Origin of the sequence: Hwanghaeella sp. LZ110, assembly GCF_048892525.1 — a bacterium.
Taxonomy (GTDB): domain Bacteria; phylum Pseudomonadota; class Alphaproteobacteria; order UBA8366; family Aestuariispiraceae; genus Pacificispira.
In genome coordinates, this window is sequence record NZ_JBLZHT010000012.1 from 1 (window position 1) to 92,525 (window position 92,525).

Consider the following 92,525-nt stretch of genomic DNA (forward strand, 5'->3'; position numbering starts at 1 on the left):
GTTCGGCAATATTATCCGAACGCTGAAATCTCTATTGGTGACGGGCTGAATTATCTCGGATCGAGTGTCAACTATTCAGGTATTCTAAGTCCAGAGCGGGCACAACACGATCTCGGTTTCAGTGCCAGCACTGATCTTTCTTCGGCCATCGGAAAATACTACGAGGCGCTGTCCTAAGACTTGTTCGAACTGATTCATTCGGTTTTTGCTCTGACAAATGAAGCTGCAGGTATTGGGTTTCGACGCTTTAGAATTAGAGCATGATGATATTAGACGGGTTCATATCCGGCGTTTACGATGTAATTGCGGCATTCTGATGGGGCGATTGAGTTGAGGATGTCTCCCAGCGCGTTGCATAGATCGTCGGTGGACCGTTTCCTGGCTTTTCTGAGCCAGTGTTTGAGTTTGGAGAAAAGCTGCTCAATGGGAATGGGGTTCAGGTCGGGTGAGTATTTGGGCAGGAACAGGAGCCTTGCGCCGACGGCGCGGATGGCCTGACGGACCGCCTTGCTCTTGTGGGAGCCCAGATTGTCCATGATAACGATGTCGCCTGGCCGCAGGGTCGGAACGAGAACGCGCTCGACATAGAATCCGGAAGCGCTCACCATTGATCGGCCCGTCGATGAGCCAGGGTGCCGTAACCCCATCCTGGCGAAGGGCAGCCAGGAAAGTCATGGTCCGCCAATGTCCGTGCGGTGCCTTGCCCTCAAGCCGCTCGCCGCGCGGTGCCCAACCCCGCAGCGGTGCCATGTTGGTCTTGGTCCATGTCTCGTCGATGAAGACCAGCCGAGCCGGATCGATGCTGCCCTGACGGCTTATCCATCGCGCCCGCTGTCGGGCGACGTCCGGGCGGTCACGCTCGCTGGCGACCTGCGTCTTTTTTTATGCGTGAGCTCCTGCGCATGGACAAACGCCCAGACCGACCGGTAATCGACATCGAGCCCCCGTTCGCGGCCAGTTCGTCCACCAGCCCGCGCAGGGTGAAGTCGTCCGTGTATGGCAGCGCACGATCAACCAGTCCCGGTGCGCGCCGACAATCTTCGAAGGCTTGTAGCCGCCGATCCGATCCGGCGCAACGCTCCCGGTGTCACGATAGCGTCGCAGCCATTTGACCACCGTGCTAACGCCAACGCCGAACCGAAACGCCGCCTGGCGACGGGACTGCCCTTCATCCTCAACTGCCGAAACAACACGCTCACGAAGATCCATCGAATAGGGTCGCGTCATGGATACTGGCCTCCTTTCCCAGCATCCATGGTGAATCACTATTCGCAGATATAGGGAATCCCCTAATTCCGATTCCGTCTAAAATCATCACGCTCTAGCGCTTACGGACGATCCTCTTGGCATGATCCGTCATTTTGCCCACCGACCCAATACACTGGAGTATTGTGAGGCCAAGACGTCGGACGCTGCGCGGGATTATATTGTTGTTTAGGTGGCTGAGAAGGCCGAACAAATGGAGTGTACGGTTAAGACGGAAGAAAAAGTCGCTAATAACTTCTGTGACTTGGTCAGCCGAACGGCGATCTGGATGATTGAAGGGTGGAAACAGTGGCGGCGATAGATTGATCTGTGCATCTCAAATCAGCACCACAACTCACCGGCTAACGTAACATCGCCATCCTAACCACACCTCAATCGAGTTTCCTCTGCCAAAGCCTCAATAGTAGCTTTGTAACACAACTCGGGTTGTTCAAATTGAAGGAAATGTGTTGTCCTGGGGATACTACAATAGGGTAAGCATGCTTCTTCAGCCACGGCCCGGCAGATACTGGCTGACGGCAGTTGATTTTCCATTTCAGGATCGGCACCGATGATAGTTATTGGGGTTTCCTTTAGTGGCCGACAGAGCGCAGTCCAAACTGATAGATCATTATTCGTTTGATAAATATAGGCTTCGAACTCACGCGGGCAACAAAGCTCCCAGGAACCGGTCTGTGTATTCCTTCGTAGCGTTGCCTCGGCCAACTGTTCGGCCGCACCTGGTACCCAGCCCTGGAATTCCGGTCGCCGCTTAAACTGCTGGGCCAGAAGTGCTGGATTGTCATAGCGCGACGGCCGCCGGCTGGCGCGCCGGACCATATCGTGCATATGCGCGTCTTCGACCGGCTGTAGCGGATGACCGTGGCGCGGATAGATCGGCGGGTCGAATAGGATCAGGCCTTCCCATCGTCCCCGATAATGGTCCGCATGTTTCACGGCGGTCACGGCCGACAGCGAGTGAAATACTCCCACAACTGGCTTGCCGCCAAATTGCTCGTCGATAGCGTCCAGGATCTCCTCCATGTCGATCACAAAACGATTCCATCGATGACCAGCTGCTTCGTGCAGCGGGTTTTGGCCGTGATTGCGCATGTCGAACAACACAACATCGTAACTGTTCAGGAACTGGCGCCAGAATAAGACATACGCCTCAATCGCCAAGCCGTTTCCATGAGACATTACAAGTCGCGGTCCAGCGGGATTGCCGTACCTCCGCAGCCAGATTACCGCTCCATCAGACATCACTGCCTTATGCACCGCTGAAGGCGGTACAACGCTTTTCGAGCGAAGGTCGTCCTGGGGATCAGCGTTTTGCGGGCAGGAATTTATCATAAAATATATCTTCTTTTTCTATCCCTTTGGTGAGTAGAATGTCGATCGCGGCGTCGATCATCGGCGGAGGTCCACAGAGATAAGCCTCGGCTCCGAACACCTCGCTACCGAGTTCGCTGTCGAGTAGGTCCGTTACATTGCCCCGAAAGGCGTCAACACCAGTTTCGATCGGCTCGTCCGATAGAGCCGGAAAGAACTTGAAATCCGGAAGTGTCGACCGCCAACGGTCCGCGTCGTCGGTGCAATAAAGCGAATCCGAAGTACGGGCACCATAGAACAATCGGACGGGGCGGGTGTCTTTTCGACTGACTGCGGCATCCAAGATCGAGCGGATTGGCGCGAAACCAGTTCCTCCAGCCACGAAGATGGCCGGTCTGTGCGCATTGTCGCTTATCTTAAAATGGCCGAATGGACCGGTAATCTCCAAGAAATCGCCAACCCGAAGAACATCGCTCACAAAATTGCTAGCGATGCCATCTGGATGAAGCCGAATATGAAACCGAAGCATCTCGCTGTCTGGCGCGCTAGCTGCCGAAAAAGACCGCTTCACTCCATTGGTTCGGATCGTCCAGTCAAAGTATTGGCCCGGCTGAAATGAAATTGGAGACGGCGGCAATACCGCCACCTCCAGAATTTCGCGACCGTGCCAAGTTATCTCCTCAACTAAGGTATTAATGGTTTCGATGGCCGCGACGTTCTTATTGCTTTTCAGTGGCACGTCGAGTTCCAAGTTTGAGCGCGGGAAACACATGCAGGTCAGGATGTCGCCCTGTTGCCGATCCACATCGTTGAATATGGCCGGATCGGCGCCTGGGATTTCCTCGATTGAACCCGACATCAGCCGGGCGCGACATTCTCCGCATTCACCTGAGCGGCAGTTGTAAGGCACAGGCGCGCCAGTTGAGATGCACGCATCAAGAATAGTGGTGCTGGCGTCGCAGGAAGCGACGACATCGCTTCCCATGAAAGAAACGGAGAATGCGCTCACAATCTGATACCCCCTGTTTAGGCCGCCGCCGTTTCCTGGCGGTTATCGGCGGCCTCCAGGAAAGCGTCGAAGGAATCCGGGATGTCTGTGCCCCAGTCTTTGGTTATAAAAGCCCGTACTTGATCATAATAGGCCTGCTTCATTTCTCGGTTTGTCTGGGTTTTGATACCCCAGTAACGCAAACGGTCGTTGGTCGCCGACTGATCCGAACCAAAAGAGGCAATAGCAACCGGCAGCCATTTCCATACTGTGTGCCGGACAATCTTGGCCCCCTCTTCGCCCCTGGTCAGAAACTCCTTTATTCCGTCCATACCGAAACCGACATGGCCGTATTCCTCATTCAAGGTTTTTTGACTGGCTTCCCGGAATGGCTGATACGGGGATTTAATGAAGTGTCGAAACTGATGCGCGGCAGCCCGGTCGACCAGTGCCAAGAAGGCCATCTGATCCGCCCAAGTATCGATCGGCGTATCGAAGGTAGTAAGGTGTGCTTTTTCCGCGCATACTTCGCGCCAATCCAAACCTAGTTCGTCGAGAAGTTCGCGATAGCGGATGTGATGGCCGTATTCCTCCATTACCGTTTTTGCCATGCGCATTTTGTTGTTTGGATCCGGCGCACGGAGGATGCTTTCCTCAAACTTGTCCGCGCCGACTTCCTCGCTGACCACATGGATCGCAATCAAGTTGAGTTGCAATTCCTGAAATTCTTGATCCTGGGATAGAAAGTTGTCCAGAGTCACATTACCAATACCGGCTTCTCCAAAAACTTGATTTTGCATGATACGTCTCCTTCTTTCAGTACAATTTGGTTAATAGAAAGTGCGGTGCTTCCTACTGTTGTCGATGATCACGTTCTTTACCTGGGTAAAGGCGAGTAGGGTTTCGAAAGAATCCTCGCGTCCGAATCCGCTGGCCTTTGTCCCGCCAAATGCGGCACCGGAGGGGAATAGATTGTAGCAGTTCACCCAAACCCGGCCCGCCTCCACCGCCTGCGCCGTCCGGTGTGCTGTTCCGACATTCTCGGTCCAGATACCGGCCGCGAGGCCGTAGTCAAGATGATTGACGAGGCCGAGCATTTCTTCCTCCTCGTCCCACACATGGGTTGTGGCAACCGGACCGAAGATTTCGCGTGTGGCGAGGGTCGAAGCGTTATCAGTTTCCCCGAAAAGGGTCGGCTGAACGAACAGGCCGTTCGGATAGCCCGATATGTCCTGCACCGCTCCGCCCGTCAAAACTTCCGTCCCTTCAAGACGCCCCTTTTCAATAGCAGCGAGGATGCGGTCCAGATGTTCGCGGTACACGATGCAGCCCACATTGGTGGTTTTTTCGTATGGATCGCCGCAGCGCAGCATCGGAACAAGCGCCAATACTTTCTTCAACAGAGCGTCCTTAACCGAGCGGTGGACGAAGATTCTCGACCCGGAGGTGCAAACCTGCCCCTGATTGAGGAACGCGCCAAGCAGGACTCCCTGCGCTGCATTGTCCAAATCGGCATCGGGGAAGACGATCTGCGCATTCTTGCCGCCGAGTTCAAGCGTGACCTGCTTGGTGGACGTTGCCGCTGCAGCCATCACCCGGCGGCCTGTTTCGACCGAGCCTGTAATCGTGATCTTACGAATGTCCGGGTGGTTAACAAGCGCGTCACCTGTCGTTCTTCCCGGCCCGGTAACAACATTTACCAGACCAGCCGGCAACACCTCGCCCAGCAATCGCGCCAGTTCCAGCGTGGACAGCGGCGTATGTTCGGCGGGTTTGTAGACGACGGCGTTTCCCGCCGCGAGGGCCGGCGCGATCTTGCCGAGGAACATGTTGAGCGGAAAATTCCAAGCGCCGATAATGCCGATGACGCCGAGCGGTTCGCGCATGTTCATGCTCAACACATCGCTGGAAACCTGCTGCAGATTGCCCTCTAAGACACGGATTGCCCCTGCGTAGTAACGAAGACGGTCGACGGCCGTTCGCACATTTGCCAAGCTCTCACGCCAGGGCTTGCCCGTGTTCTGCGTCTCAAGCCAAGCGAAACGCTCCGCTTCCTCAAGGATACGGTCAGCAGCCTGCATCAGCGCAGCCTGCCGCTTGCGAGGGCCGCTCATGAACCAATTTGGCCAGGCCGCCTTTCCGGACATCACAGCGGCGGAGACATCGAATTCGTTCGCCTCGCTGACGCGACAGATCTTTTCCCCTGTAAGTGGGCTGAGTATCTCGCGCGTTTCACCGGAGGCAGACGTTTGCCAGTCGCCACCAATATACAATTGATAGGTATCTTGAATGGGAAACTTCATTTCCAACCCCTAAGTTAAATCTTTTCCAACAAATGAACCGTCGACACCGCCGAATCCGGTCCAAGCAGTCCGCCCGCCATCTGGGCCAAACCAATCCGCGCCCTATGGACCTGTCGCTTTCCGGCCTGCATCAACAACTGTTCGGAAATCTCAACAATCTGCGCAACCCCGGTTGCGCCGACCGGATGCCCGCGTGCGGTAAGCCCGCCGCTGACATTCACCGGTAGACGTCCACCGAGCGTCGTTTCACCCTGTTCAACAAGATCAATCGCCTCGCCTCGACCGCATAAGCCGAGTTCCTCGATATCAAAGAATTCCTGCGGCGCGGTCGGGTCATGTACTTCGGCGAGAGACACATCTTTGGGATTGATGCCGGCTTGCTCGAACGCGAGCTTGGCGGCCCGCGCCGTCGCGCTGCCAACCGCATCGGGGTTCGGCACGGCCGATGTCACTGCGGAGGCCGAAATTCGCACACCGCCATAACCGCGCCGGCGATACAACCGGTCCGATACCAGAACTACCGCCGCCGCACCGTCCACCAAGCCGCCACACATCGCCCGCGTCAGCGGTTCCAGAACGACCTGATCGGCCAGGATAACTTCCCAAGACATCGGCTCGCGCACCGCGGCCTTTTCGTTGAGCGAAGCATGGAACCGGTTTTTAGATGCGCAGAGCGCGAAGTGACGCGGCGTCGCACCGAAAGTTTCCATATAGTCCTGCGCCCGCTTCACATTGACGTCGATAAAGACTGACCGTCCCTCCGATCCAGGCTTATGATCGGTTGCCGTCGCTAGGGTCGTGAAGGGCAGGCGCCGATCCTCGTGTATCAGCTTCTCCGCCCCAAGCACGAGTACGCAATCGTACTGACCGTGGGCTATGGCGCTCCAGGCCAAATGCACCGCATCCGATCCACTGGAACAGGCGTTCTTAACCGTGTGCACCGGGACGCCGTTCAGCGGAAGGTCGCGCATAAGAACTTGGCCCAGTATCGACTCTTGACCTGTCAATGCACCACCGAAGGCGTTGCCGACAAAGACGGCCTGAATGTCGTCAAAGTCGTACCCGCTAGAGGCGATCGCATCACGAACCACAGGCCTGGCGATCATGCCGAGGGACTGCGTCGACTTCCGTCCGAAAGGACCGACACACCCCCCCGCCACCATGACGGGCACGACCGCCGAAGCTGTTGCGAACGCAGTTCTGTCGTTACTGGTCGTTGTTTCGCTCATTTCCATGTCGCGGTACCGACTGCCGTTACTGTGCCGTCGTCCTTTACTGCCGCGAGGGTGCATGTCACCAGACCGTCCGATGCAACGGAATCCACTTTAGCAGTCAGATGAAGATCCTCCTCCGGGAAAACTGGAGCCTTGAACGTAATGTCCAGGCTATTCAGGGGACCTGCCCGCCTCGTCAGGAGGCGCGCGAAATGCGCGGTGGTCATAGGTCCCTGTTGCAGTACATCTGGAAATCCCGCCGATTCCGCAAAAGCCTTGTCGGTGTGAATGGGGTTGGGGTCTTCCGTACCTTGCGAAAACAACGCGATCCGGTCGCGGGTAGCACCTTGAACGACAGTATCCAGAACTATGGCGCCGGTCGAAAAGCGTTCCATCTCATTCCCTCTCTATCAGCCGCGTGATTTCGGTCAGAACCCGCTGGCCGCGGATGTCGTCATAGGCAAACTCGATATCGGCGAACCAAACCCGTCCCGACTTGCCCTGTTTTTCAATGATACTTTTCACGCGGGCGGTTACTTGCAGGGTTTCGTCCCATTTAACCGGGCGCACCCAGTCGTAACGCTGGCCGCCATGCAGTGCCTTCTGCCGGGGAATATCCAGTTCCTCGAACAGATTCGCGCCGATGGACTCGCCACGCAGAAAGATCATGTAGGTGGGCGGCACGCTTTCCGGCACCCCCTCAACGCCGATACCTCGCGCGAACAGCTCCGCTAGGCGCCGGTCCGGCGCGACCGTATAGGGTGGGAACACCATCCCCTGTTTTTCGATATTCATTTAGGGTCTCCTAAAGTGAGATTTAATTAATTTACCATAGCGTAAATTTTGTCAATATAAAATTCTTAAATTTATTGATCTTCACCTATCTCATAAAGGACACGCACTACAGAGCTCAGTCACTTATCGATAGTTTTTTTCGCTTACCATATTGTAATATATAACATAATCAGGACTTATTGAACAGAAGGTGTAAGAAATTCGTATCACAGATAGATCGTAGAACAACCCTCTTGACAAAGTTTTTTATTTATATGTAAGTTTATTCAAGCGTAAAAAAATTAGAATAAGGTGATGGGAATAGGGAGGAGTTCTGATTATGCTCGCCACACTCAAAGGCAATGTTGTCGACTATATTTTCGATGGCCTGGACGACGAGGTCCTTGCCAAGCCCTGTCTAATCGCGGATGGGCGCGCGCACAGCTATGGCGACCTTCTGGAGCATATCGACCGCGCCGGGGATATTCTCCGCAGCCTCGGCGCCCGTCCAGGCGACCGGATTATGCTGTGTATGCGCGACGGGCTGGATTTCCCGGCCTTCTTCTTCGGCGCGATCAAAGAGGGCATCATCCCAGTCCCGCTCAACACCTATCTCACGACGAAGGATTACATCTATTACTTGAACGACAGCGGCTCACGGGTGCTGCTAGTCGAAGCGGATATCTTCGAGACAATGCTCCCCGCCATCGGCGAGTTGCGGAACAACCCGGCCATCATGACCGTCCGGGGCCGGATCGACGGGTATTCCTGTCTCGACGACCGGCGGGCCGATCCCACAGAGCCTCGCGGTACCTTCAATTGCGCACCTGATGACACCGCTTTTTGGCTCTACAGTTCCGGCAGCACCGGCAGCCCGAAGGGGGTCGTGCACACCCATCAGCATATGTTCTCGGCTTGCGAACTCTTCGGGCTGCCGATGCAGGGCATTTGCCAAGACGATGTCATCCTGTGTCCGCCGAAGATGTTCTTCGCCTATGGCTTAGGCAATCAGGTCTATTTCCCGCTGAAGGCTAAGGCGACAACGGTCTGTACTAGCGCACCGATCAAACCAGAAAGTGTTTGGCGGGAATGGATCACGCATCGCCCGACCGTCTTCATGGGTGTCCCAACCCTATTCTCTGGCATGATTGCCTATGCCGAGGAGCATCTGAGCGCGGCCGAGATCGCCGAGGCATGTTCCCGAACGCGGTTTTGCGTCAGTGGTGGCGAAGTCCTTCCGCCGACCCTGCTCAACCGCTGGCGGACACTGACCGGCCTAGACATCTTGGACGGCGTCGGCACGACCGAGATGACGCATATGTTCATCGTCAACCGGCCCGGTGCGGTCGTCCCCGGTTCCTGCGGCAAGCCCGTACCCGGGTTTGAGGCCGTGCTGCTGGGCGAGGACGGCAAACCCGTTTCGCAAGGCGAGATTGGCAGCCTGTTCGCCAAAGGCCCGACCGCGGCGTTGGAGTACTGGAACAAGCCGGAGAAGACGGCGGAGACAATGCGCGACGGCGGCGTCTTCACCGGCGACAAATATTACCAGGATACCGAAGGAAATCTGTTCTACGTCGGGCGCGGCGACGACATGCTGCGGATCGGAGCGATCTGGGTCTCGCCTACGGAAATCGAAAACATTATCACCGAGCATAGCGTCGTACAGGAATGTGCGATCGTCGGCGCACCGAACGCCGACGGTCTCGTTCGTCCCGCCGCCTACGTCGTGCTGCGCAAGACCGGGGAAGGGGTGTGCGCCTCCGCGGCCCTCGCGGAAGAGATCAAGGATTACGTCAAGAGCAAGCTACCCCGCTTCAAATGCCCAGCCCGGTTCGAATTCGTACCTGACCTGCCGAAGACGGCAACAGGCAAGATCCAGCGCTTCCGACTGCGGGAGCTGAGTTCAAAAATCGAGGCCGCGTAGTAGCGCAGATTGACGAATACCGTCTCACAAGAATGAGCCGGAAGTGGTGTCCGACGGATGACCCAAGCGGGTCGACGATGGAAGAGTGCTGACCAAAAACCCAAGGGAGGAAGAAATGTTCACAATCTCAAGACGCGGTTTTCTCGCGGCGGGCTCCGTGGCCGCCGCTGGGAGTATCATTCCGAATGTGTATCCGGCCTGGGCGGCGACGCCGCTCAAGCTAGGCCTGATTTTGCCCTTTTCGTCCGTCTATGCGAAACTGGGTGAAGAGATCGCCCAAGGTCTAGAACTCGCCTTGGCCGAGGAAGGAGGCACGGTTGCCGGTCGCTCCGTAGAAGTGATCAAACAGGACACCGAAGTCAATCCGAAGACGGCGATTCAGGGTGCCAATCGTTTGGTGAAGCAGGAAGCCGTCGACTTTCTCGTCGGTCCGGTTTCCAGCGCCGTCGCGGCAGCCATTCGCAATGTCGCGCATAACGGACGTACGCATCTGATCGTCGCCAATGCTGGCCATGACGGGCTGTCGCAGGGCCTGTGCTCGCCCTTCATTTACCGAACCTCCTTCTCCAATTGGCAGGTCAGCGCGCCGATGGGCACCTGGATGTACAAGCAAGGCATCCGCCGTGTGATGTTGGCGGCGTCGAATTATGCCGGCGGTACACTTATGCTGAAGCATTTCTCCGAGAGTTTCCAGGAGGCGGGCGGCGAGATCGCTGGCGAGGTTCTGCCGGACCTCAAGGAGATCCAATATGCGCCATTCCTGGAGCAGATCCGCAATTCCGGGGCCGAGGCAGTGTTCTGCTTCTTCGCCGGCAACGCTGCGGTGGAATTTGTCAAGCAGTACAGCCAGTTCGGCCTTCACGGTAATATCCCGCTTTACGGATGCGGTTTCCTGACGACCAGTGACGTCCGCCCGGCTCAAGGCGAGGCCTCCGAGGGCATTCGAACCACCCTTCACTATGCGGAAACCCTGGACAATCCGCAGAACACCGCCTTTCGGCAGGCTTTTCAGGACCGTTACGGCTCGGCACCGTCGCTTTATGCGGTTCAAGGCTACGACAGTGGCCGGGCGATCGTCGAGGCGCTTAAGACCACCGACGGCAACACCGAGGACAAAGAAGCTCTGTCCCGTGCTCTGGACGGTATCGCACTGGATAGCCCGCGTGGCCGAATGGCCTTCAGCCGGAACCACGATCCGGTGCAGGACATTTACGTCCTGGAGGTGCAGAACGGCCAGAATGTTGTGATCGACACGGCCGCCAAGAGCCTGACAACCCCGACCACCGACTGCACGCTCTGATACAGGCGGAAACCGGCCGCTCTCCCACTGTGTTAGGAGGGGGAGAGCGGCCGAATGTCTTCAATTCCGGTGAGGGATTTTCCAGATGGATGAGTTTCTCGTTTCGGCCTGTGTCCAGGTCTTGAACGGATTTCAGCTCGGCTTTCTCTATTTCATGTTCGCGATCGGGCTGTCCCTGATCCTGGGCGTTATGGGTGTCGTTAATCTGGCGCATGGCAGCTTCTACATGCTGGGCGCCTATCTCTTCTATGCGGGCCTGCAGGCCCGCATCCCACCAATCCTAAGCGTGCTGGCCGCATTAGCCGCCATCGTCGCGCTGTCGATGGCATCCGAGAAAACGATCTTCCGTTCTCTGCGCGACCGCAGCCATCTGGACCAAGTGCTACTGACCTATGGTCTAATCCTGATCGCCAACGAGGTGATCACCATGGTCTGGGGCCCGACCATCCGTTCTATCGACATCCCCGACGCCCTGTCCGGCAGCGTCTCAATCGGCTTCGACCGCGAATATCCGCTCTACAGGCTACTTGTCTCCGTTGTCGGGATCGTTGTCGGAATCAGCGTTTGGCTGCTGCTGTCCTTTACCCGGATCGGTATCCAGGTCCGCGCTGGCGTCTTCGACCGCGAGATGACCTCGGCGCTGGGCGTCGACGTCAACCTCGTCTCCCTGCTTGTCTTCGGTTTCGGCATCGTGCTGGCGGCCTTCGCGGGCATCGTCGCAGCGCCGATCCTGTCATTGTATCCCGGCATGGGCGAGACTATCCTGATCCCGGCGATCATGGTCGTCATCCTGGGCGGGCTCGGCTCGCTAAAGGGTGCCTTTGTTGCCAGCATCCTCGTCGGCATGGTGGAAACAATTGGTCGGGTAACTCTGCCCGAACTCAGCAATGTCGTGATCTATCTGGTTGTGGCCGCAATCCTGTATCTGCGGCCCGAAGGCCTCTTCGGCGCGAGGATCAGCAAATGAACTCCCCTCGATATCTCATCCCAGGCGGGGCGCTCACCGTCCTGATCGTCCTGCCGTTTCTCGTCTCGCCCTTCCACATGGACTTGGCGATCCGTATTCTGATCTTGGCACTGCTGGCGCTCAGCCTAGATTTACTTGTCGGCCATGCCAAGATGATTAGCCTGGGCCACGCAGCCTTCTTCGGCATCGGCGCCTATACCATGGCGCTTCTCGTCGATAAGGGTGGCATCGCGCCACTCTTCGCCGTGCCGTTATCCGTTCTCGGTGCCATGGTCGCCGCTGCATTGGTCGGCTTTCTGGCGGTGCGAACATGGGGCATCTATTTCGTGCTGATCACTCTCGCCTTCTCGCAGGCTTTTTACTATTTGGTCCACGATAGCACTTTCACAGGCGGCTCAGACGGGGTCGTGCTGATGGAGCGTGGCAGCTACGATCTCTTCGGCATCGCAATTCTGAACCTGGACAACGAGCGGCAGTTCTACTTTTTCGTGCTGGCACTCATCGCCGCGTTCATAGCCTTTCTCTTTGTCCTGATCCGCTCCCCCTTTGGACAGATTGTCAAGGGGATCGGCTTGAACGCGCCCCGGCTGGAATCTGTAGGCTTCGACAGTAAGACCTATGCGCTCACAGCTTTCGTTATCGCGGGCGGTGGCGCCGGCCTTGCTGGATATCTATTCGCCTTGCATCAGATGTTCGCGGATCCGACGCTCCTGTCCTGGCACATGTCGGGGCAGATCCTCATCATGTTGGTGCTCGGCGGCAGCGGTACTCTCGTCGGCCCAGTTCTCGGCGCTGTGCTCATCACGCTGCTGGAAGAGTATCTCGGCACTTACACATCTAATTGGAAGTTCTTCCTTGGTATTATGCTTGTCCTCTTTGTCCTTAGGGTGCGCGGCGGCGCTTGGCCATGGATAGCTGCAAGGGCAGAGAACTTGAAACGACGTGACGGGGAGGCGCGGCCATGAGCGCAGTTCTCGTCGCCGATCGGCTGACCCGTCGCTACGGCGGGTTGACCGCGATCAATTCGGTCTGCTGGACGCTCGAGCAGGGGGAGATCCACGCGGTCATCGGGCCGAATGGGGCAGGTAAAACCACCTTCCTCAACCTCCTGTCCGGCGTTACCCGACCTGACGGCGGAACGATCGAGGTCGTGGGCAAACGGCTAGAGGGGAGACCCGCTCATGTCTTCGCCCGGCACGGCGTCGGTCGGTCCTTCCAGCGCACCAACATCTTCGATTCCATGACTGCACAAGAGAATGTGAAGACCGCCGCTCTCGTGCATCTCGACCATGCCTTCCGTTTCGTGAAGCCCTTCGCCGCCTACCGTCGCTTGGAGGAAGAAGCCGAACGCGCCCTATCCCTGGTCGGACTACAGGAACGTTGTCACGTTCAGGCACGCGCGCTGAGTTACGGCGAACAGCGCATGCTGGAGATCGCTATGGTCCTTGCCACCCGTCCCTCCATCGTGCTGCTCGACGAACCGATGTCGGGTATCGGCTATGACGAGACACGCCGCGTCACCGAATTGATTGCTGGCCTGAAGCACGATCATTCCGTCATCCTTATCGAACACGATCTCAGCGCCGTCTTCTCGCTGGCAGATCGACTAACCGTACTTGTCAACGGGACGGTCGCCGCTTGCGGCTCGGTTGAAGAGGTCCGGGCCGACAAGGCGGTTCAAGAAGCCTATTTGGGAGAATAGCCGGTGACGCTCCACATCGATAACATCCATACCTCTTACGGGCATGTCAAAGTCCTGCATGGCGTGTCCCTGAAGATCGGAGAAGGCCAGATCGTAACCCTGCTCGGCCGCAATGGTATGGGCAAGACGACGACGATCCGCTCGATCATGGGTTTGACCACGACCGCGCAAGGGGAAATCACCTTCCGGGGTACAGCGCTTACCGGCAAGACGCCTTACAGCATCGCGCGGTTAGGTATCGGCCTAGTGCCGGAAGGTCGACGCATTTTCCCGACACTGACGGTTGAGGAGAATCTGTTGCTCGCCCAGCGCAGCCTACCCGATGCCTCACCGAGTAAAGTCTGGAAGTTGGAGGATTGCTACCGACTTTTCCCCCGCCTGAGAGAGAGGCGGAACAATTGGGGCGACCATCTGTCGGGCGGGGAACAGCAGATGCTGGCGATCGCGCGCGCCATGATGCTGAACCCCAGCCTCTTGATTCTCGACGAAGCAACCGAGGGTCTAGCGCCGATCATCCGTCAAGAAGTCTGGAAGGGCATCAAGTCGATCTGCAGCAGAGGAATTTCCGCCCTGGTTGTCGACAAACACTTGTCCGACCTAATGGCTATTGCTTCCTACAATTATATCTTGGAGAATGGGCTCGTTGTCTTTGACGGTACCACCGAGGCGCTACAATCCGACTTGGCAGTCCAATCACGATATCTCGGAGTCTAGGGAGAGCGGGTTGATTTTGATCTTTCGCTAGATATACTCGCGCCCAAACAGTCGCAGATACCCTATATTTGAAAGAATTTGGCAAGCATATGGCACCGAATGCGCCCAAGAAAACAACTCGCAAATCCATGGTGCGCCGAAATCAGATTTTACAATCCGCGATTGTCCTGTTCGATCAGCGCGGATATTCATCCACTTCCCTTGACGACATCGCAAAGGACGTCGGCTTTACGCGCGAGGGCGTCTACTATTATTTCAAGAACCGCTCTGAAATTCTCTACGAAATCATTGAACCTCAAAGTGCATCGCTGCTGTTCGGACTTAAGGAAATTGTAGAGGATGATGCATTGAGCTATGAGGAGAAACTGCGCGGCGCGGTGCGCAATCACCTCGCCCGGTTCGACCGCTACTGCTTGGAAATGACAGTCTGCCTGCGCGACGGTCTGGTTGATGTGGATTCCGACGTGCGTAAAAAGATGATGTTGTTCTGGAAACATTACGAAGCCATGTGGTGCGACCTAATTAAAGCAGGTCAGCATGACGGCAGTTTCCGCGAGATCGGCGACCCTAAACTACTCGCATTCGGCATTCTCGGCATGTGTAACTGGATGGCCCGTTGGTATGATCAAGGCGGTCCATTTACGGTCGAGAAGATCATCGAATGCTTTTGTGAGTTGACTATGGGGGGCATAAAATCCCCATAGCCACGATATGACTTTCCCCTGATGAGAATTTACACCAAAGGTCAAATAGCCCTTTAATTAAGTTCAGTCCGACGGCTTCGTGAAGGGGGGCGCTGTCGAATATTCTCTTGACTTCGTGCGGTTCGACATTCTCACGTGCCTTCGATACTGTTTATCTCTAACTGTGTAACAAGTGTTGTGTAGCAGCAATCTACATACATGTTTCGATCAAGCGGTGAATTGGACTTGGACTTGGACTTGTAACGGTTTGGTTCCGGTCACTTGTCTCGGGGAAACTGGCTCCGTCAGAGGTGCCTCTTCCTGAAGACGAGACGATCAACGCGTTGGTCAGCGCGGCTTCGCTGCCCACTCGGCTTTACGCCGCTTTGCCTTCGGGAATCTGGGAATCGCAGGATGCCGGAGTCGTGTGGTCGCAACGGTCGAGCGCAAGCGCGCTGGCCGTCGCTGTCCATCCCACCAATGCCGATCATGTCGTCGCCGTCACCGGCAACGGCCTTTTTGAGAGCCGCGATGGCGGCGCGAATTGGACCGCGCTCGCACGCGCATAATGGAGAATATCATGAACAAGAACACAATTGCCGTCGCCGTCATCGCCGTGGCTGCCGCTGTCGGTATCGCCTACTGGTCGCTGGGCTCGGCGAACTCGCCTCTGCAAGGTTCCGCCATCGCGGCAGCCTCAGGCAGCAAGGCGATCACCATCTGGCGCGATCCGGGCTGCGGTTGCTGCGATGCCTATGCCGACTATCTGGAAGGCAACGGCTACATGGTGACGCGCGTCGATGATCGCGATTTTGACAAGCGCTCGGTTGACATGGGTGTTCCCGAGAGGGGTATCGGGTGCCACCTTGCCGAGATCGACGGCTACGTCGTGAGCGGCCTCGTACCTGTGGAGATCATCGAGCGGCTGGTCAGTGACCGCCCTGACATCACCGGGATCACACTGCCCGGTATGCCGGGGAACGCTCCCGGTATGGCACGCGAAAAGACCGGCACCTTGAAGACCTACGCGTTCGGCGAGGGCGGGGTCTCCGTTTATTCCGATGAATGAGTTCATGGGCGGAATGGACGGCTTCATGGGTTGGATGATGGTCGGCAGCGGTCTCGTAGTGCTTCTGGTCCTTGCTGTCCTGATCCTCGGCCTCCTGGCGCTGGTGAAATATCTGCGGGGACCGCAATGAGGCGCAACGCGGTCCTCCTTTCCGCTGTCGCTGTTGCGTGCCTGGCGGCCATCGCCTCGTTTGCGCAAGTGCAGGGTGGCAATGTGCGAGCGGAGGACGTGAACAGGTGAATGTTTCGCCAATGAGGCAAATGGTCACGTTCGTAACCGTTCACGATGCTGACGCGTCAATCGAAGCACCGTGGGACGAGGCGAACTGGCGGCTCGTGATCCCATCGGACGACGAGACAACTGCCGTTGCAGCGGATCGATTTGCCGTGCTGAGTGGCCGTAGCCAGGAGTTGCCGATGGCGCATGTCATCGACCGCAACGGACGGCATGCCGGAATCTTTCATGGTTCCGATTTCAGCAAGACAAATCTGACCCTCTACATCAACGGGCTCACCAACAACGCGCATGCGCCAAAGCCGCCTACCGAAAAGGGGTGGTGGGAATGGCTGACGGACTGGTTCTGAAAGGCGGGAGAAAAGAAACATGCACCATCTGAACTTCACGAGCCGACGCCTCGGCTTTCTCCTCCTGCCCCTGCTGCTGATTATCGCGGCGGGCGCCTGGTATCTGCTCGATCCAGGGTTCAGGGCAGGCCGGCAACCCACGACCGCGTCGGCGAACCTGCCGCAGGACACGTTCGAGCGGCGGGTGCGCGACTATCTTGTCGCCAGCCCTGAAGTCATCGTCGAGGCCATGCAGAACCTCGAACGGAAGCAACGGGAGGCGGAACAGACGGAAGCTCAGGCGGCCCTTACTGCGCACCGTGACGAATTGCTCAACAGCCCCGAAAGCCCGGTCGGCGGCAATCCGCAAGGCGACGTGACCCTGGTCGAGTTCTTCGACTACAATTGCCCCTATTGCCGGCAGGTCGCGCCCTCGATGGTGGCGGCCGAAGACGGCGATCCCCAATTGCGGATCGTCTACAAGGAGTTTCCCATTCTGGGGCCGAATTCCGTGTTCGCGGCAAGGGCAGCGCTCGCGGCCCGCAACCAGAACCTCTATCCACAGTTCCACAAGGCGATGATGCAGGCGTCGGGCTCTGCCGACGAAGCGCAGGTCGTCGCTGTCGCCGAAGAGATCGGCCTTGATGTCGACCAACTCCGGACCGACATGCAAGATCCCACGATCGACGCCGAGATCGAGCTCAATCTTGCTCTCGCCCGGGCACTACGGATCAACGGTACGCCGGGCTTCGTCATCGGAGACGAGATCCTGCGCGGCGCTACCGACTTGCAAACCATGCATCGGCTGATCGACCAGGCCCGGAAGGATCAGAATCGATGAAGCCGGAGTCGCCTCTGAAAGTTTATCCAAATGCCTGAACTCTCCAATATCGGGATCCTCAGCGCCTTCCTGGCCGGCATTATCTCGTTCCTGTCGCCCTGCGTGCTGCCGTTGGTGCCGGGATACGTTTCCTATGTCGCCGGCCGATCAACTTTTGCTTCGCCCTCCGGTGAGATCGCTGTCGCCCGAAGCATGACGCTCGGCCTGAGCCTCTGTTTCGTGCTCGGTTTCACCACGGTATTCGTGATCCTCGGAGCCAGTGCCTCGGCGCTTGGCCAGTTGCTGCTCAGTTACCGGTTCGAGTTGAACATCGTCGGGGGCGGGATCGTCACGCTGTTCGGGCTGTTCATGCTCGGAACGATCCGCCCGGCATGGATGATGCGCGAGGCACGCTTCCACATCGATCTGCCCGGCGGACGCACCGTCTCGGCCTATGTCCTCGGCTTGGCCTTCGCGTTTGGCTGGACACCGTGCATTGGCCCGATCCTCGGCGCCATTCTGACGGTCGGCGCCGCGTCGGCGACACTCGCCGATGGTATTGCGCTGCTCACGATCTATTCGCTGGGTCTCGGCGTGCCATTCCTGCTTGCCGCGCTGTTCACCGATACGCTATCCGCCAAGTTGAAGGCATTTGGGCGCCTCGGACGCTGTCTGAGAGTGCTGGCCGGAGTGGTGATGATCGCGATGGGCGTTGCCATGATGACGGGATATCTCTCCACGTTCGCCTTCTGGCTTTTGGAGACCTTTCCGATACTGTCTTCGATCGGCTGAGTTCGACCGGGGGAGAGTTGAAGAAATCGTGATTTGACCTTGCTCTTGCTGGATAGCGCAGGCTTGCATCTAGGCAAGGAGAAGACGGCGATGACCTCGAATGCCGAGCAGTTGGAGTGTGATATCCTGCGCGTCTTCAGGTGTGCCTGCCAGCAAGACCGACCGGACATCGCCGAATTCATGCTCGCAGCGCTCGAGAAACTCGATCGCGATAGGCCGGTATGTGAGCAGGAACATCGCGCCCTGAACGATGCCTACCGGGAGATTGCTGGCATCGGTATGTCGCCGCGGTAGCCACACTACGTCAGCTATTTGTTCTTGTGCCCCTGATTCCGATCAGGGCATTCCCGACTTTCGACCGAACGGATCGTTCGATCGAGTAGGAGCCGAATTCAGGCCGCGGGCGTCGGGAGCACCGTGACGGCGGGGACCATCAGCCGTGCCCGTGCCGATGATGCAGGTCGGGGTAGTGCGGGTGGCGGTGGCGCAAGGGTTGATGCCGATGCCTGTGCGAATGCGGTTCGCTCACCGGTCCATCATGGTCATGTTGATGATGTGCGTCATGAACATGAAGATGATCATGCTCCAGAGTTTCGTGAACGTGCTCGTGGTCGTGCCGTTCTGCCAGATGGAGATAGAGCCCCAAGGTCATCAGCACACCGGCCGCCAGGAGTTGCAGCGTCAGCGGCTCGTGCAGGAAGATGATAGCCAACAGCGCACCGATGAACGGCGCCAGCGAAAAATAGGCCCCGGTCCGGGCGGTGCCGAGATGGCGTAGCCCCAGCATGAACATCACAAGGCTGACGCCGACTCCGAAAAATCCGGTCAGGGCGCCGGATGCAATGATACTCGCGCTCGGAAGGACGGCACCCGAAGCCAGGGCGAGGACGAGGTTCACGGTCCCGGCCACGAGTCCTTTGAGCATGGCGATCTGGACAGGATCCGCCGAGGACAGTTTGCGGGTCAGATTGTTGTCGATGCCCCAACTCAGGCACGCTGCCGTGATGAAGAGGCTTCCGGTGTCGAAGCGCAGGCCGGTTCCGGACCAGGACAGCAGGACGGCTCCGGCAAGGATCGCGCCCGCTCCGAGGATCAGTCGTCGATCGACGTTTTCACGAAAGACGACCCAGGCGATTGCCATCGTGGCCAGCCCCTCGAGATTGAGCAGCAGTGACCCCGATGATGCGGTCGTCTGGGACAGGCCGAGCATCAGAAAAAGTGGTCCGATCATGCCGCCGAAGACGATGACCGCCGCCAGCCACGGCCAGTCCGCTCGGTGGAGCGGTGCCTCGAGATTCTCGATCCCAACGAACGAGCGCCCCCATTGCATGATCGCAAGGCCCGCTCCGGCCCCGAGATAGAGGATGCCTGCGAGCAGCCAGGGATCGATCGATCCCATGAGCAGCTTGGAGAGCGGTGCGGAGGTGCCGAAAAGAACGGCCGAGCCGAGGGCGAGCGGTACGCCCGGCCAAAGATGAGATGCCTTGATCATCCTCGAACATTCGCCGATAGAGGGGTAGTCTGTAACGATCGGTGTTCCGATCGGCAATGTCCGTGGTCGGCCAGCACCTCGATGATCCGGCAATCGCAGACGCGGCCGCGACCGCACTCGCTGATCATGCGCGCCAGCTCGGCCTTCAACGTTGTCAGGCTGGCGATCCGGCGGTCGATTTCGATCAGGTGGCTGTTGGCGATGCTGTCGACCTTGTGACACGAGGACTGTGGCTGCTCTGACATGGCCAGCAATTCCCGGATGTTTTCGATCTCAAAGCCCAACTCGCGGGAATGCCGGATGAAGTTCAGGCGGTCGACCTCGGCTTGCCCATAGAGGCGCCGGTTGCTGTCGGTGCGCGGTGCCGCGGGCAGCAACCCGATCTGCTCATAGTACCGAATAGTCGGCACCTTGACTGCGGTGCGACGCGAGAGTTCGCCAATCGGAAAAGCCATGGAATACCTCTTGATCCTCTAGTGGCTAGAGGGTTTAGCATGGCGCGGTATCGAATGGAAGGACCGAAGATGGCAGAACCGATCAAGACCAAATACCGCGTCGGAGGAATGGACTGCGCGGCATGTGCGAGCAAGATCGAGACTGCGGTAAGCCGGATCCCGGGCGTTTCCGAAGTCGGTGCCAGCTATACCGCCGGCACGTTGAACGTGATCCATGACGCGGTTCAGTTCAGCGCCATCCAAAGCGCCGTCAAATCGCTGGGCTACAGCATCTCGCTGGACGGTCCCGCACCGCGGGCAGGGGTCGATGAGACCCTTGATCATGGCCGCGAGCACGGTGCTGGTCACCTCGATCTCGGCGACGGCCCTTGGTGGAGGACACGCAAGGCGATACTTACCCTGGCCTGCGGCCTTGCGCTGATCGTGGCCTATCTGGCCGGACGGCTTGTGCCCGATACCGGTCATTTCGCATTCCTGGCAGCGCTGCTCGTCGGCTTGATACCGATCGGGCGGCGTGCACTGGCCGGCGCCATGGCTGGTACGCCGTTCTCCATCGAATCCCTGATGACCATTGCCGCCACCGGAGCTGTCATCATCGGCGCGACCGAGGAAGCGGCGACGGTGGTCTTGCTGTTCCTTGTCGGTGAACTGCTCGAAGGTGTGGCCGCGGGCCGCGCCCGCGCCAGCATCAAGGGGCTGGCCGATCTGGTGCCCAAAACGGCGCTCCTCGTCGAAGGCGATCAGACCCGTGAAGTACCGGCAGCAGGCCTCGCAGTGAACGCGATCGTCATGGTGCGTCCCGGAGACCGGATACCTGCCGATGGCGACATCGTCGAAGGGCACAGCGCGATCGACGAATCCCCTGTCACCGGTGAGAGCGTGGCCAAATCCAAGCAGGTGGGCGATCAGGTGTTCGCAGGCACGATCAATACCGATGCCGTCCTCAAGGTGCGGGTCACGGCGAGCGCGAGCGACAATACCATCGCGCGGGTCGTGCGGCTGGTCGAGGAAGCCCAGGAGAGCAAGGCGCCGACAGCCCGTTTCATAGATCGTTTCTCGACCTACTACACACCCGGCGTGCTCGTCGTCAGTGCCCTGGTGGCGATTGTACCTCCTCTCCTGTTCGGGCAGGCGTGGAGCGAATGGGTCTACAAGGGCCTCGCGATCCTGCTGATCGGGTGCCCATGTGCCCTCGTCATCTCGACGCCGGCCGCAATCGCCGCCGCGTTGTCGGCTGGCGCGCGCCAGGGCCTGCTCCTCAAGGGCGGCGCGGTGCTCGAACGCCTGCGTTCGATTTCGACGGTCGCGCTCGACAAGACCGGAACACTCACCGAAGGCAAGCCACAGGTGACAGACATCATTGGGGTCGGCCGTTCGCAGAGCAAAGTGCTGTCGCTTGCGGCTGCGCTCGAGACGGGATCGAGCCATCCGCTGGCAATTGCAATTCTTGCCAGGGCACAAACCGACAAGGCGCCGATTCCACCCGCTGCATCAGCCGGGGCCATCGCCGGCAAGGGGGTCTCGGGTAAGGTCGGCGGCGAGGACGTATTCCTTGCATCGCCCGCGGCTGCAGCGGGACGTGCCATGATCGAGCCGGAACTGCAGGCAGTGATCGACGGGTTCAATGACGACGGCAAGACCGTTTCCGTTCTCGTTGTCGGTTCAGAAGTCGCCGGCATACTGGCGATACGCGATGAACCTCGTACCGACGCTCAGGCCGGCCTTCATGCGCTCAAGGCCGCCGGCGTCGGTGTCGTCATGCTGACCGGCGACAACGCGCGGACCGCTCGGGCAATCGGCGCGAAGCTCGGCATCGAGGTTCGGGCCGGCCTGTTGCCCGAGGACAAACAGCGCATCGTTCGCGAGTTGCAGTCCGAGGGCAAAGTGGTGGCCAAGGTCGGCGACGGTATCAACGACGCTCCGGCGCTGGCGGCGGCAGATATCGGCATCGCCATGGGTGGCGGCGCGGACGTCGCGCTGGAAACCGCCGACGCCGCGGTGCTGCATGCTCGCGTGCTCGACATCGCCGGAATGATCGACCTGTCCAAGGCGACCATGGCCAACATTTGGCAGAACATCGCGGTCTCCCTTGGTCTCAAGGCCGCCTTTTTCGTGACCACCATCGTGGGTATAACCGGGCTCTGGCCGGCCATCCTGGCCGATACCGGTGCAACGGTGCTTGTCACCCTCAACGCGATGCGCCTGTTGGGTTGGGGCGTTCGCCGCCTCCCTACCGCCACTGCTGCGGCAACCTAGGCATGCTGTGACCGCGCTGATCGAGCCAGCGCGGTCCGCCAGGGCTTCAGACTTTGACCAACATGGCCGTGCCGTACATGAAGGTGACACCAAAGGCGAGCCCGGCCATGACCGGCCATGATAGCAGAGCTGCTGCCCCGCGGCCGTCGGATCTTGCCAGATAGGCGCCGGCTCCGATCGCTAGCGCCAGCGCCGACCATTGCGGCGCATAGGCGAGACTTCCGATCCACAGGCCCAGGACGGCCGGGCCGCCGGCAAGCAGGGTCAGCGCCGGGAAGGTCCACAGCGGCGGGCGCTTCTTCAGCATCGGCGCGGCAATGTCGATACCCTCGGTGATGTTGTGAATGGTGAAGCCCAGCACGAGGAAGGTGCCAAGCCCGGCCGCCCCGGCGGCGAAGGCGGCGCCGATCGCCAGTCCTTCGCCGAGGTTATGCAGGCCGATCCCGAGAGCGATGAAGGTTGCAAGCGTCAGCCCGGCCGGCGTGCCGCCACGACGCCCGGCGGCTATGAGCAACAGAAAGCTCGCCGCCGCCGCAAGCGCCACCATGGCTTGCCCCTGGAAGATGGCTGCGGACTCACCGGCAAGGTCGAAGGCCTCGCCCGCCGCGTCGATCATCAGGAAGGCGAGCAGACCGACCGTCATGGCGAGCAGGAAATTCATGCCGTTGCGGCCGACGCCGCGCAACGCCGGATAGAACATCAACCCGATGGCCACCGGCACGATCCCGACGATCACCCCCAGGAGTGCCTGGGCGCTCAACATCGACACGCTGCTGACCGGTGTCGGAACCGCAACGGCGATCTCGTGCTCGAATGTGGCGCCCGTGTTGGTGATGATCTTGAACGCGTGTGCTTCACCGAGAACCCATGGATAGGGCAAACGGATCCAGGCAGTAGCACCACGGGCGAGCGGACCTGACGGTTCCTGCGCGAACTGCCAGTAGGCATCGTCAACGAGAACCTGGGCGATCGTCATCGGCTCTGACCCGCCCGCGCGAACGAGGATCTCGATGCCATCCGACGAAAGGACCGTCCTTTCGAAGGTGAGGTTTTCGACGGGTGGCGCGCCGTTGTCGAAGGTTCGCAAAGGATTGGCGGTGACGAGCCAGGTAATCGCGAGCGCGAGCACGGCGAGCGGGAGGATCAGCCAAGCCAGTGCCACGCGTGAGGGTTGCGGCACGCTGGGAGCCGCTGTGATCGTCTGGGTTGATGACACGTCGTTCATGCGACCTGCTCCACAACTTCGAACATGCTCATCCAGCCGAGCTCGGCGAACTCCGACTGGTGGGCATGGAACATGTAAAGACCCGGCTCATGGTCCTTGAACGAGAATTCCAAGATGCCGCGCTGTCCCTGGCACTGCGTGATCAGATCGACCGTCCTGGAAGTCGGCGTGAGTGTAGTGCCTTGGTCGAAATAGTCGAAAAAGTTCCCGTGCAGATGGAACGAATTGATCGGGTCGAACTCGACCGCGTTGGCGAGATAAATGCGCACCGGTTTGTCGCGCAGGATGCGGATCGGCCGCTTCGTATAGGCATGCGCGACGGTGTTGACGGCATAAACCTCGTTTTCGTCGTCGAAGTTCGTGTCGAAGGCATTCATCACCATGGCGAGTTCCTGCCAGCCGGCATTCTCCGGGGTGCCGAGCAGGCGTGAGCGAGCAACATCGGCATGCTCGGCATGGCGTGCCGGGTCGGGATCGACAACGAAAAGCCCGTAGAGCCCCTTGTGGATATGCCGTTTCAGCGGCAGCGCGTGACAGTGATAGAAATGGCAGCCGAACGGCTTGGCATCGAACTCATAGACGAACTCCTCGCCCGGATTGACCACACCAGCGCCGGGGACACCGTCCATGCGCGCGGAGTGGATGCCGTGAAAATGGATCGAATGGGGCTGCGAGTCGTAATTGCGGAAGACGATCTTTCGCCTTTCACCTTCGGTTGCTCTCAGCGCCGGGCCGGGCACCTTGCCATTGTAGGTCCAGGCCGGAAACATGACGCCGGGCGCGATCTCGATTTCTTTGTCGACGGCTTCCATGACGAAGGTGTGTTGTGTCCGCCCATCGGGAAGATCGGAAACGGTTCCGGTCTCCCACTCTGTCAGCATCTTCGACGTGTCGAACCCGTTCCGCGTCTCATCGACGTCGCCGACCGTCATCATCGCGCCGTGGCTGGATCCGTGACCGGACTGATGGCCCGAACCTGCCATCCCTTGATGCGGCTTGCCGCCGGCATATCCGGGTTAATTGACCTCCTGCGCACTGCCCACCGCGGCGACAGCGGACCCGCCTGCGGCCGCAAGGCCCGCTCCCATAACCATACGCCGGCTCAATCGTGTTCGCAGCCAGTCGGAAATCTCGAGCATTCAACGTTCCTGCAATTGAGAATTATTTGGAATTTTGCAGGAGCTATAATTTGAAGCAACGACTAAGATTATTGAAGCCAAGCCTCGTCGCTGCGCGGACTGCGGACGAAGCTCCGGCTGGCGTGTCGGAGGTGATGGAAAAGCGGCGTACCGAGAGAAGGCTGGCCGTGTGGCCGCGTGCCGTCAGGCGGGACGCGGCCCCCAGATGATGATCGCCGCACCAAGGAGACAAACCGTGGCGCCGGTCACGTCCCAACGATCCGGGCGTTGCGCTTCGACTACCCAGAGCCACAAGAGCGACGCGCCAATATAGAAGCCGCCATAGGCAGCGTAGGCGCGGCCCGCGAAATCGCTGTCGATGCGTGTCAGCAGCCAGGCAAAGAGAGCAAGGCCGGCCATACCGGGAACGAGCCAGAGCGGCGAGCGGTCCAGACGCAGCCAGGCCCAGAAGGCGAAGCAGCCGGCAATTTCCGCCAGTGCCGCTCCTATGTAGATTGCAAGTGTCGCCATCACGATGCCAGCGCCTCCAGTACCGGGCATTCAGGCACCTCCTCGCCGGAGCACTGCGCGGCGGTCCCCGCCAGCACCTTCTCGATCCGCTTGAGGTCGGCGATCTTGGCACGGACGTCGGCGAGGTGCCGCTCGGTCCGTTCCTTCACCTCGGCGCAGGTCTGCGTGCCGCCATCGACGAGATCGAGCAGGCCTCGGATCCCATAGATGGAAAAGCCGAGTTCGCGAGCGCGCAGGATGAAACGCAGCCGCGAGACGTGGGCTTCGTCATAGACGCGATAGCCGGACGCCGTGCGCGGCGGATCGGGCATCATGCCTGTCTTCTCGTAATAGCGGATGGTTTCGAGATTGCAGCCCGTGCGCCTCGCCAGTTCGGCGCGTTGCAATGTCTTCCCGGAAACGTGATCGGTCATCTCAAAATACCTCTTGAGTCTGTAGTTGCTACAGACTGTAGCTTGCATTCAATTGAACTTCGAGGGAAAACCGCATGAGCGATATGGAAATTGAAACAACAATGCCGGACGCGGCGTTGGAAACCAGCGATCGGCGCAAGGGCTGGTTCGCAACCGGCGGCGTCATCGGCGCAATCCTTGCCTCCACCTGCTGCATTGCACCGCTCGTGCTGCTGACACTTGGCATATCCGGCGCGTGGATCGGCAACCTCACCGCGCTTGAGCCCTACAAGCCGATTTTCGCGGGCGTGGCGCTCGTCTTCATCGGGCTCGGCTTCCGACAGGTCTATTTCAAGGCCAAACCAGCCTGTGAGGACGGCTCCTATTGCGCACGGCCTGAATCCGCTCTCATCACCAAATCCGCCCTGTGGCTCTCGACGGTACTAGTCGTCCTGGCACTGACCATCAATTGGTGGGCGCCGTTTTTCTATTAAGGAGAAGACCCCAATGAAATCGAAGTTCTTTATTACCGCTGGATTGCTTGTTCTGGGCATATCCGGACTACCTCTCGTCGCCACTATCGCGTCGCCGGTCCTTGTTTCAGCGGCTCAGGCTGCTTCGAGCGAACAGACCGCCACCTTCGATGTGCCGGGTATGACCTGCGCGCTCTGTCCTGTCACGGTGAGAAAGGCAATGGAAAGCGTTGAGGGTGTTCGGTTGGTGACGGTCGATTTCGATGCCAGGACGGCAACCGTCGTGTTCGATCCGTCCGAGGCGAGCATCGATTCCATCGCGACCGCCTCGGAGAACGCCGGCTATCCGGCACATATCGCCGGAGAATGAGCCGATGAGCGATCCGTCCCATGTAAGCCTTGGGTTGATCGGTGGAGCGGTTGCGGTGCTGTGCTGCCTTGTTCCCCTGTTGCTGGTATCAAGCGGCGGCGTCGTGCTCGCCGCCCTGGCTAGCTATCTCGGCTATGTATGGATCGCTCTCCCCATTCTGGTGGCCGGACTGGCAGCCTACCTTCTGTTACGGCGCGCAAAGCTCCGCAACAATCGCGCTGAAAGGAGCCACTGATGAACGATTGCTGCGCGCCGCGAGCTGACCGCACCTACGATCTTGCCGTTATCGGGGCTGGTTCAGCAGGCTTTTCCGCCGCGATCACGGCCGTCGGAGAGGGGGCGAAGGTCGCCCTCATCGGGCACGGCACGATCGGCGGTACCTGTGTCAATGTCGGCTGTGTACCCTCCAAGACCATGATCCGCGCCGCTGAGGCGGTGCATGGCGCAGGCGCTTCGAGTCGGTTTCCGGGGCTTGCCGGAGAGGCCCATGTCAGCGATTGGCGCGCACTGGTCGCGGCCAAGGACGATCTGGTCGGGACGCTCAGGCAGAAGAAATATATCGACCTGCTGCCCGAATACGATGGTGTCGCATATCTGGAAGGCGCCGCACGGCTCAATGGTTCGGGCGTGCTGGTGGACGGAAGTCCGATCAGCACCGGCAAGATCATCATCGCCACGGGTGCATCGCCGGCGATTCCTTCCATCCCCGGCATGGAGCGCGTTCCTTACCTCACCAGCACCACTGCGCTGGAGCTTAAGGAACAGCCGCGCTCGCTACTGGTCATCGGGGGCGGCTATATAGGCTGCGAACTGGCGCAGATGTTCGCGCGCCTCGGCACCAGGGTGACGCTGGTCACGCGCTCGCGCCTGTTGCCTGAGGCGGAACCGGAAATTGCCGAGGCGCTTACCGGCTATCTGGTCGGCGAAGGCATCACTGTACGCGCTGGCCTCAGCTATTCCGGGATCAAAAGCGGTGACGGCGAAATCGCGTTAAGCGTTGACGTGGATGGTCGAATTGAAACGTTAACCGCCGAAAAGGTTCTTGTGACCACTGGGCGCGTACCTAACACCGCCGACCTTGGTCTTGTCGAAAGTAGTGTGGAATTGGCCCGCAACGGCGGCGTTGTTGTCGATGACCGTATGCGCACCACCCGCGAGGGTGTCTACGCCGCGGGTGACGTCACCGGGCGCGACCAGTTCGTCCATATGGCTGCTTATGGCGCCAAGCTCGCCGCGAAGAACGCTTTGAACGGCGACAGCCTCATCTATGACAATTCCGCCATGCCTTGGGTGGTGTTCACCGATCCACAGGTGGCTGGAGTCGGCTTTTCGGAGAAACAGGCTCGCGAACGCGGTTTCGAGATCAAGACATCGGTTGCGCCGCTCGATCAGGTGCCGCGCGCGCTGGCCGCCCGCGATACGCGCGGGCTGATCAAGCTAACGGCCGATGCAAAGTCAGATCGGTTGCTGGGAGCGCAGATTCTCGCTCCTGAAGGTGCGGACAGCATCCAGACCATAGTGCTGGCGATCAAGTATGGAATGACGACCAAGGAACTGGGTGAGACGATCTTTCCCTATCTCACCACCGTGGAAGGGCTCAAGCTCGCCGCCCAAGGCTTCGACAAGGACGTCGCAAAGCTCTCCTGCTGCGCGGGATGACAACATTTGATCCGGTCAAAACTGTCGTGAACCGCCTCTTCAATTGTTGACCCCGTACCAATATACGGAGTCTATTGTTTATGGGGAGATGAGACAGCATGGCAAGAGCGATGACCATAGCCCGCGCCGCCGAACAGGCCGGTGTCGGCGTCGAGACGATCCGGTTTTACGAACGACGAGGATTGATCGAACAGCCATTGCGTCCAAGCGGCGGCGGCTATCGCCATTATGAACGCGAGACTGTCGAGCGCATCCGCTTCATCCGGCAGGCACAGGAACTCGGATTCTCGTTGTGCGAGATTGCCGAACTCCTGGCGTTGAAGACGGATCCGAATGCAGACTGTTCTGATGTGCGTATGCAGGCTGTCGCCAAGCGCCAGGATGTGGACGGCAAGATCGCACAATTGGAGGACATTCGCTCGGCGCTCGATGTGCTCATCGCCAGATGTCCCGGTGGCGGGGATTTGAGCGCCTGCACGATCATGGACGCGATCAGCGAGCGACCAACGATGAACACTGCGCCTCACCTGGACGATGCGGCATCCAGAACACAATTGGTCAGGACCATCTTCGGGATCGATGGAATGCATTGTGTGGGCTGCGCGCGGACCGTCGAGGCGCTGCTTGGCGCCGAACCGGGTGTCGGCGAGGCCAGCGTCTCGTTCGAACGCCGGGAAGTTAGCGTCAGTTTTGACAAGGGCATCACGAGCGTCGGGCGGTTGAGGGAAGCGGCCGCAAAGGCCGGATATCACATCAGCGAAAGCGGGCTATAATGGAATTCAGTTTGTTCAATCTTCTCATTCTACCGGCAGGGCTTGGCCTGTTCGGCTTCATTGAACCCTGCTCAATCGGTTCCAGCCTGATCTTTATCAAATATCTGGAAGGCAAGGAGAGAGCGCAGAAATTCACCGAGACGGCGGTTTTCGCGCTCACGCGCGCGCTTTTCATCGGCGCTCTTGGCGTGGCGGCGGTGCTGGTCGGGTCTGCATTTATCGGGTTCCAGCGCGGAGCCTGGATCGTGCTCGGTCTTGTTTATGCGGCAATCGGGATTCTCTATCTCATCGGGCGCGCCGGATTTCTCATGCGTTCGATCGGGCCGCGGCTCGCCGGTTTGAGTGGTGCGCGCGGTTCGGTTGGGCTCGGTCTTATCTTCGGTCTCAACATTCCCGCCTGTGCCGCGCCATTGCTTCTGGTTCTGCTCGGCGTTGCAGGGGCCGATGGCGCCAGCGGCGACGCGGCTCTGAGTGGGTTCATATCGCTTGGAGTGTTCGGTCTGGCCTTGTCCCTGCCGCTCGTTGCGGCTGTGGCATTCAAACCGGCGCGCCGTCTGTTCGACCATCTCGCGGGGCTTTCCGCCAAAATACCGTTCTGGGCAGGGGGGTTGCTCATCGCGCTTGGCCTTTGGTCGATCTGGTTCGGCCTGTTTTCCGCTGTGCCGGAACTGGCCTGACAGTCCGGCAGAAGAAAGCGCTTGACTCCGTAGTTTAGTACGGAGGGTAGGCTGGCCCCTGAGATCATCCCGCATGGTTGCGGGATCACCGTACCGGAGGCCGCCATGACCCTATTTTCCGCTTTGACGAGAACAATCGCTGCGTACGCCGTTCCCGCCTCGCTCGTTACAAACCTTGCATTTGCGCCGTCTGCACGGGCTGCCGACGAATTCCATTATGACGAAAGCAATGTCCGCCCGGCGGTGTATTTCGCCGCGCTATCCAACCTTGCCAACGCGGTGATGTTTTCCGGCCTCGGCGAGGCGCTGGTGATTTCACCCTATGAGCGCGACGAATGGTTGCGCCGTGCCGGTTTCGTCACCCGGCCCGAGATGCCGGACATGGCGGCGGTTGGCCCGGTTTACGCTGGTGCTCGGCCGGCCTTCGTGGGCACGCCGGATTTCGCCGTACCTCGGACGCTGGCCTGGGACGCGTCCACCTTCGACCGCACACTCGACCCGGCCGCACAGGCCTGGGCGATGATCAAGATCACGAGCCCCGAGTTCCACATGCAGTTCCATGACCTACCGGACAATAAATTGGCGGCCCTGATGGTGATTCCGCAGGCACGCGCCCAGGCGCAGACGCTTGGCGCGCGGCTGACGAGCGCCGATGGGCTGTTCGCGCCGCTGGCATCTAGCGGCAACCTTGGCGCGGCGGTTCCACGCGACCAGATTGCCGTGCTGTGGGCGGCGTCGAACATGGTGCTGGCCGGAACGAGTGCGCGCGATGACTACTGGCACGCCGCCTACCGGGACTTGACGGCTGCCGAGAACTATCGCCCGCTCTTGAGGTAAGCCTTCGCGGACGTCACGGCAATGCCACCTGAGACCCCAGCCGAGCGCGGCCTTGCGGTAGTGGCATTGGGGCGTTTCGCCCTGGCCACCGATGATTCGGCGCTCAGAGGCGAGGCGCTGACGCTGGCGCGCACCTATGCGGAAAGCCTGGCCAAAAACCTGACGGGGAGCCCGGCACGGCCATCGAGGATATAGCGCTTGCCATCTACGGGTTGACAGAGGCCAGGCGGCTGTTGGCCGAACCAGCCTTTGCCGAGGCGGCGCAGAATTTGTTTAGCGACCGGCTGATACCGCTTTGGGATGACGAGGCAGAGCTGTTTCGCCGTGGCGAGGCGCCGGTGACCTATGACCCGCGATCCGCCGGTGCGGTCGTGGCAGCTCTCAATGCCGTGCGCTGGCACGGTTCCGATGCTGAGGCTGAGCAGGCTTCTGCGCTGTTTCCCCGCTTTTTCGAAAGCGTGATTGTTCGCTCCGGCCTCATGCAGGCGAGCCCGCTGCCACTGGTGGTCGCGCCTTATCTGGAAGGAGAGCCGGCGGAGCACTTCGCCCATCCCATATTGCCCGGAGCAGTATCGACAGCGCCGGTCTTTGCCTCTGAAGTGATCTTCGAGGACGGTGTCTGGCGGGTGAGCGACCCGACCTTCCACACCGGCGACGCACTGTTCCTGGCCAATATGCTGGCGATCCGCAGCGAGAATGGCCGCAGCGACCTGTTCCTCTCCGACGACCTGCTGACCGGCTTGAAGAGGTGACACCATGAATGCGACAGCATCTGCCCCAACATCTACCTCTGGCACGCTCCAGCTCAAGATCGGTGGCATGAGTTGTTCGTTCTGTGCCAATTCGATCTCCTCGGCGCTCATGAGGGACAAGGGCGTGCGCGAGGCGCATGTCTCACTCGCCCATGAAGAGGTGTTGATCCGCTTCGATCGGCAAGAGACCGACGAAGCGCGGATCAAGCATACGCTGACCGACCTCGGCTTCACCATCCGCGATCCGCGCAAGGCGAGCGCCTTCGAGGAGCAGAAACGCGCGATCCGCGAGGAAGCAACCGATCTTGCCATGGCCGCCACCGCCGCGCTTATCCTGTTCATGGCGATGAGCGCTATGTGGCTGGGGCTGTGGCAGATGCGCGACTGGCATGTATGGACCGCCTGGGCCATCGCCACTTTCGTGCTCTTGTGGAACGGACGGCGTATCGTCCGCATGGCCTGGGGCGCGGGCAAGCGCGGCATCACCAATCAGCATGTGCTCTTATCTGTCGGGTGCGCATTCCGGGGCCATCGGCGCCTATATCGGCGGTCTGCTCGGTGCGCCCATGCCCTGGTTCGGCTGGTATGGTTTCGTCGGCTTTCCGGCCGTCGATTTCTTCGGGGTGGTCGTGTTCCTCACCGCCTATCATCTGCTGTCGGGTTTCGTGTCGATTATCGTGCGCACCAAGGCGTCGGAAAGCGTGCGTCAGCTCTTGTCCATGCAGCCACCGACAGCGAATGTCATCCGCGACGGGACCGAGCGGGAAGTGCCCATCGAAGAAGTCGCCGTGGGCGATCATGTGCGTGTGCGCCCCGGCGAGCGGGTGCCGGTGGATGGAAAGGTCATAGAGGGTGAAAGCGCCATCGACGAGGCGATCGTCACCGGCGAGTCGGTGCCGGTGGAAAAGGCCGTTGGCGCCGAGGTCATCGGTGGGTCGATCAACCAGACCGGTGCGCTTCTAATCGAGACAACGCGCATCGGCGAGGACAGTTTCCTGCATCAGGTCGCCCGCCATGTCGAAGAAACCAAGGCGATGAAGCCCGGCATCGTCGTGCTGGTGGACAGGGTGCTCAAGCACTACGTGCCAGCCGTTCTCGTCGTTTCCCTCGCTGCGTTCCTGTTCTGGGGCCTCAGCCCGGATAGCTGGAGCCGCGAGCCGCATTGGGTGCGCGCCATCTATGCCGCCGTTACCGTGCTGGTGATGGGCTATCCTTGCGCCCTCGGCATGGCCACGCCTCTGGCGCTGATCCGGGGCGGCGGTATTGCCGCAACACGCGGTATCCTGATCCGTTCGGGCGAAGCGTTCCAGGTCCTCAAGGACATTACGCATGTGGTGCTCGACAAGACCGGGACCCTGACTGAGGGCAAGCCGAAGCTCGTCGATGTCGTTGCTTTAAACGATATGAGCCGCGAAAGGGCGCTCGTGCTCGCCGCCGCGGCGGAAGAGCAATCGGAACATCCACTGGCCAGGGCAATCGTGGCCGGCGCGCGGGATACGGGCGTCAGTTGGACAGTGGCTGAGGATTTTCAGTCCGTGACAGGCGGTGACGGCCTCACAGATTGCTTCTGCATCAGCCGCATCGTTCTTTTGTCGTTTGACGTAAGGCTTCACATAGGAAGGTGGTATCAAGCGCACCGTATGCCCAAGGGCTGCAATCTCACGCGCCCAATAATGTGATGTGGCGCAAGCCTCCATGCCGATCAGGCAAGGCTTGAGCTTACCCAGAAAAGAAAGAACCGCTCCGCGCCGAAGTTTCTTCTGCAAAACAATGGCGCCTTGCGCATTCACACCGTGCAACTGGAAAACTGACTTGGCGAGATCAATCCCGAGTGTTGTAGTCGTCATGTGGATGGCTCCTTCCCACTGTTGGTTTCAAACAGCACCAATATGGCACATCGTGATGCCGTTCGGGTGGAGCCGTCCACACCATCAGACAAATGCGAACTCGTCTCAGTTTGCCCGTAGGTCGGTCGAATGACGCAGCACAACGCTGCTGCCATTCAATTAGGGAAGCGTCACGTTGAATTTTGAATTCGTCTCTTGAGACAAGGTGCCTTTGAAAGTTGAAGCGGTTGAAGATGGCAGAGTGGATGGACGAGAGTTTCTGCAAACTTCGTCTGAGCCTAAACCTGGACACGGCTCGCTCTCGTCGACGAAATGGCAAGTGGGAGTTCTCGGCGCGATTGTTTTTCCAACGACCAACTTCCTGGGCTGCTTGATTACCAACGACCTTCATTGCCGCCCGGTAGGACTTCAGTCGATCCGTCGCAATGACCTTCGGTTGGCCATATCGTTTCATTGCTTTCTTTAAGAATGCTAATGCAGCCTTACGGTTGCGGCGTTTCGTAACAAAGGATTCCAGCACTTCTCCTTCGTGGTCAACAGCCCGCCACAGATAGTGGGTTTCTCCATTGATCTTCACGAACACCTCATCGAGATGCCACCGCCAGTTTGAATATGAACAGTTTGTAACGCGACGTTTCCGGATTTCAGCGGCAAACATTGGCCCGAAACGGTTCCACCAATAGCGCACCTTCTCATGGCAGATTTCGATCCCGCGCTCATGGAGCAGGTCTTCAACATTGCGAAGTGACAGTGGAAACCGAACGTAAATCATGACCGCGAGCCGGATGATCTCGGGTGACGTCTTGAAATAACGGAATGGGGAACTTGTCATCTAAGGAAGCTGTCCGGATACTCAAATTGCCTCAATCTAGTTTCTTCTGACAAAGCCAGGTGTGAAGGCGAGGCCGTTGATCGGGCCGTCAAGGACCAGCGGCGCAGCGGTCTTCGACCCATTCCGCTCGCTCGCCAGCAGCGCTTTTTTTATAGCTGAGGCCCTCGCGGCGCATGAACCGCCCCACCGAGCGGACATGCACCACCGTCCCCTGTGCCTGCAACTCCGTCGTCAATGCCCGCAAGGTGATATCCGGCTTCTCGCGTATCCGCGCACGCAGCCAGGCCGCAACATCGCCAACCAACAGGCTCGGTCGGTGGCCGCCCCGTTTACTGGGCATAAGACTGAGCCCCGCACGCCCCCGCTGCGACCAGCGCATCGCCGTCGCAACCGAAAAGCCATAACGGGCCGCCGCCGACCGCGTCGTTGCACCACCGAGAACCGCCGCAACAACACGCTCCCGAAGATCAAGAGAATATGACCGAGACATCATGGCTGGCCTCCTATCCCAGCCATCATGATGAATCACAATTCGTCCCCTTTGGGAATCCCGATTCTAATTAAACGCTTCCGACACTAGAGTTTGTCTCGTCCTGCTCAACGGTATTTCTACACGACAGACCGTCCCCGATCCTTTAATGCTTTCGATAACGAACCCCATCTCGTGATGCCTTAATAGACTTGCGGTCATCGTAAGGCCAAGTCCGAATCCAGTCGATTTACGCTTGGAATAAGCGGAGCGTCCGATATTGGGTCCGGCCTGGAAATATGCCTCGGTAATCCGTGCGACCACGTCCTGATCAATGCCGCATCCATTGTCGCCTATCTCGATGTAAAATCGCCCTTCGCTTGTCCCAAAGATGACCACACGCGTTTTCGCTGTCGGACCCGCGTGATCAAGGCTGTTGCCGACAAGGTTTGTAAGTATCCGGTTCATTGCCTTCTGGTCGGCGAAAATTTCTAAACCTGGATTTACATTCCCAGTATGCATCTGTATCGTTTTTGCAGGCACTCCAGAATAGGTTGACTCGCACTTAAAAACTGCACGTCGAACGGTATCCAGTAGGTTATCCCATTGCTCGTCCAATTCAAAGGTGCCCGCTTCAATACGACCTAAATCAAGAAGGTCATCTACCAAAAATTTTAATTGACTGGCAGATTCTAGTATATCCTGGATATACTCACGATATCGTTCGCTTCCGACAGGCCCGAAGATTTCCATATTTATCGTTTCAGAATATCCAATTATCGCATTCAGCGGGGTGCGAAGATCATGGCTCATATTGGCGAGGAAATCTGACTTGGCATCGCTTATCTTTTTGATTTTTTCCGCTTCAGCTAACTGATCCTGTTGCTCCTTGATATCTAAAAAAGCCTGTCGAAGGCATCGGGTCAGGAAAATCAAGTTTTTTCGAACATCGACCCATTCGTCGACCTGGCGCTTTCCCATTTTTACGAACAGGGCGTCTTCCGATGTATTTCCGGGGTTACGGGCGATATCAGAAAGCACCGTATTCACGCAGCGTATCGGGCGTAAAAGCACGCGCTCGAGAATGATCATAGAAGTAAGAGTCAGCGATAGGGAAATTAATAAGACCAACCCGACAATTTTCAGAACATGTGCCTGAACCATTTCCGGTATATGTGTCACATCGACACGACCTGCGACAAAGCGAGATCCATCCATTCTTTTCGGTTTCCATAGAATATCCATGGTTCCATCAATAGATAAACGTGAATCCTTTTCATCGAATGGTGTAATGGTCGGTCGGTCGCCAAAACTCGCACTCGGCATTCCGCTTTCATCGAAAACGACCGCTCCCGACAGTAATGAATTTTTACGAAGAATAGGACCTATTTCTTCGAATGCGCTGTAGGATATTGCGCTATCGGTTAATGTGTTATCTAGGCTATGCATATCATCGATTATCAGAGATGCCCTGATTATCGTTCTAGCGGTGACAAGCGCTTCTCTCTCTGCCTCGGCCAGTCGCGCTTTCTCGAACTGGTTTGCAGAAAATACGAGCAAGATTGCCTCAATCGTCAGAATCGAAACGAACAGAAGAAATGTAACTCTCCAACAGAGACCACAGGTCTTCAGCCCCCGCGCAATTTCCGATATTTCTTTAAAAATAATCCCGGTTGTATTGCAATGAATGGTGCTCATAGATGTCAGTTTCCTGATATAGGTTCCTTTACAATCCGGAAGACATAAAGGTGGCACTTCATATCCGGAAACAGCCTGTGCCATGTCGGCTGAATACAAGTGCATAGGCCTATACTCAAGGAAGGACACCATCAGTGAATCGATGGTGCCCTTTCCAGTTCGGTACGTCCGCGCGGCCGCCTCCTACTTTCTAAAGTCCTCTGGCAAGAAAAACAGGTAATCGGACTCTTCGCCCGCGATATGGCATTCATGGCAGAAGTCCATATTGGCGGCATTAGGACCCTTGGTTACGCCCACGGTGGAGCCGCCCGGCATGACCATTGAATATCGCCAGTCACCCGTCTCGGGGTTCCATCCCTCTTCCATCTTTGTCATGGTGAAGAGGGGACCGATTGCCGCCTTGCCATCTTCCAGAATGGCAAAACTGTTCTTTGCCAGAATGGACCCGACAGGTGCTTTGCCGATCTCCTCATATTTCATATAGGCGACGACGGCGACATCGTTGGCCGTATTGCTGACATAACGACCGCCATGGGTGATGGACTGATAGGGTCCGGTGCTGACATGCGGCCAGTTCAAATGGGCGGCACCGGCTGCTTCCGTTGATCCGGCAAAGGCTGCGGTCATTTCCGGTTTCAGGCAGTCATAGGCAGCGCGCGCTTCTGCATCACTTACTTCTACCGCTGCGACCGAACCGCCACATGGGTTGCTGGGATTTGCCGCACAGGGATTGCAGGGGTTGCAAGCCTTGGCAGCGCAAGGGTTACAGGGGTTGCCCGCTTTTGCCGCACAGGGATTGCAGGGGTTATAAGCCTTCGCCTTGACGCTTGGTACGACACAACTTGCACTGACCTTTAACGCACCACCGGCGCAGGGGTTACAGGGATTGGCTGCACAGGGATTGCAGGGGTTGCATGCTTTTGCCGCGCAGGGGTTGCAGGACCCGCCACCGTCCATCTGTGCATCGATGGAGACATGTTCTGCGGAAACGGCATCTGCCAGTTCTATCTCCCCGGAACCTGCATGCCCTGTTGTTACAAGGCTTGCCACTGCCATCAGGGATACGGCGCTTGTCGACAGTAGATAGGTTTTGAAACTCATTGGTGTCACTCCCTTGAATGGATGTTCGCTTTCTGCGAACTGTAGAATTGGAACCGGCATTCCAATAACAGGCGACCGATCCGTACATACCCATAACCGATTGTCGGGAATGCCTGGCATCAAGTTGTCTCACGATGCTGTGACGATTCCGAATCGAGATGGTTTTTTGTTGTATAGGAAGCTGGATGCTCTGGGTCAGAAGGCATTCCGGCCAATGCAGGCAGGCTTGGTTTGAGAAAGGCGCGTGTGAGTGATGTCATCCTGTTATCGAGTTTTATTTATAATCGGCATGCCTGATCGGTATCTTGCAGCGGGTTCGTTGCTTGCATTTCTGTGCATGATTGTTGTTGGCCCACTTCAGGCACAGGAGAATGGCCTCCCTCCACGCGATTGGTTGCAGGAATGGCCGAATACAGATTTCAGCCGCGCGGAAGTCGCCTTCCGGGAGATTCTGTCGGGTGGTCCGCCAAAGGATGGCATCCTTGCCATAGACGATCCCCATTTCTCGCCGGTCCCTCAGGGGGGAGATCTCTATGCTGACAGGGAACCGGTGATGAGCGTGCGTATCGATGGAGAGGCCCGCGCCTATCCATTGAGCATTCTGATGTGGCATGAGATCGTCAATGATACGCTTGCTGATACCCCGATTTCAGTGACTTTCTGTCCATTGTGCAATTCTGGTATCGTCTTCGACCGACGCGTCGAGGGTATCGAGACGACCTTTGGTACGACTGGAAAACTGCGCAATTCGGACATGGTCATGTATGACCGGCTGACAGAAAGCTGGTGGCAGCAGTTCGAGGGCCGAGCGATCATCGGTGCGAAAACCGGTGTCGAACTGGCACGTCTTCCTGCGAGACTGGAGAGTTTCGGCGAATTCGCTGCGCGAAATCCGACGGGCCGTGTTTTGGTTCCGAGGGACTCAACCATCCGTGATTATGGGCGGAATCCCTATGTCGGATATGACGGATTGCCACGCCCATTTCTGTATGATGGCGAATATGATGGACCTGGATTACCCCTGATGCGGGTGGTGAGCGTGGTCGGGCGCGATGAGGCCTGGAGCCTGGGTTTGCTGCGTCAGTGTGGAGAAATCATTGTCGATGATCTTGTTCTGCGCTGGCGGTCGGGTCAGGCATCAGCCCTGGACAGAGCCCGTATCGACAAGGGCCGGGATGTTGGAATCGTCACAGTTCAACGCCAACAGGCGGAGGGTGGTCTTGTCGATGTTTCCTATGACGTGCCTTTCGCCTTCGCCTTTCGTGCATTTCATCCAGGTGCCCCGATCCATCACAATGCACCATAAGCCGTCTCTGACCTAAGGAGTCCTTCTTCATGTATCGTATCGTCGCTTTCGCCGTGTTCATGATGCTGATGGTGTCCTCTGCCCAGGCTTTGCAGCCGCGCGAAGGTTGGGTAATCCAGCACAGTCAGAAACCCTTTGATCTTCTGCTGGCGGACCTCAAACAGGCAGTGACGGACAATAAAATGGGGCTCGTGACAGAAGCGGGACCGACCGCTGCCGCTGCGTCACGTGGCGTTGAGCTTCCAGGTAATCGAGTGGTGGGCGTTTTTCGCGTGGATTTTGCGATCCGGATATTGCCGCTCAGTGAGGCGGCAATGATTGAGGCCCCAATTCGGTTCTATGTCACCGAAGATCCGGACGGCGGGGCGACCTTGTCTTATAAGGCACCGTCATTTGTATTCTCCCCGTATCTGTCGGAAGGGGGCGAGGGCCTTGCTGAAGTCGCATCGGAACTTGATGCGATATTCTCCCGGATCGCGGAAAAGGCAATCCAACTCACGAGCTACACGCAGCCCTGACAACGAAGTATCTGCGACAAGCGCCAGGTTCTCGCGCGTGCAATCATCGACGACGGCCAGAATCCGAAAGCGGCGACTGGCCGTGAACTGATCGGAGACGAAGTCCATTGACCAGTCGCCCCTCACACAGGGGCGCGCCTTTTCACTATTTCCAGGGACCGCCGACGACCCATTTACACTCGAGCGGCTTATCGACGACGAGTGACTGGACGGGTGGCAAAACAAATGCTGACACCTTGGTCTGCATCTCAACGAACGACCCTGGTGCGATGGAAAGGGCTGTTCTGCGAAGAAATCCCTGCCATTGTGCCCGCTTCGCGGCGTCTTCGGCAAAGGCTGGCGTCAGCGCGACGGGCGTCTCCACAGGGATGGTCGTGTGGCGGCGATCAAAGGTCGCTGCGATTGCATCCGCGAGGATCGATCCATCGAAGGCAAACGTCTCCGAGATCGCCCAGAGATCGAAGAAATCCTTCATGCGGCTGTTGAGCATGCCGAGTGCGACCAGCGCCTGGAACTTCTCGGCTACGACCGTCTCTGGCGGATAGGCGCGTAATCGCGGCGCTGGCATGTCGAGTAGCGAGGGATAGTTGATTTCCAGCACTGCCGGGGTCACGGCATCGCCAAATCCGATGTCGATCTGGATAGGCAGGCGCGCACCGGCGATCTCGGCGGTCATGGTGATCCGGACGCCGCTATACTCGTCTTCAGCCCGGGCCGGCTCGGCCTGCAGGGTTTCCGGCTTGAAGACCACGCCGTCGTCCTCGACGTCGATCCCGCAGACCGCGCGGAAGTTAGCAGCAATCCGCTCCGGCGACGCATCGCCATATCCCAGAAGATCGAGATCGCCGGTCGCTCGATACGGCGTGGGTGTCCAGAGACTGAACAGCATGGCACCCTTGAGGACGAATTGATCTTTGTGGGGCGACAGACTCAGCCGGTAGAGAAGTCGTTCGATGGCGAAACGGGTCAGCGCAAGCTGAACGTTTTCCTTGCGCTCACGGGCAGCGTGAGTGAGTCGTGCACGGACCGAGGCGCCGACATTCTTGAGGGGTGGCTTCGGGGTCACAGGGTCGCCTCGATATAGGGCCGTATGACATTCTGCACGCGGTCGATGGCAGCGAAATGCCAGAGGTCGTCAATTGTGGCGCGGCGGTTTCGGATACAGTCTCTCAGCGCTTCGATAGCGACATCGAGACCGATCTGGTTGCGGTATTTGAAGCAGTCTGCAACCGTCTTGGCCGGATTGGTGATGGGGACGTCTACCTGCTCGATTGTATGAAACGTCACACCGGCCGTCAGGGCTTCGCCGGTGGCGCGCATAATACGGAGGGATACAGGCGGGTTCTTCGGTGCCCATTTCTTGTGACCGATCAGCATCCAGACCTGATGCGGCAGTTGGGTCGTGAGTTCGTGGAATCTGAGCGCGGAGAGCAGGCAGATGGTGCCATGGGGCACTGTTCGGCTGGCTTCCGCAAGGCTATGAGACTCGGACCATTCCGCATCGGCAAGCTGATAGAGACCGCGCCCCATGCGCACCAGAAGCCCCTGATCCTGCAGTCGCCGCAGATAGGCACGGGGAACGCCCCCTGCATCGAAATCGCGGGCGCGCGCGATGCCGCGTTCCCTGGCGATTGTCAGCGCGCGATCCTTCAGCGTTCCTTGGGTCGGTTCAGTCATGTTCCTTAAACTCGGCAATAGAATGTAAGTGCCAAGCTTTAGTATCATCATCTGCGATCCTCCGCAACAGGAGCCGGGCACCACAATGACAAGTATGGTGGTCATATGTGATACTTTCCAACGTCTGGTCGGCAGCCATTGGGAAAGGACACGTCCATCCTCAATACAGAACAACCTGGCAAATCGACAGACTTTTACCATTCGTTGCCTGGATCGTTCGCACGATACTGAGGCAGGGGAACGGGGTAGGGCCATGATTGGCGTATTTGCCCCTGTAGGCCAGTTCTATCCGATAAAGACTATCCAGACGCTCTGGAGCGACCGCCAGAAGGTTCGTCAGGATTCGGGCATTGGCGCTGGTCGCGGCACGCACAAGGTCGAGCCCCGGCCGCTGTAGCGCCGCCACCGTTTGCAGCAGATCGCGGCCTTCCCGGGTGCCCAAATACTCGATTGTCGTCTTGTCCAGGTCGGCGCGCTGTTCCGGTGTCAGTGAAAGCAGCCAGCGTAACAGTGTTGGTGCGTTCCCAACTGCCGTGACGGCGTCGTTGATCAGGACAAGAACCGGACCGATCTTGGATTCAGGTAGGTTGGCGATATGACGAACAAATATCTGGATGGCACCATCCTTGCCGATCAGAGCCTCGTCCTTGAGGCCTGTCCATTCCGGCAGATAGTGGCGCCATTGCGTGCCCTCGACCGGTCGATCCAGATTCATCGTCAATGCCATGGCCTCGTTGGAGAGACCCAGCCGGGCCTCCAGTTCCGGTTCTGACAGATCGAAGCGATCCAACCCAATGGCCTGCAATCGTTTGAGAATCTGTCGTTCGCTTCCGCTCATCGCACGGAGATTGTCCAGATGATCGGAAGGAGGATGTAAACTCCATATGACCGCGCCGAGCGAGCAGGCGCCCAGTACAAAGCTCCCGACAAGGAGACCCAACAGCCGTCGTGATTTTGTCCGGACACGCGTGACGAACTCCTGCTGGGCTTCTGACGCTGCCATCCGCAGCGGAACGGGCATTTGACTATTCATCACCGCCTCCCTGCTCAAGGGGGATCAATCCGGCAACACGGAAGCTTTCGATGGCGTGCGAGATCCATTGCAGCAGATCCGCCCGCGCCCCGCTGGCCGCGAACATGTCGAGATGAAACTCCTGCGCCACATCCTGAGTGGTCATTGGGATGATGGAGCGCAGGGGTGTGTAATTGCGTTCCAGAGAGGGCCATATCTCGCTGCGGCACTGTGGCAGGCGGACGATCTTCAGACCTGCATTGTGCTTCATTGCGCTCAGTCGCTCGAAATCACCACTGCTGCCATATCGCTCGAAACCGCCGCTGGCTTCGTTCAGGACAAGAATACGGGCTGCAATCGGAAGGAAGGCATCCTCGCGGATGGAACGCTCCAGGACGGCAAGCGCATCCTCGATAGCCTGTGCCTGTGCACGCACCGGGACGACCAGGACAATCTGTGGCGCCTTTGCACTGCGCAGCACTTCCCCGGCATTGCGGGCATGGGCCCAGTTCCAGACTGTATCCACCAGGTTCGCACCGATATCGACGAGTGCATTGCCCGAGGCCAGAATGCTGCCGAGTTGGTCCCAGTGGGAAACAACTTTCGACGAATCCGACCGTACCGCATCGAATTCAGCGCCGATGCCGAGTTCCAGGACAGAACCGCGGTGGATCTTGCCAAGTTTTGATACCGCGTCGGCGGTCGACGAATCTGCGGAGGCAAGAAATTTGGAAATTCCCACCTCTTCGAAGGCGAGAGCAATCAACTGAGTGATAAGGGTCTTCCCCTGACCCCCGGTCCTGTTGCAGACAATCACAGAACAGGATTTAGGATCAATCTTCTCACCCCATTGTGGTGAGGTAAGGGTCCGGTACAGTCTTTTCGATGAGGATGTGTCGTGCGTATTCATGGGGGGTTCCTTTATATATCAGGTATCGAGGAGATCGGAGAGGCCGCGTATCGGTTTTTGTTGCGGACTATCCCGGCTCCTTGGCCGCATGTTCTGGATCAAGGGTTTCGACGGTAACGGTCCGGTAACAAGGTTATCTGCGCTAGGTTGGCTAGCTACTTTGTTTAGTCGCGTTCGGGTCCGTGACAGGAGCGATCGCAACTGGCTGCCCGTCACTGGTCTACCGGTTTTCCATCGCAGGCCTTCGCCCGAAAGCAGTTCCGCGACATTCGACCAGGTGCCCAGTTCCGCATGGAGTGTCAGGAGCAGATCGCGGTTCAACCGCACGAACGGCCCCACACCCTGACGCAGACTTTGTTCCCGCTTTTGGTTGGCAAGCTCTTCCGCTGCTCGCTTCAATCGGATTTCGAAGGGCTCTTTCATGGCAGCGCCCCGGAATTCGCTGCGCAGATCGATGTGCCAGTTGCTGCGGTTTTCGCTGTGGCTCGCGCTGTACATAATGATGCGGTTGCCGCTGCGATAAGGTCCCCTGATTTGTGAGAGGGACTTACACCGTATCGCACTACATTTTTGGCCCGGGGCATCATTCACCTCACATCTCGAAATCATCGCGCACGCGCCGACGCTTTTTGCGGGGTGGTGTTACTGGGCGAGGGGGTTCGAAGGGGACAACGGGCGGCGGAGGCGCCTCACTCTTGACCTCTTCCTTTTTGACCTCATTGTCCGAGGCGACTTCAATCTCCATCTCGAACGGACAGGCTTCGTTAAGCCGCTCCCGAATGCGGTGCATGGAAACGCTTCGCCCTGTTTCAGGAGAGGGAAGGGCGATAACGGCATGGAGATGGACCGATGGGGTACTTGCTGCAGCCGGAATGTTTGGTTGATGGAAGGCCAGAAGGGTCACTCTATCCGTTACGCCAAGCGCATCCGTCGCAGCGAAGAACGACTGAATCAGGGTATCCTTTGTATCTTCCAGATACCGGCCTTCCTCCGCTCGGGAGGGAGAGAAGGTGAGGTGCAGGACCGTGTGCTTCAGGTCGTCGCGAGTCTTCGATATTTCCGATACGATCTGCATGGCCTCAGAGGCTTTCATGGGCCCCAGTACCGATAATCCACTGTTCAGCAGATAGATGTCCGTGACTTTGGTATCGTCCTGATCGTCATGGGCTCCTGTACGGAGCACATAGCGCAATACATTGGCGGCGGTCCGCCCGCGTGTTTCACGGGTGATCATGATTGTTGATCCTTTCTATGATGGTCGCGACAAGGCGCGGGTGTGGGGTGTTCGGTGGTGGCAGCACATGGGGATCCAGCACGGAAGCGATTGACCCACCGCCCGTTCGTGCACGGTTATGACGTTTGATGAGTGTGGCCGCGTGGATCAGTAGCGTTCGGGCAAGCTCGCTGTTCTCTTCGTCGGCTTTGCCAGATACGACAAGAGAGTGAGCCGCCCGAGTAAGGACAATAGTATCGGCCATTGAATGGTGCCTGGCATTCTGCCGTGACTGCAATTTCCCAGATGAGCGGCGTTGCTTTGAGCTGCTTTGGCCCAAAAGCATCCATTCTATAACTTCTGTGCGGGAGCAGCCTTGCTCAATACAAAGCAATTCCAGCGCAGCTAGTGCGTCCGAGGACAGCCGAAAACTTGTTGGATTGCGGGCCATGCCGCTAGCCCGCCGTGGATGTACGTCTTTGCTTTTCGAGCCATTCAAGCAAGTCGTTGGCGGAGTAGCGAATGGCTCGGCCACCTACTCGAATAAAAGGAGGGCCATCACTTCTGGTAACGCGCCAATTGGCGAGAGTTGATTTTGATATTCCAATTATCTTGGACACTTCAGAAGGCGTATATAAAACACCCATTTGAACATTCTCATTCATAGCGGAAGTCCCTTCTGTTGAGAGACTTTACGCAATATCAAATGCTAACAATCAAAACTACCGAATAATTCAATATAAAATTAGAATTATTCGCAAAATATCAAATATAAAATTAGAATTATACGACAAAATTGAATTTTATTGATATGAAATTAAAAATTTTTCTTTGGTAAAGGTGTGAATACAACAATATATACTGACAGTTAACCTAGGCCATACCTAAGTCAGGGAATGGAGGCGAATAGTACTTTACTTGATGGGTGAGAGTGGACTACCGATTTCGAACTGCTTTGTGAAACTTTGGTCGTTAGGCCGCCACGCGAGTGGCCGATACAGCGATCCAGGTTACTTTTTTGAGTTGGCGGCATGTTGATGGATGCGCACTGAGGTGCTGTCGGTCATCTGGATATCGCCGTCATAACCTGCGGGCAATCCGATGCTGAAGCCACCGCTCGTGCGAACGCCAAAAGCCCTCGATCCGCGCCAGCATCGACCATGTTTTTGCACACCAGAAGAACCGCTATAGCTTGTTCATTCGAACCATCAAGATCAAGCGGGCCGACGTGATACTGACCTCGGCAAATCTCACCTACAATATGGATCGACTGATCTTCCATGAATGCCGACGAATTGCAGGATCAGTCTGCCCCTGATCGCAGATCCTAACCCGACCGACACCAAAACCTAAGCGTTGGAACTCAAAAACTGATACTTCAAGCCGTCAGGCTGAAGATCGCATGATCCATTTAGCAAAATTGTTGGGTTAATGCGGATGTCCAGCTTGGAGCAGTAGGAGTAATTTGAATTACAGCTTTTCATACATAAACCCTCATTTTCCATCTTTAGGTAAAGCTTTTTCTTCGAGCATTTTTTTTGCCGTTTCAACATGCGATCGGATGGCAGAAGAACTAAATCCTTTATAGTATGTGTTAAAAAGAATTATAGTATAGTGATTTATGCACTTCTCAATCTCACCATTTTCTTTTAATTTTTCCATTACTTTCATTAATGCTGTTTTATTTCTAATATGGTCAACAGCATTGTTCTTTTCGCCTTTATTTACACGTATTGCGCCGTTCTGTGAGAGCATGTCTAGAATTCTACGCTCTTCTGTGGTTAAATTTACACCTGAGAATGGATAATCTAATTTACTCGTATTCTCCGTCTCTTGCTCTTTGTTTTGGGATGCAATGGTATCGTGTTTTGTATCGACCCTATCAGAGTTTTCGATTTGATTGACCGCCTCTGCATTACGGGCATTTACTGTAGATTCGGAATGGCGTTCACCAGTACGCTTGTAAATACAAATCCAAGAATATAGCGCAGTTTCTAAGGCGAGATCATCACATCTTATTTCAATTGTTCGTAATGAAGTCGCGGATTTGTCCGTTAATATTACCATCGTGGGAATACCAAAATTCTTCTTAGTTTTTAGTATCCTAATTTTATTTCGTTCATGCTTATGTAACCAACCATTTACTATTAGGTAAACAATCTGTTTATTTTTTGATAAACTCTCCAAGGCAATACCATTGCCATTTTGATCAACGGTCCATTTTTCTCTAGAAATACCAGATTTACGAATGCTCCACTGGAAGAGAAAGTGCCTGCTCATAAAATACACAGAAGAAAGAGATCCTATTGCAAACAAAAGTGGAAAAAATGCTAAAGCTACCATTGCATTGTGCGGAGCAAGGAAATTACTTGAGTATATTGCGAATACTATCGGTGTTGCGGCCAGGACAATAGCCGAGTTAAGAAGTGGTGTCTTCTCGAACGTATTTGGAAAGTAGAACTCAAAATTTTGTGGGACGCGAAACATCGAAATCCTCCTAATGATCAGGTTCCAATCTGATAATAAAAAATCGTAGAAATGATTCTTTCAAAATGTGAAGAGCATAAAATATGCAAATCCTGATTGAATGTGGATTGTGTCGACGTCTATGGATGTTTGAATTTTTTGGTTTGGCACACATGGTCCTCAAGGATGAGTTTGAAGTCCGCTTGTTCTCTCAGGATGCAGGGAGATGGATAGAGATACTTTGAGATGGCAACGCCCTGCACCCGGTTGATTGGTTGTGTTACATTGAGTTGCACTGCGCATGACCTCGAGTGCTTACCCTTGCTTACCTAATTTTGAGATTCAATCGGCGGGTGGCTTCTTGCTCACAAAGGACTCTGTTGTAACCATTTCTGTTTCGCCGTCTTTCTTGGTTAGCATGAAGCCACCGGTAAATTGGCCGCTGGCACTGCGGTAATGCCCTAAAGCCACGATGTTTTTGTGAGGGTTAGTTTCTTCTGGCTTGTCGTCCTTAGTCTGATCATCATCACCGTCCATGGAACATCTCCTGTTTTTGGCTAAGGGTTGATCCGAAAAACTGGTGGCTGTCTGAGAGTTGAAGCTGCCTTTGGCACTTCGACATGCAATCCTGCCTTCAGCCAACCTGTAAACTACCACAGATTACAGGATTTTACCGTGTCATCGCTATATAATTGCCTCCAACAGCTTGATCATCAAAGCACCGCTTTGGGACGCATAATGTCTCCGACCAATACCCCCACCTTGTCAGATGCATCCCGAAGCGGATCTTGAGATAGATGGGCATATGTAGACGTGGCCGACATGGACCGATGGCCCAGCAATCCGCCAATAACAGGAAGCGATGCTCCAGTTGTTACGCCGAAGCTTGCAAAAGAATGGCGCAGGTCATGTATACGAACATCGTCCAAGCCAGCTCTTTTCCGAATCCTGCGCCATGGCTTTTGCAAATTGACCAGGGGTGCATTTTTTCTGAGCCCTGTGATCACATAGGGGTTTTCTGGGTCACGGGGTATCTCCTTTAGAATATCGAGCGCAATCGCATTGAGAGGAAGTGCCTTTATGCCGCTAACATCTGTTTTGTGTTCGCGCAGGATAAGCAAACGTCGATCCCAATCGATATCACTCCAGCACATGTTTATGATTTCACCGGATCGTGCGCCGGTTACGATTAACAGGCGGATCGCCCCTGCAACATGCGGTGAGATAAGACGTTCATTCTCGCTGTCATCAATTGCTTTCGCCAGCCTGGCAAGCTCTTCCCGGGAGAGGAACCGCTGGCGCTTCTTTTCTCTGAATGGGCGGATGGATACTGCTGGATTGCCACCCTTTTCCAACAAGCCCCACAACTCGGCATGTCCCAGCATGGCCTTTAGAAGTCCAAGGACCCGGTTTGCGTTGTAGGGCGTACCTATTAAGGATTGGTGTAGATGACCAATATCAGCACTGGTCAGTTCGGAAAGTAGAAACCGTCCCATTTTTGGCAATATGAACTTATTCAGCAGCCAGTTGTGCGCTTCGATGGTTGACGGCTTGCAGCGTCCCTCACAGTGCTCTTGCATGTACCGGGCTGCCAGATCTGCGACTGAGTTCTCGTTTCGCTTGCGCAGGCGATCTGCTCGAGGGTCTCTACCCCGGCTCGATGCGCTGAGAAGGGTTCGGGCTTCGGTCCTGGCTTCCTCCAGTGTCATTATGCCAAAGCGGCCAATCGTATGGCGGCGTGATTTGTTGTATTCATTGCGGTACTGGATCATGAAACTCACCGTGCCCGACGGTTTAACCCGAATGCCAAAGCCTGGCATCGTGGTGTCCCATGCAACGATCTCCTGACCTTGTATGCGGGCCGCTTCACGTGTCTTATCGATCGTGGCCTTGGCGAGCTTTGACATTACTCCCTCCATTGGGTAAGCAATAGGTAAGCAAGATATCTGTATCTTGAGCCATCATGGTGTGACATGGTCAATCATCGAGTCAATAAAAAAGATAATGATATCAATAAGAAAGTATCTCTATCCATCTCCCTGCATCCTGAGAGAACAAGCGGACTTCAAACTCATAACCTGAAGGTCGTAGGTTCAAATCCTACCCCCGCAACCAAATATTCCAAACACTTAGCCCCGCTCTCACCAGCGGGGCTTCTGCTTTAGGAAGCATATAGGAAGCAGGGGTGGAGGCGCATTAGGGAGCACAAGTTCTGCGTTTGCTACCATATTGGACGTATTCCGTGGCAATCGGGAAGATTTGTTGCTAGCCAAAAGCCGAAGTTTCTTAACTTTCTGTTCATTGCTAACGGATTGCTCCAAAGAACTTTGGGGCTGCCTATTTTGCTAAACTCTTCCCAGAGGTCATCCAACAGCGTTCTTATGGTTAGTAAGGCATTGGTGGTGATCTCCCAGCACCTCGATCACTCTGCAGTCTTCAATGCGGCCACCGCTGCACTGTTTGATCATGCGTTCAAGCTCTGTTTTCAAGGATTCCAGTTGCGTAATTCTTCGCTCGACCTGTGCCAGTTGGTCCCGGGCGATAATGTCAGCGGCTGCACACGACTGGTTTGGATCATCGGACAAGCTGAGCAACTCGCGTATAGCGGCGAGTGAGAACCCCAGTTCGCGGGCATGCTTCACAAAATATAGTCGGTCGACATGACATGGTTCATAAATGCGCTGATTGCCCACTGATCGGTCTGGGGCTGGAATCAGGTCAATCTGCTCGTAATACCTAATTGTCTGCACCGTGCAGCCGGTGGCTTTCGCTACCCGTCCGATCGTCAATAAAACGGCCATGTAATTTTCCTCTTGAACCTACAATAACTATAGCAATTAGAATGAGGGTTCGATCAGGTTACTACAAGAGGATTGAGACCAATATGAGTGGGTGTTGTGGAACAGAGGCGAAGTTCGATGGGGCGTCTAAGGATTTCCGACAGGCTTTGTGGTGGGTGATTGCCATCAACGCCACGATGTTCTTCATCGAGATGGCAGCCGGAGCCTTTGCCGGGTCACAAGCGTTACAAGCCGATGCGTTAGATTTTCTGGGAGATACTCTGACCTACGGGATGTCTCTCTTTGTGATCGGCATGTCACTCCGGGTACGCGCTACCGCTGCTCTTATCAAAGGGATCAGCCTTGCTGCTATGGGCGTATGGGTATTTGGATCGACCGCGTATCAAGTTTTGATCCTTGGGGTGCCAAGTGCCCCGATTATGGGAACGATTGGAATTCTGGCGCTCACTGCAAATGTGGTCAGTGTTCTTATCTTGCTTCGGTTCAAGGACGGGGATGCGAATGTTCGCTCGGTTTGGCTATGCAGTCGAAACGACGCAATCGGCAATGTCGCAGTTATTGGAGCGGCCGGTACCGTATTCCTCACCCAGTCCGCGTGGCCGGATTTGATCGTGGCAGCCCTGATGGCGGGGCTATTCCTATGGTCTGCATTTCAAATCGTCTTACAGGCACTGAGGGAGCGGCGGCATCATGCTGCGACCGCTCCAGCAGAGTGAAGGGCACGAGCAGGTGACCAGCAGATCCTTACAGAACTCCGCGCTCTCGTTGGCCTGGATCATTGCTCTCGTATCGACTTTGGGGGCGCTTTTTATCGGTGAAGTTATGGGGCAGACGCCTTGTGTTCTCTGTTGGTATCAGCGTATCGCCATGTTTCCTCTGGCCCTGATCCTGGGTATCGCCGCTTATTTGGAGGATACAACCATTTACCGTTACGTGTTGCCGATTTCAATCGTGGGCGGACTGATCGCTTTTTGGCACAGCTTGCTCTTTATCGGGATTGTCCCGGAAATAATTCAACCTTGTGAGCTAAGTGGGCCGTCATGCGCCGGTGCAAAACAGACGGTTTTCGGCATTGTCCCGTTGCCGTTTTTGTCCTTTGCGGCGTTCGTCGCTATCACTTTTCTCCTTCTGCACCCTTATCTGAAGAGGTTGTCATGAATCGTCGGACTATTCTCGTTTCAACCGGTATCGCGGCTGTCGGTATTTTTGGCCTTGGAGCGTATATGTACGTTCCAACGGTGGACAAAAACGCTGTTAGAAATGCAGCGGATGAGACTTTCCTTGTGCGTTCGCATGCACCCGTCCTTGGGCCAGTGGACGCTCCGGTAACGATTGTAGAGTTCTTCGATCCAGCGTGCGAGGCGTGCCGTGCCTTTCATCCCTACGTTAAAAACATCATGTCAAATTTCGAAGGCAAGGTCCGAGTTGTCCTGCGATACGCCAATTTTCATCCGCAATCTGAAGCCGCTATTCGGATTCTGGAAGCTGCACGCATGCAAGGAAAGTTTGAAGTGGTGCTAGAACGGTTACTCCAGACTCAACCCCTTTGGGCCCCGCACGGACGCGCAGCAGATAGCGTTTGGTCCGTCATTGCCGGTACAGGGTTGGATATAACCCGCGCCAAGAAAGATGCCTTGTTACCAGAAGTTACAAGGGTGCTTGATCAAGATGCTTCGGATGTGAAAGCAGCTGGCGTAAAAGGTACGCCTACTTTCTTTGTGAACGGAAAGTCGCTGCAAGAATTTGGTCCCCAGCAACTCTATGAACTCGTGCGGTCTGAGGTTGAAGACAATTGAAGAAAATCCGATACATTCTCTGGGGGACCGTTGCGATCATGTTGGCCGTGTATATCGGCTTCTTTGTTTGGCGCGGCACAGGAAACCCAGTTTTTGAGGCATCGTCACAATCCGAATCGAATGCCTTCTCGCCAAGTTTTATGCTTGTTGATCACCAAGGGAATACAGTCACCGAGAAGACCTACAGGGGGCAGTGGCTCTTAGTCTTCTTCGGATTTACGAACTGCCCTGATATCTGCCCGACGACGCTTTCGGACCTTGCGGTGGTCATAGATCAGATTGGTGGGAAGGCAGCTAGCGTGACACCACTTTTTATCTCAGTTGATCCTGAGCGTGACCGCGTTGAAAGTATGGCGGAGTACGTGTCGGCATTCCATCCTACTATCGTTGGGCTGACCGGCGCCGAGAAACAGATTGCCAGCGCCGTCGAAACCTTTAAGGCCTATTATGAAAAGCAACAGCCGGATAGAGATCAAAGCAACTATGCCGTAGCTCACACGTCTGCGGTCTATCTCATCTCACCCGACGGTACCTTCGTACGAACCTTCGGGTACGGCACCGCGACGGAGGTTTTTGTCACGGAACTAAATAAAAGATTGTAAGGATTATTGCTGATGTTCAGAATAAAACAGACCGCTCTTTTCGTGTTTATAGCAGTTATCGCGGTTCTATTGACGTCTGCAGCCGACGTTTATGCGTCCGATCTTGTTGTAGAGAAACCATGGGCTCGCGCGTCAATTGGCGTATCAAGACCAACTGCTGTTTATCTCACAATTCGAAACGGTGGAGCCGTTACCGACGTTCTTACAATGGTCACTACACCTGCCGCTGGTATGGCTGAGGTCCATAAATCAGAGGTTAAAGACGGTCTTGCGAGAATGAGTCCTGCGGGTAATGTCGAAGTTTCTGCTGGAACAACGGCCATCCTGGAGCCAGGGGGATTGCACATCATGCTCATGGAATTGAAAAATCCGTTGAAAAAGGGGGAAACCATATCAATGACCCTGCACTTTGAGAATGCAGGGCCAGTTGATGTTGCGGTTCCCGTCTATGGGATAGCCGCCTCAGGCCCAAAGTTTTCAGATTGACAAAACTCAGACTTACCCAATCCGCCACCCGACGTTGGTTTTTCAAATGGATAGAGATTGATAATGCGACATCATGTACGAAACGCCATGGCGGCCTTTCTATTCGCCGTCCTTTTGACTGGCGTTGATATCGGCACGAAGTGGTACGTGCTAACAGTCATCATGGACCCTCCTAAACGTATTCCCATCCTCCCATTCTTCGACTTTGTGCTTGTCTATAATCGCGGCGTTAGTTTTGGGTTGCTTGGCGGTCTCGGGGTATGGGGGCCATTGATACTGTCAGGGCTTGCTATTGTGATCATTGGGGTTTTTGGGTTTTGGTTTTGGCGTACGCGACATCGGGGCAAGATGTACATATTCGCCGCAGTTATCGGAGGCACGCTGGGTAACGTTGTTGATCGAATGCATGACGGAGCGGTCACGGATTTTATCGCTCTATATGTTGGTTCGTATCATTGGCCGGTTTTTAACGTCGCGGATATTTTCATCACGGTAGGTGTAGTGTGCTTACTTGCGTTCACCATGAAAACGCAATCCAGTAAATCTAACCAGGAAGAAGATCAATCACCGAAATCAAAGCCGCGCGGAAGTCAGCTGGATACTGGTCAATGAACGGCGCAGTTCGTCAATTGATTGTGTATATTGCAGGCGGCCTCGGCTTAGTCGCGATAACACTGTTCATTGGTTGGTGGCAGGTCGATGGTCCAGGGCGAGCTATCGACCCCTATTCAGTTGCATCACAATCTCTCCCACTTCCATTTTATGAAATGAACTTCCAACTAACGGATCATTCAGGTCGGACACACCCGAAGGACTGGATCGGACGCCCCACTCTTGTATTCTTTGGGTTCACATATTGTCCTGATGTCTGCCCAACAACCCTATCCAACATATCGGGATGGCTGGAAGAACTTGGCGATAAAACGTCTCCCATCCAGGCAGTTTTCATTACGGTTGACCCTGAACGGGATACTGTTCAGGTGATGGCGGATTATGTCAGCAATTTCCATACAGCGATCACCGGTTATTCGGGCTCGGCTGGTCAAACGCTCAAAGCCGCCGAATCATTCAGAGTCACGTATGAGCGCGTAACGGTGGATGAAAGCTACACAATGAACCATTCCGCCAGCGTGTTCGTATACAATGCTAATGGAGAGTTCGTTACCACAATCGATCAGCATGAACCTCCAGGAGTGGCCGTCCAAAAGATACGCCGGGTGTTGTAGCTTCAAGCCGCCACAGCGTTACCTGTGAAGAAATAAGGTGCAATGGAAACATTTCTCGCCTTGTTGGAAGAGTATGGCTTGCTGGTTTACGCCTTGCCTATCCGCTTACTGCAGTTTGAAGAGTGGAGCACTCCCCCTATTCGCGGGTTTCGCGGCCTACAAGGGCGCATTGGACCCAAGTATCGTTCTGATCTTGAGCTTTGCGGGTGGGTATCTGGGCGATGAGCTGCGGTTTGCATTGGCGCGGCGCTATGGTGAGCACATTTTCGCAAGATGGACCTGGACCCAGGAAGCCATAAAAAGAGCGCGTATCCTTATGGCCCGATACGGCATCTTGTACTTGTTTATATATCGCTACCCTAAGGGAATGCGCACGATAGGTGCAATACCTGTTGGTTTGGGAGAAATTCCGTGGCGAACCTTTACTATATTAAACGCAGCGTCCGCAGCTCTTTGGGCTGGCATACTGGTTGGAACTGGCTACTTCTTCGGAAACATTGTTGCTTCCGCCGCTGACAGAAATTGGGGGGTCGTTAGTGTCGCCCTTTTGTTTGTTTTTTTGTGTTAACTTACGTGGCGTGGCGTCAGGTTTGCCGGTCGTTGGATGACGTGTCACAGTTAAGATGACCGCGTCAGTGCCGTTGAGACCGTCACGAACTCCCCTTGGTTATGGCTGATTCCGAGACGTTAGTGGACCATCCCCGGTCATTCCTTTATGAGGTCGCGAAGTCGAGTCCGATTAAGGGTTCTAGTCGCGTTCGAGTTTCAGTGGCTTTGTCCCTAAGTTCTTTAAACCCGAGTTCTTCTCGGTATCTCCTGGCAAGACGGTAGGCCTTCCAAGGAAACTGTACATCAATATGGTCGAGGTTATCAACATTCAACGCAATCACATTCAGTAGACACCCCACGCCTTACATATTACTACTCCTGATTGCGCCATGTCATTGAAGAAGGGGGTGTTACAAGGACCCCCCTCTTGGGTTTCCGAATGTTCAAAACCAGAAAAGAAAGAGCGCACGCTAGCGCGTGCTTGTTCCGACGCTGCGCGCCGGGGCCGCTTTGGGTTTTAGGGACGGGTAGACAGAAAGGGAGGGGCAGGCTCAGAGCCTGCCCCTCTTTTGTGGCGGGTGCGGAGCCAGACTGAGAGAGCTTACGCTCTGTGTCTGTCTGGACCGCATCCGTCCCCAAAATCCCTGACGGCGCGGCCAGCCCCGCCAGGGCAAAACTTGTGGAAAGGCTCAACCCCATCGCCTTACGCCACTTCCGACGTATGGCTGACCATCTTGGAATCCGCCCATTCGATCAGTTGGCGGCGGCGATAGCGGATAGACCGGCCAGAGACCTTTACGAAACGGGGACCGCCGCCTCGTACTCGCCAATTCTGCAAAGCCCGGATTGTGTATCCGAGAAATTCGGCGGCTTCTTGTTCATTGATAAGCCTGTCCAAATAGGACGAGTCTTTGATATTCAAATTGTCGTTTAACATTTTGGTACCTTCCTAGTGATTGGCATGCGCCCGAATGCGCTTACCTCTTGACCGGAAGATGTCCTCTTTCAAAAAGTCTTAATAGTCCCTACGATTTCTTAATAATCAGTTGGGTAAATCCTTCTGATTTATTTTTGTTAAATATCAGCGTGTTACTATTGAAAAAAAGTTACGTAAGACAAATCATGTGGGTCTAATCAGATGGTTTTTTACCTTTCGGTCGCCCTCCTTTTGTGTGGGTCCCAGGCGCAGAGGTTTTCCAAGCAGTCTTGAATAGTTCACCTGATAGCCTTGGAAACTGCGTTTGTGCCAGTTTCCGAATGCCATCTTTTCGGAGGTTCGGATTCTCGGAAATAGATTTTTGTATAAAGGCCCCGACTTGCTCTAGCAGACTTGGATCGGGTATTGGCCTGCTAGAAGGAATCAGAACTTCTACATCCTGTAGCCAATTCTCGAATTGCGTCTTTTCAATCGATACTGGGCCACGCCTACGGCCATAGCGTTGAGGTGCCCTAACCATCGAGAGGCCTATATTTAAATGGAAGCCTGGTTCTTTAGACCAAGCTCCTAGTTCCATAATTGTGTAAAGACCACAAAAAAGATTTAGGTCTTTCTTTATGGCAGCATCCCATAAAGTATTGTGAACTCGTTCGCGGCGATCAAATCTCGCTTGGTCAGTTTCTAGCGTATCAAAGTTGTTTGGCAGCTTGCGGAGTTCTTCATACAGCGTGTCTTTTTTTACCTGAAGTGCCGCCGCTTGATGGCTAAACTTATCCTGTTCCGCTCGGTCGAGTGCCAAGCTAAACTTCACTCTCAATGGGGCAATCTCCAATTCAAGTTGCTCAATCTGATCTCTCAATCGTCTATGACGTTCTTTAAGCGAGTTGATTCCATTTGAAGGTCGTGCCCATGCTTCGTGACCGTCCCAGTCGTCTCCAAATATCTTAATGCCTAGGAGGTCGAATGCTTGGAGTAGCATATAGCGATTATGAAATTCGAGATACGTTATCATGAGTAGTTCGTGCCTAAGGGACGGTTTGCAGACTTAGCGTACCTTCTTCCTTAGGGTGAATAAACCGTTGAGCGTAAGATAGATAAATTGGACGAAACTCGTCTCTAACGCTATCGGCGTAGTGCGTCCCTTAGAGACTGTGAGTAGACCCTTCATAAGTATGGGCTATGGTCCAAGTTTTCTTAGCTAAGGAAACGAAGCCTTAGGCTTTTAAGCATGGTCCCTATGTACGTAGGGTTAGCTATTGCCCCCACCCATAAGCCTAGCCAATTCCCCCGATATCCGATCCGCTGATACCTGTACAGGATCATCGGCAAGATGGGCATAGCGCGCTGTGGTCTGCACCTGGGAATGACCTAAAAGCTTTCCGATCATAGGAAGGCTCTCTCCCATCCCTACGGCACTGGATGCAAAGGAGTGCCTTAGGTCATGGATACGAAGGTCGTCTAATCCCGCTCTCCTACGTATGCGACGCCAAGGCCGCTGCATGTCGGTTAGATGCGTGCCTGGGAGCTTTCCCGTAACTACGTAGGGATTATCATCAAAGCGCTCGATTTTTCCTAGGGCTTCCAGCGCGGCTGGTCCCAGGTAAACACTCTTCGCCCCGGTCTTGGAATCGGGGAGCCTTAAACGGTTCCCCTGTACATAGGACCATTGTAAAGTCTGTATCTCGCTAAGGCGGCATCCCGTAAGGATGAGAAGCCGGATACAGTGGATCGGGGGCAGGGGCTCCTCACCCGATGCCTCTAGTTCATTTAGCGTCTGTCCCAACCGTATGAGTTCCTCAGTAGAGAGATAGCGCTCCCGCTTCTTCTCCTCATACTTCTTCACATGGCGGCATGGATTCGACCCGTCTGGACGAAGGCCCCACACTTCGGCCTGGTTAAACATGACGGACAAGACGCCAAGAGTTCTATTCGCCTGATACGATATCTCCCTATGGGCATGGTGAAGGTCTGCAATGTCCGAGCGTTCAATCTCTGCCACCTTCATCTTGCCCAGACGCGGCTTGATGAAGAGATCGATATTCCGTCGATACTCTTTCGCCGTGGATGCCTTACAGTGAGACGGGACATACTCATCCATAAACCGTTCGCACAGTTCCTCGACTGTAGGGGCCACACGCTTGCGCTTGGCATCGCCTGAGGGGTTCGCCCCCCGGGCAACCGATGCCAATAGCTCACGGGCTTCCTTACGGGCATCTTCTGCGGTAACGACGCCATGCTTGCCCAATCCCTTGCGCCGGGTGCGCCCACCACTGTCTCTGTACTGTATCAGATAGACCTTGCGACCCGTTGGCCAGACACGAAGGCCAAATCCCGGCATATCCTCATCCCAGACAAAATACTCCTTCTCACCTGGCGAAAGGGTATCAACGGTGCGTTTGCTAAGACGGGTCATAGTGCTTCCTTTATCAAAACAGGAAGCATATAGGAAGCAAGTGAGAGCGAAATGCAAGACCGTTGAGAGTCAGTGAGCGAATATAAAACAGAAAATATACTATATTTAACAATGATATATGACTATATAGAGAATATCAGCGTATCCCAGAGGACCCCTAAAAAACTAACTCATAACCTGAAGGTCGTAGGTTCAAATCCTACCCCCGCAACCAAACAATAACAACGGCTTAGCGCTAACACCGCTAGGCCGTTTTTGCGTGCGGGTAAGCAATAGGGTAGCAGGGGGCAGTCGTCTGCTTCTTTTTATTGGGATGATATGGCCTTCCGGTAACCAACAACGCTGTTTAAGTTTGTCTCATGCGCGTCGACGAATTCTTCCCAAATCTGGAGAATCTTTATGGCTGCAGCTCACCCGATCTCTTCAAGGTTGGGGTTTACGGGCAGGGGGTCAGGGAGGCCGTCTTGCCAGGTGACGTTTAAGTCTTCCCGCCAGGCAAATTTAACGAGGTGCTGGTCCAGGACGGATTGCATCATTCCGACACCTTCCGGTTTTTGAGCTTTGCAGTAAAATGACAGTACATTTTGATTTGCTGTCATCAGGCATAGGCCACCTGGAAATTCCACCCGGCCAAAGGTGGCATCGTATTGGACTGTCACTTTGTGGCGGAAATGCTTGCACAGTTGTTGCAGATACTTGCTGGCATTTATCGTTTCGATGTTGGTGTGACAGTGAATCATGTCTGCGGGATCTCCTGTTGCCGGCGCGTTGGGTTAATCGCGAACGCCATCCATTCTGATAGGTTGGCTATGGCGTTTCTGATGTATGCTCCAAAACATATTATGATGACACTTGGCGTGGTGTGCGCCCAAAAGCTTTGCGAAATGCGGTTGAGAAATTGGCAGCACTGGAATATCCCGCCAGGAAAGCGGCTTCCTTTACGGAAATTCGATCCCGGTCCAGCGCGACCATGGCGCGTTCCAGGTTGCGCTGACGAATGTACTTGAAGGCGCTCATGCCATGTACGGTTTGGAACAAGCGTTGCAGCGTGCTGATGCTTAGACCCGTCGCCTCAGCAATTTCCTGAAGCGGTGTGAAGCCATCACAGGTTTCAAGGAATTGTTCAACCTTTCGAATTCGGCGCTGATCGATGGCGACAAGGGGGGTGTGCGAAGTGCCGTTAGTTCCCGGTGTCAGTTGCTTCAGACTTTCCGCCAGCAATTCCAGCGCAAGGCTTTCCAGATGAAGATTTGCCATCGGCGCTGAAGAGATCGCCGCTTCCAGAATAAGTTCTGCCAGGGAGATCAGCCGGGGGGAGGGGGGCCAGACATGCTGTGCAAGATGTTTGCGGGTAAAGCGATCAATTGCATTCCCCTTTTCATCATGACGCCAATCGCTTTGGGACAACCATTCGCTTGTCACCCGAAGGCTGACCTTGCGGATATGGTCGCCCCGATGTCCACGACGCTCCAACAGGGATGTTTTGTTGCGCGAAATGATCAAGGCGCGCGGTCGGTTTGAATCCGCCCCCATTTCCCTGTCCATCAGGGGTTGCCCGTCTACAGTGGCGTCTACTGTCCCTTTCAGGAAAATCTGTAAGGTCAAGCCAGGTTGTTGTTCAGAATGTGTCACAAGATCATATTGATCGATGGCGTCAGATACGTGCAGCACCAGTCCTGGGCGCAGGCACCGCATTTCAAAACTACCCTGTAAAACGGGACCTTGAACTGTCTGTGGCGCGATAATCTGGAACTTTGAACTGACACTGTTCGCACTTTTGGTTAGTGCGTTCACATCAATTGAATGCATTGCGTCTGCTTTCTGTTTCGCTGGCATTAAGATAACCCTTTAAAACTCAAACTGTTGGTTCTCAACCCTATCTCTGATGAGTGGACTGATCCAAACATACGGCTGAGGGGCTAGGAAGGCGCTTTTTCAACCATTTGGCGTGCCTTGCACGAGCGTTTTGCAAACAAGAATGATGCCGTCGCAAAGAGCGGAGTGATGGTCTGCTTCTCCCTTCTCTCATATGATTATAATAATTAATCGCAACTCAAGGCAAGCGTTGCTTTCCCAGAGTGAATAGTGGTGCGCGATGGGCGCGCAAAGAATGCATTGGATGATGAAGGGTGGCGGACGAAGCATAATTCCGCCGCTTGGGGCCTGATGCTGTTTGGAAAAGTGGGGTGAATAGTATGAGAAAGAATCGTTCCTTCTGGAATAGCCAAGTTTCAGTTCTGGCGCTGATTGGTGGATTTGTCACGGCAACCACGTTGGGTCCCATCGGGCTGGCAAATGCAGAAGAGACATCTTCTAAGAAAGCAATTGTTCTGGACCCGCTCAATGTCGTTGGCTCAGGATACGAAACAGAGGATTCCGGCAGCTATGCTTCTGACTTGATCAGCGTCGGGGAAAAAGACGCTCGTACGGTAAAAGAGGTTCCGCAATCAACAACGGTGCTGACCAATCAATATCTGAAGGACCGCAATGTCACGTCGCTGGATACGGCGATGCGCAAGACGCCAGGTATTGTCGTGCTGGACAATGACAATGGACGTTCCAGCATTTTCTCGCGCGGTTTTGAGGTTGATAAGCTGTATTTCAACGGACTATCCGCGCCTGTTTCCAGCCGCCAAGGAACTCAGCCTGATATGTCGATCATCGACCATGTGGAAGTTCTGAAAGGGCCGGCGGGCCTGTTCGATGGTGCGGGGGACCCGGGCGGCGCGATCAATATGAGTCTGAAGCGGCCAACCCGTGAATTTGCTGCATCTGTTGAAGCATCTGGCAATACCTGGGGCGGAATTCGTGGGGTTGGTGATATATCCTCTCCCTTGACGGAGGAGGGGACATTGCGCGGCCGTGTCGTTGCAACCCGTGATCAGGGGAAGACCTGGGTTGATAACAATGACAATGATTTGAGCCTTGGTTACCTGGTTATCGAGGGGGATATCACTGAGTCCGATATGGTGACCTTCAGCGTCAGCCGGACGGAACGTGACCTGCAGCCCTTTAACGGTCTTCCAAGTTTTGCGGATGGCACACTGATTAATCTTGATACGTCTACAACAACGGGTGCCGATTGGAACACGTTTGAAAGCGGTATCACGGATGTTATGGGAGAATATGAACATTTCTTCGATAATGGCGGTCATTTTAAATTATCCGGTCTGTACTCTGAACGTACAGCAGAGTCGCTTTATGCCTATTCCAGATCAGCCGCCGCAGCGAATGGTAATATTACGGGCGTCACAGTCTATGCCGAGGACTTTGAAGAAAGCTCGTTGAGCCTGGATGCGCATATCAGCCAGCCCGTGGAACTGTTTGGGCAAGAGCACAATGTGCTGGCCGGTGTTGACTATAAACAGAATGAAAGCACATCCCTGAACAATGGTCGCGGTGTTGCCAATGGAGATACGAACAACATCTTCAACTGGAACCGAAACCTGACCATTCCGACAATCAACTATACAACTCAGGAACAGATCGAAACGAACCAGTATGGCGTCTACGGACAGGTTCGGGTTAAACCCTTCGATCCTTTGACCGTGATTGGTGGATTGCGCAGCACCTGGTATGACAGCACCAATACCAATCTCTTGACCCGCACGGAAACATCGCAAACGGTTGATGCGGAACTGACCCCTTATGCAGGTGTTGTTTATGATTTCACGCAGAACCTCTCTGCATATGGAAGCTATACAGAGATTTTTCAGCCGCAAACCGATACGGACGCGAATGGTAATCTGATTGGATCCCGAACCGGTCGCCAGTATGAAATTGGCGTTAAGGGCAATTATCAGGGGCTCAATGCATCTGCCGCTGTGTTTGATCTTGTGAATGAAAACTATGCGACGGACGCGGATGGCAATAACGCGACAGTTGGTGATGCCGGGGCAGACATCAGTGTCCGCGGTTTTGAATTGGAAGCCAGTGGTTCTGTTATGCCTGGCCTGGAAGTCATGGCGGGGTACACCTATAGTCTGATCACCTATGTCAGCGGTCCAGACAGCATTCAGTCCTTCGTGCTGCGGGGGCAAACACCGAAGCATCAGCTTCAGATCTGGGCAAAGCAGGACATTGACATCGTGGATGGCCTATATCTGGGCGGTGGGATGAAAGCCTTTTCGGGTGCTGATAACGGCACGATCAAACGGGATGGTTACGCCATTTTTGATGTGATGGCAGGATATGATGTGACGGAGAATCTGGCAGCGACCCTGACCGTGAATAACCTACTGAATAATGAGTATTATTCCCGGACCGGATCGACGGCTTTGTTCAATTTTTATGGGGAACCCCGCAGCGCCTTGCTGAAAATGACGGCAAAATTCTAGTCACAGGAAAATTCGAAAAATGGACAGGGCGGGGTTTTACGATCCCGCTCTGTCGGGTTTTTTACACACAGTTTACTTTGTAAGGGGTGGATCATGATTCGTCAGGCGCGGTGGACGCTTTTTATCGGTGGGTTGGTTGGCCTGATGGCATTTGCGGATGTTCATGCTGCGGAAAAGGTTACAATTCCAAACAGTGAATTGCATATCATAACGTCACGCGAAACAGGCGACGCGTATCAGATACAAATTCGTTTGCCCAATTCCAAGCCACCTGAATCCGGTTTTCCTGTAATCTATCTTTTAGATAGCAATGCCTGGTTCGGCATGGCGTCAGATTTGGTCAGCACACGGTCTCTAAACAAGGATTCGACTGGAATAACCCCCGCTATTCTGGTTGGTATCGCCTATCCAACGGACGCCCCATATGATCTGAAGCGACGGACCTTTGACCTGACCCCTCCTTCGGAGAATGTCACGATGCCACCGCGCCCTAATGGCAAGCCTTGGCCACCAACTGGCGGGGCAGATGCCTTTCTGCGGTTTATCGAAACTCAAGTAAAGCCGTTGGTTGACCAGCGTGCCCCGGTGGATAAATCGCAGGAAACACTGATGGGGCATTCCTTTGGTGGATTGTTCGCCCTGCATGTGATGCTGACACAGCCAGGATCATTCGATACGTATCTGGCGGGCAGCCCTTCGATTTGGTTCAACCAGAAACAGGTGATGGAAGAAGCTAAGGCCTATTTGGCAGCAGGTAACTCCGTGAAGGCGCGGCTGTATATATGCGTTGGGGGCGAAGAAGAGGATATCACCGCAGCGGAAGAAACGCATCCACAGGCGGAAATCAGGCGTCAGTGGAAAAAGGATAACCGCATGATCGGAAATGCGCAGGATTTCGTGGCGTTGATGTCAAATCAGCCCGAACTGGATATCGCCTTTAAGGTGTTTGAGGGGGAAGATCATGGAACGATTATCCCGCAACTGATGATCCATGGCCTTCACTTTGCTTTTAATCAGAAAGCGCCTTAGCGGTATCAACTGGTTTGAAATAGTAAACCAGCTTTTGTCCTTCAATTTGATGGATCGATGTATCAATTCCATATATGTCACGAATGACAGAGGGTACGATAATATCGTCCGAACGGCCGTCATGCAGGATTCGGCCATCCCGCATGGCAATGATCCTGTCTGCGTAACAGGATGCGAAATTGATATCGTGCAGGACAACCACAATTGTCTTGCCAAAGTCTTCCGCCATGCTGCGGAAGACCCCCATCATGGTCACAGCATGTTTGATGTCCAGATTGTTCAGGGGTTCATCCAGCAAAAGAAAATCTGTATTCTGTGACAGGGACATAGCAATAAAGGCGCGCTGTCTTTGTCCACCAGAAATCTCATCCAGAAAATCTTTGCGGATCGAACAAAGGTCCAGATACTGCAAGGCTTGTTCGATTTGCTTTCGGTCTTCTGATGTAAGGTGCCCTTTGCTATGCGGGAACCGGCCGAAGCTGACCAGATCTTCAACAGACATCCGTGTTGTTAAGGAGTTATCCTGCCGAAGCACGGCCAGTTTTTGTGCCAAGACGGATCCAGGGGTGCGCGCGATATCCTGACCATCCAGCATTACCTGACCAGATGTTGCTGGAAGCAGGCGGCTGATCAGGGACAGAAGAGTTGATTTCCCGGCCCCGTTTGCGCCCACCAGGGCAACGACACCACCGCGCTTGATCGTCAAGCTGACATCATCCACAACGACAGTCTTTCCATAGGCTTTGGTGATGTTTCTGATCTCAATCATTGTAATCGCCCACGCAGTAAAAGAATAAGAAAGAACAGGCCCCCGACAAACTCTATTACCACTCCCAAGGCTGTGTCGTAGGACAGCACATGTTCCAACACGGTCTGTCCGATAATAAGACAGATCGTTGCGGTCAAGGCTGCGCCGGGCAGAAGCAACGCATGGCGATGGCTGGGAATCACCAGATAGGCCAAATGCGCTGCCAACAGGCCCAGAAACAACATCGGTCCAACCAGGGCCGTCGATACTGCGACCAGGACTGATACCGCCATCAGGCCAATCGTCACGGCGCGGCGATGATTCAGGCCCAGGCTGGTGGATTGTTCGCGGCCAAGCGCCAGAACATCCAACATCGGTAAGGCCCGCCAACCCAATAGAAATACAGTTGCTGTGACGCCAGCCGAAATCATAAGTATATCTGGATCTGGTCGGTTGAAGGATGCGAAAATGCGATCCTGCACAACCGTAAAGGCCGTGGGATCAATAAGCCATTTCAGGAATCCAGAGAGGCTTCGAAACAGAATACCAAACACGATCCCAATCAGGATCAGAAGGTGCAGGCCCCGCGTTCCACCAGAAAACAACATCCGGTACAAAAATACAGAAAAAAGGATCAATGCAACGGCCTCGAGACTGAAACGCATTGCTGTCGACATGCTGGCGACAGCGGTCACACCTATTGAAAACACCAGAAGGCTTTGTATTAAAATGTATAGCGAATCAAACCCCATGATGGAGGGGGTTAAAATTCGGTTCTGGGCCAGGGTTTGAAATATCACCGTTGATGTTCCAATTGCAGTGCCGACCAGGATCATGGTCGCTAGTTTCGCACCCCGGAACGTCATGACGAATTCCCAACTGCCCTGCACGCCAATCGTCATGAATAGGATACCACTCAGGACGGTGATTGCTGCCAGGACCGCCAATCGAATTTGCAGCGACGCCCACAGTGTCGCTGTTCCCTTACCGGTCACGGCGCATGCTCCGCAGCAACAGTGCCAAAAAGCCAGCGCCACCAATGACGCCCATGGTCGTCCCAACCGGCAACTCATAGGGATGCAGGATCAAACGGCCCGCAATGTCGGACGCCAGCAGCAGACATGCCCCGGTCAGCGCGACCCAGGGTAGGTTGCGTCGCACATTGTCGCCCATGATCAGGGTGACCAGGTTGGGGACGATTAATCCTACAAAAGGGATCATGCCGCTGGTGACAACGACCACGGCGGTTATCAGGGATACGATCACCACGCCAAAAACGACAGTCCGCCGATAGTTCAGGCCCAGGCTTGTGCTGACAGTTTCTCCCATTGCAATGACCGTGAAGCGATCAGCGGCTAGATATGCGCCAATGGTCAGGACAAGAGACAGCCAAAGCAATTCATACCGCCCCTGCAAAATGTTGGAGAAATCCCCAACGGTCCAATTGCTGAGTGCCTGCATCATATCTGTTCGATAGGCGAAGAAATTGGTTGCAGCTTCTATAACGCCCCCCAGCATAAGGCCGACCAGCGGCACTATGTAAATTGATCCCCAGGAAATGCGCTGAAGGAGTAGCAAAAACAGCGCCGTTCCCGCCATGGCAAATCCCATCGCGACCAACATGCGCCCTGCAATTGGCATTTCTGGAGCGACCAGAAGCACGATTAATAGTCCAAATGCTGCGGATTCAGACGTTCCGACTGTCTTTGGCTCGACAAATTTATTGCGTGCCAGCATTTGCACAATCAGACCGGAAACCGACAGGCCGACACCGGCCAGAATTAGCGCTACCGTGCGAGGGATACGGCTTGTGACCATAACCGTGACGGCTTCTGCCGTTCGTTCCTGCATACCGCCTGTGTTTTGACCAAACCCGTCTATCAGCGCATTTAATGCCCCATTACTGACCCCGACAAACAAACTGGTAATCGCCAAACCGATCAGAATGAGGGAGCATAATAGAAGTTTCATTGAGGTTCGTATCTCGGGACCGACGCGACCCGTCGTCATTATGGTCTGCGCATGGCTGACAGAATGTCTTCCATGCTGCGAAGCAAAGCTTCTATGCCCCCACCGCCCAGATACCAGGCATCCGAAGACAGGTAGACAATGTGATCCTGTTTCCAGGCCGTCGTTCGATGCATGATCGCATTGTCCAGCAGAGTTCGGGCCGAGGCGCTGTCATGACCGATGGCCGCATCACGGTCTAACACGAACAGCCAGTCAGGATTTGTTTCCAGCAAAAATTCGTTGGAAATAGCCTGTCCATGGGTGCCGATATCCAGCGATGGCGCACTGGGCGATATGCCAAATTCATCATACAGTAAGCCAAAGCGCGAATTGGGTCCAAAGGCACTCATCCGACCACCGGTGGTCAGAATCAATTGCCCCGTTCCTGCCGATGCGGTCGCCTTGCGAACCTCTTGCAGTTTCGCATCAATGGCCGCCAATCGTTCGGCGACCTTTTCATTCTTGCCAAAGATTTGCCCCAGCAGTTTTGCATTGTCGATAATGCTGTCGATTTGCTTCGACGGATCATAACTTAAATCCAGTGTTGGTGCGATTTTCGACAAGTCTTTCAGCTTCGACGCGGATCGTGCGCCAAGAAGGATGATATCGGGTGACAGGGCGTTGACGGCCTCATAATTGGGCTCAAACAAGGTACCAACCTTGGCGTATCTGTCGTCATCATAGGCTTGAAGGTATTCTGGTTTTGGACCGGTCGGGATACCCGTGACCGGGATGTCCAGGCTGTTCAGCAAATCCAGAATACCAAGATCAAAGACCACAACCCTTTTCGGATATAGCGGAACTTCTGTTTCGCCCTGGGCATGTTTAACGATAATCGTTTCAGCGAAACCATCGTGCGGCATGCCGAACAAGCAGGAAAAAGCTAAGAGTCCAGCCAGAAAATATCTGCGATTAAAGTGCATGATCTACTCCCGCCGCGGGTGGATACTGAGATTGGGTTGAGGCCGTTCTATAATGTAAATAATAATCATCCTCAATATAGGGGGCGGGCTTTTCTGGGCTTTCAAGCCACCCTGCTTGTTCTGCAAAGGTTTTTGACGGTTCTGAGCAATGCCATGAGCTCAGCACTTACGGATCGATCCAATTCTCTAATGTATCGAGCATGTATAGGGTGCTGGCGTCAAACAGATCTCCGACGTCTGCAAAGCGGGCGTCGGAGATTGCATTTCCATAGGATAATCAAAATCATCTTAGATTGAATAACCACTAATTTAATATTAAACGGAATGACGTCGTCCTTCGACAGGGGGTCTAATGCGACCGGGATACATACCCTCTACGCGTATATCCGGCGAAACCTTGGTGTGGATTACCTGACCACATAGCGAAAAACATGCACCGACAGAAAAGGCGGAGTGAGTCTGAGAAAAAGATAGGGGCATCTGAATTTGTGTTGCGTATAACGCAACATACGCAGTCGTAATCAAGAATAGTCACCGATCGCACGCCATCTTACAGTTGATGATGTGATGGGCACCTCAAGAAGCCCTTGGGAGGAAAAAATGAAAAAACTTGTTTATACGGCCGCATTTGGCCTCGCATTCGTGTGTTCTCTGATCATCAGCACTCAGTCTCAGGCGCGTGAACTTCGGATTGGCACTATTTCTGCTGCGGGCAGTCCGTGGGATAAGGCAATGCAGCGATTTTCCGACGTTCTTTCTGAAGAATCCGGTGGTGATCTGACCGCCGTTGTCTATACCGATGGGCAACTTGGCGATATTCAACAGATGTTGACGGGCATGCAGCTCGGTAATGTTGAGATGGGCTATTTTGGCCTTGGATCTGCCCTGTTCCTAAAAGGGTCGGGTCCGTTGAAGGTGATCTATTCACCCTATTTGTTTCGCGATCGCGCCCATGCGCAAAAGGCGCTGAACAATGACGTATTCCGAAAGATATACGATGATATCGCCAAGACAACCGGCGTTCGGATCGTCGGCGCCTGGGGCAATCGTTCACCCCGTGCGATCCAGACGACGAAGGGACCGATTAAGAAACCGGAGGATTTGAAGGGGCTGAAAATGCGAGTCCCGGGTATTGACCTCTTCCAGGAAGAGTTCAAAGCGTTGGGCGTGCAAACCGTGCCAATGTCAATGACGGAAATCTATACCGGGCTGTCTAAAGGATTGGTCGAAGGGCAGGATAACGGGTTTGATCTCGCTCTGCCGCTGAAATTCCACGAAGTTGCAAAATACTGGTCCGCCACCGACCACAGCTATGAGACGACAGGCTGGTTCATATCAGAGCAACTTTGGCAGTCCCTTAGCCCGAAAGATCAAGCTGCGATCACCAAGGCGGCGGAAGCTGGCGGTGAAGTCACTTCAGCGGAGGAATTGAAGCTGGAGCAAGAGGCGAAGCAGATATTCAAGAACGCCGGTGTGACCTATACTGTTCCTGATCGTGACGCCTTTCGCGAAGCGCTGAGAGGTATCCCGGCCAAGTTTGAAGGAACGGTTTGGCCAGAAGGCTTTATCGCCAAAATCCAGGCGATCAAGTGAACCAAGGTTTATCTCGAAATGGTGTTGCGGCAGGTCGGATGATCCGGTCTGTCGCGATGCTTTTCAAGGATGTGCTCGGGCTTGCGGTGTTTCTGCTCACGGTCATTATTCTGGTGGCCATGTTTCTGCAGGCTCTTGATCGCTATCTGATCGGGTCCGGTTTTTCGGCCTATGATCAGCTTGCCAAGATTGCGATGGTCTGGCTGGCGTTTCTGGGCTTCCCACTCGCACTGCTGCATCGACAGACGGTCGCAGCAGATCTTGTGCAGGGTATTTTGCATCCGTATGTGGTGCGCATACGTGGTTTGGTCTTTGATGCACTGATAGCCGTATTGGCGGCAAGCCTTGTGTGGTTCGGTGCCCCGGTTATGCGAGTTGGCGCGTTTCAAGAAATCATCGGGACACCTTTCACCTATTGGTCCATCTATCTTGGGTTGAATATAGGAATGGGCCTTGTCGTGTTGATCCTGGTCTGCCGGATTACCAGATCGCTGATTGATGCCTGGCGCGGAGGCGCGAAATGACCATTGCAGTCGTATTGATTTTTCTGATGCTTCTGTTTGTCGGCTTCGATGTCGGCTTTACAATGGTTGCCTCTTCCTACATCTCCATTCTGACTGGTGTCAGGGAGGTCAACGGAACGGTTATGCCGTTGCAGATTGTCGCGGGCGTAGACAAATACGTGCTTGTGGGGATCCCACTCTTCATCCTAACCGGCGAGATTATGAATCGCGGCGGTTTGACAGAACGGCTGATCGAATGGGCGCTTTCATTACTTGGCCATATGCGCGGAGCGCTATCCCAGGTATCTCTGTTGACGAATCTGCTGATGGCAGGAGTGTCGGGCTCGGGAGCGGCGGATGCGGCGGCGACCGGGCGTATTATGATCCCGGCAATGAAGCGCGAGGGATATAATGAAGGATATGCTGGCGCTGTGATTGCTGCTGGCGCGATGTTGGGGCCTATTATTCCACCATCCGTGCCGATGATCGTATACGCGGCAATGGCAAATGTGTCAGTGATTCGTCTGTTTCTAGCTGGTGTATTGCCTGGGATTCTGTTGTTTGTTGGCTTCGTCGCAATTTGCGCAATGCAGCCTAAAAAGAATAGCGGTTACTGTCGCCCCAAAGCCAGTTTGGCAATGCGCGGTCGTGCCACATTGGTTGCTCTGCCTGTCTTGTCACTGCCCATTGTCGTCCTGGGTGGAATGCGGTTCGGGATTGTTACGGATACCGAAGCGGCTGCTGTTGCGGCCGTTTGGGCGCTGATTGTGTCGATGGTCCTGTCCCGGAAATTGACGGCGGGAGGCGTCTATGAGGCAACACGCGATGCGGGTATCTCCGCTGCCGCGATCCTGTTCCTGTTGGCTGCGGCTGGGCCGTTGGCTTGGATTATCGCGGAAAGTCGAATTAATCTGCAGATTGCCGATGCTATTTCGACGATCAGCGTAAATCCTCTTATCGTGCTTATCGTGATCAATCTGCTATTGTTACTGGTCGGCTGTTTTCTAGAACCGCTGCCTGCGATGATCGTATTTTTGCCAACATTGGTGCCGATTGGCGACAATCTGGGGGTCGACCCGATCCATTTTGGGATGATCGTCCTGCTGAACCTGATGATCGGTATGCTGACGCCTCCGGTGGGATTGTTGCTGTTCGTGTCAGGGGCGGCGGGAGAGGTTTCCGTTGCACAGATCATCCGCCGGATCTGGCCCTTCGTGTTATGGTCTCTGGTGGTCCTGATCGCGGTGGTATTGATTCCAGGCCTCAGTCTATGGGTCCCGCAACATGTTGGTTAGATACTGGTCGTTATACGTATTGAGTAATCAAGGCCGCGCTATTGCGGGGCATTGATCACGCCTTTCGCGCGCAGCACCTCTAGGCGCTCAGATGTCAGTCCACAATCTCTTAAGACCGTCTCAGTATGTTCACCCAGCCGTGGTGCCGGATGACGGATTGCGCAGCCGCCTGGTGAGATTTTCAGCGGAAAGCCCAGCATTTGCACATCGCCGTGGTCTTTATGCGGAACAGACAGGACCATTTCGCGGTGTTTGACCTGAGGATCTTCGAACATCTCGGCGATCTGAAGCACTGGGCCCGCAGGCACCCCTCCGGCGTTCAGACGCTCGATCCATTCCGCAGCGCCCGCCGTCCTGAAATGGGGAGCTAACTCGGCACGAATGCCGGCGCGATCAGCCATTCGTTTCGCATTCGTATCAAAACGGGGGTCGGTCAGCAGATCATCGCGACCCAAAACGGCAAGAAGTCGGGCATAGATCGTATCGTTACTCGGTGCGACCGCAATTGGGGAATCCGCAGTTTCAAAGAGTCCGTAGGGGGCGACAAGCGGATGATCATTGCCGCTTCGCTGTGGCGGTTCACCTGTCGCCAGCGTGTCACTGGCCATGTAACTGAGCAAGCTGATAAGCCCGTCTGTAAGACCGATATCTATACTGTGGAATGTTCGCGCGTCACGCTGAATCGTTAGGCACGCGGTGATCCCAAGCGCGCCATAGAGCCCGGCAATGAGATCGGAAATAGGGAGCCCCGTACGCATTGGCATATCCGTGACGTTTCCATTCACACTCATGAAGCCGCTCATGGCCTGGGCAATGAAATCAAAGGAGGGGCGCTCAGCATAGGGCCCGTCCGCCCCGTATCCACTGATATGGCATACCACGAGGCGTGGGTTGATTTGCTCAAGCTCGGTATCGGACAATCCCATTTTGGTCATTACACCAGCGCGAAAATTTTCAACAAGAATGTCGGCGGACTGAATCATTTCGCGCAGCACGTCAAGGCCTTCGGGTTGGCGCAAGTCCAGTACGACGGAACGTTTGTTTCGGTTATAGCCGGCATAGTACCAACTCAACCCATCGACCGACTTGCCCTGTTTGCGCAGCGGATCGCCTGAAGGGGTCTCAATCTTGATTACATCAGCCCCCAGATCAGCCAGTAGCTGCGTGCAAAACGGGCCAGATATAATGCGGGTCAAGTCGATGACCCGCGCGCCAGAGAGACTCATTTGTATAATCCTTTTTAAAATGTCGGGCTGGGCATGAGCCCCGATTTACTTCGCCGTGTTATAGATCTCGCCGACCGGTTTGGCGCGCAGCAGATGCGCAGGCAATTGGCGGTCCAGAAGGGTTTCAAACCAGTGTCCGGCCTCTATGAGTCTTGTCAGGTCGACACCCGTTTGGTGCCCCTCCAGATGGAGAAAATGGACCAAGTCCTCTGAAGCGACATTGCCGGTGGCACCAGGGGCAAAAGGGCATCCACCTACGCCGCCAAGTGCGCTTTCGTATCGATCAATCCCGGCGGCGATGCCAGCCTGGACATTAGTCAGGGACATGCCGCGCGTGTTGTGGAAATGCAGAACGATTGTAATATCGGGTAAAGTGGTGCGCACTGCATCGATAAGTCGGGTCACTTGCGATGGCGCTGCGGTGCCGATTGTATCCCCCAGCTTCACGGTTTTGATACCCATGTCAGCCATTCGACGGGCGACTTCGACCACGCGTGCGGCGGGTACCTCACCTTCGAAGGGACAGCCAAAGCTGGTCGCGATTGCGCCAACGGCCGTGACGCCCTGTTCTTCTGCGAGCCGAATGACGGGGATCAGGCGATTGAGGGCTTCATCGGTGTTCGTGTTGGAGTTTGCTTGCGAGTGGCTCTCGCTGGCCGAGGCGAAACATACCCATTCGTCCAATCCGACCTGCGCCGCCCGTTCGGCACCCCGCATATTCGGCACCAGCGCTTCTAGGATAAGTTTCTCCCGTTGTGGAATTCCACGCAAGACATCTTCGGCATCCGATAGTGCAGGTACCGCGCGAGGTGACACAAAAGATGTGGCCTCAAAGCGCCGTATGCCAGCAGCGGCGACGCGGGTTATCAGCTCAATTTTTTGCTCAATTGACACCGAACGGCGTTCATTCTGTAAGCCGTCTCTTGGTCCGACCTCTGTCAAGGTAATCTGCATTGGTTTGTCTGCTCCTCAAAAAAGTCGTGTAAGGCGATCGCGGAAGATAATTTTTAGTCTCGTTGTGGGTATAATCGAACCAATCCTGTCGATGGAGTTATGCGAACGGGCAGGGTGCAAAGCACCCTGCCTCTAGGTTCGTGTCAGTCGATTGAGTTCAGTTTGACATAGCTATCATAGATGTCGCTGAAGGCACGATAGGACTCGATGGCCCGGCGGAACATTTCATCTTTCGCACTTTCTTCTGCGATTACTTCCTCGGTCGTTTTGCGCAAGGCGTTCAAAACGTCGTCTGGAAAGCGTCGGATTGTCACACCTGCAGCGCGGATCGTCTCCAGCGCATCTTTCTGCTGAATGGAACCAACGGACAATGACCAAGCCGTATTGGACTGGCAGACGGTTTCGATCGTATCGCGTTCCGCATCGGTCATACTGTCCCAGACATCCTTGTTCATCAGTAGCTCCATGCCGCCACCGGGTTGATGCCATCCGGGGAAATAGTAGTTCTTGACGACGTTCTGATAGCCAGTCGTCACGTCCAATGCGGGATAGCCAAGCTCTGTGCCGTCCAGCTTGCCTGTTTCAAGCGCAAGATAGACTTCACCGGCAGGCAGGCTAGATGGCACTGCCCCCAGTTTCTCCATAACTTTGCCGCCGAGCCCACCGATGCGGAAATTCAAACCTTTAAAGTCATCGACGGAATTGATTTGATTGCTGAACCATCCTCCCGCTTCCGATACCATAAGGCCGCAGGGTGTCGGCACGACATTGAAGGGCGCATAGAGTTCACGCCAGATTTCCAACCCGCCGCCAGCATACAGCCAGCTGGCAAATTTGATCGGGCTCGGACCAAAGGGGATTGAACCGAAAAGAGGTGCCGCGGGCATCTTACCGGCCCAATACCCCGCAAAACTCCACCCTGCATCCAGGGATCCGTTGCCCACCGCGTCCAATACCTCCAGCGGTGGCGCCAGCTTGCCAGCCTCGTAGACCCGGAAGTTCAGGTCGTTGCCGCTGACTTCTCGGGTCTTGTCAGCGAAGCGGTTCACCGCCGTCCCTAATACGCCAAGATCTGGAAATGCGCTTTGCAGGGTGAAATCCCGAGCATTTGCTTGCCCTGTAGAAAGGATCAGCACAGCGGCCATGGCCGCTATTATCGTCTTCTTCATTGGTATTCCTCCTCAGTTTCTTAGTTGGTTTTGTTGGTTTTCATATTAAGATTCCAGGCCACACTATGATAATCAGTAGTGTCAGGAGCTGGAGCGCTACGAAGGGCAGTACACCGCGATAGGTGTCGCGGTTGCTGATTGTCCCCCGTGAAGCGCTGCGCATATAGAAAAGCGAAAAGCCGAAAGGCGGTGTCAGAAATGATGTTTGCAGGTTTACCGCGACGATGATTGCGAACCAAATCATTTGATGGTTTGTGTCCAGCCCATTACCGAAATCCAGACCGGCCACAATTGGACCAAAAATCGGCAACAGAATCAGTACGATCTCAAGCCAGTCGAGAAAGAATCCCATCACAATCATTGCCATCATCAGCACAATCAACGTGCCCCACGCGTCCAGTTGGGCATGTTCCAGCACGTTGACGATTAGGTCTTCGCCGCCAACCCCACGGAAAACGGCACTGAAACATGTCGCGCCAATGGCGAGGAACAGTACCGCCGTGGTGTTTCGCATTGTGTCGATCGAGACCCGGCGCATATTGGGTCCGGTCATCCGCCCGTTGGTAAACGTCAGCAGCGCCGCGCCCAGGGCACCAACGCCGCTTGCCTCTGTCGGGGAGGCGATGCCGAAAATGATGGCGCCAAGTACGCAAAAAATCAGCACCAATAAGGGGCCGATACCGATTAGTATCTGCCAGACATTGAAACGTTCAGTCTGTCGCGCTGCCGGTGCGTGATCCGGATACAGTGTCGCACGCAAGATCGTGTATGCCAGATATAGACCGATCAGGATTGCGGACGGGACGATACTGCCTGCAAAAAGATCGCCAACGCCCACACCCAACTGGTCCGATAGAATGATCAGCATAATTGAGGGGGGCATAAGAATCGCAAGCGTTCCAGATGCAGCGACGATACCGCCGGCCAGATCGTTGCTGTAACCCTGATTTTGCATTTTCGGCAGAGATAATAGGGTCAGCATCACAACAGATGCCCCCACAACGCCGGTTGCCGCCGCCATCAATGCACCGATAAGGATTACAGCGACTCCTAATCCACCGCGGCGATTTCCGAAGGCACGTTGTAAATCCACCAAGGCGCGTGCGGCAAATCCCGACATCTCCAGCAGCAAACCCATCGCGATGAACATCGGTATGCTCAGAAACAGCCAATTGGTCAGAATATTGCCGTAAACACGTGAAACCAGTAGATTCGCAAAGGATATTGGTAGGTCAGAGACTAGCAATGCCAGCGTAGCTGTGCCCCCCAGGACCAGTGCGACCGGATAGCTTGATAAGATACCTGCGATCAGCAAGGCGATCATCAGCAATGGGATAACGACATCTGCGGTCATTGGCGCTCCCCTAAGGATTTTACGTCCAATACCAGCCGCAACACGATGCACAATCCCAGCAGGACAAAGCAACCGAACAACACAAATTTAATCACATAGATATCGTGCATACCGCCGTTCAGCCCGTTCTCGTCAATTGCCCAAGAGCGTGAGAAGAAGCGCCATGCAGGGGCGAGGAATATCAGCGCAAAGGGCAACCCGAAAATCAGATGACTGGCGATATCAATCATCTGTCGCGTACGGTTTGTGAAAGTTTCCGCCAGAAAGTCGACACGTACATGTGCGCCTGTAACCACTAGGGGGCCAATAGCAGAAAGCAGCATCAGCGCAAATATCTGCCATTGAAGATCAGCCAGCGTCGCCAATGAAATCGCACCTCCAAGTAGGAATACATCAGAATCGAAGCTGATCAACGGACCGGTTCCGATCATTCCGATTAGGACACTGAGATTGATTAAGAGTATCAGGCTGGTAACGCAGATCACGGCGATCCAGCCTGCGATATGCGGCGTGGTGTCCGTTTCCGCCGGATCGGGACTCGTCTTGGACTGCATCAGCTCCAGTCCCAATGCACCGGACGAAGGCCCGAAACAGGGCTTTTGAACATTGCAATACGGTCACCGGCGATACAGCCCAGATAGACTGTGCGCAAGTCCGAGCCACCGAAGGCAATGCTGGATGTATTCAGCAACGTTGAAGAATGCCGCTCATAGACCGTTGCGGAATACAGATCGCCTGCAACGAGTTTCGCCTCTACCTTGTCCACATGGTCTTGCTCGAAATCTTCGAACAAAAGGTGTTGGCTACCATCCGGAAGCAGTCGGAAAATTCGGTTGGTTACAACGCTGACGACCCACAGTCCGCCCTCTACATCGAATGCCATCCCATCGGGAAAGGTTCCTGTCCCATATTCGGCATAGGTGGTCCGGTTGCTCAAACTGCCGTCTTTGGCGAGGTCAAAGCGTGTCGTGCGTCGGCCAAACGTTTCGTTTACATAGAAGCTTCGTCCGTCCGGGGCGATCCGGCACTCGTTTGTCCAGACCATTCCGTCGGAGACGATGCGTGCCCCCTTGTCATCGATCAACCCGATAAAGCCGTCATTCGCCGTGGTGTCGAAGGCACTTTCGCGCGGGCGCATGGAAGAAACGCAGAACCATATCCGTTCCTGGTCATCCATCCAGACAAAATTAACAGTCGGCAGGACGACTCCGTCCACTTCGCCCAGAAACGGTTCGTGTTCGCCGTCCGGTGTAATCCGCCACAGGCCGCCAGCCGTGCCCAAATTCGCAAAGACGATTGATCCGTCTCGCATCAGGATATAGCCATTTGGCTTGAACCGGGTTGGCGCATCAGAAGTTTCACCGATTAAGGTCTGCGCTCCCTCTGGCGACAGGCGCAGTACACCGCCGCGTGCATCGCTTGCATAGACTGCCCCCGATGCACCGCAGGAAACGCATTCCGGGCGTTTAAACCCAGTGGATGTGAATGAAAAATCGTTTGTGGAAAGGCGAAATGCCTCTTGTTTGGGTGTTTTCATGGTTCTTCCCTTTTGATCGCGGGTTTGCCCCCGCGTCTGATTTAAAGAACCATAGCACCGCCTAGTACTCCCGCTGAAATGCTCATTCAGCGTAGCCGTGTTGCGAATTAGAGAACACCAAGAACGCCATTATGACGAGGCGTCACGCGCTTTTGCTTGCGCAATAAGAAACTTGAAAAATAACTCCGCCGTTTTGGTCAATGCTTCACCGCGTCTGCGCACGATGCTGATTTCGCGTGTGGCCCAGGCCTCACGGATCGGTACGATTGTTATCGGTAGGATTGGCAGATAGGGCATCACGAAACGGTGGGGCATAATGGCGACCCCAAGCCCGTGTGAAACCAGGGTGCGCGCGACTTCATTTGTGGTGGCCATATGCCGGAATTCGAACTTGCTGTTACCGGTGACGGCAACGCGACGCATCAGTCGGGTCATGGAACTGCCTTCGCTAACCCCAATCAGATCGTGACGCGACAGATCTGTCATGGTGACTCCGGAAGACCCGTCCAGGATATGGCCTTTCGGCACAGCAAGAACCAGCGTATCCATGCAATATGGCGTCGTCTCAACACTCGACGGCAGACGAAATGTGTGGGCAATCAGCCCCAGATCCGCCCTGCCCTCAGCAACGGTATCGACAACATCGGGACTGAACAATTCAAACAATTCAATACCGATTAAAGGATAAATTGTGTGAAACTGAGAAAGATCCTCCGCCAGGCCGTTGACAAAGGCTGATCCATTCGCGCTCAGCAACACGCTGCCTGCTTCACCGCTTTGCAGACGTTTGATTTCTGTGCGCGCGGTTTCAATTGATCCGAATACTTCGCGTGCTTTCGCCATCATGATCTGGCCGCCTTCGGTCAGTTCAACGCCGCGTGAATGCCGCAAGAAAAAGATCTGATTAAAATGCATCTCCAATTCGGCAAGGCGTCGGCTGACGGCTGAGGGCGACAGATGGAGCCGTTCAGAGGCCGCGCGGATGCTGCCTGTGTCGGCAACAGCTAAGAACACGCTTAGTGTCAGCAGGTCCAGATGTATATTTGGGATTTTCTCGGTCTGATCGGTCATTTCGGTGCCCCTGCCATAATGCGGATAAGAAACCAGACGGGCATACATAACAAGCCGCGTAAGTTTTCATAGCATTATCACCGCCGCAGCCAGGATGAGTAAATGCTCACTGAATAGGTGTTTTATGAGTGAAAGAGGTTCCTTGCAGCCTGCACGTTATGAATGCTGTCCAGCTTTTGGATAATCTCTCCTCAGATTTTAACTTCTTATGCATCCGCTGAATTTTTTAAAGATGTTCCACGCGACCATTCCGACTCGCTTGTTTTGGCCTAGACGGTTCAGATGGTAGTGCGTGGTGGGGATTTGGTCTAGCGGCAACGCAGCTTTGGGCATATGGCAGTTGATATTCGTTCACAAGGCCCAACGATCAATAGGGTGGGGCCATCAGCGCATCGAAACGTTCAGACCCCGAAGGGTGATGGCTGTGTATCCTTTTTATTTGAAGCTTAAAATTTTTCTTGAAGTGAAATTGGTATTGCGAGTAACTGTGATGAAAATTAACTAAACTGTATAGTAAGATTATGACCTAAGCCGCGATCCAAATTAATAATGTCAATCTTAAACTTGGGGGGTCAACAATCTATGAATCCCTGACCTTTGACGTCAAAGGCTCGGAGTTTGTTTGTCTTTTTGGGGCCATCGGGTTGTGGGAAATCCACCGCACTAAGATTGGTTGGGGACCTTTTTCCAGTCCAATCCGGCACTGTTTGCGTGAACGGACAGGCGCCAGCAAAAGGCTGGTTTCAGACATCCTTTGTTTTTCAGTCCCCGCGCCTGTTGCCGTGGAAAACCACGCTGGAGAATGCCGACTTCGGGCTGGAGATGCGCTATCCAGGGATGCCGCGCAATGTGCGGTTGGATCGGGCGCGGGCGGAACTTCGCAAAGTCGGTCTAGGGGGTGATTTTGATAAGATGCCTACAATGTTATCAGGAGGGGAGAAACAGCGTGTCGCCATTGCGCGGGCGCTTGCGATGGAGCCTGAAATTATCCTGATGGATGGACCCTTCTCGGCCCTTGATCATGCCTCGCGGTCTAGGCTGCGTCAGCAGATTCTGGATCTGTGGGCGGAGCGAAAGAAGACAATATTGTTCGTCACCCGTGATATCGATGAGGCACTGTTCCTGGCGGATCGTATTGTCGTGCTGACGCACAAGCCGACCCAGGTCGCGAAAGTCATCACTGTGACCGAGCCGAGACCTCGTGATTTAGGGAAGAGCGATGAACTCGCGCAACGGCGGGACCAACTCGTCACGCTGCTGGAAGAACCCCAGATCGCTTAATCAAGCGCGGCGAAATGCATCAACAGGGAAAACAAAGATGAAAAAACTACTGATTTTTATCGCCCTCGCGGTCATGATTGCCGGGCCGACGCAGGCAGAAACCACAGTGAATTTCGGGTATCTCTCCGATCCCTCTCACGAAGCGATTCTATGGGCGATCAAGAATGGTCGCATAACCTCTGACAAGATCAAAGTGGAAGCGACGGCGTTGGAGATTCCAGCGCTTATCCAGGAAACTATTGCGCAGACCTATGATGTTATTGAGACGGCGGCAATCGCCATTCCGCGCGCCCGTTCCAAAGGGCTGGACCTACGCATCATCGGCACCGGGCTGTAGTCTCATGCGTCGGGAGCGGGGTCTGGGATATGGGTTCCCGCCGATAACCCCTTGAAGACGATTGAGAATATCAAAGGTAAAAAACTCGCCCTGTATTCTTTGGGCTCTGCTGGAATCACGCTGATTCGAATTGATTTGGCGGAAGCGCATGGATTTAATGTGGCCGCTCAAGGGGGGCTGAATTCGTTGAAATGCCAGCCCCCGGGGTGCCGGCGGTCCTGTCTGCTGGCAATGTCGATGCGGCCACGCTGATCCATGCCCAGGTGTATCAGGCATCAAAAACAGGTGATTATCATCCGCTTGGGGCAGTGTCGAAGGATCTTATAGACAGCTTTGGCGTTCGTATGGTCACAGCGGTTCTTGCTGGATATGGCGATAAATTGAATGCCGACCCAGAAATCTACCAGGAATTCTCTCGCGTGCTGCGTGCCGCAATGGACTATGCCTTGGCGCATCCCGAGGAGGCATTTAACGCGGTTGGCAAGGAATACAATATTGAGCCAGGTTTCTACGACGCATGGTTCAGCAGCTATTCCGAATTTCCGGTCTTGTTGTCGAAAGATGATATGAAGGCGATACAGGTATTATGGGATAAATGCGCGGAGCTTGGTCTTTTGACAGACGTTCCGGTAGTTGAACGTGACCGCCGCTGGCAGCAATTGCGCACAAAAATGAAAATAGCGGGGATCAATGCCATCGTTTTGATGGGCAATGACCTATGGAACGGCATGGGCATGATCAATTTTCGCTACCTCATGCAGGTTGGATCCTATATGGGGGCCGTTGGTCTTTTCCCGATTGAGGGGGATCCAGTGCTGTGGATTGGGCCAGAGCATATGGGACGCCCCTACTGGCGAACCCTTTCCGAACAGGAATGGGTAACAGATATCAGGGACCGCAAGGGGTGGTCTGTTGTTGCCGCAGAGATCCGAGACAGGAAGTTGGACCGCGGAAAAATAGGGTATGCGGTGTTCAGCAATACGCTTTCCAGCGCCGCAATCTTGGAAGGTGACAAGCGGTCCTTGAATCGGGAATTTCCGAATTGTGCGATCGTTGATGCCAGTCACATGTTGACCGAAATGCGGCTGATAAAATCTGAAGTCGAAATTGATATGCTGCGGGAGGCCGGGCGTTGTGCCCGAATTGCGCTGGACGCTTTCATTGAAAATGCACGCCCAGGACTGACCGAACGGGAATTGTTTAGCGAGGTGCTCAAAGCCCAGATCGTAGCCGGTGCCGAACCAAACCTGCATTTGTTCATGTCTTCTGGGCCAGTTGAGCATCCGGTCGATGAGATGTGGCATTTGCTGCATGCTTCGGAACAGCCTTTTGCGCCGGTCGGGCGCATGCTGGAGCAAGGGGACGTTGTTATCACGGAGTATCATACAAAATATGCAGGTTACCGCTGTCACACGGAATTTTCAGCCTATCTCGGTCCAAAGGCGCCGGACCAATTGCGTCGGATTTGGGACGTCTCGGTAGAATGTCTGGAGGCCAGCAAAGAGGCCCTAACAGCGGGTCGAAGCTTCCAAGAGGCATGGCGCATGATCCGGCGTCCAGCGGAAAAGGCTGGCCTGGATTACGTGGAACTGGGGTGGCATGGCATGGGCTTAGACTCACCGGTATTCCCGACGGTGGTTTATCCCGAAGGGCGCGGCAGCCCGGCTGGCAATGGCGCTGGCACCGAAGATTGGGAACTTCAGGAAGGCATGACGATGGGCAATAACATTGATTTGCATGACCCGTCCTGGAAGCGTGATGTCGGCTTGATGCTGGCGGACTTCATGGTCGTGCGCCCCGGACGCGCTGAGTGTCTGGTCGACGTCCCAACGGAGTTACCGCAAGTAGGTTGATCTTGGAATCGCGCTCACTCCGAAAGCGAAGGTTATGCCGGTTCCTTTGTTCAGGGCTTGTGCGCACCTCTATAATCCAAATTCTGTATTGGAAACGGTGATATCGGGGGCATGACTGAACGCGTTGCGCGGTTGGTTCACGATACAGTCCTGGCCGGAGTGGTTTCGGCCAGCCGTACCTTGAAAATATCTGCCAATGCCAGGGCAGGCTTGCTCAAGACTTCTTCTTTTAGTGTGGCGATTCCAATATCGCGGACGATTTCAGGATCCGTTAATTGCAGCGTTCGAACTTCGTGCGACAGGGTTGGCGGTACCGCCAACCTGGGGACAATCCCTACGCCCAATCCTGACATTGCCAAATCGACAAGCGTCGCTGCCTGCCGAACACTGCAGGCAATCCTGAGAGGGCGGCCTGATCGTTCCAGGTACTCCGTCAAGAGCATTGGCAATTCCTGGCCATTTTGCAGAACAATAACGGGCATTCCCTGCATCACAAGCAGGGGCAATTGCGTTAGATCGTTAAGGGACAAAACGTCCGGTAAATCTTTGAAATGATCACGTGCGGCCAGTGCGACCAGCGGTTCACGCAGCAACCGTTTGAATTTCAGATCGGACTTGGCCTGCACAAAAGGCGTGACGCCAAAATCGATCTCCCGATTTCGCACTGCCGCTAACAGATTGCTGGATGTCACTTCGCGTATATGCAGTGAGATCTTTGGAAACCTGGTGCGAAACTCAGTCAATACAGAAGCCAGCGTGCCCGCCGCAACAGTCGGGGCGCAGCCAAAAACCACACGCCCGCGCCGTCGCTCGGCAGCGTCTCGTGCTTCCACTATACCAGCCTCCAGGCGCTGGATTGAGTCCTGGACCCGTTCCAGTAGAATTGCACCGTCTGGAGTTGGGGTGACATTGCGCGTCGTGCGCTCCAGCAGCTTCAGGCCGATCTGTTCCTCAAGCTCTGCAACCTGCATGCTGATCGCGGATGGCGTGCGCCCCAGCTCCTCCGCAGCGCGGCTGAAGCTGCTCAAATGCGCGACGCGTGCGAACGTGTGCAGTAGTTTAAGATTGACCGACATTCATATCCTCCCCAGTTCTCATTGAAGTATTATCATAAAAACTGAATTAACGTTCAGATTAATAAGATTGTTTGAATAACGCACTATTGGCATTTTGCCCAGCAGACAATGTAGCAGCATCAAATCTGCCATGGGATCAATCGAGGTTGCCGTCAGGACTTTCGTCTTTCCTCCCCTCGACCCCGGTAAAGTTTCAGGAAGATTGGGACCGGATCGCGGCGCATGTACCGGTGGGAAACCAAGTGTGAATGTGACTTCCTCGCCAGGGATGCGTCTTGCGACTTGGCCGGGTTCGTCCAGAAAGGAGATCAAAGGTGAAGCCATTAGAAGGTCTGAAGATCGTTACTGTTGAGCATTTCGCCGCCGGCCCCTACGGGTCGATGTATCTGGCAGATATGGGCGCGACAGTATTCAAGATCGAGAACGCCGTTTCAAAGGGTGATCCCGCCCGTAAAATGGGACCGTATTTCCTGGGGGAGAATGACAGTCTGGTCTTTCAGGGGTGGAATACGAATAAGAACAGTATCGCGCTTGATTTAAAAACCCCCAAAGATCGGGAAGCTTTCCTGGCGATTGTCCGCTCGGCTGATGCCGTGATGAACAACCTTCGGGGGGATCAGCCGGCAAAGCTGAGTATCGACTATGAAACACTGAAGGCGCAAAAAAAGGATATCGTTTGCTTGCATATCTCCGCCTATGGACGGGACAATTCCCGTGCCAACTGGCCGGGTTATGATTATCTGATGCAGGCGGAGGCCGGGTTGATGCATCTGACCGGTGACCCTTCCGCTGACCCCACGCGCTTTGGCGTCTCAATTATTGATTTCATGACCGGTACTGTTGGCGTCCTGGGGCTTCTGGCAGCATTGCGGAGGGCCGATAAAACCGGCGAAGGGTGCGACGTTGATGTCAGTCTGTTCGATGTGGCGCTGCATCAATTGGGATATGCGGGAACGTGGTATCTGAATGAGGGGCTTGAAAGCAACCGGGTCGCCCGTGGTTCACATCTGTCGGTTGCCCCCGTTCAGACATTCACGGCGCAAGATGGCTGGATCTATGTGATGTGCATGACTCAGCGTTTCTGGGAATTGTTACTAGACAAATTGAACCGCAACGACTTGAAAGATGATCCCCGCTTTGGCGATCAGAATCAGCGGTCGCAGAACCGGGATGCATTGACCGAAATTCTGGATATCGAATTCGCGAAGGCGCCGACGGCATTCTGGCTTCAGGAATTTCGGGGCACTTTGCCAATTGCGCCCATTCTTAGCGTGCGCGATGCGCTGGAGAATCCTTTCGTGGCGGAGGTTGGTATGGTCGCGGATGTTCCGCATGATATGCGACCCGACATGCGCCTTTTGGCAAATCCGATCAAATTTGACGGACAGCGGCTGCGGCAGTCGCCCGGCAATGCCTTTGGCGCTGATCGGTGTCACGATGAACCCGTCTCAGTCGATCAAGCGAATAAGTGACAAGTCCCATGGAACACTCGATTTTACCGTCCAACCTTGAAGGATATGGGGGTATCCGCGCCTATAGTACGGAAGCGTCGCAGACCATCCGAAACAAGGTTTTGGCGGATATAGATGCAGCGTTTTCAGCTTGTGATATCCGCGACGGTGCTATTTTGTCATTTCATCATCATTTGCGGAATGGTGATGGTGTTCTGAATATGGTTCTGGCTGTGGCCGAGAAGCGCGGCTTGAAGGATATTCATGTCGCAGCGTCATCGATTTTTGCCATCCATGAGCCACTGGTCGGACACATACAGCGCCGGACGGTTACAGGAATTTCTGCCGGTTTCATCTCCGGTCCAGTGGCGGAGGCCATATCGCGTGGCATGCTGGACAAGCCAGCAACCCTGTACACGCATGGGGGCCGTGCCCGTGCTATAGAGTCCCGGGAACTGTCGATTGATGTGGCGTTCGTGGCGGCTCCGGCTGCGGATATGTCGGGCAATGTGTCGGGTACGGCCGGTCCCCGCGCCTGTGGCACAATGGGATATCCAAAGGCTGATGTCGCAGCAGCCAGGCATGTTGTTGCTGTTACAGATACTCTGATGGCGTATCCCGTCCCGCAGATTGAAATCGATCAACAGGCGGTCGACTGGGTCGTGGAAGTTTCCAGCATTGGCGATGCCGCAGGCATTCTATCGGGCACGACAAAGCCAACCACCGAACCGTTGGGTCTTGAGATTGCACACCGCACCGCTGCCCTTATTGAGGCAAGCGGCCTTATGGTGCCAGGATTCTCATTGCAGAATGGGGCAGGGGGTATATCGATTGCTACGGCATCTGCACTGGCCACGCGCATGACGCAAACGGGCGTCAAGGGCAGTTTTGCATCCGGCGGCATCACGGGGTTTCACGTCAAAATGCTTGAAAACGACCTTTTTGAGGCGCTGTTGGATGTGCAGTGTTTCGATCTTGCAGCCGTTGAGTCCTATGCAAAGAATCCCCGACATCAGGGGATATCGGCATCGGTCTATGCCAGTCCCAGTCGGCGTGGCGCAGTTGTGGATATGTTGGATGCTGTGGTGTTGGGGGCTGCTGAAATTGATATTGATTTCAACGTCAATGTGACGACACGCGCAGATGGGACGATCATTGGTGGTTCAGGTGGACATGCCGACACGGCTGCCGGCGCGAAACTGACAATCATCACGACACGCCTGACGGCAGCAGGATTCCCCAAGATTGTGGATCGTATCGGCACCGTAACGACGCCTGGAGAAACGGTTGACGTTTTGGTGACGGAGGCCGGAATTGCAGTGAATCCGAAACGCACAGACCTGGTTGAAAGGCTGAGGACGACGGACCTTCCACTGTGCAATATTGAAGACTTGCGCGTCCAGGCTGCAGCAGCATCTGAACGACAGCCGACACATTCGAAAGGGGAACGGGTCGTCGCGGTATCAGAATATCGCGATGGGTCCGTGACAGATGTTGTTCGGCAAATCTAGAGCAGCTTTGGACAAGCGACACTTCTGAAATCTTGTATCACAATGCTACAGGTCTTGTTGTGCGGCCCGCAGGATTGCCCTTGCTTTGCGTCGGACGGGTTCATCCACCATAACACCATCGATCTGAACCGCACCGTCTCCAGAGAGTATGATACGACGCGCCCAGGCGATTTCAGTGTCACTTGGGGCAAAGGCGCTCAATACAGGGGTAATTTGCTTTGGGTGGATACACAGTTTGCCGGTCATACCCATATCCCGCGCATGGCTGGCGTCCTCTTGGGTTATCGACAGATCATCCAACTGAACGGTGACTCCATCGAGAGGGGCGGCGATACCGCAGAGACGGGACGCAAGGACAAGTTCGAAGCGGACTGGCGCCAATATCTGGCGGCTATGTGCGCAACCCAGATCGGCGCAGAAATCAATCGACCCGAAAGCCAGGCGCAGCACGCTGGGTGTCGCCGCAATCTTTCGCGCCCAGGCCAGCCCTTTGGCGGTTTCTATGAGTGCAATGACCGGACAGGATACCGATTTCGCCACTGTCTCCAACTGTTCGGGGTCTTCCGCTTTGGGTATCATAACCGCATCAGGGCATAGGGCCGCGACGGCGGCCAGATCTGCGTCATAAGCACTGCTGCCAGCGGCATTGATACGCACGATTATGGGAAGGTCGGTGAAGTCACAGCGCAATGCCGCGCGCGCAGTATCTTTGGCATCAATGGCGACCGCATCTTCAAGATCAAGGATTACCGCATCGGCGCCTGACTGAGCTGCTTTCTCAAAGCGCTCCGGACGATTTGCAGGGACGAACAGCGGCGCCCGAATGCTGGAAATATCGACTCCACGATCTCTCATGGTCATGTTGCCTTTATGTGGAAAATCGCTTCGATTTCAACTGAGACACCGAATGGCAAGGACCCCATACCCACGGCAGAGCGGGCATGATAGCCAGCCTCGCCTAATACTTCGATCAGCAGCTCCGAACATCCATTAATCACTTTGGCATGGTCATGGAAGTCGGGTTCGGCATTGACCATGCCGGTTACCTTAGCAACAGCCTCGATGCGCGAAAGCTCACCAATCGCAGATTTTGCAACGGAAAGCAGCTGCAGGCCGACATTGCGCGCAGCGTTATAGCCGTCTTCAACGGATGTATCATGACCCAGACGCCCCAGAATCAACGAACCATCCGGGTTTCGCGGAACCTGTCCGGAAAGATAGAGAATGTTTCCCAGTAATCGAGCCGGCCGATATGCCGCCAGGGGATCGGGTGCGGTTGGTAAGGTGATCCCCAGGGATGTCAGTTTCTGTTCCGGTGTCTGTGACATGTTCTAAATCTCCAGAAGTTGCGGTTCACGAATAGTGCGTGTGCTTCCGCTCACCCGGATACTCGCACCGCGCTGTTGCGTGATCTCTGTCATCAGACGACATGGAATTCCCATATCGTCACCCTGATGGATAGTAATGCTGCCTTTATGGGGCCATTCGATGTCTCGCAGGTATCCCGATAAAGCCGCTGCAGCGGCACCTGTCGCCGGGTCTTCGTAGACGCCCCCAAGCGGGAACGGGTTGCGGGCATGAAACACTTGCGCGGTCTCAGCGTAAATCAGATTAAAGGTGATATATCTCTCGCGCCGGGCCAAAATCTGGCCTTTTGCAAGATCATAACGCATTTTGTGTAATGTCTTGCGGTCTTTCAGCGCCAGGATCAAATGATCGCCACCACCATGCGCCACCGCAGGGGGTATTCGTGGGTCAAGATTGGCGGGGTTCAATCCAAAAAGCGCCATCGCATCCTCAAGAACGGTCACTGCCACGGGCGCACTGTGAGTCGGGGGGGACTGGAAGGAAGCTCCCCATTCTGTTTTGGACAGGTGCCCCTCGACGGTGATACGCGCGTGGTTGAGATCGAGCGTGAAAAGGCCTGCTCCATTTTGCTGCGCCAACGCGGCACCAAGCGCGATCGTGGCATGGCCACAAAAATCGACTTCGACCTTCGGCGCGAAATATCGTACCCGCCAAGCCTCTCCTTCAGGCGCAGCAAACACGGATTCAGAATAACCGATTTCTGCAGCGGCCTTTTGCATCACCGACGTATCGGGCAATCCATCACAGAGAATGACACCTGCGGGATTGCCACCGTGCGGACCGTTTGAGAAAGCGGCAATATGTTGGACTTTCATCGTCTTACTTCCATTTTGTGTAAATATTATCACCAATCGACGGACGCCCTAGCATATTCCCGGTTAATTTTTAGAATTATCCATGCCACTGCCCTCGGCGCTTTTTACAAGTAACATTAAGGTGCGGTTTATGGGGACTGCTATTGCGTGTTTGGCGGCGCGCTTCACGATTTCCCCATTCAGGAAATCAATCTCTGTTTGCTTACCCCGCATGAGGTCCTGGGCGGTTGAAGAGTATTGCCCTGCCATGGTGACCGGAATGCTCCGAATAGTCTCGAATACGTTGTCTGGGACGTGGATGCCTTCCGCCCGGGCGACAGCCAGGGCTTCGCGCGCAATGTCTTCCATTAGATTTGGTATTCCCTCTTGTGCGGCCATTTTTCCATAGGGTGACCGGGTGATGGCAGAGAGCGGATTGATGGCGCAATTGACGACCAGTTTTGCCCAGAGCGATGTCATCACGTCCTTTGAGATTCGTGTCTCGATACCGGCGGTATTCAGGATGTCGGCAATGTCCATGGCATCCTGCCCGGACAATTCCAGGTCGCCGCGACCCTCATGGCGCACAATGCCAGGTTCGATCATGCGGCTGGCGACATAAACAACTACGGGCAACACCGACTGTACAAAAATATCGGAGAGCGTTTCGGCGTTGGAAACACCGTTCTGTAAGCTGAGCACGCGGCACTTGGGATCAAGATAAGGCGCAATCTCTTTACCGGCTTGTTCCGTATCGCCAGATTTGACGCAGACCATTAACATCTCCGCCCCCGTGACTGCGGATGGATTGCTGCTTGCCTCCACCTGCGCCACTAGCCGTTTTCCATCCTTTTCCAGAATCAGGCCATGTTGTGTGACGGCTTCGACGAAGGAAGCGCGCCCGACTAGCACGACGTGATGACCGGCAAGGGCAAGCATGGCACCATAATAGCACCCGACTGCACCCGCCCCGATAATAGCGATCTTCATTGACAGTATCCTTCAATGAGGTGCCCCTGCGGACAGTTGGCCCTCAGTCAGCCAAAATAGTTCACAACAGTTTTGATGCGCGAAAATTCATGCAACGCGACAAAGCCTTTTTCCCGCCCGTGGCCTGACTTCCGAACGCCACCAAATGGCAATTCGACACCGCCGGCAGCGCCGAAATTGTTGATGAAGACCTGTCCACAGTGCAAGGCCGCCGCCACACGCTTTTGGCGTGCGCCGTCGCGGGTCCACATCGATGCGACAAGCCCGTATTCGGTTCCGTTTGCAATGGCGATTGCCTCATCCTCATCTTCAAAGGGAATAACACACAGGACGGGACCGAACACTTCTTCTTGTGCGATCTTCGATGTAGGGTCACAGGGACCGAATAGAACGGGCTCGACATAGAAGCCACTCTGTGGGGCATGTGCACCGATGCGCCCCCGGGCGATAATGGGTTCTTTGCAGTCCGAGATATACCGCTCAACCCGCTGTTTCTGTTTAGCTGAGATGAGAGGCCCCATCACGGCGTCTTCTCCGGAAGGGCCAACTTCGATGGCCTCGAAGCGTGCCTTCAACTCTTCCGTAACCCGGTCATAAATGCTGCGCTGGATCAAAACGCGGCTTCCAGCCGAACAGGTCTGTCCAGCATTCTGAATCAGGGCGTTGACCAGCACGGGCATCGCCGCATCAAGATCGGCATCTTCGAAGACGATCTGGGGTGACTTTCCTCCAAGCTCCAGCGTGCAACCAATAAAGTTGCGAGCCGCGGCGATCTGGATCATTGCACCAACTTCAGGCGAGCCCGTGAAGGAGATGAAGTCAACGTCGCGATGTTCCGACAAGGCCTTGCCGACGATTTCTCCCCGGCCTGTTACCACGTTCAGAACGCCTTTCGGAAAGCCGACTTCGACGGCCAATTGCGCGATCCGAAGACCACTGAGACAGGCATCTTCCGATGGTTTCAGAACAACAGTGTTGCCCATGGCCAGAGCTGGCGCAATGGAACGCCCAATCTGCTGTGCTGGGTAATTCCAGGGCAGAATCACACCGACGACACCATGCGGTTCGCGATACATTGCGACATCATATCCCTTCATGAAAGGAATGACCTCGCCATGGAACTTGTCGGCCGCGCCTGCATAGAATTCAAAGTAACGGGCGGCCATAATCATATCCGTGCGGGACTGTTTGATCGGCTTGCCGTTGTCCTTTGTTTCCAGTTGGGCCAGCGATTCAGCCTCTTCCAGGATACGGGTCGACAGCTTCAATAACAGTCTGCCGCGATCCACAGCCGTCATTGCCGCCCAGGGACCTGATTCAAAAGCCCGTTTGGCAGCCGCAACAGCCAGATCTAGATCCGCCGGGCCGCTATCGGCGATTTCGGCAAAGATCGAGCCATCGATGGGGGATATAACAGGCAGGACCTGTCCCGTTTGTGGCGGCGACCAGTTATTATCAATCAGGTTCAGTGGTTCTGGCACCTTTAGTGCTGCGCGGGTGGTCGTATCGTTCATCACTGTTTCCCTTTCAAAAATTTGAAACCCCGACGCCTGATGCACACGGTGTTTCATCATGGTCAGATGGTCGTATCATTCTGTTGATGCCCGAAATCTGGCTCTTCTTTGGCAAAGAAGGCGCGTACACCTTCCCTGCAATCAGCAGAGGCGAAGACCTGATCGCTGGCATCAAGGGACCGCGCGATTAAGTCCGCCGTTGAGAGGCGGGTTGCATCAGCGATCAGGGTTTTGCACAGGGAAAACGCCCTCTGTGGTCGCTTGGCCATTTCGGATGCAAGTGCCTCGGCTACTTGGATAACCTCATCTTTCGAAGCCAGGCGGTCGATCAATCCCCAATCAAATGCCGTTTTTGCATCGATAGGTTCTGTCAAAAAAATCAGCTGCTTTGTGCGCGCTGGGCCGATACGGCGAACTGTGCGATAAGGCCCCCCGCTGCTGGGAAATACGCCCAGACGCATTTCGGGCAATGCCAACCGGCAGGTCTCTTCGACGACAATCAAGTCGCAGCACAGTGCAATTTCAAGACCGCCCCCAAAGGCCAATCCATGTAGCGCGGCGACGACAGGTTTGGGAAATGCCTCCAGCTTTTGAAACACCGCATTCTGGCGGCGCAGCTTCATTTCAACGACATTGCCCGGTTTATAAAAATGCTCGAATTCAGATATGTCGGAGCCGGCGCAAAAAGCACGCCCCGCCCCCTTCAGCAAGACGGCGCGAACATTATCATCGCGACGCAGATCTTCCAGAACAGCATCCAGTTGGCCCGTCATCTCCATTTTGAAGACATTCAGCGGCGGGTTGTTCAGCGTGATCGTGGCAATCTTGTTGCGCACAACGCATTCTACATAAACGGTTGTCATATCGTCTCCTGCACGTCGTCAGAGATTCGTTCTGAATGTGCTCAGCACTACATAGAATTGATATACATTTCACACAATCTGATTAGTTTTAATGATTGATCAGATTATCTGATGTATTTTCCGGTTGTCCGGCCCTGGTCAGGCGCTTTGTTTTCCGTGCCTATGACTTGATCTTACTGAGACGGCGACTGGAGTAATTTCACCAGTTCCGGCATGAAGGCGCTGCCCTTACCCTGATCGATCTGCCCCGCGAGCGTGTCATAGGCGGCCTTCGACATCAGCCGTGCCGCATCCATTTCTTCGGCCATTGTGTTGTAATATCCGACATCTTTGTAGGCGTTGTTGATTGTAAAGCGCAGCAGGTCGGCGTTTCCCTCAAGGATATAGGGGGCCACGCGCTCTAAAGCTGCGCCGCCTGCGCCCCCCTTGCGCAGACAGTCCACCATGGCGGTGGTGTCCATCCCATCCTGAATTGCACAGGCAGCAACTTCAGCGATCAGCGCTATAGTTCCCATCGAGATGATATTGTGAATGAGCTTCAACTGGTGACCGCTGCCAACATCTCCCGCAATGAAAATGTTTTCAGCAAAACTCTCCAGCAGGGACCGGATCCGTGTGATCGATTCTTCCTTACCGCCCACCAGAAGATTAAGACGCCCTTCTTCCGCTTCTTTCGGTGTTCTTGTCATCGCCGCATCGACAAAATCGGAACCTTTATCGCCAACCTTAGCCGCAAGTGCGCGGGTTGAACTGGGAATCGCGGTCGAGCAGTCAATTACGATGGAGCCTGGCCGCAGACCGTCCAGAACCGCCCCTGATCCGGTCAGGACATCTTCAACCTGAGGGCTGCCGGTGACACATAGCACAAGAACATCTGACGCTGCCGCAAGATCGACTGCCTTGTCATAGGGTTTGGCCCCCAGTTCGAGCAGATCTGTCGTCGGCTGATTTCCGACCTGGTCCAAAAAGCTCAGTTCCCATCCCTTTGTGACGATGTTTTTGGCAATGCCATGGCCCATAAGCCCGACCCCGATCAATCCAACCTTCATTTCTGGAACCTCTCATTTACAAGTATCTGTGTCTGTACGTGCGACGTCGGACGCCATCCTATAGCTTTCACGTGTTATAGGCGGGTAGGGCGTCTTACCGTGCTGTATTTGCCTATTCTCCCACATCAATTGCGCGATCAGGAGGTTTTGCTCGCTTATCATGGTGGCAGATGCCTGTCCTAGTGATCGCAAGCCCGCCATTTATGAAGTCATATGTGCTAAGGTGCTGTGAGACAATCTTATAAATTTAATATATTAATCAGTTAATCTTATTAAACTAGCGGCAAAGAAGTGTAGAACTGGATCCTAGATCCAGGGTGATGGGGATGAGGTAATTTCCAGTTTTGAAGGGATGTTCAGTCGGATATTGCAAAAAGCACGCGCGCCAAGAACTGACGCAATCGGTCAATATTGACGGAAAGCTGATTTGTAGAAACCGCCTCAATATAGCCTGCACAGGCTATATTGAGGCGGGTATCAAACACGCCACACAAGACTGTATTATGCTACATATTCTCAGTCGTGGTCATGTCCACAGCAATTTCCGGGTAGGACGGGTGCAGAGACGCCGCTGTGATCACAGCATCCGCCCTTCCACCAATCGGCCCCGGCACCGTGGCAATATTTGTCGTCCGCGCCAACCATCTTCATGAACATCGGATGATAGTTGCGGCAGACTTCCAATTCCGTCTTCACCCAGTGAAGCGGATCTTTGGCATAATGGTCCCAGTAATCCCCATCCATATTGATGCCGGGGACAGCAGGATTCCAGCTTTCATCCAGCCACAGTTCCGGATCGCCATATTTGGCGCACAGTTTGCGGATTTCTGGATCGTCCAGTGCCTGAAGGCGACCGTTTTCAATGATATTCTCGTTATCCCCGTCCATTTCGCAGGTATAGGTCGGGAAATACAGATGCAGGTGCCAATGGCCCACCAGATGACCCATGCGCGCGGCTTCCCGCTCTGCCATGGACGAGATGATGGTGCCAAAGCCCATATGAATGACGCCGGAGCGCACCCGTTCATACAGGCAATTGACGAAGCCTGACGGGAAGTCCTTGCGCGGGCGATGGATATGAGGGTTCGTGCCGATGGACGCTTCCCACCAATGCATGATGCCCTTGTCCGGGAAGGTCGGATATTGGATGTCCTTGGTCTGCTCCATAACATCGCGCAGTTTGCGGCCAAATTCGCCACCTTCATTGATCTGTGTGATTTTGGAGTTTTCCACGACCAACTGGGTCCAGTCACAGGGGGCGATATGGTTGGTGGTGCCGGCAATGATGCCACAGCCGTCTTCCTTGAACGGATGGAACATCCAGGGGCGTCCGGTAATGTGGCCCGGCAGATAGGTCTTGCCGAAATGCTCATTCCCGGTCCAGGTCCGCGCGGTTAATTCCGGATTATAGAATTCGCGATTGGCATCCC

The 92,525-nt window shown here is 55.0% G+C and carries 98 protein-coding genes and 6 pseudogenes; 45 read left to right on the forward strand and 59 right to left on the reverse strand.

The window, feature by feature from the left end; translation table 11 throughout:
• Positions 1-269: 269 nt before the first annotated feature.
• From ACOSDM_RS18605 to ACOSDM_RS18640, 8 genes and pseudogenes are all read right to left on the reverse strand, one after another.
• Positions 270-1,227 (reverse strand): annotated as a pseudogene (locus ACOSDM_RS18605) (IS630 family transposase).
• Positions 1,228-1,626: 399 nt separating this feature from the next.
• The gene (locus ACOSDM_RS18610; RefSeq protein WP_420726070.1) at positions 1,627-2,598 is read right to left on the reverse strand and encodes an alpha/beta hydrolase; all 972 of its coding nucleotides are present in this window, start codon (positions 2,596-2,598) and stop codon (positions 1,627-1,629) included.
• Positions 2,570-3,586: a 2Fe-2S iron-sulfur cluster-binding protein gene (locus ACOSDM_RS18615; protein ID WP_420726071.1), complete on the reverse strand. Its 1,017-nt coding sequence runs from the start codon at positions 3,584-3,586 to the stop codon at positions 2,570-2,572. The genes ACOSDM_RS18610 and ACOSDM_RS18615 overlap by 29 nt, the downstream gene beginning before the upstream one ends.
• Positions 3,587-3,603: 17 nt before the next feature.
• Entirely contained in the window at positions 3,604-4,365 is a 762-nt protein-coding gene (locus tag ACOSDM_RS18620) for a Phenylacetic acid catabolic protein (RefSeq protein ID WP_420726072.1), read from the reverse strand.
• 30 nt (positions 4,366-4,395) lie between these two features.
• Positions 4,396-5,868 (reverse strand): aldehyde dehydrogenase family protein, encoded by a 1,473-nt coding sequence (locus tag ACOSDM_RS18625; RefSeq protein WP_420726073.1) that lies wholly within the window; start codon positions 5,866-5,868, stop codon positions 4,396-4,398.
• Between the two features lie 14 nt (positions 5,869-5,882).
• Positions 5,883-7,160: a thiolase family protein gene (locus ACOSDM_RS18630; protein WP_420726074.1), complete on the reverse strand. Its 1,278-nt coding sequence runs from the start codon at positions 7,158-7,160 to the stop codon at positions 5,883-5,885.
• On the reverse strand, positions 7,094-7,477 hold the full coding sequence (locus ACOSDM_RS18635) for a MaoC family dehydratase (RefSeq protein ID WP_290482092.1): 384 nt from the start codon (positions 7,475-7,477) through the stop codon (positions 7,094-7,096). The genes ACOSDM_RS18630 and ACOSDM_RS18635 overlap by 67 nt, the downstream gene beginning before the upstream one ends.
• A gap of 1 nt (position 7,478) precedes the next feature.
• Positions 7,479-7,877, reverse strand: a complete 399-nt coding sequence (locus tag ACOSDM_RS18640) for an FAS1-like dehydratase domain-containing protein (RefSeq protein ID WP_290482093.1) — start codon at positions 7,875-7,877, stop codon at positions 7,479-7,481.
• 319 nt (positions 7,878-8,196) lie between these two features.
• On the opposite strand from ACOSDM_RS18640, the gene ACOSDM_RS18645 reads away from it, so the two are divergent.
• The 14 genes from ACOSDM_RS18645 to ACOSDM_RS18710 all read left to right on the forward strand — a co-directional run bounded on the left by ACOSDM_RS18645 (position 8,197) and on the right by ACOSDM_RS18710 (position 18,684).
• The gene (locus ACOSDM_RS18645; protein ID WP_420726075.1) at positions 8,197-9,780 is read left to right on the forward strand and encodes a benzoate-CoA ligase family protein; all 1,584 of its coding nucleotides are present in this window, start codon (positions 8,197-8,199) and stop codon (positions 9,778-9,780) included.
• A gap of 115 nt (positions 9,781-9,895) precedes the next feature.
• Positions 9,896-11,080 carry an ABC transporter substrate-binding protein gene (locus ACOSDM_RS18650; protein ID WP_290482096.1) on the forward strand — a complete coding sequence of 395 codons (1,185 nt, stop codon included), beginning with the start codon at positions 9,896-9,898 and terminating at the stop codon, positions 11,078-11,080.
• A gap of 85 nt (positions 11,081-11,165) precedes the next feature.
• Positions 11,166-12,047, forward strand: a complete 882-nt coding sequence (locus tag ACOSDM_RS18655; protein ID WP_290482097.1) for a branched-chain amino acid ABC transporter permease — start codon at positions 11,166-11,168, stop codon at positions 12,045-12,047.
• A complete protein-coding gene (locus ACOSDM_RS18660) occupies positions 12,044-13,012 on the forward strand; it encodes a branched-chain amino acid ABC transporter permease (RefSeq protein WP_420726076.1) in 969 nt (322 codons plus the stop codon). The genes ACOSDM_RS18655 and ACOSDM_RS18660 overlap by 4 nt, the downstream gene beginning before the upstream one ends.
• Complete coding sequence (locus ACOSDM_RS18665) at positions 13,009-13,749, forward strand: ABC transporter ATP-binding protein (protein WP_420726077.1); 741 nt, start codon at positions 13,009-13,011, stop codon at positions 13,747-13,749. The genes ACOSDM_RS18660 and ACOSDM_RS18665 overlap by 4 nt, the downstream gene beginning before the upstream one ends.
• A gap of 3 nt (positions 13,750-13,752) precedes the next feature.
• Positions 13,753-14,463 (forward strand): ABC transporter ATP-binding protein, encoded by a 711-nt coding sequence (locus tag ACOSDM_RS18670; RefSeq protein ID WP_290482100.1) that lies wholly within the window; start codon positions 13,753-13,755, stop codon positions 14,461-14,463.
• Positions 14,464-14,552: 89 nt separating this feature from the next.
• Entirely contained in the window at positions 14,553-15,167 is a 615-nt protein-coding gene (locus ACOSDM_RS18675) for a TetR family transcriptional regulator (protein ID WP_420726078.1), read from the forward strand.
• Positions 15,168-15,457: 290 nt separating this feature from the next.
• Positions 15,458-15,715, forward strand: a complete 258-nt coding sequence (locus ACOSDM_RS18680) for a WD40/YVTN/BNR-like repeat-containing protein (protein ID WP_290482102.1) — start codon at positions 15,458-15,460, stop codon at positions 15,713-15,715.
• A gap of 11 nt (positions 15,716-15,726) precedes the next feature.
• Entirely contained in the window at positions 15,727-16,215 is a 489-nt protein-coding gene (locus ACOSDM_RS18685; protein WP_290482103.1) for a DUF411 domain-containing protein, read from the forward strand.
• Complete coding sequence (locus ACOSDM_RS18690) at positions 16,208-16,345, forward strand: hypothetical protein (protein ID WP_420726079.1); 138 nt, start codon at positions 16,208-16,210, stop codon at positions 16,343-16,345. Before ACOSDM_RS18685 ends, ACOSDM_RS18690 begins: the two co-directional genes overlap by 8 nt.
• 130 nt (positions 16,346-16,475) lie before the next feature.
• A complete protein-coding gene (locus ACOSDM_RS18695) occupies positions 16,476-16,799 on the forward strand; it encodes a hypothetical protein (protein ID WP_290482105.1) in 324 nt (107 codons plus the stop codon).
• Positions 16,800-16,818: 19 nt separating this feature from the next.
• Positions 16,819-17,619, forward strand: a complete 801-nt coding sequence (locus ACOSDM_RS18700; protein WP_290482106.1) for a DsbA family protein — start codon at positions 16,819-16,821, stop codon at positions 17,617-17,619.
• A 30-nt stretch (positions 17,620-17,649) separates the two neighbouring features.
• A complete protein-coding gene (locus ACOSDM_RS18705) occupies positions 17,650-18,390 on the forward strand; it encodes a cytochrome c biogenesis CcdA family protein (protein ID WP_290482107.1) in 741 nt (246 codons plus the stop codon).
• A 90-nt stretch (positions 18,391-18,480) separates the two neighbouring features.
• Positions 18,481-18,684, forward strand: coding sequence for a hypothetical protein (locus ACOSDM_RS18710; RefSeq protein WP_290482108.1), 204 nt, complete (start codon positions 18,481-18,483; stop codon positions 18,682-18,684).
• A 139-nt stretch (positions 18,685-18,823) separates the two neighbouring features.
• Here ACOSDM_RS18710 and ACOSDM_RS18715 read toward each other — a convergent pair whose 3' ends face one another.
• Positions 18,824-19,882, reverse strand: a complete 1,059-nt coding sequence (locus ACOSDM_RS18715) for a DMT family transporter (protein ID WP_290482109.1) — start codon at positions 19,880-19,882, stop codon at positions 18,824-18,826.
• Positions 19,879-20,337 (reverse strand): MerR family transcriptional regulator, encoded by a 459-nt coding sequence (locus tag ACOSDM_RS18720; protein WP_290482110.1) that lies wholly within the window; start codon positions 20,335-20,337, stop codon positions 19,879-19,881. Before ACOSDM_RS18720 ends, ACOSDM_RS18715 begins: the two co-directional genes overlap by 4 nt.
• Before the next feature lie 69 nt (positions 20,338-20,406).
• Here ACOSDM_RS18720 and ACOSDM_RS18725 point away from each other — a divergent pair, with 69 nt between their 5' ends.
• Positions 20,407-22,593, forward strand: a complete 2,187-nt coding sequence (locus ACOSDM_RS18725; protein WP_290482111.1) for a heavy metal translocating P-type ATPase — start codon at positions 20,407-20,409, stop codon at positions 22,591-22,593.
• A gap of 46 nt (positions 22,594-22,639) precedes the next feature.
• Here ACOSDM_RS18725 and ACOSDM_RS18730 read toward each other — a convergent pair whose 3' ends face one another.
• The 5 genes from ACOSDM_RS18730 to ACOSDM_RS18750 all read right to left on the reverse strand — a co-directional run bounded on the left by ACOSDM_RS18730 (position 22,640) and on the right by ACOSDM_RS18750 (position 25,880).
• Positions 22,640-23,818 carry a hypothetical protein gene (locus ACOSDM_RS18730; RefSeq protein ID WP_290482112.1) on the reverse strand — a complete coding sequence of 393 codons (1,179 nt, stop codon included), beginning with the start codon at positions 23,816-23,818 and terminating at the stop codon, positions 22,640-22,642.
• Positions 23,815-24,753 (reverse strand): multicopper oxidase domain-containing protein, encoded by a 939-nt coding sequence (locus tag ACOSDM_RS18735; RefSeq protein WP_420726080.1) that lies wholly within the window; start codon positions 24,751-24,753, stop codon positions 23,815-23,817. Before ACOSDM_RS18735 ends, ACOSDM_RS18730 begins: the two co-directional genes overlap by 4 nt.
• Positions 24,754-24,834: 81 nt before the next feature.
• Positions 24,835-24,957 (reverse strand): hypothetical protein, encoded by a 123-nt coding sequence (locus ACOSDM_RS18740; RefSeq protein WP_420726081.1) that lies wholly within the window; start codon positions 24,955-24,957, stop codon positions 24,835-24,837.
• Positions 24,958-25,140: 183 nt separating this feature from the next.
• Positions 25,141-25,467, reverse strand: a complete 327-nt coding sequence (locus tag ACOSDM_RS18745; RefSeq protein ID WP_349678526.1) for a YnfA family protein — start codon at positions 25,465-25,467, stop codon at positions 25,141-25,143.
• Positions 25,467-25,880, reverse strand: a complete 414-nt coding sequence (locus ACOSDM_RS18750) for a MerR family transcriptional regulator (protein WP_290482115.1) — start codon at positions 25,878-25,880, stop codon at positions 25,467-25,469. Before ACOSDM_RS18750 ends, ACOSDM_RS18745 begins: the two co-directional genes overlap by 1 nt.
• Before the next feature lie 83 nt (positions 25,881-25,963).
• Here ACOSDM_RS18750 and ACOSDM_RS18755 point away from each other — a divergent pair, with 83 nt between their 5' ends.
• From ACOSDM_RS18755 to ACOSDM_RS18795, 9 genes and pseudogenes are all read left to right on the forward strand, one after another.
• Positions 25,964-26,353 carry a mercuric transporter MerT family protein gene (locus ACOSDM_RS18755; RefSeq protein ID WP_349678527.1) on the forward strand — a complete coding sequence of 130 codons (390 nt, stop codon included), beginning with the start codon at positions 25,964-25,966 and terminating at the stop codon, positions 26,351-26,353.
• Positions 26,354-26,366: 13 nt separating this feature from the next.
• Positions 26,367-26,702: a heavy-metal-associated domain-containing protein gene (locus ACOSDM_RS18760; RefSeq protein WP_290482116.1), complete on the forward strand. Its 336-nt coding sequence runs from the start codon at positions 26,367-26,369 to the stop codon at positions 26,700-26,702.
• A 4-nt stretch (positions 26,703-26,706) separates the two neighbouring features.
• Entirely contained in the window at positions 26,707-26,937 is a 231-nt protein-coding gene (locus ACOSDM_RS18765; protein WP_290482117.1) for a hypothetical protein, read from the forward strand.
• Positions 26,937-28,361 carry a mercury(II) reductase gene (gene merA / locus ACOSDM_RS18770; protein ID WP_290482118.1) on the forward strand — a complete coding sequence of 475 codons (1,425 nt, stop codon included), beginning with the start codon at positions 26,937-26,939 and terminating at the stop codon, positions 28,359-28,361. The genes ACOSDM_RS18765 and merA overlap by 1 nt, the downstream gene beginning before the upstream one ends.
• 98 nt (positions 28,362-28,459) lie before the next feature.
• Positions 28,460-29,134 (forward strand): MerR family transcriptional regulator, encoded by a 675-nt coding sequence (locus tag ACOSDM_RS18775; RefSeq protein ID WP_290482119.1) that lies wholly within the window; start codon positions 28,460-28,462, stop codon positions 29,132-29,134.
• Positions 29,134-29,811 carry a cytochrome c biogenesis protein CcdA gene (locus ACOSDM_RS18780; protein ID WP_420726082.1) on the forward strand — a complete coding sequence of 226 codons (678 nt, stop codon included), beginning with the start codon at positions 29,134-29,136 and terminating at the stop codon, positions 29,809-29,811. The genes ACOSDM_RS18775 and ACOSDM_RS18780 overlap by 1 nt, the downstream gene beginning before the upstream one ends.
• A 105-nt stretch (positions 29,812-29,916) precedes the next feature.
• Positions 29,917-30,648: a hypothetical protein gene (locus ACOSDM_RS18785; RefSeq protein ID WP_290482121.1), complete on the forward strand. Its 732-nt coding sequence runs from the start codon at positions 29,917-29,919 to the stop codon at positions 30,646-30,648.
• A gap of 233 nt (positions 30,649-30,881) precedes the next feature.
• On the forward strand, positions 30,882-31,400 hold the full coding sequence (locus ACOSDM_RS18790; RefSeq protein WP_290482123.1) for a hypothetical protein: 519 nt from the start codon (positions 30,882-30,884) through the stop codon (positions 31,398-31,400).
• Between the two features lie 109 nt (positions 31,401-31,509).
• Positions 31,510-31,572: pseudogene (locus ACOSDM_RS18795) on the forward strand (hypothetical protein); the annotation flags it as partial.
• Here the strand turns inward: ACOSDM_RS18795 and ACOSDM_RS18800 are convergent.
• Entirely contained in the window at positions 31,543-31,896 is a 354-nt protein-coding gene (locus ACOSDM_RS18800; protein WP_290482124.1) for a hypothetical protein, read from the reverse strand. The pseudogene ACOSDM_RS18795 and the gene ACOSDM_RS18800 overlap by 30 nt on opposite strands.
• A gap of 70 nt (positions 31,897-31,966) precedes the next feature.
• Between ACOSDM_RS18800 and ACOSDM_RS18805 the strand changes: the two are divergent.
• Positions 31,967-32,875: pseudogene (locus ACOSDM_RS18805) on the forward strand (heavy metal translocating P-type ATPase); the annotation flags it as partial.
• A gap of 69 nt (positions 32,876-32,944) precedes the next feature.
• On the opposite strand, the pseudogene ACOSDM_RS18810 reads toward ACOSDM_RS18805, so the two are convergent.
• The 5 genes and pseudogenes from ACOSDM_RS18810 to ACOSDM_RS18830 form a co-directional block, all read right to left on the reverse strand.
• A pseudogene (locus ACOSDM_RS18810) lies at positions 32,945-33,247 on the reverse strand (IS110 family transposase); the annotation flags it as partial.
• Entirely contained in the window at positions 33,222-34,079 is an 858-nt protein-coding gene (locus tag ACOSDM_RS18815) for an IS6 family transposase (RefSeq protein WP_290482125.1), read from the reverse strand. The gene ACOSDM_RS18815 and the pseudogene ACOSDM_RS18810, both read right to left, overlap by 26 nt.
• Before the next feature lie 88 nt (positions 34,080-34,167).
• Positions 34,168-34,572, reverse strand: a complete 405-nt coding sequence (locus ACOSDM_RS18820; RefSeq protein ID WP_420726083.1) for a helix-turn-helix domain-containing protein — start codon at positions 34,570-34,572, stop codon at positions 34,168-34,170.
• 63 nt (positions 34,573-34,635) lie between these two features.
• The gene (locus ACOSDM_RS18825) at positions 34,636-36,246 is read right to left on the reverse strand and encodes a sensor histidine kinase (protein WP_420726084.1); all 1,611 of its coding nucleotides are present in this window, start codon (positions 36,244-36,246) and stop codon (positions 34,636-34,638) included.
• 183 nt (positions 36,247-36,429) lie between these two features.
• Positions 36,430-37,347: a cytochrome P460 family protein gene (locus ACOSDM_RS18830; RefSeq protein ID WP_420726085.1), complete on the reverse strand. Its 918-nt coding sequence runs from the start codon at positions 37,345-37,347 to the stop codon at positions 36,430-36,432.
• 337 nt (positions 37,348-37,684) lie between these two features.
• Between ACOSDM_RS18830 and ACOSDM_RS18835 the strand changes: the two genes are divergently transcribed.
• Entirely contained in the window at positions 37,685-38,653 is a 969-nt protein-coding gene (locus tag ACOSDM_RS18835; protein ID WP_420726086.1) for a DUF3179 domain-containing protein, read from the forward strand.
• A 29-nt stretch (positions 38,654-38,682) separates the two neighbouring features.
• Complete coding sequence (locus ACOSDM_RS18840; protein WP_420726087.1) at positions 38,683-39,171, forward strand: DUF302 domain-containing protein; 489 nt, start codon at positions 38,683-38,685, stop codon at positions 39,169-39,171.
• Here the strand turns inward: ACOSDM_RS18840 and ACOSDM_RS18845 are convergent.
• The 13 genes and pseudogenes from ACOSDM_RS18845 to ACOSDM_RS18905 form a co-directional block, all read right to left on the reverse strand.
• Positions 39,118-39,285, reverse strand: a pseudogene (locus ACOSDM_RS18845) (IS3 family transposase); the annotation flags it as partial. The gene ACOSDM_RS18840 and the pseudogene ACOSDM_RS18845 overlap by 54 nt on opposite strands.
• Before the next feature lie 31 nt (positions 39,286-39,316).
• Positions 39,317-40,237 (reverse strand): nucleotidyl transferase AbiEii/AbiGii toxin family protein, encoded by a 921-nt coding sequence (locus ACOSDM_RS18850; protein ID WP_420726088.1) that lies wholly within the window; start codon positions 40,235-40,237, stop codon positions 39,317-39,319.
• Entirely contained in the window at positions 40,234-40,848 is a 615-nt protein-coding gene (locus ACOSDM_RS18855; RefSeq protein WP_420726089.1) for a type IV toxin-antitoxin system AbiEi family antitoxin domain-containing protein, read from the reverse strand. Before ACOSDM_RS18855 ends, ACOSDM_RS18850 begins: the two co-directional genes overlap by 4 nt.
• A gap of 160 nt (positions 40,849-41,008) precedes the next feature.
• Entirely contained in the window at positions 41,009-41,686 is a 678-nt protein-coding gene (locus ACOSDM_RS18860) for a hypothetical protein (protein WP_420726090.1), read from the reverse strand.
• 187 nt (positions 41,687-41,873) lie between these two features.
• Complete coding sequence (locus ACOSDM_RS18865) at positions 41,874-42,770, reverse strand: hypothetical protein (protein ID WP_420726091.1); 897 nt, start codon at positions 42,768-42,770, stop codon at positions 41,874-41,876.
• 18 nt (positions 42,771-42,788) lie between these two features.
• Entirely contained in the window at positions 42,789-43,268 is a 480-nt protein-coding gene (locus tag ACOSDM_RS18870) for a hypothetical protein (RefSeq protein WP_420726092.1), read from the reverse strand.
• Positions 43,269-43,362: 94 nt separating this feature from the next.
• Positions 43,363-44,004: a hypothetical protein gene (locus tag ACOSDM_RS18875; protein ID WP_420726093.1), complete on the reverse strand. Its 642-nt coding sequence runs from the start codon at positions 44,002-44,004 to the stop codon at positions 43,363-43,365.
• A 434-nt stretch (positions 44,005-44,438) separates the two neighbouring features.
• Positions 44,439-44,648: a helix-turn-helix transcriptional regulator gene (locus tag ACOSDM_RS18880; RefSeq protein ID WP_420726094.1), complete on the reverse strand. Its 210-nt coding sequence runs from the start codon at positions 44,646-44,648 to the stop codon at positions 44,439-44,441.
• Positions 44,649-44,944: 296 nt separating this feature from the next.
• Positions 44,945-45,080 (reverse strand): annotated as a pseudogene (locus ACOSDM_RS18885) (IS5/IS1182 family transposase); the annotation flags it as partial.
• A 397-nt stretch (positions 45,081-45,477) separates the two neighbouring features.
• Entirely contained in the window at positions 45,478-46,470 is a 993-nt protein-coding gene (locus tag ACOSDM_RS18890) for a hypothetical protein (protein ID WP_420726095.1), read from the reverse strand.
• 321 nt (positions 46,471-46,791) lie between these two features.
• Entirely contained in the window at positions 46,792-46,986 is a 195-nt protein-coding gene (locus ACOSDM_RS18895) for a hypothetical protein (protein ID WP_420726096.1), read from the reverse strand.
• A 176-nt stretch (positions 46,987-47,162) separates the two neighbouring features.
• Positions 47,163-48,356 (reverse strand): tyrosine-type recombinase/integrase, encoded by a 1,194-nt coding sequence (locus ACOSDM_RS18900; protein WP_420726097.1) that lies wholly within the window; start codon positions 48,354-48,356, stop codon positions 47,163-47,165.
• A gap of 456 nt (positions 48,357-48,812) precedes the next feature.
• Positions 48,813-49,250, reverse strand: coding sequence for a MerR family transcriptional regulator (locus ACOSDM_RS18905; RefSeq protein WP_420726098.1), 438 nt, complete (start codon positions 49,248-49,250; stop codon positions 48,813-48,815).
• A gap of 83 nt (positions 49,251-49,333) precedes the next feature.
• Here ACOSDM_RS18905 and ACOSDM_RS18910 point away from each other — a divergent pair, with 83 nt between their 5' ends.
• The 8 genes from ACOSDM_RS18910 to ACOSDM_RS18945 all read left to right on the forward strand — a co-directional run bounded on the left by ACOSDM_RS18910 (position 49,334) and on the right by ACOSDM_RS18945 (position 53,928).
• Positions 49,334-49,966, forward strand: coding sequence for a cation transporter (locus ACOSDM_RS18910; RefSeq protein ID WP_420726099.1), 633 nt, complete (start codon positions 49,334-49,336; stop codon positions 49,964-49,966).
• Positions 49,941-50,408, forward strand: coding sequence for a disulfide bond formation protein B (locus ACOSDM_RS18915; protein ID WP_420726100.1), 468 nt, complete (start codon positions 49,941-49,943; stop codon positions 50,406-50,408). Before ACOSDM_RS18910 ends, ACOSDM_RS18915 begins: the two co-directional genes overlap by 26 nt.
• The gene (locus ACOSDM_RS18920) at positions 50,405-51,046 is read left to right on the forward strand and encodes a DsbA family protein (protein WP_420726101.1); all 642 of its coding nucleotides are present in this window, start codon (positions 50,405-50,407) and stop codon (positions 51,044-51,046) included. Before ACOSDM_RS18915 ends, ACOSDM_RS18920 begins: the two co-directional genes overlap by 4 nt.
• Before the next feature lie 38 nt (positions 51,047-51,084).
• The gene (locus ACOSDM_RS18925) at positions 51,085-51,648 is read left to right on the forward strand and encodes an SCO family protein (RefSeq protein WP_420726102.1); all 564 of its coding nucleotides are present in this window, start codon (positions 51,085-51,087) and stop codon (positions 51,646-51,648) included.
• Between the two features lie 12 nt (positions 51,649-51,660).
• On the forward strand, positions 51,661-52,134 hold the full coding sequence (locus ACOSDM_RS18930) for a copper chaperone PCu(A)C (protein ID WP_420726103.1): 474 nt from the start codon (positions 51,661-51,663) through the stop codon (positions 52,132-52,134).
• Between the two features lie 63 nt (positions 52,135-52,197).
• Positions 52,198-52,746 (forward strand): signal peptidase II, encoded by a 549-nt coding sequence (gene lspA, locus ACOSDM_RS18935; protein ID WP_420726104.1) that lies wholly within the window; start codon positions 52,198-52,200, stop codon positions 52,744-52,746.
• Positions 52,743-53,360: an SCO family protein gene (locus tag ACOSDM_RS18940; RefSeq protein WP_420726105.1), complete on the forward strand. Its 618-nt coding sequence runs from the start codon at positions 52,743-52,745 to the stop codon at positions 53,358-53,360. The genes lspA and ACOSDM_RS18940 overlap by 4 nt, the downstream gene beginning before the upstream one ends.
• A 73-nt stretch (positions 53,361-53,433) precedes the next feature.
• Positions 53,434-53,928 (forward strand): DedA family protein, encoded by a 495-nt coding sequence (locus tag ACOSDM_RS18945; protein ID WP_420726106.1) that lies wholly within the window; start codon positions 53,434-53,436, stop codon positions 53,926-53,928.
• 684 nt (positions 53,929-54,612) lie between these two features.
• On the opposite strand, the gene ACOSDM_RS18950 is transcribed toward ACOSDM_RS18945, so the two are convergent.
• The 5 genes from ACOSDM_RS18950 to ACOSDM_RS18970 all read right to left on the reverse strand — a co-directional run bounded on the left by ACOSDM_RS18950 (position 54,613) and on the right by ACOSDM_RS18970 (position 59,095).
• Positions 54,613-54,846 carry a helix-turn-helix transcriptional regulator gene (locus ACOSDM_RS18950; RefSeq protein ID WP_420726107.1) on the reverse strand — a complete coding sequence of 78 codons (234 nt, stop codon included), beginning with the start codon at positions 54,844-54,846 and terminating at the stop codon, positions 54,613-54,615.
• A gap of 193 nt (positions 54,847-55,039) precedes the next feature.
• On the reverse strand, positions 55,040-55,858 hold the full coding sequence (locus ACOSDM_RS18955; RefSeq protein ID WP_420726108.1) for a hypothetical protein: 819 nt from the start codon (positions 55,856-55,858) through the stop codon (positions 55,040-55,042).
• A gap of 237 nt (positions 55,859-56,095) precedes the next feature.
• Positions 56,096-57,259, reverse strand: a complete 1,164-nt coding sequence (locus ACOSDM_RS18960) for a tyrosine-type recombinase/integrase (RefSeq protein WP_420726109.1) — start codon at positions 57,257-57,259, stop codon at positions 56,096-56,098.
• 410 nt (positions 57,260-57,669) lie between these two features.
• A complete protein-coding gene (locus ACOSDM_RS18965) occupies positions 57,670-57,999 on the reverse strand; it encodes a DUF2218 domain-containing protein (RefSeq protein ID WP_420726110.1) in 330 nt (109 codons plus the stop codon).
• Positions 58,000-58,099: 100 nt separating this feature from the next.
• Positions 58,100-59,095, reverse strand: coding sequence for a helix-turn-helix transcriptional regulator (locus tag ACOSDM_RS18970; protein ID WP_420726111.1), 996 nt, complete (start codon positions 59,093-59,095; stop codon positions 58,100-58,102).
• A gap of 359 nt (positions 59,096-59,454) precedes the next feature.
• Between ACOSDM_RS18970 and ACOSDM_RS18975 the strand changes: the two genes are divergently transcribed.
• The gene (locus ACOSDM_RS18975) at positions 59,455-61,596 is read left to right on the forward strand and encodes a TonB-dependent siderophore receptor (RefSeq protein WP_420726112.1); all 2,142 of its coding nucleotides are present in this window, start codon (positions 59,455-59,457) and stop codon (positions 61,594-61,596) included.
• 93 nt (positions 61,597-61,689) lie between these two features.
• A complete protein-coding gene (locus ACOSDM_RS18980; protein ID WP_420726113.1) occupies positions 61,690-62,625 on the forward strand; it encodes an alpha/beta hydrolase in 936 nt (311 codons plus the stop codon).
• On the opposite strand, the gene ACOSDM_RS18985 is transcribed toward ACOSDM_RS18980, so the two are convergent.
• The 4 genes from ACOSDM_RS18985 to ACOSDM_RS19000 are packed head-to-tail and all read right to left on the reverse strand — an operon-like array spanning position 62,606 to position 66,306.
• Complete coding sequence (locus ACOSDM_RS18985) at positions 62,606-63,394, reverse strand: ABC transporter ATP-binding protein (RefSeq protein WP_420726114.1); 789 nt, start codon at positions 63,392-63,394, stop codon at positions 62,606-62,608. The two genes, ACOSDM_RS18980 and ACOSDM_RS18985, sit on opposite strands and share 20 nt — an antisense overlap.
• A complete protein-coding gene (locus ACOSDM_RS18990) occupies positions 63,391-64,368 on the reverse strand; it encodes an iron chelate uptake ABC transporter family permease subunit (protein WP_420726115.1) in 978 nt (325 codons plus the stop codon). Before ACOSDM_RS18990 ends, ACOSDM_RS18985 begins: the two co-directional genes overlap by 4 nt.
• Positions 64,358-65,344, reverse strand: a complete 987-nt coding sequence (locus tag ACOSDM_RS18995) for an ABC transporter permease (protein WP_420726116.1) — start codon at positions 65,342-65,344, stop codon at positions 64,358-64,360. Before ACOSDM_RS18995 ends, ACOSDM_RS18990 begins: the two co-directional genes overlap by 11 nt.
• Positions 65,345-65,382: 38 nt before the next feature.
• On the reverse strand, positions 65,383-66,306 hold the full coding sequence (locus ACOSDM_RS19000; protein WP_420726117.1) for a siderophore ABC transporter substrate-binding protein: 924 nt from the start codon (positions 66,304-66,306) through the stop codon (positions 65,383-65,385).
• A 600-nt stretch (positions 66,307-66,906) separates the two neighbouring features.
• Here ACOSDM_RS19000 and ACOSDM_RS19005 point away from each other — a divergent pair.
• From ACOSDM_RS19005 to ACOSDM_RS19015, 3 genes are read left to right on the forward strand one after another with little or no spacing between them, the layout of a single operon-like run.
• Positions 66,907-67,899, forward strand: coding sequence for a TRAP transporter substrate-binding protein (locus ACOSDM_RS19005; RefSeq protein WP_420726118.1), 993 nt, complete (start codon positions 66,907-66,909; stop codon positions 67,897-67,899).
• The gene (locus ACOSDM_RS19010; protein WP_420726119.1) at positions 67,896-68,423 is read left to right on the forward strand and encodes a TRAP transporter small permease; all 528 of its coding nucleotides are present in this window, start codon (positions 67,896-67,898) and stop codon (positions 68,421-68,423) included. Before ACOSDM_RS19005 ends, ACOSDM_RS19010 begins: the two co-directional genes overlap by 4 nt.
• A complete protein-coding gene (locus ACOSDM_RS19015; protein ID WP_420726120.1) occupies positions 68,420-69,697 on the forward strand; it encodes a TRAP transporter large permease in 1,278 nt (425 codons plus the stop codon). Before ACOSDM_RS19010 ends, ACOSDM_RS19015 begins: the two co-directional genes overlap by 4 nt.
• Before the next feature lie 38 nt (positions 69,698-69,735).
• On the opposite strand, the gene ACOSDM_RS19020 is transcribed toward ACOSDM_RS19015, so the two are convergent.
• From ACOSDM_RS19020 to ACOSDM_RS19050, 7 genes are all read right to left on the reverse strand, one after another.
• The gene (locus ACOSDM_RS19020) at positions 69,736-70,923 is read right to left on the reverse strand and encodes a CaiB/BaiF CoA transferase family protein (RefSeq protein WP_420726121.1); all 1,188 of its coding nucleotides are present in this window, start codon (positions 70,921-70,923) and stop codon (positions 69,736-69,738) included.
• A gap of 45 nt (positions 70,924-70,968) precedes the next feature.
• Positions 70,969-71,877 (reverse strand): hydroxymethylglutaryl-CoA lyase, encoded by a 909-nt coding sequence (locus ACOSDM_RS19025; protein WP_420726122.1) that lies wholly within the window; start codon positions 71,875-71,877, stop codon positions 70,969-70,971.
• A gap of 143 nt (positions 71,878-72,020) precedes the next feature.
• The gene (locus ACOSDM_RS19030) at positions 72,021-73,046 is read right to left on the reverse strand and encodes a TRAP transporter substrate-binding protein (RefSeq protein WP_420726123.1); all 1,026 of its coding nucleotides are present in this window, start codon (positions 73,044-73,046) and stop codon (positions 72,021-72,023) included.
• 40 nt (positions 73,047-73,086) lie between these two features.
• On the reverse strand, positions 73,087-74,400 hold the full coding sequence (locus ACOSDM_RS19035) for a TRAP transporter large permease (RefSeq protein ID WP_420726124.1): 1,314 nt from the start codon (positions 74,398-74,400) through the stop codon (positions 73,087-73,089).
• Complete coding sequence (locus ACOSDM_RS19040) at positions 74,397-74,954, reverse strand: TRAP transporter small permease subunit (RefSeq protein WP_420726125.1); 558 nt, start codon at positions 74,952-74,954, stop codon at positions 74,397-74,399. The genes ACOSDM_RS19035 and ACOSDM_RS19040 overlap by 4 nt, the downstream gene beginning before the upstream one ends.
• Positions 74,954-75,937: an SMP-30/gluconolactonase/LRE family protein gene (locus ACOSDM_RS19045; protein WP_420726126.1), complete on the reverse strand. Its 984-nt coding sequence runs from the start codon at positions 75,935-75,937 to the stop codon at positions 74,954-74,956. Before ACOSDM_RS19045 ends, ACOSDM_RS19040 begins: the two co-directional genes overlap by 1 nt.
• A 129-nt stretch (positions 75,938-76,066) precedes the next feature.
• The gene (locus ACOSDM_RS19050) at positions 76,067-77,008 is read right to left on the reverse strand and encodes a LysR family transcriptional regulator (RefSeq protein ID WP_420726127.1); all 942 of its coding nucleotides are present in this window, start codon (positions 77,006-77,008) and stop codon (positions 76,067-76,069) included.
• A gap of 618 nt (positions 77,009-77,626) precedes the next feature.
• Here ACOSDM_RS19050 and ACOSDM_RS19055 point away from each other — a divergent pair.
• The 3 genes from ACOSDM_RS19055 to ACOSDM_RS19065 all read left to right on the forward strand — a co-directional run bounded on the left by ACOSDM_RS19055 (position 77,627) and on the right by ACOSDM_RS19065 (position 80,479).
• Entirely contained in the window at positions 77,627-78,289 is a 663-nt protein-coding gene (locus ACOSDM_RS19055; protein ID WP_420726128.1) for an ABC transporter ATP-binding protein, read from the forward strand.
• Positions 78,290-78,326: 37 nt separating this feature from the next.
• Positions 78,327-78,626 carry a hypothetical protein gene (locus ACOSDM_RS19060; protein WP_420726129.1) on the forward strand — a complete coding sequence of 100 codons (300 nt, stop codon included), beginning with the start codon at positions 78,327-78,329 and terminating at the stop codon, positions 78,624-78,626.
• A 191-nt stretch (positions 78,627-78,817) separates the two neighbouring features.
• The gene (locus ACOSDM_RS19065) at positions 78,818-80,479 is read left to right on the forward strand and encodes a M24 family metallopeptidase (protein ID WP_420726130.1); all 1,662 of its coding nucleotides are present in this window, start codon (positions 78,818-78,820) and stop codon (positions 80,477-80,479) included.
• Positions 80,480-80,616: 137 nt separating this feature from the next.
• On the opposite strand, the gene ACOSDM_RS19070 is transcribed toward ACOSDM_RS19065, so the two are convergent.
• A complete protein-coding gene (locus ACOSDM_RS19070) occupies positions 80,617-81,555 on the reverse strand; it encodes a LysR family transcriptional regulator (RefSeq protein ID WP_420726131.1) in 939 nt (312 codons plus the stop codon).
• A gap of 314 nt (positions 81,556-81,869) precedes the next feature.
• Here ACOSDM_RS19070 and ACOSDM_RS19075 point away from each other — a divergent pair, with 314 nt between their 5' ends.
• Both ACOSDM_RS19075 and citF read left to right on the forward strand, forming a co-directional pair.
• Positions 81,870-83,027 carry a CaiB/BaiF CoA transferase family protein gene (locus ACOSDM_RS19075; RefSeq protein WP_420726132.1) on the forward strand — a complete coding sequence of 386 codons (1,158 nt, stop codon included), beginning with the start codon at positions 81,870-81,872 and terminating at the stop codon, positions 83,025-83,027.
• A gap of 8 nt (positions 83,028-83,035) precedes the next feature.
• A complete protein-coding gene (citF, locus tag ACOSDM_RS19080; RefSeq protein WP_420726133.1) occupies positions 83,036-84,517 on the forward strand; it encodes a citrate lyase subunit alpha in 1,482 nt (493 codons plus the stop codon).
• 45 nt (positions 84,518-84,562) lie between these two features.
• Here the strand turns inward: citF and ACOSDM_RS19085 are convergent, their stop codons facing one another.
• From ACOSDM_RS19085 to ACOSDM_RS19120, 8 genes are all read right to left on the reverse strand, one after another.
• Positions 84,563-85,372 carry an HpcH/HpaI aldolase/citrate lyase family protein gene (locus ACOSDM_RS19085; RefSeq protein ID WP_420726134.1) on the reverse strand — a complete coding sequence of 270 codons (810 nt, stop codon included), beginning with the start codon at positions 85,370-85,372 and terminating at the stop codon, positions 84,563-84,565.
• Between the two features lie 2 nt (positions 85,373-85,374).
• Positions 85,375-85,845, reverse strand: coding sequence for a RidA family protein (locus ACOSDM_RS19090; RefSeq protein WP_420726135.1), 471 nt, complete (start codon positions 85,843-85,845; stop codon positions 85,375-85,377).
• A 3-nt stretch (positions 85,846-85,848) separates the two neighbouring features.
• Positions 85,849-86,700 (reverse strand): PhzF family phenazine biosynthesis protein, encoded by an 852-nt coding sequence (locus ACOSDM_RS19095; protein ID WP_420726136.1) that lies wholly within the window; start codon positions 86,698-86,700, stop codon positions 85,849-85,851.
• A 63-nt stretch (positions 86,701-86,763) separates the two neighbouring features.
• Positions 86,764-87,669, reverse strand: coding sequence for a ketopantoate reductase family protein (locus tag ACOSDM_RS19100; protein WP_420726137.1), 906 nt, complete (start codon positions 87,667-87,669; stop codon positions 86,764-86,766).
• 47 nt (positions 87,670-87,716) lie between these two features.
• A complete protein-coding gene (locus ACOSDM_RS19105) occupies positions 87,717-89,183 on the reverse strand; it encodes an aldehyde dehydrogenase family protein (protein ID WP_420726138.1) in 1,467 nt (488 codons plus the stop codon).
• A 62-nt stretch (positions 89,184-89,245) separates the two neighbouring features.
• Positions 89,246-90,046 carry an enoyl-CoA hydratase/isomerase family protein gene (locus ACOSDM_RS19110; RefSeq protein ID WP_420726139.1) on the reverse strand — a complete coding sequence of 267 codons (801 nt, stop codon included), beginning with the start codon at positions 90,044-90,046 and terminating at the stop codon, positions 89,246-89,248.
• A gap of 173 nt (positions 90,047-90,219) precedes the next feature.
• Positions 90,220-91,095 (reverse strand): NAD(P)-dependent oxidoreductase, encoded by an 876-nt coding sequence (locus ACOSDM_RS19115; RefSeq protein WP_420726140.1) that lies wholly within the window; start codon positions 91,093-91,095, stop codon positions 90,220-90,222.
• 516 nt (positions 91,096-91,611) lie between these two features.
• On the reverse strand, positions 91,612-92,525 hold a 914-nt coding region (locus tag ACOSDM_RS19120), incomplete at its 5' end, for a hypothetical protein (RefSeq protein WP_420726141.1).

What these genes read in the sequence shown, in the direction of transcription:
- ACOSDM_RS18610 (WP_420726070.1), bottom strand. Translation starts at nt 2,598, where the DNA reads ATGATAAATTCCTGCCCGCAAAACGCTGATCCCCAGGACGACCTTCGC.
- ACOSDM_RS18620 (WP_420726072.1), bottom strand. Translation starts at nt 4,365, where the DNA reads ATGCAAAATCAAGTTTTTGGAGAAGCCGGTATTGGTAATGTGACTCTG.
- ACOSDM_RS18625 (WP_420726073.1), bottom strand. Translation starts at nt 5,868, where the DNA reads ATGAAGTTTCCCATTCAAGATACCTATCAATTGTATATTGGTGGCGAC.
- ACOSDM_RS18630 (WP_420726074.1), bottom strand. Translation starts at nt 7,160, where the DNA reads ATGCACCCTCGCGGCAGTAAAGGACGACGGCACAGTAACGGCAGTCGG.
- ACOSDM_RS18635 (WP_290482092.1), bottom strand. Translation starts at nt 7,477, where the DNA reads ATGGAACGCTTTTCGACCGGCGCCATAGTTCTGGATACTGTCGTTCAA.
- ACOSDM_RS18640 (WP_290482093.1), bottom strand. Translation starts at nt 7,877, where the DNA reads ATGAATATCGAAAAACAGGGGATGGTGTTCCCACCCTATACGGTCGCG.
- ACOSDM_RS18645 (WP_420726075.1), top strand. Translation starts at nt 8,197, where the DNA reads ATGCTCGCCACACTCAAAGGCAATGTTGTCGACTATATTTTCGATGGC.
- ACOSDM_RS18650 (WP_290482096.1), top strand. Translation starts at nt 9,896, where the DNA reads ATGTTCACAATCTCAAGACGCGGTTTTCTCGCGGCGGGCTCCGTGGCC.
- ACOSDM_RS18655 (WP_290482097.1), top strand. Translation starts at nt 11,166, where the DNA reads ATGGATGAGTTTCTCGTTTCGGCCTGTGTCCAGGTCTTGAACGGATTT.
- ACOSDM_RS18660 (WP_420726076.1), top strand. Translation starts at nt 12,044, where the DNA reads ATGAACTCCCCTCGATATCTCATCCCAGGCGGGGCGCTCACCGTCCTG.
- ACOSDM_RS18665 (WP_420726077.1), top strand. Translation starts at nt 13,009, where the DNA reads ATGAGCGCAGTTCTCGTCGCCGATCGGCTGACCCGTCGCTACGGCGGG.
- ACOSDM_RS18675 (WP_420726078.1), top strand. Translation starts at nt 14,553, where the DNA reads ATGGCACCGAATGCGCCCAAGAAAACAACTCGCAAATCCATGGTGCGC.
- ACOSDM_RS18685 (WP_290482103.1), top strand. Translation starts at nt 15,727, where the DNA reads ATGAACAAGAACACAATTGCCGTCGCCGTCATCGCCGTGGCTGCCGCT.
- ACOSDM_RS18690 (WP_420726079.1), top strand. Translation starts at nt 16,208, where the DNA reads ATGAATGAGTTCATGGGCGGAATGGACGGCTTCATGGGTTGGATGATG.
- ACOSDM_RS18695 (WP_290482105.1), top strand. Translation starts at nt 16,476, where the DNA reads ATGGTCACGTTCGTAACCGTTCACGATGCTGACGCGTCAATCGAAGCA.
- ACOSDM_RS18700 (WP_290482106.1), top strand. Translation starts at nt 16,819, where the DNA reads ATGCACCATCTGAACTTCACGAGCCGACGCCTCGGCTTTCTCCTCCTG.
- ACOSDM_RS18705 (WP_290482107.1), top strand. Translation starts at nt 17,650, where the DNA reads ATGCCTGAACTCTCCAATATCGGGATCCTCAGCGCCTTCCTGGCCGGC.
- ACOSDM_RS18710 (WP_290482108.1), top strand. Translation starts at nt 18,481, where the DNA reads ATGACCTCGAATGCCGAGCAGTTGGAGTGTGATATCCTGCGCGTCTTC.
- ACOSDM_RS18715 (WP_290482109.1), bottom strand. Translation starts at nt 19,882, where the DNA reads ATGATCAAGGCATCTCATCTTTGGCCGGGCGTACCGCTCGCCCTCGGC.
- ACOSDM_RS18720 (WP_290482110.1), bottom strand. Translation starts at nt 20,337, where the DNA reads ATGGCTTTTCCGATTGGCGAACTCTCGCGTCGCACCGCAGTCAAGGTG.
- ACOSDM_RS18725 (WP_290482111.1), top strand. Translation starts at nt 20,407, where the DNA reads ATGGCAGAACCGATCAAGACCAAATACCGCGTCGGAGGAATGGACTGC.
- ACOSDM_RS18730 (WP_290482112.1), bottom strand. Translation starts at nt 23,818, where the DNA reads ATGAACGACGTGTCATCAACCCAGACGATCACAGCGGCTCCCAGCGTG.
- ACOSDM_RS18735 (WP_420726080.1), bottom strand. Translation starts at nt 24,753, where the DNA reads ATGATGACGGTCGGCGACGTCGATGAGACGCGGAACGGGTTCGACACG.
- ACOSDM_RS18740 (WP_420726081.1), bottom strand. Translation starts at nt 24,957, where the DNA reads ATGCTCGAGATTTCCGACTGGCTGCGAACACGATTGAGCCGGCGTATG.
- ACOSDM_RS18745 (WP_349678526.1), bottom strand. Translation starts at nt 25,467, where the DNA reads ATGGCGACACTTGCAATCTACATAGGAGCGGCACTGGCGGAAATTGCC.
- ACOSDM_RS18750 (WP_290482115.1), bottom strand. Translation starts at nt 25,880, where the DNA reads ATGACCGATCACGTTTCCGGGAAGACATTGCAACGCGCCGAACTGGCG.
- ACOSDM_RS18755 (WP_349678527.1), top strand. Translation starts at nt 25,964, where the DNA reads ATGGAAATTGAAACAACAATGCCGGACGCGGCGTTGGAAACCAGCGAT.
- ACOSDM_RS18760 (WP_290482116.1), top strand. Translation starts at nt 26,367, where the DNA reads ATGAAATCGAAGTTCTTTATTACCGCTGGATTGCTTGTTCTGGGCATA.
- ACOSDM_RS18765 (WP_290482117.1), top strand. Translation starts at nt 26,707, where the DNA reads ATGAGCGATCCGTCCCATGTAAGCCTTGGGTTGATCGGTGGAGCGGTT.
- merA (WP_290482118.1), top strand. Translation starts at nt 26,937, where the DNA reads ATGAACGATTGCTGCGCGCCGCGAGCTGACCGCACCTACGATCTTGCC.
- ACOSDM_RS18775 (WP_290482119.1), top strand. Translation starts at nt 28,460, where the DNA reads ATGGCAAGAGCGATGACCATAGCCCGCGCCGCCGAACAGGCCGGTGTC.
- ACOSDM_RS18780 (WP_420726082.1), top strand. Translation starts at nt 29,134, where the DNA reads ATGGAATTCAGTTTGTTCAATCTTCTCATTCTACCGGCAGGGCTTGGC.
- ACOSDM_RS18785 (WP_290482121.1), top strand. Translation starts at nt 29,917, where the DNA reads ATGACCCTATTTTCCGCTTTGACGAGAACAATCGCTGCGTACGCCGTT.
- ACOSDM_RS18800 (WP_290482124.1), bottom strand. Translation starts at nt 31,896, where the DNA reads ATGCTGATTGGTGATGCCGCGCTTGCCCGCGCCCCAGGCCATGCGGAC.
- ACOSDM_RS18815 (WP_290482125.1), bottom strand. Translation starts at nt 34,079, where the DNA reads ATGACAAGTTCCCCATTCCGTTATTTCAAGACGTCACCCGAGATCATC.
- ACOSDM_RS18820 (WP_420726083.1), bottom strand. Translation starts at nt 34,572, where the DNA reads ATGATGTCTCGGTCATATTCTCTTGATCTTCGGGAGCGTGTTGTTGCG.
- ACOSDM_RS18825 (WP_420726084.1), bottom strand. Translation starts at nt 36,246, where the DNA reads ATGAGCACCATTCATTGCAATACAACCGGGATTATTTTTAAAGAAATA.
- ACOSDM_RS18830 (WP_420726085.1), bottom strand. Translation starts at nt 37,347, where the DNA reads ATGAGTTTCAAAACCTATCTACTGTCGACAAGCGCCGTATCCCTGATG.
- ACOSDM_RS18835 (WP_420726086.1), top strand. Translation starts at nt 37,685, where the DNA reads ATGATTGTTGTTGGCCCACTTCAGGCACAGGAGAATGGCCTCCCTCCA.
- ACOSDM_RS18840 (WP_420726087.1), top strand. Translation starts at nt 38,683, where the DNA reads ATGTATCGTATCGTCGCTTTCGCCGTGTTCATGATGCTGATGGTGTCC.
- ACOSDM_RS18855 (WP_420726089.1), bottom strand. Translation starts at nt 40,848, where the DNA reads ATGACTGAACCGACCCAAGGAACGCTGAAGGATCGCGCGCTGACAATC.
- ACOSDM_RS18860 (WP_420726090.1), bottom strand. Translation starts at nt 41,686, where the DNA reads ATGAGCGGAAGCGAACGACAGATTCTCAAACGATTGCAGGCCATTGGG.
- ACOSDM_RS18865 (WP_420726091.1), bottom strand. Translation starts at nt 42,770, where the DNA reads ATGAATACGCACGACACATCCTCATCGAAAAGACTGTACCGGACCCTT.
- ACOSDM_RS18870 (WP_420726092.1), bottom strand. Translation starts at nt 43,268, where the DNA reads ATGTACAGCGCGAGCCACAGCGAAAACCGCAGCAACTGGCACATCGAT.
- ACOSDM_RS18875 (WP_420726093.1), bottom strand. Translation starts at nt 44,004, where the DNA reads ATGATCACCCGTGAAACACGCGGGCGGACCGCCGCCAATGTATTGCGC.
- ACOSDM_RS18880 (WP_420726094.1), bottom strand. Translation starts at nt 44,648, where the DNA reads ATGAATGAGAATGTTCAAATGGGTGTTTTATATACGCCTTCTGAAGTG.
- ACOSDM_RS18890 (WP_420726095.1), bottom strand. Translation starts at nt 46,470, where the DNA reads ATGTTTCGCGTCCCACAAAATTTTGAGTTCTACTTTCCAAATACGTTC.
- ACOSDM_RS18895 (WP_420726096.1), bottom strand. Translation starts at nt 46,986, where the DNA reads ATGGACGGTGATGATGATCAGACTAAGGACGACAAGCCAGAAGAAACT.
- ACOSDM_RS18900 (WP_420726097.1), bottom strand. Translation starts at nt 48,356, where the DNA reads ATGTCAAAGCTCGCCAAGGCCACGATCGATAAGACACGTGAAGCGGCC.
- ACOSDM_RS18905 (WP_420726098.1), bottom strand. Translation starts at nt 49,250, where the DNA reads ATGGCCGTTTTATTGACGATCGGACGGGTAGCGAAAGCCACCGGCTGC.
- ACOSDM_RS18910 (WP_420726099.1), top strand. Translation starts at nt 49,334, where the DNA reads ATGAGTGGGTGTTGTGGAACAGAGGCGAAGTTCGATGGGGCGTCTAAG.
- ACOSDM_RS18915 (WP_420726100.1), top strand. Translation starts at nt 49,941, where the DNA reads ATGCTGCGACCGCTCCAGCAGAGTGAAGGGCACGAGCAGGTGACCAGC.
- ACOSDM_RS18920 (WP_420726101.1), top strand. Translation starts at nt 50,405, where the DNA reads ATGAATCGTCGGACTATTCTCGTTTCAACCGGTATCGCGGCTGTCGGT.
- ACOSDM_RS18925 (WP_420726102.1), top strand. Translation starts at nt 51,085, where the DNA reads ATGTTGGCCGTGTATATCGGCTTCTTTGTTTGGCGCGGCACAGGAAAC.
- ACOSDM_RS18930 (WP_420726103.1), top strand. Translation starts at nt 51,661, where the DNA reads ATGTTCAGAATAAAACAGACCGCTCTTTTCGTGTTTATAGCAGTTATC.
- lspA (WP_420726104.1), top strand. Translation starts at nt 52,198, where the DNA reads ATGCGACATCATGTACGAAACGCCATGGCGGCCTTTCTATTCGCCGTC.
- ACOSDM_RS18940 (WP_420726105.1), top strand. Translation starts at nt 52,743, where the DNA reads ATGAACGGCGCAGTTCGTCAATTGATTGTGTATATTGCAGGCGGCCTC.
- ACOSDM_RS18945 (WP_420726106.1), top strand. Translation starts at nt 53,434, where the DNA reads ATGGCTTGCTGGTTTACGCCTTGCCTATCCGCTTACTGCAGTTTGAAG.
- ACOSDM_RS18950 (WP_420726107.1), bottom strand. Translation starts at nt 54,846, where the DNA reads ATGTTAAACGACAATTTGAATATCAAAGACTCGTCCTATTTGGACAGG.
- ACOSDM_RS18955 (WP_420726108.1), bottom strand. Translation starts at nt 55,858, where the DNA reads ATGATAACGTATCTCGAATTTCATAATCGCTATATGCTACTCCAAGCA.
- ACOSDM_RS18960 (WP_420726109.1), bottom strand. Translation starts at nt 57,259, where the DNA reads ATGACCCGTCTTAGCAAACGCACCGTTGATACCCTTTCGCCAGGTGAG.
- ACOSDM_RS18965 (WP_420726110.1), bottom strand. Translation starts at nt 57,999, where the DNA reads ATGATTCACTGTCACACCAACATCGAAACGATAAATGCCAGCAAGTAT.
- ACOSDM_RS18970 (WP_420726111.1), bottom strand. Translation starts at nt 59,095, where the DNA reads ATGCCAGCGAAACAGAAAGCAGACGCAATGCATTCAATTGATGTGAAC.
- ACOSDM_RS18975 (WP_420726112.1), top strand. Translation starts at nt 59,455, where the DNA reads ATGAGAAAGAATCGTTCCTTCTGGAATAGCCAAGTTTCAGTTCTGGCG.
- ACOSDM_RS18980 (WP_420726113.1), top strand. Translation starts at nt 61,690, where the DNA reads ATGATTCGTCAGGCGCGGTGGACGCTTTTTATCGGTGGGTTGGTTGGC.
- ACOSDM_RS18985 (WP_420726114.1), bottom strand. Translation starts at nt 63,394, where the DNA reads ATGATTGAGATCAGAAACATCACCAAAGCCTATGGAAAGACTGTCGTT.
- ACOSDM_RS18995 (WP_420726116.1), bottom strand. Translation starts at nt 65,344, where the DNA reads ATGAAACTTCTATTATGCTCCCTCATTCTGATCGGTTTGGCGATTACC.
- ACOSDM_RS19000 (WP_420726117.1), bottom strand. Translation starts at nt 66,306, where the DNA reads ATGCACTTTAATCGCAGATATTTTCTGGCTGGACTCTTAGCTTTTTCC.
- ACOSDM_RS19005 (WP_420726118.1), top strand. Translation starts at nt 66,907, where the DNA reads ATGAAAAAACTTGTTTATACGGCCGCATTTGGCCTCGCATTCGTGTGT.
- ACOSDM_RS19015 (WP_420726120.1), top strand. Translation starts at nt 68,420, where the DNA reads ATGACCATTGCAGTCGTATTGATTTTTCTGATGCTTCTGTTTGTCGGC.
- ACOSDM_RS19020 (WP_420726121.1), bottom strand. Translation starts at nt 70,923, where the DNA reads ATGAGTCTCTCTGGCGCGCGGGTCATCGACTTGACCCGCATTATATCT.
- ACOSDM_RS19025 (WP_420726122.1), bottom strand. Translation starts at nt 71,877, where the DNA reads ATGCAGATTACCTTGACAGAGGTCGGACCAAGAGACGGCTTACAGAAT.
- ACOSDM_RS19030 (WP_420726123.1), bottom strand. Translation starts at nt 73,046, where the DNA reads ATGAAGAAGACGATAATAGCGGCCATGGCCGCTGTGCTGATCCTTTCT.
- ACOSDM_RS19035 (WP_420726124.1), bottom strand. Translation starts at nt 74,400, where the DNA reads ATGACCGCAGATGTCGTTATCCCATTGCTGATGATCGCCTTGCTGATC.
- ACOSDM_RS19040 (WP_420726125.1), bottom strand. Translation starts at nt 74,954, where the DNA reads ATGCAGTCCAAGACGAGTCCCGATCCGGCGGAAACGGACACCACGCCG.
- ACOSDM_RS19045 (WP_420726126.1), bottom strand. Translation starts at nt 75,937, where the DNA reads ATGAAAACACCCAAACAAGAGGCATTTCGCCTTTCCACAAACGATTTT.
- ACOSDM_RS19050 (WP_420726127.1), bottom strand. Translation starts at nt 77,008, where the DNA reads ATGACCGATCAGACCGAGAAAATCCCAAATATACATCTGGACCTGCTG.
- ACOSDM_RS19060 (WP_420726129.1), top strand. Translation starts at nt 78,327, where the DNA reads ATGAAAAAACTACTGATTTTTATCGCCCTCGCGGTCATGATTGCCGGG.
- ACOSDM_RS19065 (WP_420726130.1), top strand. Translation starts at nt 78,818, where the DNA reads ATGCCAGCCCCCGGGGTGCCGGCGGTCCTGTCTGCTGGCAATGTCGAT.
- ACOSDM_RS19070 (WP_420726131.1), bottom strand. Translation starts at nt 81,555, where the DNA reads ATGTCGGTCAATCTTAAACTACTGCACACGTTCGCACGCGTCGCGCAT.
- citF (WP_420726133.1), top strand. Translation starts at nt 83,036, where the DNA reads ATGGAACACTCGATTTTACCGTCCAACCTTGAAGGATATGGGGGTATC.
- ACOSDM_RS19085 (WP_420726134.1), bottom strand. Translation starts at nt 85,372, where the DNA reads ATGAGAGATCGTGGAGTCGATATTTCCAGCATTCGGGCGCCGCTGTTC.
- ACOSDM_RS19090 (WP_420726135.1), bottom strand. Translation starts at nt 85,845, where the DNA reads ATGTCACAGACACCGGAACAGAAACTGACATCCCTGGGGATCACCTTA.
- ACOSDM_RS19095 (WP_420726136.1), bottom strand. Translation starts at nt 86,700, where the DNA reads ATGAAAGTCCAACATATTGCCGCTTTCTCAAACGGTCCGCACGGTGGC.
- ACOSDM_RS19100 (WP_420726137.1), bottom strand. Translation starts at nt 87,669, where the DNA reads ATGAAGATCGCTATTATCGGGGCGGGTGCAGTCGGGTGCTATTATGGT.
- ACOSDM_RS19105 (WP_420726138.1), bottom strand. Translation starts at nt 89,183, where the DNA reads ATGAACGATACGACCACCCGCGCAGCACTAAAGGTGCCAGAACCACTG.
- ACOSDM_RS19110 (WP_420726139.1), bottom strand. Translation starts at nt 90,046, where the DNA reads ATGACAACCGTTTATGTAGAATGCGTTGTGCGCAACAAGATTGCCACG.
- ACOSDM_RS19115 (WP_420726140.1), bottom strand. Translation starts at nt 91,095, where the DNA reads ATGAAGGTTGGATTGATCGGGGTCGGGCTTATGGGCCATGGCATTGCC.